Below are 110,887 nucleotides of genomic sequence, written 5' to 3'. Positions count from 1 at the left end.
GGTGGTCTCGTCGCTGGCCATGCGGTGCACCAGGCTGGGCGCCAGCCAGGCCGCCCCTTTGCTGAACGCGCGCCACGAGTCGCGCGCGCAGCGGTCCATGTGCGGATCCGGCGCGCGCCAGACCGGAATGGAACCCTTGAATTTATTGTATTCCGACTGCACCGCCGGCGAGGCGACAATCTGCGCCAGCGTTTCCTGCTTGGCCTGGTTCGAATAGTCGCCGGCAAACATGGCCAGCGTGTCGGTGCTGTACAGGTGGTATTCGCCCGTGCCCGGCACCGGCGCGCAACCGAACTGCTGGTCCACCGTCAGCCCCCAGGCGTTGAACTCGCCCTTGGCCCAGTCGCCCATGATGAACATCCCGGCCTCGCCGTTGGCCATGCTGCGCGCGGCGTCCGTCCAGGCGCGCTCGCGCACCGGCTGGTCCATGGTCTCGCCGAGCTTGCGCAACTGGCGCAGGATATGCAGCATGCGCGGATCGGCGTAGGCGCTCGGGCTCACATCCACGAACAGCCGGCGGTAATAGGCCGGACCGCTCTCGCCCAGCGCCAGGTTCTCGAACAGCGTGGCGACCTGCCAGGCCTCGGCGCTCTGCGCCAGGGGCGTGACACCGGCCTCGCGCAACACGTGGGCCACGCGGTAGAACTCGTCCCAGGTCTTGGGCGGCGTCAGCCCCAGGCGCCGGAACACGCCCACGTTGTAGAACAGCGTGTTGATGCGGTGGATGCCCAGCGGCGCCGCCACCACATGGCCGCGGTTGTTGAGCAGCTGCCACACGGTCGGGAACATCTGCTTTTCCCAATTGCCCTGCACGGCGACATTGTCCAGCTCCAGCAGCAGGCCGAGGTCGGCCCATTCGCCGAAGATCACGCCGTTCAACTGCGTCACCTCCGGCGCGCGATTGGCCAGCACCATGCTCTTGAGCACCTTGCCGGCGCCCATGCCGCCGCCGCCGGGGATGGGGATGTCGCGCCATTGGATATCCTGTTTCGCCAACTGGTTCACCACCACGTCGACGGCGCGCCGCTCGCCGGCCGACGTCCACCAGTGCAGCACCTGCAGCGAGCGGGCCGGGGTCGGGTTGACCGGAACGGCGCCGGCGGGAGCCGCCACGGCCTGCGCCGGCGCGCCCTGCGGCATGCCCAGCGCGCACGTCGCGAGCAGGCATGCGGCGGCGCCTCGAGCGAGGGCCGGACCGATGCGCGCGACGACGGGCCGTTTCATTTTTATCATTATGTTGAATGTCTCCAAACCGGGAGAGACTATAGCCGGGCGACTGCCATTGCGCAATTTGCGCAGGGCCTTTCCCGAGCCGCCGCAGCGCCTGAAAAATGATTAAGACGCCTTATGTCATGTAAAGAAATGTAATCTTGTCTTTGCTTACCTTTCCGGCGCTCTCCCACCACGTGCGCCGCCCCAGCCGCCATTCATGCCCGCAAGGCCATCGCCGGCGCCGCGCAGCGTGTAAGGATATGTAATCCACGACATTTCAAAATATCGATTTTCTCCTTTTTAATCAATGAGTTAATCGATACCCCCGGCTTCCTCTCAAATGTTCGCATCACACGCTCCCCGGTGCTAACTTCGCCCCGCTGCCTCTGCTGTTGCCCATCCCTCAAGCACGCACGGCACACAGCAATCATCAAGCAGGCATACCAACGATAAACAAGGAGACCTCTGATGCACACCGCGAAAAAACCGGGCGCACGCCCCTTCATGCAACGCCTGGTGGCCGGCGCCGCCTGTGCCGCCACGCTGGCCATGGCGCTGGCCGGCCATGCCCAGGCCGGCAACCTGACCATCGAGAGCTGGCGGGTCGACGACCTGCAGTTGTGGCAGGACGTGCTGATCCCCGCCTTCCAGAAGAAGAACCCCGGCATCACCGTGAAGTTCTCGCCGACCGCACCTACCGAATACGACTCCAGCCTGGCCGCGCGCCTGGCCGGCGGCACCGCCGGCGACCTGGTGGCCTGCCGCCCGTTCGACGTCTCGCTGTCGCTCTATAACAAGGGCCACCTGGAAAAGCTGGACGGCAAACCGGGCATGGAGTTCTTCGCGCCGGCCGCCAAGACCGCATGGCAGACCGACGATGGCAAAGACACCTTCTGCATGCCGATCGCCTCGGTGATCCACGGCTTCTTCTACAACACCAAGATCTTCAAGGAACTGAACCTGGAGCCGCCCAAGACCGAGGCGGAATTCTTCAAGCTGCTCGACACCGTCAAGGCCAGCGGCAAGTACACGCCGCTGGTGATGGGCACCTCCGAGCAGTGGGAGTCGCACCAGGTGCTGTTCACCGGCATCGGCCCCAACTACTGGAAGGGCGAGGAAGGCCGCAAGGCGCTGATCTCCGGCAAGGCCAAGTTCACCGATCCGCAATTCGTGGCGGCCTGGGAATATGAGGCCAAGCTGGCGCAGTACCTGCCCAAGGGCGCGTCGGCCCAGACCTACAGCGACAGCCAGAACATGTTCGCCTTGGGCAAGGGCGCGGTCTACCCGGCCGGCTCCTGGGATATCGCCTACTTCAACGGCAAGCTGGACATGGGCGCCTTCCCGCCGCCGGTGCCCAAGGCCGGCGACGCCTGCTACATCTCGGACCACAACGACATCGGCATGGGCGTGAACAAGAAATCCAAGAACAAGGAAGACGCCTACAAGTTCCTCGCCTGGCTGGGTTCGCAGGAGTTCGCCGACCTCTACACCAACAAGGTCACCGGCTTCTTCTCGCTGTCGAACCACCTGATCTCGGTGAAGGATCCGATCGCCAAGCAGATGATCGGCTGGCGCAAGGGCTGCGCCTCGACCATCCGCGTGAACTCGCAGATCCTGAACCGCGGCACGCCGAGCATGGAAAACGAGATGTGGAACGTCAACGCCCAGGTCCTGAACGGCAAGCTGACCCCGAAGGATGCCGCCGCCAAGATCCAGGCCGGGTTCGCCAAGTGGTACAAGCCGCAGCAGTAACCTGTCCGTGATCCTACTGCGAGGCCGTGATCCGGCATCGGGCGGTGCTCGGAATCCTCGTGTACCAAAGTACACTCCGGTTCCTGCGCTCCGGCCGATACCGGCTGACGGCCTCTCGCTACGGATCACGAACAGGTTACGGCGGCCGATTCTTTGCCGGCTTGGCACATAAAAATCATAGACGCCAAGCTACTCAAGTCCTCAGGAGACGTCGTGAAAAAAGTCCGCGCGTGGCAGCTGCTGGTATTCCTTGCGCCTGCCGTCATCATCTACTCCATGTTCAGCGCCCTGCCCCTGGCGGACACGCTGCGGCTGGGCTTCTACACCAGCAACGATGCCGGGGTGCGCAGCTTCGTCGGCCTCGACAACTATCGCACCATCCTGTTCGACGCCGACTGGTCGGCCGCCTTCTGGAACGCCATGTGGAACAACGTCAAGTTCTTCTGCATCCACATGCTGCTGCAAAATCCGATCGGCCTGTTGCTGGCCACGCTGTTCAGCCTCAAGGGCCTGCGCGGCGCGCGCACCTACCGCACGCTGATCTTCCTGCCCACGCTGCTGTCGGTGGTGATCATCGGCTTCATCTGGCAGCTGATCCTCTCGCCGCTGTGGGGCGTGGGCGAAAAGCTGATGGGCCTGGTCGGCCTGGCCGACTGGTTCGGTCCCTGGCTGGGCCAGGAATCCACCGCCCTCATCACGCTGTCGCTGATCTCGGTATGGCAATACATCGGCATCCCGATGATGCTGATCTACGCGGCGCTGCTGGCGGTGCCCGAAGAAGTGCTGGAGGCGGCGCACGCCGAGGGCGCGAGCAGCCTGCGCATCTTCTGGCAGATCAAGCTGCCGCTGATCTACCCGACGCTGGGACTGGTGACCATCCTCACCTTCGTGGCCAACTTCAATGCCTTCGACCTGATCTACTCCGTCAAGGGCGCACTGGCCGGCCCCAATTATTCGGCCGACCTGCTGGGCACCTATTTCTACCGCACCTTCTTCGGTTACCAGGCGCAGATCGGCAGCCCTACCATGGGCGCGGCCGTGGCCACGCTGATGTTCCTGGTGATCCTGGGCGGCGTGGGCGCCTACTTCGTCATGGTGCAGCGCCGCCTGACCCGCTATGCGCTCTGACGACCGCAGCCGGCAGGCAAGCCCTCACCGCAACAATCCCGAGGACCAATCGATGCCTTCTTCTTCCTACGCCGCTCCCGCGGCAGCGGCCCGGCCGACGCTGGTGCAGCGCAGCTTCGGCCCGGCCGGACATCTCTGGGTGCACTTCGTGTTGTGCATCTACGCGGTCATCGCGCTGTTTCCGATCGCGCTGATCCTGATCAACTCGGTGAAGACCCGCAACGCCATCTTCGAAGGACCGATGGCCCTGCCCACCGCCGAGACGCTGACCCTGGTCGGCTTCCAGAAGGTGCTCTCCGGCACCCACTTCCTGCTCTACTTCGGCAACAGCCTGGTGGTGACGGTGGGCGCGCTGGTGCTGATCGTGCTGTTTGGCGCGATGGCCGGCTGGGCGCTGTCGGAGTACAAGTTTCCCGGCAACCGCTTCCTCAACTTCTTCATCGCCATCGGCATCATGATCCCGATCCGCCTGGGCACGGTGTCGATCCTGCAGCTGATCGTGGCGCTGGACCTGATCAACACCCGCACCGCGCTGATCCTGGTCTACACCGCGCAAGGCCTGCCGCTGGCGGTGATGATCCTGTCCGAGTTCATCCGCCAGATCCCCACCGAACTCAAGGACGCCGCGCGCTGCGACGGCGTGGGCGAGATCGCCATCTTCTTCCAGGTGATCCTGCCGCTGATCCGCCCGGCCATTGCCACGGTGGCGGTGTTCACCATGATCCCGGCGTGGAACGACCTGTGGTTCCCGCTGATCCTCGCGCCCGGCGAAGACACCCGCACCGTCACTCTGGGCGTGCAGCAGTTCATCGGGCAATACGCCACCGACTGGAATTCGGTGCTGGCCGCGCTGTCGATGGCGGTGATCCCGATCCTGCTCCTGTACGTGGCGTTCTCGCGCCAGCTGATCCGCGGCCTGACCTCGGGCGCCGTCAAGTAACCCCACTGGAATCGACATGGCAAACGTCAACATTGAAAATCTGCGCAAGTCCTACGACGGCAAAGCCGATGTGCTGGCCGGTTTGAACCTCGACATCCGCGACGGCGAGTTCTGCGTGCTGGTCGGCCCCTCGGGCTGCGGCAAGTCGACCCTGCTGCGCATGCTGTGCGGACTGGAAGACATCAGCGGCGGCCAGCTCGCCATCGGCGGCAAGGTGGTCAACCACCTGCCGCCGGCCGAGCGCGGCATCGCCATGGTGTTCCAGAGCTATGCGCTGTATCCGCACATGACGGTGTACAAGAACATGGCCTTCGGCCTGAAGGTGGCCGGCAGCAGCAAGAGCGAGATCGACCAGCGCATCCGCCACGCCGCCGGCATCCTCAAGATCGACCACCTGCTGGAACGCCTGCCGCGCGAACTCTCCGGCGGCCAGCGCCAGCGCGTGGCGATCGGCCGCGCCATCGTGCGCAAGCCGCGCCTGTTCCTGTTCGACGAACCGCTGTCCAACCTCGACGCCGCGCTGCGCGTGCAGACCCGGCTGGAGATCGCCAAGCTGCACAAGCAGCTGGCCGCCACCATCGTCTACGTCACCCACGACCAGGTCGAGGCGATGACGCTGGGCGACAAGATCGTGGTGATGCACGAGGGCCGCATCCAGCAGGCCGGCACGCCGCTGGAGCTGTACCAGCAGCCGCAGAACCTGTTCGTGGCCGGCTTCATCGGCTCGCCCAAGATGAACTTCCTGCCGGCCACGGTGATCCATGCCGCCGTCGACGGCCTGCGCCTGGAGATCGCCGGCGGCGTGCAGCTGCAGGCGGACGTGGCGCCGGGCTCGGCGCAGCCGGGCGAGCGCGTCACGCTGGGCCTGCGCGCCGAGCAGATCCGCGAACACGGCGAAGGCTCGGAGCGCTTCGCCGGCACCGTCAACCTGGTCGAGCACCTGGGCGAGGCCAACTTCATCTACATGAGCCTGGACGGCGGCGGCGACATCGTGGTGCGCGGCGACGGCAACCGCAACGTCGAGATCGGCGAGCGCCTGCAGCTGTCGGCCGACAGCCACGCCTTCCACGTGTTCGGCGCCGATGGCCAGGCGCTGCGCCGCCTGAAACCGGGCAACCTGCAATCTTCGCGTCGCCACTGAGGCGGCAGACACCATGGCGAACTCCATCGATTACCTGGTCGGCGTGGACGGCGGCGGCACCAAGACCCTGGTGCGCCTGGCCCGCGCCGGCGCCGCGCCCGGTCACGGCGTGCTGGCCCAGGCGGCGGGCCCGGGCTCGGCGCTGCGCAACGGCGCCGCCGCCGCATGGCGCGCCATCGAGGCCACCATCGCGGACGCCTTCGCCAATGCCGGCCTGCCGCTTCCTTCGCTGCAACAGCTGGCGGTGGGCGTGGGCATTGCCGGTTACAACGTGGCGCAATGGGCGAGCGAGTTTCGCGCCGCCGCGCCCGCCTACGGCGCGCTGGAGATCGCCAACGACGGCGTGGCCACCTTGCTGGGCGCGCATGAAGGGCGGCCCGGCGCGGTGATCGCGGTGGGCACCGGCACCATCGGCATCGCCTCCGACCTGGACGGCAGCCAGCGCGTGGTGGACGGCTGGGGATTTCCCACCGGCGACGACGGCAGCGGCGCCTGGATGGGCATGCGCGCCGTGCACCATGCGCAGCAGGCGCTGGACGGCCGCGCCGCGCGCGGCCCGCTGACCGAAGCCGTGCTGGCGCTGTGCCGCGAGGAAAACGCCGACGACGACGCCCGCAGCGAGCGCGACGCGCTGCTCGACTGGCTCGCGCTGGCCGACCAGGCGGCCTTCGCCCGCGTGGCCCGCCAGGTGGTGGCGCACGCCGCCGGCGACGCCGCCGCGCGCGGCATCCTGCAGGCCGCCGCCGCCGAGATCGCGCTGATGGCTGAAGCCCTGGACCCGGCGCGGCGCCTGCCGTTGGCGCTGTGCGGCGGGCTGGCCGCCGCGCTGCAACCTTATCTCGATGCGCGGCTGCGGCAGCGCATCGTTGCGGCGCGTTCCGATGCCGCCGATGGCGCATTGCTGCTGGCACGGCGCGCCACGCAATAACAACAGCCGGTAACAGACCAACCACACAATAAAAAAATACCACTCGGGAAACGACACCATGAACGCGATAAAGAATATCCATGGCAATGTGCTGACCCCGCAAGGCTGGGTCAGCGGAGACATCGTCTTCGACGAGCGCATCCGCTCCATCGAAGGCAGGCCGCTGCGGCGCGAACCGCGCATCATCGACGAGGGCGATTACATCCTGCCCGGCTTCATCGACCTGCACGTGCACGGCGGCGGCGGGCGCGACGTGATGGAAGGCGGCGACGCGGTCAAGGCCATCACGCGCCTGCACGCACGCCACGGCACCACCAGCCTGCTGGCCACCACCATGACGGCGCCGCTGGAGGAACTGGAAAACGCCCTCAAGGCGGTCGGCGCGGCCTGCAAGGAGCCGGCCGGCGGCCGTGCGCGCATCCTCGGCGTGCACCTGGAGGGGCCTTACATCAACCGTGGCAAGCTGGGCGCGCAGCCCGACTTCGCCATCGAGGCGTCGCTGGAACAGGTCGACCATCTCAACAGCCTGGCGCCGCTGAAGCTGATCACCATCGCGCCGGAAGTGGACGGCCACCTGAAGCTGGTCTGCAAGCTCGCCAACCGTGGGCTGAAGGTGCAGATCGGCCACACGCTGGGCAGCTACGACGACGGCGTGGCCGCGCTGGCGCACGGCGCCTCGGGCTTTACCCATCTGTTCAACGCGATGAGCGGCTTCCACCACCGCGAGCCCGGCATGGCCGGCGCCGCGCTGGCCCACGCCAAATATGCCGAGCTGATCCCCGACCTGCTGCACGTGCATCCCGGCGCCATCCGCGCGGCGTTGCGCGCCATTCCGCGACTGTACTGCGTGACCGACTCGACCGCCGCGGCCGGCATGCCCGACGGCGACTATTCGCTGGGCCGCCAGGTGGTGCACAAGTGCGCCGGCGGCGTGCGCCTGGACGACGGCACCCTGGCCGGCAGCATCCTGACCATGGACCAGGCGCTGCGCAACCTGGTGTCGCTGGGGCTGGAAGTGTCGGAAGCCTCGCTGCGCACCTCGACCTACCCGGCCGACTACCTGGGCCTGGACGATCGCGGCCGCCTCAACGCCGGCTGCCATGCCGACATCATCGTGATGGACCGCCAGTTCGCCATCAAAGCCGTTTATGTGGAAGGAGAAGAGATTGACCTCGCAGATGCCTAACGAATCGCAGATGCTCCGGGAGGCGCGCTCGGCCGCCGATCACGTGGCCGTGCAGCTCACGCTGGAGCGCGAACGCTATGCCGAACTGGGCAGCAAGCTGCGCGCGGCGCCGCCGGCCGGCATCGTCACCGTGGCGCGCGGCAGCTCGGACCACGCGGCCAATTATTGCGCCTACCTGACCATGGCGCGCCTGGGCCATATCGTGGCCTCGCTGCCGATGTCGCTGGTGACGCTGAACCGTGCGCCGCTGATTGCGAAGAACGCGCTGGCCATCGCCATCTCGCAGTCGGGCCAGAGCCCGGACGTGGTGGAGCCGATCCGCTACTTCCGCGAAGGCGGCGCGACCACCGTGGCGCTGGTCAACAACGCCGACTCGCCGCTGGCGCGCGCGGCCGAATGGAGCATCCCGCTGCACGCGGGCGTGGAGTCCAGCGTGGCCGCGACCAAGAGCTTCATCGCCAGCCTGGTGGCGGGTGCGCTCTTTACCGGCCACTGGCAGGACGACGCCGGCTTCCTGCAATCGCTGGAGCGGCTGCCCGACGCGCTGCGCACCGCGGCCGCATGCGACTGGTCGGCGGCGGTGGAGGCGCTGGCCGGCAGCGATCGCCTGATGGTGGTGGGACGCGGCATCGGCTTCCCGCTGGCGCTGGAAGCGGCGCTCAAGTGCAAGGAAACCTGCGCCATCCAGGCCGAGGCCTTCAGCGGCGCCGAGATCAAGCACGGTCCGATGGCGCTGATCGACGACGGCTATCCGCTGCTCATGTTCGCCACGCGCGGCCCCAGCCAGGCCGGCATGGTGCAGCTGGCCGACGAGATGCGTCATCGCGGCGCCCGGGTGCTGCTGGCGGCGCCGTCCGATATCCCGCAGCGCGACCTGACGCTGCCGGTGGCGGCCACGCCCGACCTCGACCCCATCGTCGCGATCCAGGCCTTCTATGTGATGGCCGCGCAGTTGTCGGCCGCGCGCGGGCTGGACGCGGACAAGCCGCGCCACCTCAACAAGGTGACCAGGACCAACTAGGCGGCCACGTGGGCGATGGTGGCCTGCATCAGCGCCACCACCTTGCTGGCGCCGCCGGCAAAGGCCAGCACCTCGCCGCTGCAGACCGCCAGCGACCTGCCGGAATTCTGCACGCGCCCGATGGCGACGAAGCGCTCGCCGATGGCCGGGCGCATGAAGTTGACCTTGAACTCCACGGTCACCACCTCGCAGCCGGCGGGCGCTTTGGTCAGCGCGGCGTAGCCGCAGGCGTTGTCGAGGATGGTGGTGGTGGCGCCGGCATGCATGAAGCCCTGCTGCTGCGACAGGTGCTTTGAGAACGGCAGCTCGATGCGCACCTCGCCGTCTTCCACCGCCCCCAGCTGCGCGCCCAGGGTCGCCATCAGGCCCTGTGCGCTGAAGCTGGCGGCGATGCGTTGCCTGATGTCGCTCATGCGGTCTCTCCCTTGTTTTGAATTGGTATGCGCAGCAGCGTATCAGAACCTCTTGTTGCAGGTTGGCCGAGTCCGGCGCGGCATGCGGAGTGCGACCTGAGCCTTGGAGCTGGCCTGCTCCCCGGTCTCAGAAGTCTCACAGCTCTCAGATTTGCGGCAGGTTGGCCACCAGGTAGCGGCCCGGGGTGGTGCCGAAGGTGCGCTTGAACAAGGCGATGAAGGCGCTGGGGTTGTCGTAGCCCAGCTCCGGCGCGATGGCGGTGACCGGCATGCCGCCGGCCAGCAGTTCCAGCGCCCGCAGCAGGCGGGCGCGCTGGCGCCATGCGGTGAAGTTCAGGCCGGTCTCCTCGACGAAGCGGCGGCTCAGCGTACGCGGCGCAACATGCGCCCACTGTGCCCACTGCTCCAGCGTGCGGCTGTGCGCCGGCTCGCCGACCAGGGCGCGGGCGATGCCCTGCAGCCTGGCGTCGGCCGGCATGGGCAGCATGAAGGTATCGGCCGGCGCGGCGCCGATCTCGTCCAGTATCACCGCGGCAAGACGTTGCCGCTGCGGCGCCAGCGGGCCGATGTCCCACTGCGCGGCGCGCAGCACGGCCTCGCGCAGCAGCGCGGTCGTGGCGATCACCCGCGGCTGGTCCGGCAACGCGCCGCAGGCCGCCGGCGAGACATAGACCGCCCAGCCTTCGAACGGCCCGTGCGAACGTGCGGCATGCACATGGGAAGGCGGAATCCACACCGCCCGCGTGGTCGGCAGCACCCAGGCGCCCATGTGGGTGCGCACGCTCAAAAGGCCCGACAGCAACCCCATCAGCTGCCCCGTGGCGTGATGGTGCGGACCCGATTCGCGCGGATCGCTTTGCCGGCCGGCTAGCGCCACCAGCGGCGGATCATCGCCGCCGATGAGCGCGGCGCGGGCGATCTTCTGTTTGAGGCGTTCCGGCGTCATCGTGGCTGATTCGGGTTATTGAATGTCTCAGATAGTCTATCACCGCCATCAAGGCCTACCCTAAGCTGTCCAGTATCGTCCACTGACCCGCCGGAGTCCCTCATGAGCCACGCCGATAATGCGCTCGTCGCCGCCGACCTGGAGCGGCTGTATGCGCCGCCGTCCGAGATGATCGTCAAGGGCGTGTTGCCGCATCTGCTGCCCTTTCATCGCGCCTACCTCGACGTCGCCACCTTCTTCTGCCTGGCCAGCGGCAGCGCGACCGGACTCGACGCCTCGCCGCGCGGCGGCCCCGCGGGCTTCGTGCAGGCGCTCGACGACAGGCACGTGGCTTTCGCCGACTGGCCGGGCAACAACCGCATCGCCTCGCTGCACAACATCACGCAGGATGATCGGGTGGGCATGCTGTTCCTGTTTCCCGGACTGGAGGTGTTCATGCGCATCAACGGGCGCGCCGCCATCAGCACGCGGGCCGAACTGCTGGAGCGGCTGGCGGAGAAGGAGCGCAAACCCAAATGCGCCGTGGTGGTGGCCATCGACGAGGTGCTGTTTCACTGCGGCAAGGCGATCAACCGCGCCGGGCTGTGGGATGAGGAGGCGCGCCTAGACCGCGCCAGCGTGCCCTCCCCGGGGCAGATGAAGGCGGCCCTGACCGGCGGCGACGCGGCTGCCGCGCAGACCATGGACGCGGGCTATTACCAGTCCGTGCGCAACAACCTGTATTGAGCGCAGATCGGGACGTGCCTCACCCGCCTTCGAAGATACGCTGGCGGGCGTTGTCGATATGGATACGCATAGCTTCGCCGGCACGCTCGGCCGAGCCGTCGGCGATGGCCTGGATGATGGCCAGGTGTTCGGCATCGACGATGTCGATGCGCTCGGCGGCATGCGGGCGGCCCAGGTTTTGCGCCAGCTCCATGCACTGGCGGATGGGGCCGAGCGCGTTGCCGATGGTGGAGATGAAGAAGGGATTGTGCGAGGCGCGGGCGATGGCCATGTGCAGCGCCAGGTCCTCGTCGACGCAGGTGCCGCCGCTGAGTTGCGCGCGGTTCAGCGCCTGGTGCGCCGTGCGCATGGCGGCGATGTCGGCCTCGGTGCGGGCCTCGCTGGCGATCTGCGCGGCGCCGACTTCCACGCACAGGCGAAAGGCGTAGTAGCGCTCGACGTCATGGATGCTGCCCAGCTGCGGGCGCGCCTGCTGCTCGTCCATCGGCAGGCGCTGGACATAGTTGCCGGAGCCGCGGCGCGACACCACCACCCCCTCCGAACGCAGCCGCGACAGCGCCTCGCGGATGGTGGTGCGCGAGGCGCCGTAGCGGTTCGCCAGCTCGACCTCGGTCGGCAGCTTCCTGTTGTCGGCCAGTTCGCCGCGCAGGATCGCTGCAATGATCAGCTTGCAGATCTGCTCGGAACGACTCAACTGGTCGCCTTGCACCGGGGCTTCTGCCCTGCCTGAATTCTCTAACATGTACGATGACTGCCGCGTTGATGTCTACCTGCTGCACTATGAATGACCCGGCCGGCGGACGCAAGACTGCCTGCCGACGCCGCACCCAGTGTATCTGACAACGGCCTGACAAGCGCCATCCAGGCCAAAATTCCCGCCAAATCCGGTTGACTTCCCCTTCCGGCCTCATTAGAGTTGTCCACCTGCATTGTGAATTAGTCGGACTAATTATATTTATAGTTATACGACGTCACATAACAATTCAATCAATAAGAAATACAGGAGACCGGCGCGAGGCCCCCTTGCGCCGATCGATGCGAAGGCCGGTCGCGACACACGCCGGGCGCACCGCAAGCGCCGGGCCGTCCGCGCCGCCGGATTGCAGAACCAACAATATCAATGGAGACACGATGAAATACGTCAGAGGAATACGCTGGTGGATGGTGACGCTGGTCACGCTGGGTCTGATCATCAATTACCTGGCCCGCAATACCTTGTCGGTCGCGGCGCCGACCATGATGTCCGAGCTGCAGATGTCGACCAAGGAATACTCGTACATCGTGGTGGCCTGGCAGATCTGCTACGCGCTGATGCAGCCGGTGGCCGGGTTCGTGCTGGATGTGGTGGGCACCAAGATCGGCTTCGGCGCCTTTGCGCTGGCGTGGTCGCTGGTGTGCGCGGCGGCGGCGCTGGCCACAGGCTGGCAGAGCATGGCGATTTTCCGCGGCCTGCTGGGCATGACCGAGGCGGCCGGCATCCCGGGCGGCGTGAAGGCGGCCACCGAGTGGTTCCCGGCCAAGGAGCGCTCGGTGGCGATCGGCTGGTTCAACATCGGCGCCTCCATCGGTGCGCTGTGCGCACCGCCGCTGGTGGTGTGGACCATCCTGCACGGCGGCTGGAAGATGTCCTTCGTGGTGGTGGGCATCCTGGGCGTGGCGTGGTTCGCGCTGTGGTCGCTGTTCTACAAGGGGCCGCAGGAGCAGAAGCTGCTCTCGCCGGAGGAGCGCGCCTACATCCTCGACGGCAAGGAGCCGCATGAGCAGGAGCGCCCCAAAAGGGAAAGCTGGACCAAGATCGTGGGCAGCATGAACTTCTGGTCGATCGCGATCCCGCGCTTCCTGTCGGAGCCGGCATGGCAGACCTTCAACGCCTGGATCCCTCTGTACATGGCGACCGAGCGCCACATGAACATCAAGGAGATCGCGATGTTCGCCTGGCTGCCCTTCCTCGCCGCCGACATCGGCTGCGTGCTGGGCGGCTACATGAGCCCGTGGTTCCACAAGCACCTGAAGGTGTCGCTGTTCACCTCGCGCAAGCTGGTCATGCTGGTGGGCAGCCTGTCGATGATCGGCCCGGCCTGCGTGGGCTTCGTCGACAGCCCCTATGTGGCGATCGCGCTGCTCTCCGTGGGCGGCTTCGCGCACCAGACCTTGTCGGGCGCACTGTATTCGATCACTTCGGATGTGTTCAGCAAGAACCAGGTGGCCACCGCGACCGGCCTCACCGGCATGAGCGGCTACCTGGGCGCGACCTTGTTCACGCTGCTGTTCGGCGTGCTGGTCACGCAGATCGGCTACGGCCCGCTGTTCATGCTGCTGGCGGCGTTCGACCTGGTGGCCGTGGCGGTGGTGTTCGCCATTGCCCGCCAGCGCCGCGACGTGATGCCGGAGTTGCAACAGGCGCCGGCCTAGTCCCGCGACATTGATACTTCGTCATGCCGCGCAAGCCGCCCGATACGGGCGGCTTTTTCATTTGCACGAAAATTGCTTGATGAGCTTGGGCGGCAACGCGCGAAAGCGCCTGCGGTGTAACTGAAATGCAACCTCATCCGTATATAATCGAAGCAACCACCATCCCTGCGGAAATCCACATGGCATCGCTGACCTGCGGCTTCACTTACCGCGAGTTTGACGTCACCATCGTCGGCTACGAAATGCCCGGCGGGTGGAGGCTCGCGGTCGAGCTGCGCAAGGGCGGCACGGTCGAGTTGCTGCGCGATACCGACAGCCTGTATCCCGACTTCACCAGCCTGCGCAGCATGGGCATCTGGACCGCCCACCTGGCGATCATGCGCAAGACCACCGGCTAGTTCTCCACGCATAAAAAAACGCACCCTTTCGGGTGCGTTTTTTCATTTCCGGCGGCGCTGTCGTTCGCCGCTGCAGTCATTCGCCGCGGCAATTACTTGCTCAGCTTGGCCAGCTGCTGCGTGAGGTAGCTCTGGCGCGACTGCATCGTTGCCAGCGTGACATTGAGGCGGTTGAACTGGTTCGTGTACGCATCCTTCATCGTCAGCAGCCGCGCATTCACCGAGGCCTGCTGGTCGGTGTTGACCTTCAGGCTGTTCTGCAGGCCCTTGGTCTTGGTCGCCACCAGGCCGTTGTCGCCGAGGATGTCTTCCATCAGCTTCTGCAGCTTGGGCACGACGCCGTCGGTCGAGGTGAAGAGCTTGCTGACGCCTTCGAAGTTCTTGGTCGTGGCGGTGGACAGCTTGCTGGCATCCAGCGCCAGCGTGCCGTCCTTCTGGAAGGAGATGCCGACCTGCGACAGCGACAGGCCGCCTGCGCCTTCGCTGATGGAGGTCATCAGCGCGCCGCGCAGTTGCGTCATCACGGTCTTCACCGAGGATTCGGCCCCCAGCGGCGAAGCGTTGTTGGCTTCGCCCTTGGTGGTCGACGGGGTCTGCTTGGTCAGCGAGTTCACCGCCTTGACCAGCGTGTTGTAGGCCGAGACGAAGGTATTGGCCGCAGTGCTCACGCCACTGGTGTCGTTGCTGATGGAGAGCGAGAAGTTGTCGGCCGCCGTCGTCACCTTGGACAGGTTCAGGGTCACGCCGGAAATGGCATCGGCCACCTTGTTGCTGGCGCTGGTGACCAGCACGCCGTCGATCGTCAGCTTGGCATCCTGCGCCTTGGCGAGCTGGCCCATCGAGCTGCCGTTGAGCACGGCGTAGTCGTTGGTGCCGGTCAGCGCCACCGGGTCGGTGCCGGTGGGCGTGAGCACCAGGTGGTCCTGGGTGCCGTCATTGCTGATGCTGGCGGTGACGCCGGCGTTGGCGGCATTGATCGAGGCGACGACGTCGTTCAGGCCGATGGCGCCGCTGTTGTCGAGGTCGGTCGGATTGATCGCCACCGTCTTCGAGCCTACCTGGAGGGTCAGCCCGCCGGCGCTGAACGCCTGGTTGGTGGCCACGCCCGGCGAGCTCAGCTTGCCGCTCGGATCGAAGGAGAACACCGAGAAGTTGCCGGTGCCGGTGATGCGCAGATTGTTGGCCGCGCCACTGTCCTTGGTGGTGATGACCAGGTGGTCGTTCTTGCCGTCGCTGACGATGGAGGCGTTCACGCCGGCTTCGCTGGCGTTGATCGCATCGCGCACGCCGGCCAGGGTATTGGTCTTCGGCTTGATGATGGCGGTCGAACCGGTGCCGGTCTTGATCGCCAGCACGCCGTTCTCGAAGGTGGTGCCCGGCGTGATGCCGGCCGAGCTGACCTTGTGCGCCTGCGCCAGTTGCGACACGCCGATCGAATACTTGCCGGAGGCGGCCTTGGTGGCGTCGCGCGGCGCCTGGATCTGCGTGACGGTGCTGGGCTGGTTCGACGAGGCGTCGTAGTTCAGGCCGGCCAGGCTGTTGTTGGCGGTGACCTTGATGGTGTTGGCGGTGCCGCCGGTATTGGCCTCCAGCACCAGGTGGTCGCCCGCGGCGTCGGTGACGATGGAGGCGGTGACGCCGATGTTCTTGGTGGCATTGATGGCGTCGCGCACGCCGGCCAGCGTCGCGTTGGCCTTCAGCGTGACGAAGGTCGGCTGGTTGGTGCCGACCTTGATGGCGAGGGAGTCGCCGGCATTGAAGACCTGGCCCTGCGGATAGCCGCCCGACTTCAGCTTCTGCGCCAGGATCTTGGTCGACTCGTCGGTATTGACGTCGGCGGTGAACGGATCGGTGGTGAGGTTGCTGCCGGTGCCGGCGTTGCTGACCGCCGCCTTCTGCGAAGCGAAGCTGGCGGCGTTGAGTCCCTTGATCGCGCTCTGGTAGGTGGTCAGCGCGCCCTTGAAATTGCCGTACGCCGAAATGAGCGTGTTGAATGCGCTCGCCTTGCCGGTGAGGTTGGTCAGGCGCGATTTGGATTCGGCAGCCATCAGCTGCTTGACCAATGTCGCGACATCCAGCGGGCCGGCAGAGGTGGAAATGGTGCCAGTCGACGAAGCCATGTTTGCTCCTGGGTCTGTTTAAGTTGTTATTACATTGCCCGAGAAGGGGACTCGTTTTTATTCGGGAAGTAACTTCTGCGTTCTCGCCGAAATATTTCGAGACCACTGAGACTACAACCGGAGGCTGACCGAATTGTCAGCTTTTCTTTACACATCACAGGTTACGTAGTTATCGCCGATTTCTTTAGCTCGAAAATGAAGATTTTCTTAAGATTGGCCATGGAGGCCGATCTCCAGCCCACGATGAACGCGAGTCATCGGTATGAAATATTTATGATTGGTATGACGACATGCTGACCTGGGCGTCAGATGTAAAGAAGGCGGGAAGATGCGGCGCGGGGAAGACGAAGCGGATCGGCGCGTTCAGACCGCGCCGGTCCGACGGCGAGACGAAGTCACTCGCCGTCGCGCTCCTGTCCGAACTTGAGGAGGTTGCCGTCGGGGTCGATGACGTAGAGTTCGTCCATGCCCCAGGCGGTGATCACGACGTCACCCAGGCCCGGCAGCTTCGGGCTCAGCTCGGCATGCACCGCGCGGACGTCGGGCACGCGCAGGTAACACGACGAGTTCTCGGCGATGCGGCGGTCGTCGCAGGCCCAGAAGTGGATCTCGGTGCCGCCGCGCACGGCGATGCCGTAGCCGTTGCCCTCGAAACGATGCGTCTTGAAACCCAGCACGGAGGCGTAGAAGGACAACGCGCGCTCGATGTCCTGCGAAGGCAGTACGGGAATGGATTTGCCGAAGGCGTCCTGCGTCATGGGGTCTCCCTGTTTGTGATGGGGCCGCCGGTCAACCCGGCTGGCGATAGGCGAGGCTGGAAATGGCCACGGAGTTGCCGTCCGGGTCCTTGGCGTTGGCGAAGCGGTAGCCGTTGGCCTGGTGCGTGCTGCCGAACGCCAGCCCGCGCTGCGCGGAACGCTCCTTGAACCCGTCCACATCGCGCACGCTGAACATCAGCTTCACGCAGGCCTGGCCCTGCCTGAGGCTTTTGGCGGCCTGGTGGATCAGCAGCTGGGTGCCGCCATCGGGCGCATTCAGTTCGATCAGGCCTTCGATCATCTCGCCGCTGGTGTCGAAACCGAAATGCGTGCGATAGAAGGCGGCGCTGGCGGCCGGATCCCTGGCATAGAGCAGGATGGTGTTGAGCAGCGGCGCGGTGGACAAGTTGGACGACATGGGGCCTTTCGTACTGGAACTGCGGAATCTGCGGAATTTTCCGGGCGGCGCCGGCGTGCGCTGAGACTCTAGCAACAAAGTCCATTTTTTTCAGCGCTAAATTATCCACAGCGCTGCGCGGCGATGTGAAGCACATGTCATACCAAAGTGTTACGACATCTTATCTCCGGCGGTGGTAAAATCACGCCAGCGCCGGTTCATCGGCGCCCCCGGCCGGGAGCCAGCAGCAAGGCGCGCGGCGGGACAAAAAGAAATGCCGGCCGCAAAGGCTGGATGTGATTTCGGAGACGAGTTCATTCACTCTGAAATTCCGGCACATGGTTACCATCCATCACCCAGAACACGGCCGCTCCACACGCGCCGTCCCCGCCACCGCAGATCCGCGGCCGGCGTCTTTCCTTGTCGACAACGCACCCAACGTCCATTGCCCGCCGGCCAGCGCCGCGCAGCGCAACGGTTTCGTCCTGCGCGGCGGCGCCATGCGGCGCTGCATCTGCGACAGCGCTTAAGACACGCCTTCTGACGTGACCCCGTCGCCATCGGCCATGCGGCCGGCGGCATTGCTGCGCACGCCTTGCGGCCTGCGCACGGGACGGGCATTTGCCGGATTTCTCCGCCCCGGCGCAACCGTCCCCTGACCGGGCGCGCGCGCCGGCTGTTTTTCACTCACCACACTCGCACACCATGTCGACTACCAAGTTCAGTCCCTCGCGCCGCGCCGTTCTCGCGGCCACCGCGGCGGCCGTTCCGCTCGTCTCGATTCCCCTGCTCAAGAAAGCCCAGGCCGAAGGCCTGGAAGGCATCGAGCTGCAGCACTACAAACCCGTGTTCTTCACCGACGCCGAATGGATCTTCATCCTGGCCGCCTGCGACCGCCTGATCCCCGCCGAAGGCCGCGGCCCCGGCGCGCTGGAAACCAACGTGCCGGTCTTCATCGACCAGCAGCTGCATACCGGCCTGGGCGCCGACATCTACCAGCAAGGCCCGCACCCGGCCAACCCGGCGCCCACGCTGGGCTTCCAGATCCCGCACACGCCGCAGGACCTGTACCGCACCGGCATCAGGCTCACCCAGCAGGCCAGCCAGCAGCAACACGGCAAGCCCTTCGAGCAGCTCGACGCCAAGGACAAGGATGCGCTGCTGACCGCCCTGCAAAAGAACACCGTGGATTTCGCCGCGCTGGGCACGGACACCATGAAGGCTTCGCAATTCTTCGGCCAGCTGCTGGGCGACACCAAGAACGGTTACCTGGCCGACCCGATGTACGGCGGCAACAAGGACATGAAGGCCTGGGTCGCGATCGGCTTCCCCGGCGCGCGCGCGGCCTACACCGAGTGGGTCGACCAGCACAACGTGAAGTACCCGCTGGGCCCGGTCAGCCTGTCGGGCAAGCGCGCCTGAGCGACGCTGCCCGCCGCAGCCACATCGAACCCGAATGCGCGTCACGCGCCAACCAACGAATAACTTACGTATGCCAAACATCACCAACGACGAAGTCGACGTCGTCATCGTCGGCCTTGGATGGGCCGGTTCCATCATGGCCATCGAACTGGCCAGGGAAGGCCTGAAGGTCCGCGCCCTGGAACGCGGCCCGGACCGCCCGCCCGAAGACTTCGCCTATCCCAAGCCGGCCGACCAGTACGGTTACGCCACCCGCAACAAGGTCTTCGCCACGCCGCGCGACGCCGCGCTGACGGTGCGCTACAACACCGCACAGCAGGCGCTGCCGACCCGCAAGTGGGGCGCGTTCGCGCCCGGCACCGGCGTAGGCGGCTCGGGCCTGCACTGGACCGGCGTGCTGATCCGCCCGACGCCCACCGACATCAAGCTGAAGACCTACGCCGACCAGGCTTACAAGCACGGCAACCTGGATCCGGACATGCGCATCAAGGACTTCCCCTTCACCTGGAACGAGATCGAGCCGCACTACGACTTCTTCGACAAGGTGTGCGGCCTGTCGGGCAACACCGGCAACCTGAAGGGCAAGATCCAGCCGGGCGGCGACCCGTTCGAGGGTCCGCGCTCCAATCCGTATCCGCTGCCGGCGCTGCATGACACCTACAACAGCAGCCTGTTCGCCGACGTCGCCCGGAAGATGGGCTACCACCCCTTCCCCAATCCGTCGGCCAACGTCTCGACCGCGTGGACCAACCCGTACGGCGCACAGATCGCACCCTGCAACTACTGCGGCTTCTGCAGCAAGTATCCCTGCCTGAACTACTCCAAGGCCTCGCCGCAGACCACCATCCTGGACGTGGTCAAGCACCTGCCCAACTTCGACTACAAGGTCAACGCCAACGTCATCCGGGTCGACCTGCATGCCGACAAGAAGACCGCCCGCGGCGTCACCTACATCGACGAGAACCAGAAGGAAGTGTTCCAGCCGGCGAAGATCGTGATCCTCTCCAGCTTCCAGTTCGCCAACGTGCGCCTGATGCTGCTCTCGGGCATCGGCAAGCCGTACGACCCGGTCACCGAGACCGGCACCATCGGCCGCAACTACGCCTTCCTGTCCAACGGCGGCGCCACGCTGTTCTTCAAGGACAAGAACTTCAACTCCTTCGCCACCGCCGGCGCCTCGGGTGAAATGTTCAACGACATCTCGCCGGGCAACTTCAGCGACGGCATCAAGCTGGGCTTCATCGGCGGCGCCAAGATCCACAGCTCGCAAGCCTCGGGCGCGCCGATCGGCACCGCGCTGCCGCCGGGCACGCCGAGCTGGGGCCGCGGCTGGAAGGAAGGCATGATCGACTGGTACGACCATTCCATGAAGATCAGCATCACCACCACCTGCATGTCCTATCGCGGCCACTACCTGGACCTGGACCCGAACTACAAGGATCCCTGGGGCCAGCCGCTGCTGCGCATGACCTTCGACTGGCGCCAGAACGAGCTCAAGCTGCAGCGTTACCTGCGCGACATCGTGCTGAAGATTTCCAAGGAGATGAATCCGGACTTCATGTCGGAAAGCTTCCTCGCCCTGGACTCGCACTGGGACATCACCAAGTACGTCTCCACCCACAACGTGGGCGGCGCGATCATGGGCGATTCGCCGCGCGACTCGGCGCTGAACCGCTACCTGCAGTCGTGGGACGTGCACAACGTGTTCGTCCCCGGCGGCAACGCGTTCCCGCAGAACTTCCAGGCCAACCCGACCGCCACCATCGGCGCCATCACGCTTATGGCGGCCGAGGCGATCAAGACGCAGTACCTGAAGAACCCCGGTCCGCTGGTCAAGGTGTGAGGCATACAACATGAAAAAACTGAACCAACTGCTGGCCGTTCTGGCCCTGAGCCTGGCGTCGATCCAGGCGGCGCATGCCGCCGCCGATCAGGAATTGCTCAAGCGCGGCGAATACCTGGCGCGCGCCGGCGACTGCATGGCTTGCCACAGCGCGGCCGGCAAGCCGTCCTTCGCCGGCGGCCTGGCCATCGACAGCGGCCACGGCATCATCTATTCCACCAACATCACGCCCGACAAGGAACACGGCATCGGTAACTACAGCGAGGAGCAATTCTCGAAGGCCGTGCGTCACGGCGTGCGCGCCGACGGCACCCCGCTGTACCCGGCCATGCCCTATCCGAGCTACGCCAAGGTCAGCGACGACGACATCCATGCGCTGTACGCCTACTTCATGGACGGCGTGAAACCGGTGGCCGTGGCCTCGCCGCCGTCGGAGATGAGCTTCCCGTTCAACATCCGCTGGGGCATGAAGCTGTGGAACGTGTTCTTCGCCAATGACAAGCCGTTCAAGGAGCAGGCCGGCTGGAGCGCCGAGATCAAGCGCGGCGCCTACCTGGTCGAGGGCCTGGGCCACTGCGGCAGCTGCCACACGCCGCGCGGCTTCGCGATGAACGAGAAGGCCAGCGACAGCGCCCAGGAGCAGTTCCTCTCCGGCGGCGATCTCAACGGCTGGGCCGTGCCCTCGCTGCGCGGCATGCCGCACTGGAGCGCGCAGGACATCGTCGACTACCTGCAGACCGGTCGCAACAAGACCGCGTCGGTAGCCGGCGAGATGAGCCTGGTGGTGGAGCACAGCACCTCGCACCTGAAGCAGGAAGACCTGAACGCCATCGCCGCCTATCTCAAGACCCTGTCGACGCCGCCGGCGCGCAACGACGGCGCCCGGCCGCAAGGCGCGCAGGCCACCGCCAAAAAGCTGACGGCAGCCAAGGACCTGACGCTGGGCGAGCGCCTGTACCTGGACAACTGCGCGGCCTGCCACTTCGTGACGGGCAAGGGCGCGCCGGGCATCTTCCCGGTGCTGGACGGGGCTTCGATCGCCAACGCCGACAACCCGACCGGACTGCTGCATGTGATCCTGGCCGGCGCGCGCACGCCGTCGACCGAGAAGGCGCCGTCGATCCTGGTGATGCCGGGCTTCGCGCATCGCCTGTCGGACAAGGAAGCCGCCGAGCTGGCGAGCTTCGTGCGCCAGGGCTGGGGCAACCAGGGCGGCGCGGTGTCCGAGCGCGAAGCGGCCAAGGTGCGCGCATCGCTGGAGAAGCACTGACGTCGCTCCAGGCGCTGCGCAATGAAGAAGGCCCGCATGCAAGCATGCGGGCCTTTTTTCATGCCAGGCCTGACGTGCCTGTCACTGCGGCAGTTTCATCTCGTTGTTGATCCACTCCACCGCCGACGCATGGCGCGGCTGCCAGCCGAGCTCGCTGCGCGCGCGCAAGGCCTTCACCCGGCTGTTCGAGCCCAGCGAATAGCGCGCCTTGTTCAGGCCCCACAGCGCGATCGCTTCCTCTTCGCTCAGGTGTTCGATGCGGTCCACGCCCATGCGGCGGGCGATGGCCTCGCCCATCTCGGCATAGGAGGACTCGCCGTTCTCGGCAAAATAGAAGCCGCTGGTGTCCGGCGCTTCCAGCACCAGCCGATACAGCGCGCAGACGTCCTCGATATGCACCGTCGCCCAGCGGTTCACGCCGCGCCCCACCAGCCGCATCACGCCGCTTTCGCGCGCCTGCGCCACCAGCGCCGGCAGCTGTACGCTGTCGGGCTGCAGGCCGGTGCCGTGGCCATAGATCAGCGTGTTGCAGATGACGATGCCGCGCATGCCCGGCGCGGACAGGATGCGCTGGTCCAGCGCGTAGCGCGCCCATTTTTCCGAGCCGACCACCAGCGGCGTGTTCTCGTCGAAGACCTGGGCATTGAGCACGTTGCCGGCGACGGCGTCGCCCACCTGGCTGGAGCCGCTGGTGTGCAGCAGTATCTTGCCGCTGCCTTGCAAGGCGCCCAGGAGCGCCTCGATGGCGGGACGATGATCGCTGCTGGCGCAGTTGATCACGGCGTCCGCGCGCGCGGCTTCGGCGGCCAGCAAGGCGCTGTCGTCCAGGGTGCCGACGACGGGCTCGATGCCGATGGCGCGCAGCGCCGCCGATTTCGCCGCATCGCGCGCCAGCCCGCGGATGGCATGGCCGGCGGCGGCCAGGTGGCGGCCGACGGAGCCGCCGATGTAGCCGGTGGCGCCGGTGATGAAGATGTTCATGGCGTCTGTGTGATTGATCTTGTGTGAAGACGCCATCGTACACAAATTCGCCGCGCCGGTTGACCGCGGGCGGGTGAAGGCCCACCATAGGCTTCATTCCCTTTCCTAGCGGCAGCATGACCCAGGTCCACGGAGCAACTTATCGCGGCAGACGCATCAGCGTCGCCTGCACCCCGAAGCGCGACGGCGACGTCGTCTGCGCCGTCAGCATCGACGGCGCCGCCTGCCCGCAGCTGCGCGGCAATCCTTTTTCTTCGCTGATGGCAGCCCAGGTGGCCGGGATCTCGTTTGGCCGCGCCATGATCGACGCCGCGCTTGACGCCGACACGAGCGAGCATCGCGGCTTCTTCATCCGCGTCTCCAGCGCCGAGCAGCGCGACGGCAGTTGGGTAGGCAGCTACCACCTGCACCGCAACGACAACCCGGTGCCGTTTCGCCGCGTGTCCTGCGAGGAGCTGCGCGGCAACACGCCGGTGGAAGTCGAGCAATACGCGGCAAGCTGCGCGTGTGCGGCACTGGATGCGGATATTGCGGCGGGCCGATTGTGATTTGCTGTGACTTGTTGTGACGCGCGAGGATGACGGCGCCCGGCCTACGTCGGGATGACAGCGAGCGGATTGAAGCTGTAAGTCTGCGCGTCACCTCACCGCCGACAAGGCCTGCCCGTCCCTCCCCACTTCTCCGTCATCCTGACGAAAGTCAGGATCCAGCGTCGTTCAGCGGCGACCGATATACCCGGAAAATCCCGCAGCCCGCCGGGCGGGCAAACGCGGGACAGCCGTCCGGACGCCAACACGCCTGCGCCGCAACAGCGCAATAGACGCCAGGAAATACCAGAGGAAGAATGAACCGGAGGCGGCTCAGGCCGCCTTTTTCTTTGTGGCCGCCACCGCGGCATCGCCCTGCGACAGGATCGCGGCCAGCAAGCCGGGGAAGCGGCCTTCGACGTCGGCGCGGCGCAAGGTGTTCATGTGCGAGGTCCCGGTGTTCTCGGTCAGCACGAGGCCGGCTTCGCGCAGCACCTTGAAGTGGTGCGAGACGGTGGACTTGGGACGGCCGCCGTCGAGCTCGCCGCAGGTCGCGCATTCGACGCGAGCGAGATGGCGCACGATGTCCAGGCGGATCGAATCGCTCAGGGCGTAGAGCACGCGCTCAAGCACCAGTTCATCGGCGGCGGGATGTTTATAGGGACGCATCTGCAGGATGATACACCTTGGGTTATACTCCTTCCATAGTTCGAATATATTCGAACTAACGAAACCAAGAATACAACACGGGGACACCAAGCGCATTTCCCAAGAACAACCCTGTCGATAGCAAAAGGCCAACATGTCCGTCCCTGCCCTGTTCCAACCGTTCAAACTCAAAGACGTCACCCTGCGCAACCGCATCGCCGTGCCGCCGATGTGCCAGTACATGGCCGTCGACAGCCGCCCCAACGACTGGCACCTGTCGCACTACGCCAGCATCGCCCGCGGCGGCGCCGGCCTGGTGATCGTGGAAGCCACCGCGGTCGCCCCGGAAGGTCGCATCACCCCGGCCTGCACCGGCATCTGGTCCGATGAGCTGGCGCAAGCCTTCGTGCCGGTGGTGCAAGCCATCAAGGACGCCGGCTCCGTGCCCGGCATCCAGATCGCCCACGCCGGCCGCAAGGCCAGCGCCAACCGCCCGTGGGAAGGCGACGACCACATCGCCGCCGGCGACGCGCGCGGCTGGGACACCATCGGCCCCTCGGCCCTGGCCTACGGCCGGGGCCTGCCCAAGGTGCCAACCGCCATGAGCCTCGACGACATCGCCCGCGTGCGCCAGAACTTCGTGGACGCGGCCATCCGCGCCCGCGACGTCGGTTTCGAATGGCTGGAGCTGCACTTCGCCCACGGCTACCTGGCGCAGAGCTTCTTCTCGGCGCATTCCAACCAGCGCGACGACATCTACGGCGGCAGCGTGGAAAACCGCGCCCGTTTCCTGCTTGAAACCCTGCGCGCGGTGCGTGAAGTGTGGCCGGAACACCTGCCGCTGACGGTGCGCTTCGGCGTCATCGAATACGACGGCCGCGACGAACAGACGCTGCTGGAGTCGATCGACCTGGTGCGCCAGTTCAAGGCGGCGGGCATGGACATGATCAGCGTCACCATGGGCTTCACGATTCCTGAAACCAGCATCCCCTGGGGCCCGGCCTTCCTCGGCCCGATCGCCGAGCGCGTGCGCCGCGAGGCTGACGTGCCGGTGTCCTCGGCCTGGGGCTTCGGCACGCCCGAGATCGCCGAGCGCGTGGTCAAGGAAGGCCAGCTGGACCTGGTGATGGTGGGCCGCGCCCACCTGGCCAATCCGCACTGGACTTACCAGGCCGCCAAGGAGCTGGGCCTGGAGCGCCCCTCCTGGACCTTGCCGGCGCCCTACGCGCACTGGCTGGAACGTTATTGATGAGTTGATGGCGGCGCCTGCAACGGGCGCCGCCAGCGTAACTTCCCGGTACGCGACGTACTCGGGAATTACCTGACCGGGAATTCCCTGAAGCGCTTTTCTGCCTTCTAGGGGATTCCACTAAAGCCATCGCCGGGGCGTTTCCCTAAGATGAAACCATCTTAAGGAGATCACCATGTTCAGCACCTTCCTGATGGCCGTCGTCCTCTTTACCCTGATCGCAGTCGCCGGCGCAGCCTACGGCGTCTACCTGTTCGCCGAGGCGAAATGGAACAAGCACCCGCTGTCGCGCTGCACCTATCGCCGCGCCGCCAGCTTCGCTTCGGCCTGACCGATTCCGCCGCGCCGCACGCAAGCGGGCGCGCAACCGACCTGGGATCTGCCGCCGACGACGGCAAACCCGACCGATGTCTCCTCTGAATCCTGTGGGATTTGGTTTTCACCCCCGGCCGAAAGTCCGGGGGTCTTTTTTTGCCCGCGCGACATGTGCGGGCAAGTACCAATAGGTACCAACTGGTGAGTACGGGCCGATACGGGCGATTCCGGACGACGCGCCGCGCTCAGTAGAACAGCAGGGAAATCAGCGGCACGCTGGCCAGCAGCAGGCAGCCGAGGAAGGCGGCGAGGAACAGCAGTTTTTTCTTTCGGGTGGCCATGGACGATCCGGCAATGAAGTGCAACAGGTTGGGCGCCAAACGCGCAAGCCCGAAGTGTACCGCTCCCTGCCGCCTCAGGCCATGCCGTTGCGTCCGAACGCGCGGAAACCCTGGCGCCGGTCGAGCAGCTCGTAATAGCGCGCCACCGCCGGCAGCGCGGGATGCTCGAAGGGCGTGCCGAACCAGCGGTTGACCGACAGCCCGACCGGGATGTCGGCCAGGCTGAAGGCGTCGCCGGCCACATAGGCGCCGGTCTGCTGCAGGCGCTGCTCCAGCACCTGCATGAAGCCGCTCCAGTTGTCGATGGACGCGGCCAGCTGCTGCGCGTCGCCGTGCGCCGGCGACTTGCGCACCAGCGCCATGAAGGCGTAGCTCCAGCAACGGTTGAGGTCGCTGGCCTGCCAGTCCATCCACTGGTCGACGCGGGCGCGCTCGCGCGGCGCGGCGGGATAGAGCGCGCCGTCGCCGTACTGCGAGGCCAGGTAGCGCAGAATGGAATTGGACTCCCACAGCACGAAGCCGTCATCGTCGATCACCGGCACCATGGCATTGGGATTCATCGCCAGGAAAGCCGGCTCGCGCGTGGAGCGAAAGCCGTTGCCCCAGTCCTCGCGCCGGTAGTCGATGCCGAGTTCGGCGCAGGCCCACAGCACCTTGCGCACATTGATGGAACTGTCCCTGCCGTAGATCGTGAGCACGCGTTTCTCCTTTTTCAACAAACGGGCTCAACATTAGCAGCCCGGCAAGCCGGGCGACATGTACAGTTCGGCATGCGCCGCCCCCGGCGCTGTTACGTCGGCGCAAGTGGCCCGGTGGAAAAGCATGCAACTGTACCGGGCAGCCCGCGGCGGCGCGCATTAGACTCGCCCTTCCGATATATCCGGCCTCACCCATGTCACCGTCGAACATCGCCAGACTCCTCCTGCTCGCCGCCATCTGGGGCACCAGCTTCATGTTGATGCGCATCGCGGCGCCCGTGTTCGGCCCCATGCTCACCACCTTCGGCCGCGCGTCGCTGGCCACCGTCGCCCTGCTGGCCTACGCGCAGTCGCGCGGCGTGCCGCTGCAATGGCGCCGCAACTGGAAGCCCTATCTGGTGATCGGCCTGGCCAACACGGCGCTGCCGTTCTCGCTGTTCGCCTGGTCGGCGCTGTACATCCCGTCCTCTTACATGGCCACCATGAACTCGCTGGCGCCGGTGTTTACCGCCGTCTTCGGCTTCCTGCTGCTGGGCGAACGGCTGACGCCGGTGCGCCTGGGCGCCTTCGTGCTGGGCCTGTTCGGCGTGGCGGTGCTGGTCGGCGTGGGCCCGGTGCCGGCCGAGGCGGCGGTGATCTTCGGCGTGCTGGCGGCCATGGGCGCTGCGGTCAGCTACGGCTTCGCCGCCACCTATACGCGCATGCGCGGCGGCGGCGTGGCGCCCATCGCGATGGCGGCCGGCAGCCAGTTCGCCGCGGCGCTGTGCCTGATCCCCTTCGCCGCGCCGGGCGTGCCGCACGCGCTCGCGTCGGGCACCTGGCAGGCGCTGCTGGCGGTGCTGGTGCTGGGCGTGGTGTGCACCGGCATCGCTTACGCCCTGTTCTTCCAGCTGATCTCCTCCGAAGGCGCCACCAAGGCCATCACGGTCACCTTCCTGGTGCCGATGACGGCGTCGCTGTGGGCCTGGCTGCTGCTGGATGAACCGGTCACCGCCGGCACCGTGGCCGGCATCGCCATCGTGCTGACGGCCACGGCTATCGCCTTGCGCGCCAAACCGGCGGCGCCGCGCGCAACGGAGAAGGCCCCGGCCTGAGCATTGTCCCGCACCAATGAAAAACGCCGCACGGCTTCGCAGCCGGCGGCGTTTTTGTTTTCAGGCGAGCGTTGTCTTTACCAGCCGAACTTTGCGCAAGCCTTGCGGTAGGCCAACCCGGCCAGCGCCACGTCTTCCAGGCCGATGCCGATGGCCTTGTAGATGACGATGTCGTCGTCCTTGCGCTGGTAGGGCATGCTGCCGTCCACCGCCTGCGCCAGTTCCATCACCCGGGCCCAGTCGAAGGTGCCGGGCGCGCATTGCACCAGGTCGCCGGCTTCCTGCTGGGCCTGCGGCTTCCACTCGACGAACAGTGCGGCGGCGCGCGCGATTGCCGCGTCATCCAGTTCACGCACGTTGGCCTTGGAAGCGCCCACCGCCGCCACGAAGGCGCCCGCCTTCAGCAGCTTGCCGTCGAACAGCGGCGTGGTGGCGCGGGTCACGGTCACCAGCACGTCGGCCTGGGCCGCGGCTTCGTCGACGCTGACCACGCGCGCCGGCACGCCGTACTGGCGCGTGATGTCGTCGGCCAGTTCCTGCTGGCCGGACAGGCCGGCCACCAGCACTTCCCTGAACTTGCGCACCTGCAGCAGCGCCGGCGCATGCGAGCGCGCCTGCACGCCGGTGCCGATGATGGCCAGCACTTCGGCATCGCGGCGCGCCAGCGCATCGCAGGCCACGGCGGTGGCGGCGGCGGTGCGCAGGCCGGTCATGGTGTCGCCCTCGATGGTGCAAAGCGGCGCGCCGGTCTCGGTGGAGAACAGCTGGATGACGAACTTGAACTGGCCCTTGATGGTGGTGTAGACCTTGGCGCCGGCAATGCCCGCCGAGGGAATCACCGCGCCCATCATCGACAGCATCACGCCGTTGGATGCGCTGGTGCGCACGCGGCCCTGGTGCGCGCCTTCAGCGGCGCCGGCGAAGGCTTCGCGCATGGAGGCGATGGCGTCTTCGGTGGTGAGCAATTCGCTGATCTGCTGGTTGCTGAGGAATTTCATGTGCGGCTCCTTGGATGTCAGTATGGTCACGCCCCTATTGCGGGCCGTGTTCGGATTTGAGGTAATTCCAGATGCGGTCGATCTCCGGCGAGGCGCCGTCGAGCCGGCGGTAGACGCGGATATCCATCTCGTCGCACCACAGCCCTTGCTCCAGCGCCTCGCTGTCGTTGGGCGCGACGGCCAGCGTCAGCTTGCCCTCGGCGATCTCGCGCGCCACCGCGCTGGCCGGCAGCCAGGCGATGCCGTGGCCTTCGACGGCCATGCACTTCAGGCCTTCGGCCAGGTCGGTCTCGAAGCGGCGGAACAGGTGCACGCGACGCGGGCTGGAATGCAAGGCCTTCTCCACGATGCGCGACAGCGACGAATACGGCGAATAGCTGAGGAAAGGCTGGGGATCGTTGGGCGTGCCCGGCAGCACGTACTTGGGCAGGCCGCCCGGCAACGTCTTCACGTAAGGCCGCAGCGGCTCCTTGCCCAGCGAGAGCACGTCATAGCGCTCGGTATCGAGCGCGATGCCCTGCTGGCGATGGTCGTAGCAGATCAGCAGGTCGCAGTTGCGCTCCACCAGCGACATCACCGCATCGTGCACGTTGCCGGCCATGACGGTGGTGGCGATGGCGCCGACGCCCTTTTCGATCTCGGAGAGCAGCCTGGGAAAGAGCGTGAGCAGCAAGGTGTGCGGCATCGCGAAGCGCACCGCCGACTGCGCGCCGGCCAGCTGGCCGCGCAGCACCAGCCGCGCCTGCATGGACTGGTTCAACATCTCCTTGGCGATCGGCACGAAGGACTCGCCGGCCGGGGTCAGCGTACAGGGATAGGAGGAGCGGTCGAACAGCTCGGCGCCCAGCCAGGTTTCCAGCGACTTGATGCGGCGCCCGAAGGCCGGCTGCGTGACGTTGCGCAGCTTGGCCGAGCGGCTGAAGTTCAGCGTCTCGACCACCGAGAGGAAGTCCTCAACCCATTTGATTTCCATTGTTGCCTGCCTTTTGGCGTACGCGCGCCCTGCGACGCGCGGGATGTCGATCGTCCGGTGCGCCATGCTGCGCGACCGGCCCAAGCCTTCCCCTGGCCCGGCAGCAACTATACCGAAACGGCACCGCCCGCGTCCCATGCCATTTTGGCATGGTCCGCATCGGACAAGGCCTGGCGGCCAACATTAACAAGAAAGCAAGCATGCCCCGACAGCCGCTGCGGCAACTGCCCAAGCAGCACCGCCGGCGCCGGCGTCGCGCACCGCCGGCGCCGGCGTCGCGCTCAGCCGGCGTTGGCGCGCAACTCCTCCAGCACCTGCGCCGAAGCCGCCAGCCGCAGCCCGGTCGCTTGCATCGCCGCCAGGAAGTCGCGGTGCTGCTGCTCGAAGCCGGCGACCGGACTCATGCAGTCGGTCACCAGCACCAGCCGCGCGCGAGCGGCGGCGTCGAGGTTCTGGGCGATGTGTTCGGTGGTGGCGCGCACGCAGTGGCTGCCGGCCTCGCCGGTGATGTAGACGGCGTCGGCGCGCGCCAGTGCCTGGATGAAGGGCAGGTTGAGCTGGGTGTCGGGATCGCCGGCGTCGGGCACTTCGGCCTGCACCGCCGAATAATGCTCGGTCCACGGGTTGCTGCCCTTGCGCAGCTTGGCGACCACGCCCAGCGTGCGCTCTTCCCAGCGGTTGTAGGCGGCGCGCACGTCGGCGTGCACGTCGCCGCCCCAGCTGCCGATCTCGCAATGCACCGGCCACACCATCAGGCGATAGCGCTCGCCGGTTTCCAGCGCGTCGAGGTAGTCCAGCGCACGGGCCAGCGCCTGCGGATCGCGCGGCAAAAATTCACCGGCGCGCACCTGGCCAGCCTCGATCTGCGTAAACGGCGTCACCGCCGCGCCGTCGCCGCGACGCCAGAAGGTCGGGTGGGCGATGTCCAGGCGATGGTGCGAATCCAGCGTGATGCTGATGTCCGACAGGCCGGCGCCGCCTTGGTCGATCAGTTGCGCCACGCGCAGCATGTCAGCATGCGCGCCGGCCACGGGCAAGGCCGGCGCATGCGGGCGGCCCTGTGCGGGGTCGACGGGAAGATGGGATGCGGGCAGGTCGCAGAAATCGTTCTGCGGATCGATGACGAGCAGATGGAGCTGGCGTTTCATGGCGTGCGTTCCGGAAAGGGACAGGCGTTGCGGGAAAGCCCAAGTCTAGCGCCAAAAAGACGAAGCCCGGTGCGGACGACTCCGCACCGGGCGCTCTTGCAGACTGCAGGAAAGAAGAACCTACGCGCAGCAGTTGCCGCCGATATGGTCGTCGCGCGTCTTGCGCGAGGCGTCACGGCGGCGGCGTACGCGTTGCGAAACGCGGTACAGCGCACGCTGGGTCAGCATCATGCTGAGCGTACCCATGCTGAACTCAGCCGCGATCAGCAAGGCCACCAGGGCGGCGAATTGCATGTAGATCCGCGGATAGACGGACAGGCTACGCGAGAACAGGTGGTGCAGCATGATGGGTTCCTCTTTCTTTTTCTACTTGCTTGCTACGCATGACGAAGGGCGAATACGCCGGCACGGTTCAACCGCCCGCATCCGCCCTGCCGGCCAATCAGGCGCCGGCGTAAGTCGATGCCACGGTGCCGGCGGTTTGCAGGCCGCTGTTGGCCGGAGCCGAGGTGATCACCGGGTAGACCGAGTCGACCTGGTTGGCCACGCCTTGTTGCTGGGCCTTGGCCAGTTCAGCCTTGACGGCGGCGCGGGAGGTGTGCGAAACGAAAGGCTTCTCGACCGGATACGGTGCTTCGGCAAATGCCAGGGAAGAAGCGGACAGGGCCAGGGCGGCGGCGACGATATACTTTGCAGACATGATTTTCTCCTTTGGGTGTTCAGTCAGTGTTCACGGTTGAATTCGGGTACATGTTTCGGTTGTGTGAGATGACATGTGCCTCTCTCTCAGAACCGCATCGTTTCTTGCGTTGCGATGTCGTTCATCGATGACTGCAGTGTAGGGACCCGCCCTCTGGAGAAAAACACGTGAAACGAGAATTGAGTGTTCTGGAAACTGGAACAATCGCCCGGGGCTATCGCGACGATAGAAATAAAGCTATCGGGAAATAATATGGATATTTCCCGCAAACCCGCGCCCACCAAGCTCGTCGGCGGAGTTGGCCATTGTTGCACCGGGAGACTTCCGTTGGCAGACTGTTTTCCGGCTTATTTCTAGTTATCAGAAACCGAAATAACGCAGCCCGCGCGGCAGTCGCGCAAGATCCGGGCGACGCTGCGGACAACTCCCTCCCGCCATGGAAATGTCAGCCCGGCGGCCGAAAATGGCATGGAAAATGCTTCGGAAAAAGGCGCCGCGCCAGCTCAAATCCCGGCCGGGATATTGCCGCGCGGCCACCACCACTACAAGGGAGAGAGCCCATGTCCGCCGCCGACACCGCATCGCCGCTGCCCGCCTCCGCCGTCCTGGACGAACACGACGCCACCTTCCGCCGGGTAGTCTGGCGTATCGTGCCCTGCGTCACGCTGATCTGGTTCCTGGCTTGGATCGACCGGGTCAACGTCGGCTTCGCCAAGCTGACCATGATGAGCGACCTGCAATGGTCGGACGCCATCTACGGCGCCGGCGCGGGCATCTTCTTCATCGGCTACTTCCTGTTCGAAGTGCCCAGCAACATGCTGCTGCAAAAGATAGGCGCGCGTAAAACCATCACGCGCATCACCATCGGCTGGGGCATCATCTGCGTGGCCATGGCCTGGGTGCAGACGCCGGGGCAGTTCTACTTCCTGCGCTTCCTGATGGGCGCCTTCGAGGCCGGGCTGCAGCCGGGCGTGATCCTCTACCTCACCTACTGGCTGCCGGCGCACCGGCGCGGCAAGGCGCTGGGCGTGTTCGTCTCGGCCTCGGCGATCTCGCTGGTGGTGGGCAGCCCGCTGGCGGCCTACATCATGGAGCTCTCGCAGGGCGCCTTCGGCATGAAGGGCTGGCAATGGCTGTTCATCGTCGAGGGCATTCCCTCGGTGCTGATGGGCATCGCGGCCTTCTTCATCCTGACCGACCTGCCCGCCAAGGCCAAGTGGCTGAGCGAGCGCGAGAAGCAGCACATCGCCGCCGAGATGGCCGACGAAGACCGCAAGCTGGGCCCGCGCGAGCACAGCTTCTTCGCCTCGCTCAGGAGCGGCCGGATCTGGGTGCTGATCGCGGTGTTCTTCTGCATCATCGCCGGCAACGCCACGCTGGTCTATTACGGTCCCAGCCTGGTCAAGGAAGTAGGCTTCACCGACATCAAGACCCTGGGCTGGATCATGGGCGGCATCTATGCCTGCGGCTGGGGCGGGATGGTGTTGAACGGCTGGCTTTCCGACCGGCGCCAGGAGGCGCGCATGCACACCGCCGTGGCCGCGGCCATCGGCGCGGTCGGCCTGCTGCTGGCAGCGTATTTCGTCGGGGAGAAGAACGCGGCGGGCGTGATCGCCTCGCTGGCGCTGTCGTCGGCCGGAACCATGGGCGCCATACCGATCTTCTGGCAGCTGCCGGGACAATACCTGTCCGGCAGCGCCATCGCCATCGGCCTGGCGGTGATCAATTCGGTGGCCAACCTGTCGGGCTACTTCTCGCCGCAGCTGCTGGGTTACCTGAAGACCAATACCGGTCGCTACACCCAGGGCCTGACCGGCATCGCGCTGGTCGAGCTGCTGGGCACGCTGCTGATCCTGGGCTTCATCGGCAAGCAGGGCGCGAAGCCGAACTAAGCCCGCGTGGGGCGCAATCGCGTCAGTCGCGGGTGCGCTTCAGGTTTTCCTGCTCCAGCATCTGCTCGGCGTCGGTCAAGCCGCCCGGCCGCAGGCCGGTGCGGCCCTTGCCGCGGGAGTCGCCCAGCTTGTCGTCCCGGATGCCGGGTTCGGGCGCATGGCGGTCGTCGGGATGGTCGTCGAGCGCGGCGTCTGAATGGATTTGCGTCTGGTGTTTCATGATGGCCTCCTTGAGTGTCCGGCGACGGGATGCCGCCGGTCGTTCAGGTCCTCAGGTCCATTGCCGCTGGCTGGCGCGCAGCGGGCGTGAATATTCCTCGAACTGGATTTCCTTGCGGCGCGGCTGCGCGGCCGGCGTGCGTTGCTGCGGCTGGGCGTCGTCGACCTTGCCGCCCTGCTGCCCGCCCTTGCCGCCGTGGCGCTCATGGCCGCCGTCGCGGCGGCCGCGCCCCAGGGTCTTGCGCAGCCGCTGGCGCACCGGGTCGTCCGGATGCTCGCCCATGCGGGCGAATTCCTGTTTGAGGCGCGACAGTTCCTCGTCGGAGAGGTCCTCCACATCCAGCATGTCCTTGCGGGTTCCCTTCATGGCGCGGATCAGCTCGTCGAGCTTGAGCTGGGTCGCCTCGGCGTCGCGGTTCTGGGCGTTCTGGATCAGGAACACCATCAGGAAGGTGATGATGGTGGTGCCGGTATTGATGAGCAATTGCCAGGTGTCGGAGTAGCCGAACATCGGACCGGTGACGGCCCACACCACGATCACCGACAGCGCAGCCACGAAGGTCCACGAGGCGCCGACTGCCTGGGCGCAGGCGATGGAAAAACGATGGAAGAGGTCTGAAGTCTTCATGGCGGGCGATGCTGTCTCCGATGTCGTGGCGGCGCCGGGCCCGGAGGCAATGCGCCGATGATGGAGCGAGTATCGCTGCCGTGAGGCGACGGCAACAGCGGACAACACCTCGGCCGTGTGTAGGAATGCAGGCCGCACGGCCCGCGGTGAATCGTCAGGCGACGTTCTTGTAGGGACTGGGGCGGCCGCTCTCGTCGGCCATGATCTGCATCTCTTCCAGGCGGCTTCTCAGTTCTTCCCATTGCGGCTGGGAAACCGTATCGGCGCGCACCGGCTCCCTGTAGCGCGCACGCGCCAGCACTTCCTCGGCCTCGCGCTCCACCCGCTCCTGCCAGCGCCGTTCGAGCATGAAAAACACCGTCACCGCCACGACCAGGCATGCCAGACACAGGCCCAGCACCACGTAGATCGAATACTGCATGACTGTTTGCATCCACTCCATTTCGCGCCGGCTCCCGCACCTCAAAAATTCAATGGGCGCATGGTATCGCCCGGCCCCGGATGATGGCATCGGGAAATGACTGAGTGAGCATTTGCACAACATGCCGTCCGGCAACGCGGGAACCGCGCGCGCCTGCCGCGGGTCTGGACTGGGTAGCTCGACCAAGGAGACCCGATGCAAGCAGCCAGCGACATCCCATCCCGCCTCGACCGCCTGCCATGGTCGCGCTGGCACTGGCGCGTGGTCGTCGCGCTGGGCGTGGCCTGGGTGCTGGACGGCCTGGAGGTGACGCTGGTCGGCTCCATCGGCGGCGTGCTGGAACGCCCCGACACGCTGCACCTGGATGCCGCCCAGGTCGGCTGGACCGGTTCGCTCTATATCGCCGGCGCGGTGCTGGGCGCGCTGCTGTTCGGCCGCCTGACCGACAGGCTGGGCCGCAAGCGGCTGTTCATGATCACGCTGGCGGTGTACATGGCCGCCACGCTGGCCACCGCGTTTTCCACCGACTTCCTGTTCCTGGCGCTATGCCGCTTCGTCACCGGCCTGGGCATAGGCGGCGAGTACGCCGCCATCAATTCGGCCATCGACGAGCTGATCCCGGCGCGCGTGCGCGGCCGCGTGAACCTCATCATCAACGCCAGCTTCTGGATCGGCGCGGCGCTGGGCGCCGGCCTCTCGCTGGTGATCCTCGACGAGCGCGTGCTGGGGCCGGCGGTCGGCTGGCGCGTCTGCTTCCTGCTGGGCGCGGTGCTGGCGGTGGCCATCATCCTGGTGCGCCGGCATGTTCCGGAAAGCCCGCGCTGGCTGCTCATGCATGGCCATCACGAACGCGCGTATCGGGTGGTGGCGGCGATCGAAGCCGAGGTCGCCGCCGAACGCGGTCCGCTGCCGCCGCCCGCGGCCCGCGACGACGCCCGCCGCGCCGGCAGCGGCATGCTGGGCTACCGTGAAATGGCGACGGTGCTGCTGCATCACTACCGCGCGCGCAGCCTGATGGTGACGCTGATGATGGTGGCCCAGGCCTTCGTCTACAACGCCATCTTCTTCACCTACTCGCTGGTGCTCACGCGCTTCTTCCAGGTGCCGGACAACCGCGTGGCGCTCTACATCTTCCCCTTCGCGCTGGGCAACGTGCTGGGCCCGATCCTGCTGGGCCACCTGTTCGACAGCGTCGGCCGGCGCCGCATGATCGCCGCCACCTACCTTCTCTCCGGCGTCGGCCTGGCCGCCACCGCCTGGGCCTTCAACGCCGGCCTGCTCAGCGCGCTGACGCTGGCGCTGTGCTGGAGCGCCACCTTCTTCGTCGCATCGGCGGCGGCCAGCTCGGCCTATCTCACGGCCAGCGAGGTGTTCCCGCTGCAGATGCGCGCGATGGCCATCTCCATCTTCTACGCGGTGGGCACCGGCACCGGCGGCTTCATCGCACCGGTGCTGTTCGGCTGGCTCATCGCCAGCGGCGACCGCCACGCGGTGGCCGCCGGCTACGCGCTCGGGGCCGCGCTGGCGATGCTGGCGGGAGTGTGCGCCTTGCGGTTTGCGGTGGACGCCGAGGGCAAGGGGCTGGAAGAGGTCGCCGAGCTGGAATCGCGCTAGGCGCCTCACGCTCCCGGCAGCCCCAGGCGGCGCAGCAGGGCAAGCACGGACTGCGCCGCCAGCGACGACGTCGCGGGATTGCCGGAAGCCGTCGCCTCGATGGAAAAGCGCATCGCGCCGCTGTCCGACTCCACCTCGATGGCGTGGCAGTTGCCGCGCGCGTGCGGATCGGCCCACAGTTCGACCTCGGTGCGCTGTGCGCCGATGCCGGCCAGCGACAGCGCGGCGGCGACATTCAGGTTGGCCGGGAAATGCCTGGCCGCCTGCGCTGCATAACCGCGAAACACCAGGGTCGGCTCGCGCACCTCACGCAGATCGATGCCGCGTTGCTCCAGCCAGGGTATGGCCCGCAACGCGATGGGAGGCTTGCGCGAGATCAGCCTGGCGCTGCGGATCTCGCCTTCGGCCATCGCCGCCACCGCGTCCAGCCCGCCGATGGCGCCACTGGGAACGTGGATACGCCCGCGATGGCGGCTTGCCAGCAGGCCCAGTTCAGGTGAGCTCAGCAGCGCCCCGCAGCTCAGCACCACCAGATGCTTTCCCGCATCCAGCACCGGCGCGGCGATCTCGGCCAGCACGCCGGCGCCGCCGCATTCGACGACGATGTCGGCATGCGCGGCGATACGCGGCAACGGCACCAGTGGCGGCCGGTGAAGCAGCGTATCCAGCCTGGCGCGGGCGGCATCCTGGTCGCGCGCCGACACCGCGCCCAAGCGTATGCCGTCCATGCCCCGGTCGATGCCTCTGGCAACGGCGTGACCGATGGCGCCCAGGCCGGCGATGGCGACTATCTTCATGGGGAACTCCCAAATGTGGATGGCGCTATCTTAGACAGCGGCATGCATTGCCGGCAAATGATTAGAATATGCCGACGCATACCTTAAAGTCATGCGTCACCACACATCCCCCAGGACACTGCCGACCATGCACAAGCTCCCGCCCCTGACCGCCCTGCGCGCCTTCGAGGCGACCGCGCGCCTGCTCTCCTTCACCGCGGCCGCCGATGAACTGCACGTCACCCAGAGCGCCGTCAGCCGGCAGGTGCGCATCCTGGAGGAATTTCTTCAGCACAAACTGTTCAAGCGCCTGACCCGTCGCATCGAGCTCACCGCGCAAGGTGCGGCGTATTACGAGGAAATCCGGCAGGCTTTCGAGAAGATCGCCGGCGCGGGAAGCCGCCTGGGAAAACGCAGGAAATCCGCCGCCCTGACGATCGCCGTGCTGCCCGGGGTGGCCGCCCTGTGGCTCATGCCCAGGCTGGATGCGTTCTGGCGCGCGCATCGGCATGTCGATGTGCGCATCGTGGTCGCCACCGGGGCCGCCGACTTCCGCCGTTCACAGGTGGACATGGCGATCCAGGTCGGCGTCCTGCCCGGCGCACGCGCCAGGGGGCTGCCGATGACCCGCCGGATGGCGGTGGATTGGCATGGTCTGCGCGCGGACGCGCTCTTCCCCGATGCGCTGGTGGCGTTGTGCCATCCGCGCCTGCTGCGCCGGCAGCCGGTCGACAAGGTGGCCGATCTTGCCCGCCATTGCCTGATCCACACTTCGATACGTCCCGACGCGTGGCAAGACTGGCTGGGCGCGCACGGCGCCAAGCTGGCGCCCGCGCAGCAGACGCTGGAATGCAGCCAGTACGCGGTCTCGCTGCAGGCGGCCATGAACGGCGATGGCATCGCGCTGGCGCCCAAGGTACTGGCCGACAGCTTCGACCCGCAGCAACGGCTGCGCCGGCTGTTCGACGGCGCCACGCCCAGCGCCGGCCAGTACTATCTGCTCACGCCCGCCAGCCGTTATGAAGAGCCCCATGTGCGGGTGTTCAGGGAGTGGCTGCTGGCGCAGGCCGCGGGGCTGGACTAAAGTCCACGCCAGACTGAGCGACAGGTTATGCCCAGCCTCGCGCTTCCCTTACCTGGCGTCGGGAAGAATCTCCGTCAGCGACAGGATGGTTTGGGCCACTTCCGCGATGCGCCGGTTCTGGTTCATCGCATGCTGGCGCAGCAGCCGGTAGGCGCTTTCTTCGTTGAGGCCCTGGCGGATCATCAGGATGCCCTTGGCGCGCTCGATCAGCTTTCTCTCTTCCAGGCTCTCGCGCACCGTCGCCAGTTCCTGCGTCAGGTTCTGCAGTCGCTCGGACTGGTTGCGCAGGATGTCGACGATGGCTTGCGTGAGATGCGGGCCGACGCTGCCGTCCAGCGGCCCCGACGCCATCTCGCCGGGACCGAGACTGGACGAGAATGCGGCCAGCGGCGCCAGCGAATCGATGCCGGCGCCATGCGCGAACAACTGCTCGTGGTCGCCCAGCTCGCGCTGCAGTTCGCCGATCTTCTGGCGGCATTGCGCCTGCACGTAGTCGGCCAGGTGGATCTCCACCTGGTGCAGGCCGTCCATGCGGGTCGAGCAGCAGCCGTACCAGGCGTCGGCCAGGCTGTCGTCGAGCGCGCGTTCGTGCGCGGTCAGCAGCTTGCGGCGCATGCGCTCGAGCTCGGCCAGCGGCAGGCTGGCCTGCATGGCGGTCCACTCCGCGCGGAAGGATTCGGCGAAGGATTCGAAACGCCGGAACGCCTGCTCCTGCATGTCGATGTGGTATTCGATGGTCTGCGCCTGCTCCTGCGTGATCCGTCCGGCGGCAAAGGCGGCGGCGCCGGCGGCCCGCTCGCGCCCGGCGAACTCCTTGCCCTGCATCAGGTGGAACAGTGCGATCAGCAGGCGCGAGATTTCCGGATCGACCGCCACGTCGGCGGCCTCGAACACCAGGGCCAGCAGCGAGCCGACCAGGGTCTTGAAGCGGTCGGAGTTCGCCGCCGGCGAACACGCCAGGGCGGAGATGTCGACCCGCATCTGCGGCAGCCCGTCCAGCGCATGCAAGGCGAAGGCGATGCGGGTGTAGAGGCGGGCGCCGTTGCTCAGGGCATCGGCATGCTCGTTGGACTGCAGCCACTCCTCGAACTCGAGGCGGGCGGCGTCGCTGGCGGCCACGCGTTCCGGCCACAGCGCGGCGTAGCGCTCGCCGTGCGACGCCAGGTAGATATTGGAGATCCCGCGCTCCTGCTGCAGGCAGTGCACCAGCTTGCCCACCGTCAGCACCAGCTTGCAGGTGCGCGCCAGCCGTTCCAGCTCGTCGACCTCGCATCGGCGGGCGGCTACAAGGTAACTGAGGACGTTGCTCATCGTTTTCCGGCCGCTGCGCGGCCCCATGTTTGATCTGTCAATGTTGGCAAGCAAGACTCATGCAAGCCCGTTGCAGCACATTATCTCAGGCTGCTCTTCCAGGCCCGTTGCAGCCGCGCGACGGCGCGCACCAGTTCGTCCGGCGCCATCGACGCAAACCCGAGGCGCAGGCCGTTCACCGGCTCGCTGACCGGAGAGAACTGGCTGCCGCTGCGCACGAACAAACCCTCCTGCAAGGCATGCCGCGCCATGGCGTCGACATCGGTCTGCGGGTCGAACGTCACCCACAGCGCCAGCCCGCCTTGCGGGGCGCGCGTGGCGATGTGCTCGCCGAAACCGGCGTGCAGGCAGTCGAGCAGCACCTCCTGGCGCGCGCGGTAATGCTTGCTGCTGCGCCGCACGTGCCGGCGCAGCTCGCCGTTGCCGATCAGGTCGGCCATCATCTTCTGCATGACGACGTCGCCGTGGGTCGACAGCAGGAACTGGTGCTGCTCCAGCGCCTGGATCAGGTTCTCCGGCGCCACGATGAAGCCGCAGCGAAAGCTCGGCCCCAACAGCTTGGACAGCGAGCCGACGTAGATCACGTTGCGCTGGCGCGCGTCGCTGGCCAGCGGCGGATAGGGACGGCCGCTGAAATGGTATTCGTGGTCGTAGTCCTCCTCGATGATGGAGAACGCATGCTGCGCGGCCAGCGCCAGCAGTTTCTCGCGCCGGTCGGCGCGCAGGCTGACGGTGCTGGGAAACTGGTGGTGCGGCGTCAGGTAGATGCAGCGCACGGGCCGGCGCCGGCAGATCTCTTCGACCTGACTGACCCGGCAACCGTCGGCGTCGATATCGACCACCTCGATGCGCGCGCCCAGCGCGCGGAAGATGGCCCAGGCCGGCGGATAGCTGAGCCGCTCCACCAGCACCACGTCGCCCGGCCGTATCAGGGCGCTGGCCACCAGGTGCAGCGCCATCTGCGTGCCTTGCGTCAGGCAGATGCAGGACGGCGACACCGCCAGCGCGCGCGTGGCGCCGAGCATCTCGGCCAGCGCCGTGCGCAGCTGCCGCGCCGCCTCCGGATTGCCGTAGCGAACGCGCCCCGAGCGCAGGCTGTCGCGCATCGCGTTGCGATAGTGGCGGTGCAGGACCGCTTGCGGCAGCAGGCGATGATCGGGCGAGCCGTTGTCGAAGTACATCATGCCGTCGCCGCGGGGACGGCCGTCGGCGGGCTGCGCAAGATGGTCGAAATAGGACGGCAGCGAGGCCGGCAGGAACGCCGGCGCGAAAGCGCGCGACCCCGGCTGCGCGCCGGCGGACTGCGTGCGCGTGGCAGCGGCCGCGCCGGCGTCGAAGGCGGCGCTGACGAAGGTGCCGCGGCGCTGCTCGCTGACCAGCCAGCCTTTGATGACGGCCTCTTCATAGGCCACGATGACGGTCTTGCGGTTCACACCCAGCATGCCGGCCATCTCGCGCGTGCCGGGCAGGGGCGCTCCCGGCTGCAGCCGGCCGTCCTTGATGGCGCGCGCCAGCCCGGCCAGGATGTCGCGATAGGAGGCGTTGCCCGATGCGCCGTCGAGCTCGAGCAGGATGCGCCAGTTTCTCATCTGGACCATGTGAACTTATCAAAACTGGAGGTTTATACGGTCCTATTCTAACGCCACAATCCTGCATCGACCGGAAGGTTTTGCGTGCAACAGGAGAGCAGGATGCAACAGAAATACGTCATCGAACTGGAGGATGCCGGCCGGCGTTTCGACGCCGGCGGCGAGCTGCTGCTGGATGCGGCGCTGGCGCATGGCGTGGCCGTGCCGTTCTCCTGCCGCCGCGGCGAATGCGGCTGCTGCAAGGTGCGCGTGCTGGAGGGCCGGCACGAGGCCGAAACCTACGGCGGCCTGGGCAAGCCCTACGGCCTGGCCGACGACGAGATGCTGCTGTGCCGCAGCCGCGCCTGCAGCGACATGCGCATCGAGATCCCCGACTGGTCGTTCGACGCGCCGGCCTTGCGCTTCGAAGCCGCCGTGCTGGAAAAAACACCGCTGGCCGCCGACATCGTGCGCCTGGTCCTGCAGCCGCAGGCGCCGGCTACGCCCGAGGTGCGCGCGGGCCAGTACATGAAGTTCTACCTGGACGACGGCAGCAGCCGCTGCTTCTCGGTCGCCAACTTGCCGGCGGCCGACGATGGCCGGCTTGAATTCCACATCCGCCGCGTGGCGGGAGGAAAATTCTCGCAGCAGACGCTGGACGCCCTGCGGCCCGGCGACAGGCTCAGCCTCGAAGGCGGGTTCGGCGCCTGCACCTGGCAGGACGGCGACCACGCGGAGCTGGTGTTCTTCGCCACCGGCACCGGCTATGCCGGCATCAAGCCCATCCTCCTGGCCGCGCTGGCGCAGCGGGACACCCGCTTGTCGCTGTACTGGGGCGGCAAGGACGCCGGCGATTTCTACGACAGCACCTTCCTCGATGCGCTTGCCGCCGCCGACAAGCGCTTCCGCTGGCGCGGCGTGACGGCCGCCGTCGGCCTGGTGCAGCAGGCGGCGGACGAACAGGCGCACGACTGGCGCGGCGCCCGCGTCTATGCCTGCGGCAATCCGGCCATGCTCGATGCGGTGCGCGCATGCTGCGCGCAATGGGGCGTGGCGCGGCACGACTTCATCGCCGAGGCCTTCGTTCCCTCCGGTGCAAGTTCGGCGCCGCTGGCGCGGGCCAGTTTCGACCCGGTGTTCGAGCGGGTCGGACCGCGCTATTCGCTGGACGGCATGCTGGCCGCGCGCGAGAAGTCGATACGCGCGGTGGCGCAGATCGCCGGCAAGCTGCGCATCGGCATGTCCACCGCGCAGGCGCTGGAGATGGCTGAGCTCCACCTGCGCGAGATGGGCGCCTCGCACACCTGGCATCCGACCTACATCCGCTTCGGCGACGACACGGTGCGCACGCCGCGCCAGGGCGTGCAAAGCAGCCGCACGCTGCAGGCCAGCGACATCGTGGTGGTCGATATCGGCCCGGTGTGGGATGGCTACGAGGGAGACTTCGGCGACACCTTCGTCTTCGGCCTCGAGCGCATGCACCTGGCTTGTGCCCAGGCCGCGCGCGATGTCTTCAGCGCCGCCAAGGAGGCGTGGAAAACCGGCCTGACCGGCCGCGCGTTGTACGACCACGCGCAGGCCGAAGCGCTGCGCGGCGGCTGGATGCTGGAGCGCAACCTGGCCGGCCACCGCGTCTCGGATTTCCCGCATGCGCTGTTCGGCCCGGCCAAGCTGGCCGAGATGGACATCGTCCCCGCCGATGCGGTGTGGGTGCTGGAGATCCAGCTGCGCCACCCGGTCTATCCGGTGGGCGCGTTCTACGAAGACATCCTGATCGGCTTGCCGGGAGATGCGCTTGCCTCCGGTGCAGCAGTACCTTCACACAGTGTGCTCGCTGCCCAATGAGGTGTCCCCGGCGGCGGGGTATGTTTCAATTGATTCTGCACGTGGGAACACGCCTGACCGGAAAGATGTTCTCCTGCGAACAGTAGCCTTCACGCTCCGGCGAGTGAAAATCATGGCGCTGCCGTCATCGCGTCCAGCGCCGACTTGACCCGCGACCTCACCGTCGAGATGATCGCGTCGCGGATGAAGATGTCCGATTTGGGCCGCAGCTCCAGCTCGCCGCTCATCGCCTCGACCTCGCGGCTGCCGCCGCTTATCGTGGCGGCCCAGCGGATGGAAGGGCCGATCTGATAGGAAATCTCAAGATAGAAAATGTCGCTGGGCGCCTCCAGGCGCCGGTACGATCCTCTTAGCGTGGGCATGGCTCCTCCGATTTGAATGATGATAGGGAATGCGTATGGAGCCGCTTTCCCGGGCATTGCGGCCCGGGGAGAACCTCCGCATCTCGAAATCGAAGAAAGGAAATGACAGGAATCAGACAGGCATTGCCGGCGCGGCAATGAAGGCAGGACGAGCCAAAGGCTTCCAAGGACTGGGAAGATCGCGGTTCACTATACACCCCGGCGCGACATTCACCTATTCGGGGCCTTTTCAGGGGGGCGTCGCTCATCGGCGACATATTTGCGAATCTTTGCCGCGCAGGCTTGTCCAATCCGGCAGTGCTCCTTCGGAACACGCAATGATTGGATGTAATGGAAAAATATCTGCGGGAAGCCATTACCGTTCTGGTAGTGGAGGACAACGCCGACGCCAGGGAGATCTTCGCCTACGCTCTTTCTTCCAGCGGCTATCAGATCGTCGAGGCCAGCAACGGCAAGGATGCGCTCCACAAGCTCGGCCTGCATCCGGTGGACATCATCGTGACCGATTTGCGCATGCCGGTGATGGATGGACTGCACATGGCCGCGGCCATCAGGGACACCGACCATCTCGCCCACATCCCGCTCATCGCCCTGACCGCGACGCCCCTCGTCAACAAGGCCGACATGCTGCCGCAGTTCGCGGCGCTGCTGACCAAACCCTGTTCCATCGATGAACTGGTCGGCACGGTGGACAGGATCGTGATCCGTTACCTCTGAAGGCCGCGCGGCGCGCGCCAGTCGATCCTCCCCCCGCCGCCCAGCTATAATGGCGGCCGTACGAGCCTGATCCGGGACGTTCACGCCGCGGGGTGCGATGCAGCGATGCATGATTGACAAGCCCATCCGCGCGCGGCGACGCCACGCATCAGGACGCACGCAAGCTCTGCCCCGCAGGAATGAACATGGCCGCGCACGACGCGGCTTTTACAGTGCAAGAGCCGGCATGGTGCCGGTATTGGAGAAACATGAACAACCGCCTGAAGAAAAGACTGATCTACCGTCGCCACCGCATCGGCCTGCTGATCGCCGCCATCGAATCGCTGCTCGATCTGGAGCAGGCCGCCCTGGAAGCCAAGAACGCTGGCTGAAGGCGCGACACCGCAGATCAGGAAACCGGCCTCAAGGCCGGTTTTTTTATGTGGGGCCGGACGACGCCGCGTCGGCCCCCTCCCGTGCGCGCTCCAAATAATGCGCCACGGATGAGCTTACCCGCCCGAAACCCGCTGCGCAGGCGGAAAAAGCCCATTCCGTGATTGCCGCATGGAAATTCGAGTGCTATTCTTATGGCCTCGCTTCACCCGCCCTTTTCCTTTCCCGCAGTGCCCGGCCGCCAAACGACCTGATTCTTTGTTCAACAGAAATAAGGGGTCTAGCAAATGAACAATACCGAGCCCGATCTGGAAGACGCCAGATACCAGGTTTCCTCCAAGCGGGAAATCATCGCCCTGCTGAGCACGATGATGAAGGAGAACCTCGAACTCTCCATCCTCATCAAGGACATGCAGGACAGCATCGCCACCTCGATCCTGCGCATGGAAGAGGACGTGATGTTCGTCAAGGCCGCGCCCAATGCCGACCTGAACAAGGCCATCGTGGAAAGCAGCGACGTCGTCTTCGCCGCCAACCCGCGCAACGCGCTGATCAAGTTTTCCGCCAAGCAGGTTCACCACACCAAGGTCGACGAGCAGTTCCTGGCGCTGAAGGTGGACATCCCCGAGCAGCTGGTGCGCATCCAGCGGCGCGAGTTCTTCCGCATCCCGGTGCCGGCCAGCTCCTCGCTGCGCTGCAAGATCCGCTTCACCAACGCCGAAGGCCAGTTCAACCTGGTCTGGGCCGCCATCGCCAACATCAGCGCCGGCGGCGTGGGCATCAGCGACCGCAGCGCGTCGATCCCGCTGCAGCTCAACGCCGTCTATGACGACTGCCACCTGGAGCTGGGCGTGGCGGTGACCGTCCCGGTCAGGCTGAAGGTGCGCTCGATCAAGAAGGAAGAACAGCCCGGCCTGCAGACCATCCATCACTTCGGCTGCGAATTCGTCGAGACGCCGCGCGCCGTGCTGGCCTCCATCCAGAAATTCATCCTGCAGCTGGAGCGCGAACAGAACGCCCAGAAGATCAAGGTCAAGGACGGCGCTTCCGGATAGCCTCGTCCGGCGTCCTGCTTCAGCTTCGCCCGTCCCCTCCTCCGCCTGTCCTTGGCAACACGCCTTTCCGGACCGCCCGCGCGCGGCGCCTGAAACCCGGACCCCGCCCCGCCCGCACGACCAGCCACCGACCTGCCGCGCCCAAACCCGCGCTGTCGAACCTGCGGCCGCCGCCATTGCAATGCCGTTACCGGGCAACAAGACGCCACACCGTCAAGCAGGCTGTTGCAAACTTGCATTGCTGTGGACAACCACAATACGCCGCCGCCGCAGCTCTTCCTATAATCCGCCGCACGTCCCGCAACCACCACAACAACAAATCGCGGCGCATGACTGCCCCGTTGGCGAGACACAATCCCGGCAACGCGCAAGGCCCGCACATCGCATGCGCCGCAGGACGTACGAGACCATTCATTCAAACAACCAATGAGAACACCATGAAGAAATCAGCACTGGCCATCTCCACACTCGCACTGGCCTGCGCCAACGTCTACGCCCAGAGCAGCGTCACCGTCTACGGCCTGATCGACGCCGGAGTCACCTACAACAGCAAGGTCGGCGCCGCCAACGGCAGCCGCTTCAGCGTCGACTCCGGCGACCAGGCCGCCTCGCGCATCGGCTTCAAGGGCAGTGAAGACCTGGGCGGCGGCCTGTCCGCCATCTTCAACCTCGAAAACGGTTTCGCCGCGGACACCGGCGGCATGTCCACCGCCAACACCCTGTTCGATCGCAAATCCGTGGTCGGCCTGTCCGGCGGCTTCGGCACCGTGACCCTCGGTCGCCAGACCGACTACCTGGAAGACCTCGGCACCAAGTACGGCTCGGTCTCCACCGTCGGCAGCAACGCCATCAAGGGCGCGCACTTCGGCAACCTGGACCGCACCGCCGGCGGCGCGCGCACCGACAACTCGATCCGCTACGACAGCAACAACCTGTCCGGCTTCACCGGCAGCCTGTTCTACGGCTTCGGCGAAATCGCCGGCAACAACTCGGCCGGCCAGTCCTTCGGCGTCGCCGGCAACTACGCCAACGGCCCCTTCGGCATCGGCGCCGGCTACTACCAGAACAAGCTGTCGGCCGCGTCGACCACCGGCCAGGCCGGCGACACCAGCCTGAAGACCTTCAGCATCGGCGCCAGCTACCAGGCCGGCCCGGTCAAGCTGTACGGCATGTGGTCGCAGATCAAGCAGCCCCGCGCGGCCGCCGTCGCCGCCACCGGCCTGACCAACATCACCAACGCCACCAAGGCCAATGTCTTCGACCTCGGCGCCGACTACCTGGTCACGCCCAACCTGCACTTGGTGGGCGCGGTGATCTACGATCGCGCCGACATCAAGCGCGCCACCACCGGCGCCACCACCGGCTCGACCACGCAGCTCAACGTCGGCGTGGACTACTACCTCTCCAAGCGCACCGACGTGTACGCCATGTACAGCAACCTGCGCGCCAAGGATGTGGTCAACCCGGGCGTGGTCAACGCGGCCTACTCGGCCTCGCCCAGCGACGACTCGACCCAGAACGTGCTGCGCCTGGGCCTGCGTCATCGCTTCTGAGCGGGATGATGTGATCCGGTCTTCCGCTCTGGGAGCCTGAGATCGACGAGAAGACAGGCGGCGATTATCGCCGCCTGTTTTTTTCTGGAAGGGAAATCAGCGACGCGGTGGCAATGGCCGGCGAACCGCGCGGCCGTGCCCGCTCAGCCCACGATCTTTTCCGCGATCCCCGCGCCCAACGGCGCCAGCAGGGCCTGCAGTTCTTCCTCGCCGAACTTGACAGCCTGCGCGTCGTCGCGGCCCAGCATGCCTTCGGCCAGCGCCGACTTGCGCGCCTGCAGTTCCAGCAGGCGCTCCTCGATGCTGCCCTCCACCACCAGCTTGTAGACGAACACCTGGCGCGTCTGGCCCAGGCGGTGCGCGCGGGCGATGGCCTGTTCTTCGACGGCGGGATTCCACCAGGGGTCGACCAGCACCACGGTGTCGGCCGCGGTGAGGTTCAGCCCGACGCCGCCGGCCTTGAGGCTGACCAGGAACAGCGGCGCCTCATGCGCCTGGAAGCGCGCGATCACTTCGCCGCGCGCCGCAGGCTCGGTGTCGCCGGTCAACAGCAGGTAGGGCAGATCGAGCGTGCGCAGCTCGGCCTCGACCAACGCCAGCATCGCGGTGAACTGCGAGAACACCAGCACGCGCCGGCCCTCGGCCACCAGCGCCGGCAGCATGTCGCGCAGCAGCTCGATCTTGGCGCGCTCGATGCCTTTGGGCATGCGCCCGCCCTTGAGCAGGTAGGGGTCGCAGCAGACCTGGCGCAGCTTGAGCAGCGCGTCCATCACCGTCACCTGCGCGCCGCTCAGGCCGCGACGCAGCAGCGCGCGCCGCACCTGCTTGTCGGCGGCGATGCGCACGCTCTCGTAGAGTTCGCGCTGGCGACCCTGCAGTTGCAGGCGCTCGACGATCTCGATGCGCGGCGGTAGTTCCTGCAGCACGTCCTCCTTGCGCCGGCGCAGGATGAAGGGGCGCACGCGCTGGGCCAGCAGGCGCGCGCGCACGGTCTCGCCCTGCTCCTCGATGGGCTTGCGCCACAGCCGCGAAAAGCTGCGCGCGTCGCCGAGGAATCCCGGCATCAGGAAATGAAATTGCGTCCACAGCTCGCCCAGGTGATTCTCCAGCGGCGTGCCGGTCATGCAGATGCGGTGGCGCGCGCGCAGCTTGCGGGCGGCGGTGGCGGCGCGCGAGGTGGCGTTCTTGACGGTCTGCGCCTCGTCCAGCACCAGCAGGTGGAAGCGCTGCGGCGCCAGCTGGTCGAGGTCGCGCCACAGCAAGGGATAGGTGGTCAGCACCAGGTCGGCGCCGCCGAGCTCGGCGTAGCGCTGCGCGCGGCCCTCGCCATGCAGCGTCAGCACGCGCAGCTCGGGCGCGATGCGGCACGCTTCTTCGCGCCAGTTGAACAGCAGCGAGGTCGGCACCACCACCAGCGCCGGCAGATCCAGCCGGCCGGCCTGCTTCTCGGCCAGGATGTGCGCCAGCACCTGGGCGGTCTTGCCCAACCCCATGTCGTCGGCGAGGATGCCCGCCAGGCCCTGCTCGCGCAGGTATTGCAGCCAGGCCAGGCCCTGCAGCTGATAGGCGCGCAGGCGGATGCCCAGTCCCGGCGGCGGCGCCACGGCGCGCACCGCGCCGGCCGCGCGCAGGCGCTGCGCCAGCTTCAGCACGCCGGCCTCGCCGCTCATGTGCCAGGGCGCGCCGCCGTCCAGCTCCAGCAAGGCGCTGTGGATGGCGTCGAGGCGGTGCGCATCCCACGGCGTCAGGCGCAGCGGGCCGTCCTTGCGCTTGAGGTCGGCCAGCAGGTCCAGCAGCGCCAGCACCACCGCCTTCAGCGGGCCGGCCATGGCGTCGATGCGGCGGCCGCCCGGCGCGCGCAGCGAAATCACCGCATGCGGGTCGATGCGCTCCACCTGCTGCGCGTCGGCCCAGCGCGGGTCGCGCCGCAGCAGGTCGGCCACCATCGGCCCCACGTCCATCACCTCGCCGTCGACCTCGATGCCGATCGACAGCAGCCAGCGGCCGGAAGGATCCTGGCCGTCGAACACTTCGCTGGAAAACGCGCGCGGCTGCAGCGGCGCGGCGACTTCCTTGCCCAGCACCTCGCCGGTCTCGCTGCTGACGATGAAGCGCCAGGCGGTGACCGGCACGCTCTCGTGGGCGAAGCCCGGCTTGACCACCAGCGACCAGCCCAGCTGCTGCAGCCGCGGCGCCTGGTCGGCCCAGAAGTCGCCGAAGAACTCCTCCTGCACCAGCGTCCACAAGGGGCCGGCGCCGTGCAGCGGATTGTGCGCGCGCCATTGCAAGGCGTCCTCGCGCAGCGGCAGCAATCCCAGTTCGCGGATCAGCTCCAGCGCCGCCGATTCGGCGTCCTCGTCGCGCGCGACATGGGCCGGCGTGTATTGGCCGTCTTCATCGCCGAAACCCTGCGGCGCCGGCATGCTCCAGCGCGCGGCGCCTTCGCCGTAGGTCCAGTCGACCTGCGCCACCGTCACCATGCCGCCGCGCGGGCCGAACAGGCCATGCGCGCGCATGCCGAGCAGGCCATCGCCGCGCGCAAGCGTTTGCAGCGTCAGGCGCGGCCGGAAAACGGTGGCGGGGGAAGAACTCATGCGCGGCATACGGGCAAAAAAAGAAGCGGCCATTGTAGGCCGCTTCGCTTATGCCGTGCAGCGGATGCGATTCACCTGGGCGCGGTCGGGGTGATGCAGAAGTCCAGCATGCCGAACGGCACGCGGCCTTCGCCGGTGGCCCAGACCCAGACCGCCCAGCACAGCAGCCCGCACACCAGCAGCAGGGCCAGCACGATGTGCAGGCCGGAGGCGCGGCGCAGGAAGCTTTCGACGTTGTCGAACAGTGCGGTCATGACGGTGACGGAGAGGCTTGAAGAAGAACAGGCATTTTACCCAAGCGCGCGACGCGCCGGAATGGGACAAATTGCCGCAGTGTCGCCCAGGCAACACCACGCCGGGCAAGGCCTTGCGGCCGGCCTGCGATAAGCGCATTTGGATCTGTGGAATTATTCGTTCCCGTTGCGGCGGCGCTTGCCTACCCTGTTGCCTTTTCAGCCACGGATCGGTAAAGGGGAAGCGACATGGACGGGGAACAACACAGCCTGAAACGACGCCTGCTGCTGCAGGGCCTGGCGGCCGGCGCGCTGGCCGGCGGCGCGCCGCTGGTGGCCGCGGCGCAGGAGAAGGTGCTGCGCATCGGTTATCAGAAATTCAACACGCTCAATATCCTGAAAGGCACCGGCAAGCTGGAGCAGGCGCTGCAGCCCAAGGGCTGGTCGGTGAAGTGGTTCGAGTTCGCAGCCGGCCCACAGCTGACCGAGGCCCTGAACGCCGATGCCATCGACTTCGGCCACGCCGCCGACACGCCCTCGGTATTTGCCAACGCCTCCGGCGTGAACGCGGTCTACCTGGGCGCCGAGCAGCCGTATCCCAAGGGCATCGCCATCTTCGTGGCGCAGGATTCGCCGATCAGGACCGTGAAGGATCTCAAGGGCAAGAAGGTCGCCACCGGCCGCGGCTGGAACGTGCAGTTCCTGCTGCTGAAGGCGCTGGAAGAGGCGGGCCTCTCCTACAACGACATCGAGCCGGTCTACGTGACCAATGCGGCCGACGTGCGCGCCGCCTTCCAGTCCGGCAACGTCGACGCGGCCACGCTGTGGGATCCCTTCCTGGCCGGCCAGGAAATCTCCACGCGCCCGCGCATCCTGCGCGACGGCACCGGGCTGTCGAACAACCGCACCTTCCACCTGGCCGTGCCGAAGTTCGTCGACCAGAACAAGGACATCGTGCGCACGCTGTTCGCCGAGCTGAAGAAGGCCAACAACTGGACCCAGGCGCATCCGCAGGAAACCGCCGACCTGCTGGCGCCGCAGCTGGGCGTGGACGCCAAGGTCCTGAAGCTGGCCACCGAGCGCCGCAACTACACGACCGTGGCGGTCGACGCCGGCATCGTCGCCGAGCAGCAGCAGATCGCCGACGCCTTCCTCAAGCTGGGCCTGATCAAGGGCGCGGTGCGGGTGCAGGACAAGGTCTATCCGGACGTGCTGGTGTAAGCGCGCCATGCATCTCGCCGCCTTCCTGATCGCCGGCAACGCCGCCCACAGCCAGGCCCTGTGGCGCCATCCGGAGAGCCGCCGCGGCGGCTTCCTGGAGCTGGACTACTATCGCCACATCGCACAGACGCTGGAGCGCGGCAAGTTCGACCTGCTGTTCTTCGCCGACCGGCTGGCGGTCTCCACCCGCTACGGCGAGAGCCACCGCCACGGCATCGCCGTGGGCGACCAGGACGCCACGCGGCTGGATCCCCTGCCCATCCTCGGCGCCCTGGCGGCGGTAACGCGCCATATCGGACTGGGCGCGACGCGCTCGACCACCTACTCGCAGCCCTACAGCCTGGCGCGCGAATTCGCCACGCTGGACCATCTCTCCGGCGGGCGCGCGGCGTGGAACGTGGTGACCTCGGTCAACCAGGGCGAGGCCGACAACTTCGGCCTGAAAGAGACGCTGCCGCACGACGTGCGCTACGACCGCGCCGACGAGTTCCTCGAGGTCGCGCACAAGCTGTGGCGCAGCTGGTCGCCGCAAGCGCTGCATCTGGGTGCGGGCGGGCGTTATGCCGACGCCGCGCTGGTCGAGGCGATCGATCATCATGGCGCGCACTTCAGCGTGCGCGGGCCGCTCAACATTCCCTCCTCACCGCAGGGCAGCCCGGTGATCATCCAGGCCGGCTCGTCCGAGCGCGGCCAGGATTTCGCCGCGCGCTGGTCCGAGGTGGTATTCAACATCCAGCCCGACCTGCCGCGCCTGCAGCGCTTCTATGGCGACCTCAAGGGCCGCGCCGAAAAATTCGGCCGCCGCCCGCAAGACATCAAGATCCTCTCGGCGGTGATGCCCTTCGTCGGCGCGTCGCGCGCGCATGCGGAAGAGCTGCGCGAACAGGCCAATGCACTGGCCGATCCGCTGGTGGGCCTGTCGACCTTGTCGAGCCACATGAACGTCGATTTCTCCGCCTATGCGCTGGACGCGCCCATCGGCGACGTGCAGGTGAGCGGCATCCAGGGACTGTTCAAGCTGTTGAAGGAAATCTCGGCCGAGCGGCAGCTGACGCTGGCCGACGCCGGCCGCCTCTACGCGCAGGGCGTGCTCACGCCGCAGGTGGCAGGCACCGCGGCCGACGTCGCCGACTGGCTGGAACACATCGTGGCGCAGGGCGGCGCCGATGGTTTCGTGATCTCGCCCTCGCACCTGCCGCACGGCTTCGACGACTTCGTCGACGGCGTGGTGCCGGAGCTGCAGCGGCGCGGATCCTTCCGCCGCGACTACGACGGACGGCAGTTGCGCGCGCACCTCGCCGCATGAGGCCAGGCCGGGTGCGCGGCGCCCGGCGCCAAAGATCGCGGCAAGGCGGGCCGGTATCCGCTACCATCGGGGTCGGACCGACAACAAGACGAACAAGCTGCCATGCCCACCGCCCTGCTCATCATCGACGTACAGCACGCCCTGTGCACCGGCCAGGATGCCGTTGCCGACGCCGCCGCCACCATCGCCAACATCAACCTGCTGTCGCAACGCGCACGCGCCGCGCGGGCGCCGGTGATCGTGGTGCAGCATGAAGACGCCGGCGAACTGGCCCACGGCAGCGCCGGCTGGCAGCTCGCCGCCGGGCTGGACGTCACCGGGCAGGACGTGCCGCTGCGCAAGCGCGGCTCGGACGCCTTCCACCAGACGGACCTGCAGTCGATGCTGAAGATGCGCCACATCTCGCACCTGGTGATCTGCGGCATGCAGACCCAGTTCTGCGTGGAGTCCACGGTGCGCCGCGCGCTGGCCCTGGGCTATCCGGTGACGCTGGCCGGCGACGGCCACACCACCACCGACAACGACGTGCTGCCGGCGGACCGGATCGTGGCCCACCACAACGCCACGCTGTCCAACCTGGGCGCGTATGGCGTGCGCACCACCGTCAGGGCGGCGCGCGATATCGAATTTTGACCGCGTGTTGAGGAAGCTTAGAAGCGCTGCGGACTGAACGGCGCCAGGTCGATTTCGGGCGCCTGTCCGGTCAGCAGTTGCGCCGCGATGCGGCCGGTGCGCGCCGAGCAGCCCAGGCCGATGTGACCGTGGCCATAGGCGTGGACGATGTCGCGGCTGGCGTTCGCGTAGCCGATGCAGGGCATGCCGTCCGGCGTGCTGGGGCGGCGGCCCAGCCAGAACTTCACGTCCGCGGCCGGCAGGTCGCGCGGCAATCCCGGGAACAGTTTGAGCGCGATGTCGCGCATGATCTCGCCGCGTCGCCAGTCGGGCTCCGCCTCGAAAGAAGCGAACTCGACCTGGCCGGCGATGCGCAGGCCGCCTTCCATCTGCGTGGCGATGACCTTGAACTCGGACACCATCATCGGCGTGCGCGCCGTCGCCCGTTCCTGCTGGCCGGCGATGGATGCGTGATAGCCGCGCTCGCTCTCCAGCTGCACGCGGTCGCCGGCCATCAGCGCCAGTTGCTTGGCGCGCGCGCCGGCCGCGATCACGGCGGCGTCGCAGGCGATCTCGCCGGTCTCCAGCACCACCGCCTTCAGGCGTCCCTGCTCGATGCGAAAACCGCGGGCGCGGCCATGCACCCGCCGCGCACCGCGCGCACGCGCATAGGCGTCGAGCGCTTTCATGTAGGCGCCGGGATTGCGGCAATGTCCGGCCTCGCCCACATGCACGGCGAAACCGAAGGCCGGATCCAGGTCCGGCTCGCGCGCGCGCAAGGCCTCGCCCTCGAACTCGGTCCACTCGATGCCGAGCTCGCGCCGCACGCCCCAGCCGAAGGCATCGTTGTCGAAATGCTGGCGCGAGCGGTAGACGTGCAGCACGCCCGAAGTGTCGATCAGGTGGCCCACGCCGGCGCGCTGCGCCACCTCCTGGTGCAGCAGCCGCGCATCGGCCACCAAGGTACGCAGGGCGCCTGCGGTGCGGCGGATGCGCTCGCGCCGCGCGCCGGCCAGGTTGCGCAACAGCCAGGGCGCCAGCGCCGGCAGGTAGCGCCAGCGGATGGACAACGGCCCCAGCGGATCCATCAGGTAGCCCGGCACCTTCTTCCACATGCCCGGCTCCACCGGCGGAATCACCGAATGCGAAGACAGCCAGCCGGCGTTGCCGTAGCTCGACGCCTCTTCGCTGCCGGCCTCGTTGAAGTCGAGGATGGTCACCTGCAGCCCCTGGTCCAGCGCGTGAATGGCGCTCATCAGGCCGACTGCGCCGGCGCCGATGATGACGGCGTGACGGGGGAAGGAGAATTCGGAAGCTGAGGTCATGGCGGGAAAGTTGGCGCTGGGGAAACTGGCATGATAAGTGATCTCGGCCGACTCGTCGGTACGCATTGACCGCAGCGCGGCGCGCCCCCTATGATCGCACTTCCCAATATCCAAGGAGACCGAAGCATGATCGACCACACCGGCGTCATCGTCAGCGACTTCGCCAAAAGCAAAGCCTTCTACGCAGCGGCCCTGGCGCCGATCGGCTACACGCTGATCATGGAAGTGCCCGCCGCCGTCACCGGCCACACCGACGTCGCCGGCTTCGGCGAGAACGGCAAACCCGATTTCTGGATCAGCCGCGGCACGCCCAACCAGCCGCCCATCCACGTCGCCTTCCGGGTCGGACAGCGCGCACCGGTGGATGCCTTCCACGGCGCGGCGCTCGGCGCGGGCGGACGCGACAACGGCGGCCCCGGCATCCGCGCACATTTCCATCCGGACTACTACGGCGCCTTCGTGCTCGATCCGGACGGCCACAATATCGAAGTGGTGTGCCACGCCCCTGTCGGCGCCTGAGCCCGCCATCGTCCCGGAGCCGCGTGCGATGAAACCTGCATCTTCCCTGCCTGGCCGCACCTGGCTTGCGGCGGCGCTCTTCATGGCCGCCGTTGTCCATCCTGCGCGGGCCGATACGCTGACCACGCCCAGCTTCGTCATCCAGATCGAGGAGCATTGCGAGGAAGGCGTGGTCGGCTGCGACGACGTCTCCTATCGCGGCACCCACCGCAAGACCGGCCAGGGCATCGCGCTGCGCGGGCGCACGCTGCATACGCTGTGCGCCGACGGCGTCACGCCCTGCCGCTTCCTCGGCTACGAGTTCCGCAACGGCGCGGTGCGCTACGTGGTGCTGGAGGACGGCACCCTCACCGTCACCCAAGTCCGGAAGGTGTTGCTGGAAGAAAGCGGCGAATGGGACCATTGAGCCCCGCGCGCGCGATAGCCCACCCGCTGTTGCGCAATCTGGTTTAGCATCACGGTTCAGTCCGACATTTCCACGACCATGCACAACGCGCAGATCATCCCGTTCAGCATGCCTGCCCCCGCGGCGGGAGTCGTGGCCATGTCCGCGCTGAAAACCAAAAAACGGCTGCTCCGCTGACGGGGACGTCGTGTCCCGTCCGGCGGATCGCCTGGCGGGACTGAACGGTCGCATCACCTCTACCATCCCCTCTTCAGACCTCGCCCGGCGCCATGCCGGAGGGACGATTCCTTCAATCGTTCTTCACGAGGTAACTATGCAAACAGGTTTCAACGGCGTCTGGGTTCCCATCATCACGCCTTTGCTTGACGGCGCCATCGATCACGCGGCGCTGGCCAGGCTGGCCCGCCATCTGGCCGCGCAGGGCATCGCCGGACTGGTGGTCGGCGCCACTACCGGCGAGGGCGCGCTGCTGCAGGTGGGCGAGCAGGAGGCGCTGGTCGCCACGCTGCGCGCGGCCGTGCCCGCAATGCCGCTGGTGCTCGGCATCTCGGTGGCCTCCACCGCCGCCGCCACGACGCGCGCGCGCGAACTGGCGGCGCTGCGTCCGGCCGGGCTGCTAGTCACGCCGCCGCTGTACGTGCGCCCTTCGCAGGAAGGCGTGCGACGTCACTTCGAGGCGGTGGCGGAAGCGGCCGACCTGCCGCTGCTGGTCTACAACATCCCCTACCGCACCGGCGTCAACGTCGAACTGGAAACGCTGCAGCAGCTCGCGCGCGACCGCCGCGTGGCCGGCATCAAGGAGTGCGGCGGCAACAACGAACGCATGCTGCGGCTGGTGCAGGAGACCCCGCTGGCCGTACTGTCCGGCGACGACGCGCAGAACTTCTCCGCGCTGTGCCTGGGCGCGCGCGGCGTGATCGCGGCCTCGGCCCACGTGCAGCCGCAATGGCATGTGCGCATGGGCGAACTGATCGCGCTGGGCCGGCTGGAAGAGGCGCGGCGCATCGCCGCCGCATTGCAGCCCGTGGTGGCCGACCTGTTCGCCGAACCCAGCCCGGCGCCGCTGAAGGCCTTGCTGGCGCTGCAGGGCTGGTGCTCGCCGGAGCTGCGCCTGCCCTTCGTGCCGGCCGGCGCGACCTTGCGCGAGCGGCTGGCGCTGCACTGGGACCGCATCCGCGACCTGGCCTTGTGAACGCCGGCGCACTTCCTCCATTTACCCCACATCAGAAAGAACAACGATGACGCTATCTTCCCTGCATCTCCACGTGGATGCGCAATTCGCCAGCCCCTATGCCATGTCAGTCTTCGTCGCGCTGACCGAGAAGGCGCAAGATGTTGAGATGAGCACGCTCGACCTCGACGCCGGCGCCAACCGGACCGACGCCTACGCACGGCTGTCGCTGACGGCGCGCGTGCCGACACTGCAGCATGGCGCGCTGGCGCTGTCCGAATCCTCGGCGATCACCGAATATCTCGACGACATCCTGCCCGGCCCCCGCCTGTATCCGCAGGATCCCGCACAGCGGGCGCGCGCCCGCCAGGTGCAGGCATGGCTGCGCAGCGACCTGGTCCCCATCCGGGAAGAGCGCAATACGCAGGTGGTGTTCTACGGCGCCCGCAAGCTGCCGTTGTCGGTGGCGGCAGAGGTCTGCGCGCAGCGCCTGTTCGCGGCGGCCGAGCAATTGCTGCCGCACGGCGCCGACCATCTCTTCGGGCAATGGAGCATCGCCGACACCGATCTCGCGTTGATGATCAACCGGCTGGCGCTGCATGGCGACGCGGTCCCTGAGCGGCTGGCGATCTACGCGCGCAAGCAATGGCAACGCCCCTCGGTGCAGCGCTGGCTGCAACTGGAGCGCCCGCCCCTGGCCTGATCCGCGCCACGCGCGAAAAAAAACCGGCTCGAAACGAGCCGGCAATCGGGTGTGGAGATGGAGCTGACAAACCCGGCGCGACGCAGGTGCTTCGCGCCGGGGTATCGAGGAAAACTTACTGCACGTTCTGCACCGAGGCCGGCAGGTCGCGGCCGTGGTACTTCTTGTACATGGTATTGAGCTTGCCGTTCTTCATGTTGGTCTTGACCCAGTTGTCGATCCAGTCCTTCAGGCGCGGCTGGTTCTTGTTCAACGCGATGCCGAGGTCGAACACCTTCTGCTCGAACTTCAGTTCCAGGTTCTTGCCCGGCGCCTTCTTCTGCATTTCCTGCAGGTTGGACGGGGTGCTGGAGAACACTTCGACCTGGCCGGTCACCATCGAGGTGATCAGGGTGGCATCGTCTTCATAGCGCACGATCTCGGCGCCCTTGGCCTGCTGCGTGGTCAGGGTGTCGTTGACGGTGGCGCGGGTCAGGCCGACGCGCTTGCCGCTCAGGTCAGGATAGTCCTTGATCTGCATGCTCTTGGGGCCGCCGACGATGATGCTGATGACGGCGTAGGGGATCGAGAAGTCGATCACCTTCTGGCGCTCGGGCGTGATCGACAGGTCGGCCACCACGATGTCGGCGCGGTTGGCCTGCAGGGTCGGCACGCGCGCGGCGTTGGTGACCGAGACGATCTCCAGCTGCACGCCCAGGTCCTGGGCCAGCTGCTTGGCGGTGTCGACGTCGGAGCCGGTGGGCTGCAGCTTGTCGTCGGCGTAGCTGAACAGCGGCGTGCCCATGGCGATGGCCACGCGGATCTTGCCGGCCTTCTTGATGTCGTCCAACTGGTCGGCCATGGCCGCGTGCGAGAAGGCGCCGGACATCAGGGCGGCGATACAGGTGCGGGTAAAGATTTTCTTCAGTTGCATGGTAGGTCTCCGGTCTAGTGTCGGTGGATGCTTCTTCTTGTTTGTGTTGCGGGTGCTGCGTTGTCGAAAATTACAGGTCTGCGGCCAGGAAGGCTTGCAGCTCCGGGGTATGCGGGTTGTCCAGCATCTCGCCCGGGCCGACTTCCCACACGCGGCCTTGGTGCATGTAGATGATGCGGTCGGCCACGCGCTTGGCGAAGTTCATTTCGTGCGTCACCAGGATCATGGTCATGCCGCCGGCGGCGAGGTCTTCCATCACGCGCAGCACTTCGCCGGTCAGCTGCGGGTCCAGCGCCGAGGTCACCTCGTCGAACAGCATGACCTTGGGCGCCATCGCCAGCGAACGGGCGATCGCCACGCGCTGCTGCTGGCCGCCCGAGAGCTGCTCGGGATAGGCGCCGGCCTTCTCGTCCAGGCCGACCTGCGCCAGCGCCGCCAGCGCGACTTTCTGCGCCTCGCCCTTGCTCTGCATCTTCACGTGGCGCAGCGCCAGCATCACGTTTTCCAGCACGGTCAGGTGCGGGAACAGGTTGTAGCTCTGGAACACGATGCCCACTTCGCGGCGCAGCTTGTGCAGGTCGACGTCGGGATCGTCGACGCGGATGCCGGCCACCTCGATGTGGCCGGAGTCGATGGTCTCCAGCCGGTCGATGCAACGCAGCGCGGTGCTCTTGCCCGAGCCGGAGGCGCCGATGATGGCGATCATCTCGCCGCGCGCGACCTCAAAGGAGACGCCTTTCAACACCTGGTTGGCGCCGAAGCTCTTGTAGATCTGGTCGACCTTGACGATGGGCTGTCCAGGTTGCGCGGATGGGGAAGCGTGCACCACCGGTTCGGGATTAACGATTGCTGACATTGAGCTTTCTCTCCATGGATGCGCTCCAGCGCGACAGCGGGTAGCACAGTAAGAAATAGAAGATCCCGACCAGGGTGAACACCAGGAAGGGCTGGAAAATCGAGTTGTTGATGATCTGGCCGGCGCGGGTCAGTTCGACGAAGCCAATCACCGAGGCCAGCGAGGTCATCTTGATCAGCTGCACCAGGAAGCCGATGGTCGGCGGCAGCGACAGCCGCGTGGCCTGCGGGATGATGACCAGGCGCAGCGTCTGCCAGCGCGTCAGCGACAGGCATTCCGATGCCTCCCACTGCGGACGCGGCATGGCCTCGACGCAGCCGCGCCAGATGTCGCCCAGGTAGGCGCTGGTGTACACCATCATGGCGATGCCGGCGGCCACCAGCGCGGGCAGCGCGAAGCCGTACACCGACAGGCCGAAGTAGACGATGAACAGCAGGATCAGGAGCGGGATGCCCTGTATGCATTCGATGAACAGGATCGCCGGATTGCGCAGCCAGGCGCGCGGCGAGATTCGCGCCAGCATCACCAGGAAGCCGGCGATGCCTCCCAGCGCGAAGGCCAGCACGGAGAGCACCAGCGTCCAGCCGATCGATTGCACCAGGTAGAACAGGTGGGTCCAGGAGAATGAGCCGATCACGATGCGCTCCCTTCGACGGTATTGCGGGCCTGGCCGCTGTTGGGAATCGATATGCCGTGGATGAACGGCACGTGCGCCACCGGCGCCGGCTGGCCCGCGACGGGCGCCGGCACCTTCGACACCGGACTGCGGCGCGCCAGCGCGGCGGCGCGGCGGATGGTGCGGCGGCGCTTGAAGATGTATTCGCCGAAGGCGTAGGCCAGCAGCTTGACCAGAATCGACAGCGCCAGGTACAGGCCGGCGACGACGATGTAGGTTTCCAGCGAGCGGAAGGTGTCGGACTGCACGGTGTTGGCGATCGCGGTCAGCTCTTCGGCCGAGATCTGCGAGGCCATCGCCGAGGCCTGCATCATCAGCAGGAACTGGCTGGTCAGCGCCGGATAGACGCGCTCGATGGCCGGCTGCAGCATCACGTGCCAGCGGATGCGCCACTTGGACAGGCCCAGGCATTCGGCCGCCTCGATCTGGCCGCGCGGCACCGAGTCGATGCCGGCGCGGATGATCTCGGCCGCGTAGGCGGCGATGTTGATGATCATCGCCAGCACGGCCGCGGCGAAGGTGGGCATGTGCACCCCCAGGCTGGCCAGGCCGAAGTACAGGAGGAAGATCTGCACCAGGAAGGGCGTGTTGCGCACCGCCTCGATGTAGGCGCCGCAGGCGCGGGCGACGAGGAGGTTCTTGCTGCTCTTGGCGAAGGCGACGATGACGCCGATGGCCACGCCGACGATGATCGCCAGCGTGGTCATTTTCAGCGTCAGCCACGCGCCGCGCAGGAACACGGGCCAGTACGGCGCGAGACTGCTGAAGTCGAGTGTGAAGTTCATGGCTGCCGGTTGTTCAAATGGTCCTTGGATTCGGAACCCCGGAAAACTCGGGCATCGCGTGCGCGGTCCTGCTGCGTGCGGGCTGCCCGGTGTCCCGGGTACTGCCTTGCTGCGAAATCAGGTGATGCGGTCGTGCGTGAAGCGGGTGACGGGTGCTCGCGCGGCGGCGATGCCGGGACATGACGCTGGTCTTGCTATCCGAAGTGGTATGACAACATACGATCCGAACAGGAAAAACAGCCCTCCCGGCGCCGCAACGCGCGCGTATTCAGTTCGCCAGGGGATCGAAAGGACCGGCCGTGGTGAAGGCGCCGCCCTGCAGCAGCGCCACCGGATCGGTCGGAGCCGGCCTCGGCTGGGCCTCCACCTTGTCACGGAAGATCTCGGAGCTGTCCTTGGGCGCGTAGCCGAGATGCGCCGCGTGGCGGTTGTCCCACCAGGTGTAGGCGTTGTCGGACATGCCGTAGACCACGGTGTGGCCCACGTCGGGAGTAAACAGGCTGCGGCGCAGCAGCTGTTCGAAGTCGTCCAGGCTCATCCAGCTGGCCATCATGCGGCGGTCCTTGGCTTCCGGGAAGATGGAGCCGATGCGGATGCTCACCGTCTCCACGCCGTAGCGGTCGAAGTAGAACTGCGCCATGTCCTCGCCGTAGGATTTGGACAGGCCGTAGTAGCCGTCCGGACGGCGCAGCTCGCGCGCGTCGATCTTCTGGTCCTGGCGGTAGTAGCCGGTGACGTGGTTGGAGCTGGCGAAGATCACGCGCTTGACCTTGTGGCGGCGCGCGGCTTCATAGATGTGGAACACGCCCTTGATATTGGCTTCCAGGATTTCTTCGAAGGGACGCTCCACCGAGACGCCGCCCAGGTGGATGATGGCCTCGCAGCCTTGCACCATGGCGTCGACCGCGGCGCGGTCGGCCAGGTCGCAGGCCAGCGCTTGCTCGTGGGCCGCCGCGGGGCCAGCCGACTCCATCGCGCGCGCCAGGTCGGACACCCGCACGGACTCGGCAAAACCGGCCAGCCGGGGACGCAAGGCCTTGCCCACGCCGCCGGCCGCGCCGGTCAGCAAGAGCCGCGAAAAGCGCGCCGACTGCCACGCGCCCGTATCTTTTTCTCCGCTCATAAGAGCCGTCTCCTGATTGTTTGTAATTATTCTTGTTGTGTGATCTCTGCAAGCAACTTGCCGGATTTGCATTCCTGTGCAAGTTCAATCTTGTACGTTGTCATATCACTTGGACTGGATTATTATCGGCGCATCAGAGCTTGTCAATAGCATTCGGGAAGTCTCTTCTACGAAACACCGGGCCGTGAGAAAGCACAGGAAACGGCCCCAACTTTGATCACGACAATGATAAATATCCTCGCTGCCGAGGCTGGGCAGCGCACCGGGATGGCCGCCGCGGAGACCAACGGCGAACATCCGGCACCAGCCACAGTTGCGTCCCGTTCGGTGGGGCGCCGCAGTCTTTCGCGCGAGCTCGTGCAGGCGCTCGAGCAGCTGATCCTCACCCAGCACTGGCGCCCCGGCGACAAGCTGCCCACCGAGGCCGAGATCGTGCGCCAGTTCCAGGTCAGCCGCACCGTGGTGCGCGAGGCGCTGTCCCGCCTGCAGGCCGCCGGCCTGGTGGCGACCCGCCACGGCATCGGCACCTTCGTGCTGGAGCCGCGCCCGCCGGCGATGTTCCGGCTCGACCCGGACGAGCTGGAAACCTCCTTCGAAGTGCTCGCCGTGCTGGAGCTGCGCATCAGCCTGGAAACCGAGACCGCCGGCCTGGCCGCGGCGCGCCGCAGCGACGCCAACCTGGCCGTCATGCGCGCGGCGCTGGACGACTTCGCCGACAACGTGGCGCGCTCGGAAACCACGGTGGCGCCGGACTTCCGCTTCCACCAGGAGATCGCCGAGGCGACCGGCAACCGCTACTTCGCCGAGATCATCAACTACCTGGGCACCACCATCCTGCCGCGCACGCGGCTGCCTTCCAGCCGCATCCCTCCCGACCAGCTCACCCACTACCTGCAGCGCGTGAACCGCGAGCACGAACAGATCTTCGACGCCATCGCCCGCCGCGACACCGACTTCGCGCGCGCGGCCATGCGCATCCACCTGACCAACAGCCGCGAACGCCTGCGCCGCGCGCAGGAAGTCAGCTGACGCCCTTCCTCTCCCCTTCCCTTCAACGACCACAGGAGCCCGACCACGCCTTCGCGCCGAACAATTCATACGACGACATACCTCATCCACGCAACATCACACACGCGACACCACAACCACCAAGGAGACTGAGATGTTCAACAAATTCACGATGCTGTGCGGCGCCCTGGCCTGCACCATGATGATGGCCAACGCCCCGGCATCGGCCGCCGGCAAGGAAGAGCAGGCGGTGGAAGCCGCCGTCGAGAAGCTGCGCGTGGTCATGGTCGACCCCGACCTCAAGCAGCTCGAGGCGCTGACCTCCAAGGACCTGAGCTACGGCCACTCCGGCGGCAAGGTGCAGAACCAGGCCGAGTTCATTGACGACCTGAAGACCGGCGCCTCCGACTTCGTCAACATCAAGCTGCTGGACCAGACCGTGAAGGTAGTCGGCGACAACGCCATCGTGCGCCATACCCTGGACGCCGACACCAACGACTCCGGCAAGCCGGGCCACGTGACCATCAAGATCCTGCAGGTCTGGAAGAAGCAGCACGGCCACTGGGTGCTGCTGGCGCGCCAGGCGGTGCGCGCGGCCAGCTAAGCGCAGGCCTGCTCGCGCGAAGGCCGTGAACGGCGGACGGCAGCGATGCCGCCCGCCGTTTTTCATCCGGGACCGGCCCGACGCGCTGCCATCCCGCAGGAATTCTCGCTTTTCCTCACTGACAAATTCCCAATCAGCAATAAAAATCGCTCATCTCACTCTCTTCGTCGTGAAAATTACGTCATCTCAGGAAAATCCTCATAGCTGAACGTCCGTTCCCTTTTACAATTCATCTCATCAGGGGGGGAATGAAGGCGCTGCAAAAGCCGCCTGCCGCCTGGAGGAAAAGAGGAGCGCATCCGGCATGCATCGACGCATGCGCGGCAGGGCTTTTCTTCGTGAATTGATTTGGCGGAACTGAAATGAATTACTTAAGCAGATTCAACATCGGGACTCAGCTGCGTCTCGGCTTCGGCGTCGTGATCGTGTCGATGCTGATCCTCATCTCCTTTGCGCTCATGCGCATGAACTCCATCTCGGCGGCGGTCAAGCACCAGGACCAGGTCCGCGCCACCAAGCTGGAACCCCTCTACACCGCACGCGAGGCGCTGGACCAGACGGGACTGGCGGCGCGCAATGCCTTCATCTTCCAGGACCAGACCGACGCCATGAAGGAGTTGTCCATCCTCGATGAGCAGCGCTCGCTCTACCTGGCCGAACTGAAGAAACTGGAGCCGCAGTTTGCCGGCAACGCCCAGTTCGACAAGGTCAAGGCCGGCCTGCTGGCCATGGCGCAGGAACTGGACAAGCCGCGCAAGTTCCGCGAAGCCGGCCAGTTGGCCGAGTACGGCACCTTCCTGGTCAAGGAATGCAGTCCGCTGCGACGCCAGATCGTGCAGGACATCGACGTGCTGCTGAAGTCGGTGCAGAAGGAAAACGAAGAAGCCAGCGCGCTCGCCGAAGGCCTGTTCGACAGCTCGCTGCGGCTGATCATGATCTGCTCGGCGGTGATCCTCGCCTTGTCGGTGGCGACCGCCTGGATGATCCGCAAGAGCCAGCTCGGCGGCGAGCCGCGCTACGCGGTGGAGATCGCCGGACGCATCGCCCACGGCGAACTGTCGGCCGCGGTCGACACCCGCCGCGACGACGACTCCAGCCTGCTGTTCGAGATCCGCCTGATGCGCGACAAGCTGGCCTCGCTGGTGCAGCAGGTGCGCGTGGGCACGCACACCATCGCCGAAGCCTCCTCCGAGATCGCCATGGGCAACCAGAACCTGTCCGAACGCACGGAGCAGCAGGCCGACACGCTGGAAAAAACCGTGGCCGCGCTGGACGACCTGACCCAGGCCGTGCGCCGCAACGCCGAGAACGCGCAGCAGGCCAACCAGTTGGCCAACTCAGCCTCGAACATCGCCACCAAGGGCGGCGACGTGGTCAGCCAGGTGGTCAGCACCATGGGCGTGATCGACGATTCCTCGCGCAAGATCGTGGACATCATCGGCGTGATCGACGGCATCGCTTTCCAGACCAATATCCTCGCATTGAACGCCGCGGTGGAAGCCGCGCGCGCCGGCGAGCAGGGTCGCGGCTTCGCCGTGGTGGCCTCGGAAGTGCGCTCGCTGGCGCAGCGTTCGGCGTCGGCGGCCAAGGAAATCAAGGCCCTGATCGACAGCTCGGTGGCCAGCGTGGCCGACGGCAGCCGCCTGGTGCAGGAAGCCGGCGGCACCATGGAAGAAGTGGTGGCCAGCGTCAAGCGCGTGACCGCCATCGTGGCCGAGATCAGCGAGGCCAGCCACGCCCAGACCCAGGGCATCCACGCGGTGAACGACGCCATCTCGCTGCTGGACCAGAACACCCAGCAGAACGCCGCGCTGGTGGAAGAAGCCGCCGCCGCGTCGCAGTCGATGAGCCAGCAGGCCGAACACCTGACGCTGTTGGTCGGCGCCTTCAAGCTGAGCGCCGCGCAGATGGACGGGGATGTGGTGGAGGGCGAGGCGCATGAGGTGGATGTGACGCCACACCAGCGTATCGGCATGGGGTGAGCGCTTACCTGGTTTGAATGTGAAACGGCCCGCTATGCGGGCCGTTTTTTTTTTGACGCTTGCGTGTCACAACGGAAGACACTGGGTCCCGGCCTTCGCCGGGACGACAGGTCCAGGATGAGCTCGAACAACCGAGAACCGGATCTGCTCCTCCTTGTCGTCCCGGCGGAGGCCGGGACCCAGCGTCGTTAACGCCCTCCGATCATGACGCCGGCTTCTCCTCCATGACGCGCGTCTGCTCGTTCCAGCCGCCGCCCAGCACCTTGTAGAGCGTGATGCGGTTGCTCTGCTCGGTCAGCCGCAGCGAGATCAGCGTCTGCTGCGCCGAGTACAGCGTGCGCTGCGCCACCAGCGTGGAGAGGTAGCTGTCGATGCCGTTCTTGTAGCGCGCCTCCGAGAGGCGGAAGGACTTCTCGCTGGCGGCGGTGGACTTGCCCTGCGCATCCAGGCGCTGGTCCAGCGTGGCGCGCACGGCCAGCGCGTCGGCCACTTCGCGGAAGGCGGTCTGGATTGCCTTCTCGTAGTTGGCCACGTCGATGTCGGCGGTGATCCTGGCCGAGTCCAGGCTGGCGCGCAGGCTGCCGGCGTTGAAGATGGGCAGGTTGATCGACGGCGAGAAAGTCCACGAACCGCTGCCGGCATTGAACAGCCCGCCCAGCGTGCGGCTGGCGGTGCCGCCGTTGGCCGTGAGCGTGATGCTGGGGAAGAACGCGGCGCGCGCGGCGCCGATGTCGGCATTGGCGGACTTCAGCGTATGCTCGGCGGCCAGCACGTCCGGACGACGCAGCAGCACTTCCGAAGGCAGGCCCGCGGGTGTGGCCAGCAGCACGGCGGAGGTCTGCGGCAAGCCCTGCGGCAGCAGCTTCTCGTCGAGGTCGGCGCCTACCAGCAGGCGCAGCGCGTTGACATCCTGCGCGACCTGGCTGGTGTAGCGCGCGACATCGGCGCGGGCCGACTCCACCGTGGCTTCCTGGCTGGCCAGGTCGACACCGGAGACGGTGCCGATGTCGTGGCTGCGGCGGCTCAGCTCGAAGGTGCGCGACTGGCTGGCGTAAGTGTCCTCGGCCAGCTTCAGCAGCTCGCGGTCGGAGGCCAGCGTCAGCCATGCGGTGGCGACTTCGGCCACCAGGCTGATGTGGGTGCTGCGGCGCGTCTCGACGTTGTACTGGTAGGTTTCCAGCGCGGCGTCGGAGAGGTTCTTCAGGCGGCCGAAGAAGTCCAGCTCATAGGCGCTGATGCCCACCGTCACGCTTTGCTGGCGCGACACCGTGGCGCGTCCGGAAGACGACAGCTCGGCCGGCGTGCGGCTGGCGGTGCTGCTGCCGGTGGCCGAGATGGCCGGGTAGCGGTCGGCGTCGGTGATGCGGTATTGCGCCCGCGCCTTCTCGATGTTCAGGGCCGCCACGCGCAGGTCGCGGTTGTTGGCCAGCGATGCGGCGATCACCTGCTGCAGCCGCTCGTCGAGGAAGAACTGGCGCCAGCCGATGCTGTCGGCCTCCGCCTGCGCGGACTTGCCGCCGGCGGCGGCGACGATCTGCTTGCCGTCGACCTGTTGCGACCAGTCGCCCGGCACCGGGGCGGCGACCTGCTTGTAGTCCGGCGCCAGGTTGGCGCAGCCGGCCAGCGCGGCGGCCAGCGTCAGCGCCAGCACCGAACGCTGCAGGAAGAGTGTCTTGTTGTCAGTGAGCGCTTTCATCACACGCCCTCCTTTTGCACGGAATGATCGTCATGGCCATCGCCCTTGGCCGCCTTCTTTGCGGCGCGGCGGTCCAGCCAGGAACCGATCAGGAAATAGAACAAGGGCACGAAGAAGATGCCCAGCAGCGTGGCCGTCAGCATGCCGCCCAGCACGCCGGTGCCGATCGCGCGGCGGCTGGCCGAACCGGCGCCGGAAGCCACCGCCAGCGGCAGCACGCCCATCATGAAGGCCAGCGAGGTCATCAGGATCGGACGCAGGCGCAGCTGCACCGCCTCCAGCGTCGCGTCCCGCAGGCTCTTGCCGGACTCGTGCAACTGCTTGGCGAACTCCACGATCAGGATCGCGTTCTTGGCCGACAGGCCCACCGTGGTCAGCAGGCCGACCTGGAAGTAGACGTCGTTGTTCATGCCGAACAGGCCGGTCAGCAGCACCGTGCCGATGATGCCCAGCGGCACCGCCAGGATCACCGCGAACGGCACCGACCAGCTCTCATAGAGCGCAGCCAGGCAGAGGAACACGAACAGGATGGAAATCGCATACAGCATCGGCGCCTGGTTGCCGGACAGGCGCTCCTGGTAGGACGCGCCGGTCCACTCGTAGCCCACGCCGGCCGGCAGCTGGGCCACCAGTTTCTGCACCTCGTTCATGGCGTCGCCCGAGCTCACGCCGGCCGCCGGTTCGCCCACGATCTCGAAGGACGACACGCCGTTGTAACGCTCCAGCAGCGACGGGCCGAAGGTCCACTTGCTGCTCATGAAGGCCGAGAACGGCACCATCTGGCTGGCCGAATTGCGCACGTACCAGCGGTTGATGTCCTCGGTCTGCATGCGGAAGTCGCGGTCGCCCTGCACGTAGACCTTCTTCACCCGGCCGTTGCTGAGGAAGTCGTTCACGTAGGTGCCGCCCATGGCGGTGGCCAGGGTGTCGTTGATGTTGGCGGTGGAAATCGACAGCGCGTCGGCCTTGCGGTCGTCGATCGCCACGCGCAGCTGCGGCGTATCGTCCAGGCCGGTGATGCGCACGTTGGCCAGGCGCGGGTTCTGGCGCGCCAGTTGCAGGAACTGGTCGCGCGCCTTGAGCAGCGTGTCGTGGCCGACGCCGCCCACGTCCTTCAACTCAAGGTCGAAGCCCGAGCTCTGGCCCAGGCCGCGCACCGCCGGCGGGTTCATCAGGAACACCCGGGCGCCGCGGATCTTGCCGAAGTCGGCGTTGGCGCGACGCACCAGTTCGGTGGCCGACTGGCCTTCGCCGCGACGCTCGTCCCAGTCCTTCAGGCGGATGAAGGCGCGCGCGCCGTTCTGGCTGTTGCCGCCGACGCCGGCGCCGACGATGGCCAGCACCGAATCCACCACTTCAGGCTTGTTCATGAAGTATTCCTGCACCGTCTTCACCACCGCGGTGGTCTGCTCGGCGGTGGCGCCGGTGGGCAGCTGGATCTGCGCCATCAGCACGCCCTGGTCTTCTTCCGGCAGGAAGGAAGTCGGCAGGCGCGCGAACAGCACGGCCATGGCCGCCACGATCAGCCCGTACATCAGCAGGCCGCGCTTGCCGCGCTTCAACAACCCGCCGACGCCGCCCTGGTAACGCGTGGCGCTGCGGTCGAAGGTCTTGTTGAACCAGGTGAAGAAACGACCCTGCTGCACATGGCCGGCGGCATGCGGCTTCAACAGCGTGGCGCACAGCGCCGGGGTCAGCGTCAGCGCCACCATCACCGACAGCGCCATGGCCGAGACGATGGTGATGGAGAACTGGCGATAGATCACGCCGGTGGAGCCGCCGAAGAAGGCCATCGGGATGAACACCGCCGACAGCACCATGGCGATGCCCACCAGCGCGCCGGTGATCTCCTGCATGGACTTGCGGGTGGCTTCCTTGGGACTGAGCTTTTCCTCGCTCATCAGGCGCTCGACGTTTTCCACCACCACGATGGCGTCGTCCACCAGCAGGCCGATGGCCAGCACCAGCCCGAACATGGTCAGCGTGTTGATCGAGTAGCCGAACATGGCGAGGATGCCGAAGGTGCCCAGCAGCACCACCGGCACCGTGATGGCCGGAATGAAGGTGGCGCGGATGTTCTGCAGGAACAGGTACATGATCAGCACCACCAGCACGATGGCTTCGATCAGGGTCTTGACCACTTCTTCCAGCGACACGCGCACGAAGGGCGTGGTGTCGTAGGCGATGTTGGTCTTGAGCTTCATTGACGCCGGGAAGTAAGGCTCGAGCTCGGCCATCTTCTGCTTGACGGCATCGGCCGTGGCCAGCGCGTTGGCGCCGGTGGCCAGCTGGATCGCCAGCGCCGAGGACGGCTTGCCGTTCTGCTGCGAGGCGACCTGGTAGCTTTCGCCGCCCAGTTCCACCCGCGCCACGTCGGAGAGCTTGACCACCGAGCCGTCCGAAGACGACTTGACGATGATGTTGCGGAACTCGTCAGGCGTGGTCAGCTTGCTGCGCGCGGTGATGGTGGCGTTGACCTGCTGGCCGGGGATGGCCGGCAACGCGCCGATCTCGCCGGCGGAGACTTCGGTGTTCTGCGCCTCCAGCGCGCTGGTGACGTCGGAGGGCATCAGCGCGTACTTCTGCAGCTTGGCCGGATCGAGCCAGATGCGCATGGCGTAGTTGGTGCCGAAGGCTGTGACGTCGCCCACGCCTTCGACGCGGCTGATCTGGTCGGTCAGCGTGCTGCTGATGAAGTCGCCGATGTCGATGTTGGTGATGCGCGGGTCGTCCGAAGTCAGCGACAGCACCATCAGGATGTCGGTGGACGCCTTGGTCACCGTCACGCCGTTGTTCTGCACCGCCTGCGGCAGGCGCGCGGTGACCTGCTGCAGCTTGTTCTGCACCTGCATCTGCGCGACGTCTGGATTGGTGCCGGCGGTGAAGGTCAGCGCCACGGTGGCGGTGCCGGCCGAGCTGGAGCTGGCCGACATGTATTGCAGGTTGTCCAGGCCCTTCATCTGCTGCTCAATCACCTGGGTGACCGAGTCTTCCAGGGTCTTGGCCGAGGCGCCGGTATAGGTCGCCTTGATGTTGACCTTGGGCGGCGCGATGTCGGGATACTGTTCCAGCGACAACTGGCGGATGGACATCATCCCGCCCAGCATGATGATGATGGCGATGACCCACGCGAAGATGGGCCGGTCGATAAAGAAACGTGCCATGTGGTGCGCTCCTTACTTCGCGCCGGCGGCGGTGTTGGCCGCGCCGCTGCTGCCGGTGCTGCCGCTGTCGGCATCGTCGCCGTTCTTGGCGCCGCCGCCCAGCGAGGGATCGGCGGCCGCCGCGGCGGCTTCGCGCGCGAGGTCCTTCTTCAGGCTCTCGGTGACGTCGATGGCGCGCGGGGTGTCGCCGGTGCGCACCTTCTGCAGGCCGTCGACGATCAGCTTGTCGCCTTCGGCCAGGCCCTTGGTGACCCACCAGTTGTTGCCCACGGCGCGCGCCACGCTCAGCAGGCGCTGCTGCACCTTGCCGTCGGCGCCCACCACCAGCGCGGTGGCCGCGCCGGTCTGGTCGCGGCTGACGGCCTTTTGCGGCACCAACAGGGCGTGGTCGTCCACGCCTTCTTCCAGCACCGCGCGCACGTAGGATCCGGGCAGCAGCACGCCGTCGGGGTTGGGCACCACGGCGCGCAGGGTGATCATGCCGGTGCCGGTGTCGACCGACAGGCCGGCGAATTCAAGCTTGCCGGTGCGGTCGTAGGTCGAGCCGTCTTCCAGCAGGATCTTGACCTGGGCCGCGTTCTCGCCGCTCTTCTTAATCTGGCCGCTGGCCAGTTCGCGCTTCAGGCGCAGCAGGTCCACGGTGGACTGGGTGACGTCGACGTAGATCGGGTCGATCTTCTGCACCGTGGTCAGCGCCGTGGTCTGGCTGGCGGTGACCAGCGCGCCCGGCGTGACGGTGGATTTTTCGATGCGGCCCGAGATCGGCGACAGGATCTTCGTGTATTCGAGGTTGATGGCGGCGGTCTTCACCGCGGCCTTCTGCACGGCCACATCGGCCTCGTTCTGGCGCAGCGTGCTCTGGGCGTCGTCGTTGTCCTGCTTGGAGACGGCGTCGATCTTGTCCAGTTCGGCGTAGCGCTGGGCTTTCAGCTTCGACGAGGCCAGCGTGGCCTCGGCCTTCAGCAGCGAGGCCTTGGCGCTGTCATAGGCGGCCTGGTAGCTGGCGGGATCGATCTGGTACAGCGGCTGACCGGCCTTCACATTGGCGCCTTCCTTGAACAAGCGCTTCTGGATGATACCGCCGACCTGCGGGCGGATGTCGGCGGCCAGGTAGGCGGTGGTGCGGCCGGGCAACTCGGTGGTGACGGCCTGGCGCTGGGCCTTGACCACCACGTAGCCGATCTCGGCCTGGCCCTGCGCGGGCGGCTGGTTGCCGGACTTGGAGCAGGCCGCCAGGGCCACCGCCAGGGTCAGCGCCATCAGCAGGCGCGCGGGCATGGCAAAGGAATGCGTGGAACCGGATGAAGTGTTCTTGTTGGGCATCGTCGTCGACTTTCTGCCCGTTCCTTTGCTTGCTACTCTGACAAAGCCCGGGCGTAATGAGCTATTGGATCGGCCATCTTAAAAACCAAATGTGGAGGAAAATTGAGCAAAGCCTCATTTACAACAAGCGGCCACCGGCGCGGCTTATCTTGATAAGCTGGCGGCTTTCCCGCGCATGCGGGCGCTTTCCCCGACCATCGCCGTGCCCAAGTTTCCCGTCCATCCGATCGCGGACCTCACCGACCGCTTCTTCTACCGGGCCAACATCCGCCTGAAGCTCTTCTACGCCATGCTGGCGCTGATCGTGGTGCTGATCGTGGCCATCAACGGCGCCGGCCACTACATCTTCAACCGCGACTTCCTCGGCTACCTGAACGAACAGGCGCAGCAGCGCATGGAAGACATGGTGCCGCGCGTGGAGCAGGCCTACCGCGAGCACGGCAGCTGGGAATTCATCCGCGGCAATCCGCGCACCTGGTTCGAGCTGATGAAGCCGGCCATCGTGGAACACAGCGGCGCCGCCGTCGGCCCCACCTTCACCCCCTCCGACCTGACCGGCGCCACGCTGCGCTTCTCGCTGCTGGACGCCAACCGCAAGTTCGTCATCGGCTATCCCAACGTCGGCCCGGACGCGCGGCTGCGCCCCATCCTGCTGGACGACGCCATCGTCGGCTGGGTCGCGCAAACCCCGTTCGAGAGCGTGATCGGCGCGGTCGACCTGCGCTTCCAGCAGAGCCAGTTCCTGGCGCAGATCATCATCGCGGTGGTGGCCATCATGCTGGCCGCGTTCATGGTGGTGCGCATCTCCGGTGTGCTGCTGCAGCCGCTGACGCGGGTGGCGCGCGCCACTCATCGGCTGGCCGGCGGCGACTACAGCACGCGGGTGGAGATCGAATCCGGCGACGAGGTCGGCCGCCTGGCGCAGGACTTCAACCAGCTGGCCATGGCGCTGGAGCGCAACGAAAAGCTGCGGCGCGAGTTCATGGCCGATGTCTCGCACGAGCTGCGCACGCCGCTGGGCATCCTCAACGGCCAGCTCGAGGCGCTGGAAGATGGCCTGCTGCAACCGGACGAGCACACCATCCGTTCGTTGAAGAGCGAGGTCGAACACCTGAACAAGCTGGTCGGCGACCTCTACGACCTGTCGCTGGCCGATGCCGGCGCGCTGGCCTATCGCAAGGCCGACCTCGACCTCGCGCCGCTGCTGCGCGACGCCGTGCAGAGCTGTGAGGAGCGTTTCCGCAAGCGCGGCCTGGCGCTGTCGGCGCAGCTGCCCGAGGCCATGCCGCTGCATGCCGACGGCGCGCGCCTGCAGCAGCTGTTCAGCAACCTGTTCGAGAACAGCCTGCGCTACACCGACGCCGGTGGCCGGCTGGAATTGCGCTGCCGGCTCGAGCAGCAGCAATGGAAGCTGGTCTTCGACGACAGCGCGCCGGGCGTGGACGGACCGGCGCTGGCGCGCCTGTTCGAGCGCTTCTTCCGGGTCGAGGCCTCGCGCAACCGCGCCAGCGGCGGCGCCGGGCTGGGACTGGCGATCTGCCGCCGCATCGTCGAGGCGCATCAAGGCAGCATCGTGGCCGAAGCCTCGCCGCTGGGCGGCCTGCGCATCACGGTGACGCTGCCGGCCGGGTTCGCGGCGCCGCTGGAGACGCCGGCATGAGCGAGCAGTTCCAGTTCGAGGCGCCGGCCAGCGCCGACATCCTGATCGTCGAAGACGAACCCAAGCTGGCCGAGCTGCTGCAAAAATATCTGGCCGCCGCCGGCTATGCCTCGCGCCATGTGGCGCGCGGCGATGAGGCGGTGCCGGCGGTGCGCGAGAAGCGACCTGACCTGGTGCTGCTCGACATCATGCTGCCGGGCATGGACGGCTGGGAGGTGTGCCGCCAGCTGCGCGGTTTTTCGGACGTGCCGGTGCTGATGCTGACCGCGCGCGCCGAAGAGGAAGACCGCCTGCGCGGGCTGGAGCTGGGCGCCGACGACTACATCTGCAAGGCGCCGTTCTCCCCGCGCGAAATCGTCGCCCGCGTCAAATCGATGCTGCGCCGGAACAGCCACCTGCAGCGCGCCGCAGGCGAAGCCGTCGCGCCGTCGCTGGCCTCGCCGCTGCAGATCGACGACGTGCGCCACCAGGCCAGCGTGCGCGGCGAGATGCTGAACCTGACGCCGCTGGAGTTCCGCCTGCTGAAGACCTTCGCCTCGGCGCCCGGCCAGGTGTTCTCGCGCGAACAGCTGCTCAACCACCTGCACGACGAATACCGCTCGGTCACCGACCGCGCCATCGACACCCACATCAAGAACCTGCGGCGCAAGCTGGAGCCATGCTTCCCGGGGCATAACGCGATCCAGGCGGTGTATGGAGTGGGTTACAGCTTCGAGCTGCCCAAGCCCGACTAGCGAGGCCGGCCTGCACACGGCGGCCCGGCACAAATGAAAAGGCCCGCACCGTTTCCGGTGCGGGCCTTTTTCGTTGGCAATGCGAGGGGATCAGCGCACGATCTTGAACACGCTGACCACATCCTGCAATTTGCCGGCCTGGTCCTGCAGCGACTGCGCGGCGGCGGCGGCTTCTTCCACCAGCGCGGCGTTCTGCTGCGTGACTTCGTCCATCTGGGTGATGGCGCGGTTGATCTCTTCGATGCCGGTGCTCTGCTCGTGGCTGGCGGCGGTGATCTCGCCGACGATGTCGGTCACGCGCTTCACGCTGGCCACCACTTCGGTCATGGTGGTGCCGGCGCGTTCCACCAGCTGGCTGCCGGCGCCGACCTTCTCCACGGAGTCGTCGATGAGCTCCTTGATTTCCTTGGCGGCGGCCGCCGAGCGCTGGGCCAGCGAACGCACTTCGGAAGCGACCACCGCGAAGCCGCGGCCCTGCTCGCCGGCGCGGGCGGCTTCCACCGCCGCGTTCAGCGCCAGGATGTTGGTCTGGAACGCGATGCCGTCGATCACGCTGATGATGTCGGCGATGCGGCGCGAGCTCTCGGTGATGCCTTCCATGGTCTGCACCACCTGGCCCACCACTTCGCCGCCCTGGCTGGCGATCTCGGAGGCGGACACCGCCAATTGATTGGCCTGGCGCGCGTTGTCGGCGTTCTGCTTGACGGTGGAGGTCAGTTCTTCCATGGCCGAGGCGGTCTCTTCCAGCGAGCCGGCCTGCTGCTCGGTGCGTGAGGACAGGTCGAGGTTGCCGGTGGCGATTTCCTGCGAGGCGTTGGTGATGGTGTCGGTGCCGGTGCGCACTTCGCCGACGATCTTCTGCAGGCTGTCGTTCATGGCCTTGAGCGAATGCATCAGCATGCCGGTCTCGTCATTGCTGGTGGCGCGGATCTGCACGGTCAGGTCGCCCTGGGCCACGCGCTGCGCCACTTCCACCGCGTCGTTCAACGGCCGGGAGACGATGCGCGCCACCGCCACGGCCAGGCCGAAGGCGATCACCACGATGGCCGCCAGCAGCACCGCGATCCACAGCTTGGCGGACTGGTACATGTCTTCGGCGGTCTGGTCGGAGCGCGCGCTGCCCGCTTCGTTGACCTTGACGATGCCGTCGAGCTGCTCGTTCATCGTGCGGAACAGCTTGTTGGATTCGCCCTTGAACAGCGTGCGCGCTTCCTCTTCCTTGCCGTCCATCGCCAGCGCCTTGAGCTGCTTGTCGACCTCGACGTAGGCGGCGAAGGTCTTGGAGAACTGCTCGTAGATGGCTTTTTCTTCCGGCTCGGAAATCTGCGACTCGTAGCTGGCGCGCTGCTTGGCCAGGATCTCCAGCCTGGACTTGATGGCCTTGTCGGCATCCGCGCGGTCGGCGTCCTGGTTGGCGGTGACCATCTGCAGTTCGGAAATGCGCATGCGCGGCAGCGACGCCTGGATCGTCTGCGCGGCCTTGATGGTCGGCAGCCAGTTGGTGGCGATGTCAGTCGACGCCTGGTTGACCTCCTTCAACTGCTTGATGGCGAACACGCCCAGGATCACCGTGAGGACGATCACGGCGGCGAAGGAAAGAATCAACTTTCGGGCTATCTTCAAGTTATAGAACCACTTCATGGCTACCTCGGTTTCTCTGTTGCGTGGTTGGGGCTAGCAACATTCTAGGCAGACATCGATGGCTCCATATTGCCGAGCACGCGGGGGTTTACGCGGCATTTGGCCTCTTGGGCGGGGCGATTTCCCGCACGTTGACAGCTTGATGACAGCTTGCTGTCGACGCCGTCAGAATCGGTGGTGAGGAGGTCTTGCCATTGCACCAACAAGCGCTCTCGCAAGGCCTCCCGCAGCGCAGGAAAATTATCCCGCCGACAAGTATTGCACCCGCTTCAGCTGGCGTCCGGCTTGCCCGGTTCTGCCACCGGGCCGGCCTGCGACGGCGCATCGCGCCGCTCATGCCAATCGCCGCCCAGCGCCTTGATCAGGAACACCGAAGTCAGCAGTCGCTGGCCCATCAGCTGCGCCGCCTGGCGCTCGCTGTTCAACAGCGACTGCTGCGCCGTGATCACGTCGAGATACGGCGTGACGCCGCCGTCGTAGCGGCTGTTGGCGAGATCCAGCACGCGCCGCGCGCTGGCGATGGCCGATTGCGACTGGGCGTAGGCGCGGTCCAGCGAGGCGATGCCGGTGATGCCGTCTTCGACCTCCTGCATGGCCGTCAGCACGGTGCGCTTGTAGGTGGCGACGGCGGCTTCGTAGCCGCCCTTGGTGAAGTCCACGCCGGCGCGCAGGCGACCGGCGTCGAACAGGCTTTGCGTGGCCGACACGCCCAGCGACCACAGCACGCTGGGCGCGTTGAACAGCGAGCCCCAGTTGCGGCTGTCGACGCCGTAGGACGGCTGCAGCATCAGGCTGGGATAGAAGGCCGCACTGGCCACGCCGATCTGCGCGTTGGCCGCGGCCATGGCGCGCTCGGCCGAGGCGATGTCGGGACGACGTTCCAGCACGTCCGAGGGCACGCCCAGCGGGATCGCGGGGAACGCGATCGCCGCCGTCGACGGCGCGATGGAGAATTGCGGCGCCGGCGTGCCGGTCAGCGTGGCGATGGCGTGCTCGTACTGCGCGCGCTGCTTGCCGAGGATGTCGACCTGGGTCAGCGTGTTGTCCAGCAGCGCCTGCTGCTGGGCCACGTCCAGTCCCGAGGTGGCGCCCAGGTCATGGCGCGAGGTGGCCAGCTCGAGGGCGCGACGCTGCAGCGCGATGGCGCGCGTGACCACGTCCAGCTCGATGTCCAGTTCGCGCAGGTTGAAGTAGTTGCTGGCCAGCTCCGCGCTCAGCAGCAGGCGGGTGTTCTCGAAGTCGGCGGCCGACTGCTCGGCCGACGCCGCCGCGCCTTCCACCGAACGCTTCACGCGGCCGAACAGGTCGAGCTCATAGCTCACGTTCAGGCCCAGCGCGAAATCGTTCTGCACCGTGGCGTAGTTGGGCGAGTTGTAATTGGTCAGCGGACGGTTGCCCGAGATGCGCAGGCGCGATGCGCGCGCGCCGATGCTGGCCTGCGGATACTGCCCGGCGGAAACCACGTCGAGCTGCGCGCGCGCCTGCGACAGGCGCGCCGAGGCGATCGCCAGCGTCTGGTTGCCGGCCAGCGCCTGCTGCTGCAGCGCGTTGAGCTGGGCGTCGCCGAAGCGCTCCCACCAGGGGCCACGCGCGATGGCGTCCTGCGGCTGCATGGGGCGCCACGGCGCCTCCGGCGTCCAGGCCGCGGGCATGTCGACCTGCGGCTTGCGATAGTCGGGACCGGTGGCGCAGCCGGCCAGCACCAGCGCGCAGGCCAGCGCGCTCAGCGTGCGGCGGGGGGTCACGATGCGGCCTTCTTCTTGTCGGCGTCACCTTCTTTCTTGCCGCCGTCCTTCTTCTCCATGGTCGGCTCAACCTGGTCGCCCTCGGCCAGCGAGTCGGACGGATTGAGGATCAGCTTCTCGTTGCCCGACAGGCCGTCCAGCACCTCTACCGTCAGGCCGAAGTTGCGACCGACCTGCACCTTCTTCAGGCGCACCTTGTTCTGCTCATCCACCGCCGCCACCAGCGAGCCGTCGCGGCGGAACATCAGCGTATCGGCCGAGACCAGCAGCGTGCCGCTGGGCTTGAGCGGCAGCGCCACCTGCACGAAGGCGCCCGGCAGCAGCACGTTGTCGGCGTTGGGCAGGCTGACCTCGATCTGCATCGAGCGCGTGGCCGGATCGATGGAGCCGGCGGTGCGCGCGACCTTGCCTTCGAACTTGCGGCCGCGCAGCTCGGCCTGGGTGACGACCACCTTCTGGCCCGGCTTGACCAGGTTGGCATAGGACTGCGGCACGTTCACGTAGACCCGCAGCGGATCGGTCTGCGACAGCACGAACAGCGCGCGGCCGGCGCCCGGGTCGATCAGGTCGCCCACGTCCACGTTGCGGCGGGTGATGATGCCGGAGAAGGGCGCGACGATGCGTTTGAAGCCTTCCACCTGGCGCAGGCGCTCGACGTTGGCTTCGGCCGCGGCGAGGTTGGAGTTGGCCTGCGCGTAGGCGCTGCGGCGTTCGTCGAGTTCCTGCTGCGAGACGGCGTCCTTCTTGCGCAGCGCTTCCCAGCGGGCCATCGAGCTCTTGGCCAGTTCCATGCTGGAGGCGGCCTGGGCGCGCGCGGCCACGGCCTGCGACAGCTGCTGGTCGATTTCCGGCGTGTCCAGCTCGGCCAGCAGCTCACCCTTCTTCACTTCGCTGCCGATGTCCTTGTACCAGCGCTTCAGGTAGCCGCCGGAGCGCGCGGCGATCGGCGACTGCACGAAGCCCTGCAGCGTGCCCGGCAACGCCAGGGTCTGGCCGTCGGCGCTGCTCCTGGCCTCGGTCACGCGCACGAAGGTCTTGGCGCGCTCGGCGGTGCCGGCTTCCAGCTCGCGCGCATTGGCCACGCGGCTGACCACGGTGCGGGCCGCGCCCGCGGCCAATACCACCAGCACCACCAGCAGCACCAGCTTGGCGCGGCGCGTCATCTGACGGCGTTTGGCCAGGTCGGCTTCATCGGGCAACGGATGGATGCCCAGTTCGGAATGACGTTCTTGCGACATGATTCAACTCTCCTGTTGCGCGTGTGCTGCCGGCGGAAGATGCGACCCGCGTCGCTCCGCCCGGCGGGCCAGTCTCTGATGCACGCCGGCGAACACCACCGGCACGAAAAACAGCGTCGATACGGTGGCGAACAAGAGGCCCCCGATCACCGCGCGCCCCAGCGGCGCATTCTGTTCGGCGCCCTCGCCCAGGCCCAGGGCCATGGGGATCATGCCGATGATCATCGCCAGCGCCGTCATCAGCACCGGGCGGATGCGGGTGGCGCCGGACTCCAGGGCGGCGGCCAGCGGCGTGGCGCCCTCTTCCCGGCGCTGGCGCGCGAAGGCCACGATCAGAATACTGTTGGCCGTGGCCACGCCCATGGTCATGATGGCGCCGGTCAGCGCCGGCACCGACAGCGTGGTGCCGGTGATGAACAGCATCCAGGCGATGCCGGCCAGCGCAGCCGGCAGCGCGGCGATGATGATGGCCGCGTCGATCCACGACTGGAAGTTGACCACCACCAGCAGGTAGACCAGCACGATGGCCATGGCCAGGCCCACGCCCAGGCCGATGAAGGACGACTTCATGGTCTCGACCTGGCCGCGGATGGCGATCTGGCTGCCGCGCGGCAGCCTGGGCTTCATCTCTTCGACCAGCTTCTCCACCTTGCCGGCCACGGTGGCCAGGTCGGTGCCCTGCACGCTGACGAACACGTCCACCGCCGGCGAGATGTTGTAGCGCGAGGCGATCGCCATCTGGCGTCCGGCGCGCACATCCACCAGGTTGCCCAGCAGCTGCGTGTTGGCGTTGGACAAGCCGGCATTGGCCGCGGCGTTGGCGCCGGCGCCGACCGGGATGTTGAGCAGCGCATCCAGCGAATCGACGGTGTATTGCGGCGACTGCACCGCGATGTTGTAGACCACGCCGTTGTTCGGGTTGAGCCAGAAGGCCGGCTGCGTCTGCGAGGATCCCGACAGCGCGATCAGCAGGTTCTGGCCGACGTTGGACGCCGACAGGCCGAACTGCTGCAAGCGCGTGCGGTCCATGCGCAGGTCCAGCGCCGGGCCGTCCAGGCGCTGGTGCACGTGGGCGTCGACGGCGCCCGGGATCTGCCTGATCTGCTTGGTCAGTTCGGCGGCCAGCTGGGCGTTGGCCTCCATGTTGTTGCCGGTGAACTGCACGTCGATCGCCGCCGGCAGGCCGAAGTTGAGGATCTGCGTGACGATGTCGGCCGGCTGGAAGAAGAACTCCACGCCCGGGAAGCGCTTGGGCAGCTCGGCGCGCAGCAGCGCCACCAGCTCTTCGGTGGGCCGGTGGCCTTCCTTCAAGGCCATCAGCAGCTCGCCGTCCAGCGTGCCGATGGTGCCGGCGTTGCTGTAGGAGAGGTTGATGCCGGAGTTGGGCACGCCGAGGTTGTCGAGGATGGTCTCCAGCTCGCTGGACGGGATCAGGGTGCGGATGACGCGCTCGACCTCGTCGGCGGTGCGCGCGGTTTCCTCGATGCGGGTGCCGGTGGGCGTGCGCATGTGCAGGCGGATCTGGCCGCCGTCGACATTGGGGAAGAAGTCGCGGCCGAGGAAGGGGAACAGCAGGCAGGACAAGAGGCAGAAGCCGAGGAAGCCCAGCGCGAAACGCCGGCGGTGCGACAGCAGCGAGGACAGCACCAGCGTGTAGCCGCGGCGCACGTGCTCGAAGCGGTTGTCGAAGGCCAGGTAGACGCGCTGCAGCAGGCTCTTTTTGGCGCCGTCGACCTGTCCGTGGCTGCCCATCAGCAGCATCACCAGCGTCGGCACCAGGGTGCGCGAGAGGATGTAGGAGGCGATCATCGCGAACACCACCGCCTCGGCCAGCGGCACGAACAGGAAGCGCGCCACGCCGGAGAGGAAGAACATCGGCACGAACACGATGCAGATGCACAGCGTGGAGACGAAGGCCGGCACGCCGATCTCGCCGGCGCCGACGATGATGGAGTCATGCAAGGGCTTGCCCAGGTGCATGTGGCGTTCGATGTTCTCGATCGTCACGATGGCCTGGTCGACCAGGATACCCACCGAGAGCGCCAGGCCGCCCAGCGTCATCAGGTTGAGCGTCTCGCCCAGCGCCGCCAGCACCACGATGGCGGCCATGATGGACAGCGGGATCGTCAGCGCGATGATCAGCGTGCTGCGCCAGTTGCCCAGGAACAGCAGCACCATCGCCGCGGTCAGGCCGGCGGCGATCAGCGCCTCGCTGATGACGCCGGCGACCGCCGCCTTGACGAACAGCGACTGGTCGAACAGCGGCGTGATCTTGACGTCTTCCGGCAGGGTCTGCTGCGCCTGCGGCAGCATCTTGCGCAGGTTGGAGACGATGTCCAGCGTGGAGGCGCCGCCGTTCTTCAGGATCGACAGCAGCACGCCGCGCGCGCCGTCCTGGCGCACCACGTTGGTCTGCGGCGAGAAGCCGTCGCGCACGTTGGCCACATCCTTCAGGTAGATGGTGGCGCCGTTGGCGGTGCGCACCGGCAGCTCGTTCAGGCCGGCCACCGCTTCGGGCGAGCCGTTCATCTTCACGGTGTATTCGGTGGCGCCGAACTTGGCGGTGCCCGACGGCAGGATCAGGTTCTGGGTGTTGACCGCGTTGACCACGTCGATCGGCGCCAGGCCGCGCGCCTGCATGGCCTGGGTGTCGAGGTCGACCGAGATCAGGCGGGTCTTGCCGCCGTAGGGATAAGGCACGGCCACGCCGGGAATGGTGATCAGCTGTGGACGCAACGTCTGCACGGCGGCGTCGAACACGGCCTGCTCGGGCAGCGTGGGCGAAGACAGCGCCAGCTGCATCACCGGAATGCTGGAGGCGGAATACTTGATCACCAGCGGCGGCGTGATGCCCGGCGGCAGCTGGCGGATCTGCGACTGCACCGAGGCCACCACCTGGGCGATGGCCTGCTGGATGTTGGCCTTGGGCTGGAAGAACACCTTGATCACCGACACCCCGGCCAGCGACTGCGACTCGATGTGCTCGATGTCGCTGACCACCGTGGTCAGCCCGCGCTCGTTCTGGGCGGCGATGCGCGCACCCATTTCCTGCGCCGACAGGCCGTTGTAGTTCCAGATGATGCTGACCACCGGGATGTTGATCTCGGGGAAGATGTCCGTTGCCATGTTGAGCAGCGTCAACGGCGTGGCGAGCACGATTAGCATCGCCATGACGATGAAGGTGTACGGGCGGCGCAAGGCCAGCGCGACCATGTTCATGAACTGCTACCTCTGTGAGGCAGGATGACAAAGGCGCGGCCCCCGTGGCGGCGCCGCGCATGCGGCCCCCAAGGCCGCTTCTCCCGCTTTGCTTTCTGTCATGCGCGGCCCGTCGCGACTTCCCCGGGCGACTGGCCGCGCTCCCTGATTACGGTGATGCTCGATGCTTTTTTATTGCAGCGGCCTTGCCTGTTTTTCTTGGTGGAGAGCCGCCCGGCGTCGGCTATTGTAGCGGCGCACACCCCCGCCCGACGGCTTGTTGCAGGGAATTTTTTCTGACAGAAATGTCAGTTAGATCATTCTCACCCCGTGCGAAGATTGGCGCCGGAACCTGCGGCAGAGCTGCCGGTCGTATCCGTCATCCTCACCGTCACCGCCCGATGAAACCATCCCGCCTGCCTGTCGTACTTGCCCGCGCCGTACTGCGGTTGCCCTACCTGGCCATCCTCGGGCTGCTGGACACGCTCATCGCCCTGCTGGAGTGGGTGAACCGCAGGCTGGACGGCAAGGGGTCGACCATGCCGTCCACCGCCTTGCCGCCCGGGCGGCGCCATCTGCTGACCAACGAACCGATCGTCGCCGCCATGCGCGAGCCGCGGCTGCAAACCCGTCGCACCGGCGACGCGCCGGACGCCGAACTGGAAGCCGTGCTGCACTACGGCGACGACGGCAGCGGCCAGGTATTGCTGCAGGCGCGCGGCACGCCGGCGCAGGTGGAGCGGGCGCTGCTGGCGGCGCTGGCTCCGGACGCGGCCGATGCGCCGCATCTCGACGACGGACAATTGGCCGGCGCCCGCTACGTGCGCCACGGCGCCTGCCTGCACGTACTACCCGACGGCGAACGCGCCGGCCGGGGACTGCTGGTCAACGTCGCCACGCTGGAACAACTGCGGGGTGCCGTGCAAAAGGGCCTGGCCGATAACGGCGCCCTGGCGACGGCTACGGCAGACGTGCCGACGGTGCCGCGCTTCGCGGTGCGGGTCGACGTCGCCGTCGATGTTCCCCTCGGGGAGCAGGCGCTGGTCGATAGCCTGCTGGCGGCCGGCGCGCTGCGTCGCGGATGGTCGGACAGCCATGTGGACATCGAGCTCGGCCCGCTGGCGCCCGGCCTGCTGCTGCAGGCCTACCGGTCGCCGCTGCAAGAGGCGATCTTCCGGCTTTCGCTCAGGCTCGGGGAACACCTGGTGGGCAGCGCCACGGGCGATTTCGAGCGTGCCGCAGCCGGATTGCTGGCCCGTGCGAAAAGGCCGGACGGCCACGCCCAACCGGCGCAGGAGCGCGGCGTCTTCGCCGGCGGCAGCTACGCCTGCAACGGCGTCATCCTCGACATCGATGCCGACGACGATGGCAGTCCCGAATTGCTCATCCATGCGATCGCGCGCGACAGCCTGCGCGCCGCCCTGGAAATGGAACTGGAGCGCCTGCGCGCCGAACTGACGCCGCCCTGAGCAGCCTCCGGCATGATGACGGAGGCTGTGGCACACTGCCAGCCGTCTCCTCTCAACGCCCATTGCCCACCGCTTTCGACATGGAATTCCTGCGTACCCGCATCGAAGCCAGCGTGCTCGCCATCAGCCGCCCGCCCGGCAGCGCCGACTTCCTCAATCCGCCCGGCGACCCCGGCCTGTTCGGTCCCGACTCGGCAGCCTGGCAGGTGCACAGCGACTTCACCGCCATGCTCACCGGCGGCGTGGCCGCTCTGCTGCTGCAGATGTTGCACCCGCTGCCGCTGGCCGGCGTGTGGGACCACTCCAACTTCCAGGCCGACATGCTGGGCCGCCTGCGTCGCACCGCCCAGTTCATCGCCGGCACCACCTTCGGCAGCCGCGCCGACGCCGAACGCTTCATCGCGCATGTCAGACGCATCCACGCCGGCATCAGCGGCGTCGGCCCCGACGGCCAGCCCTATGCGGCCAGCGACCCGCAACTGCTGACCTGGGTGCATGCGGCCGAGGTCAGCTGCTTCCTGCGCGGCTACCTGCGCTATCGCAATCCGGACTTTTCGGCGGCCGACCAGGACCGCTACTTCGCGGAGATCGCGCGCGTGGCCGAAGCGCTGGGCGCGCAGGACGTGCCGCGTTCGCGCACGGGAATCGAAGACTACATCGAGACCATGCGCCCGCAGCTGGTCTGCGACCAGCGCACCCTGAAGACCCTGGAACTGGTATTGAACGCGCCCTCCCCGAACGCGCTGGCGGTGCCGTGGACGCGCCTGATGATGCGCGCCGGCGTCGACCTCCTGCCCGACTGGGCGCAGGAGATGCTGGGCGTGACGCAACGCTCGCCGGCGCGCAGCGAACTGCTGCGCCGCTCGGTGGCGGTGGCCGCCGCGCCGATGCGCTGGGCGGTGCGCAACGGCTCCATCCACCTGGCGCGGCGGCGTATGGGATTGCCGCCGTTCGGCTGAGTTTTCGTTGCTATTTGACGTTGCGTAGATAGGCCAGGATGTCGTCGATCTGGCGATCGCTGCCGATCCCCCAGAAACGCATCCTGTTGCCCGGCACCACCTCGCTGGGCGCTTTCATGAACGCGCGCAGTTTGTCCTCGCTCCAGACGAAGCCGGCATTGGCCATCGCCGGCGAATACTTGTAGTCGCCGGTGGACCCGGCCTTGCGGCCTATCACCTGGTACAGCTGCGGCCCGAAGCCGGCGCGCGCCGAGGGGCCGACCTGGTGGCAGCTGGCGCATTTGGCAAACGCCGCGCGACCGGCGACAGGATCGCCCGCAGCACTTGCCGGCGATGACAGGAAGACAAGCACCGGCAAGGCTAAGAAACAGGAAATACGGGCTAAAGGCATGGCATCAGGGGCGGATCACGAAATGGCTGTCTTCCAGGCCCGCCTTCTGCAGGAAGGCGAACACCGAATCGGCCGTGGTGGTCTCGATTCTATCGGCAAAGCGCTTGTCGTTCGGATGATCGTCGAAGGCGATGTTGGCTTTGAACATGCGGCCGCCCAGCCGCGTCATCGGTCCGAGCTTGAGCACGTCCGGCTCATAGCCCTTGAACTTGAGCCAGGCCTGGGCCTGCTCGCGGGAGATGATCTGCGGTTCCAGCGCATGGGCCAGGGTTTCGTTCACCCACTGGTTGGATTGCTGGTAACGCGTCGCCCAGGGGTAAGCCAGCATGTTGTAGTGCGGCTCATGCATGGCCGTGGCCTGTTCACGGCGAATCGCCTCGCGCAGCTTCTTCTGTATCCCGGGCCGGGGAATGGCGACGTAGGCTTCCAGCTGGAATGGGTCGTCCATGAAGAACTGACCAAGCCCCTGTTCATAGATATTGCTGACCGCGGTGCCGCACTCGTTGAGCTTGTGCACCACGAACCAGTTGTCGCCGTCGCGGTAGGCGTAGGCCAGATGCGAATAGCGCTGGCCGTATTTGCTCAGGTCCTGGCCGACGCGGCCGATCATCACCAGTTCGGCGCCGCTGGCGTTGAGCTTGTCGACGGTCTTGACGGCCATGTCGAGCTCATTGCGGATCGCGGACTCGCTCGGCTCCCTGGCCTCACAGGCCTGCCCGGCATGGGCCGCCGCCGGCAGGGCCAGCACGAGGGCAAAGGCAGCGGCCGTGCGCAGTCGGCGGCATACGGAGAAAAAGGTAGTCATGCCCGGGCTCCGATCAGGACAGCTTGTCGCTCTTCAGGAGCGCACGGCCAAATTCGTTGGGGATGATCGCCAGCACCTTGCCGGCCGACACCATCAGCGTGCCGGACGCGGTGGCAACAAACGTGACCGATGCGCCCACACCCACCGATGCCGCACCGCTGACGTTACCGGCGATGGTGAGGGAGCCGCGCACGCCGTCGCTGATCTTCTCCAGCACATAGACGGTGCCTTCGCCCGATGCCTGCACACCCTTGACCACGTATTTTCCGCCCTCGGAGATGAATGCGGCCGGCACCAGGACCGAGACCGCCACCGACACCGCCGATGCATTGCTGGGAGTGGACTGGGCATGGACCGGGCCGGCCAGCAAAGCGACGCTGACGGCCAGAACGAGAAATGCGCGACGCAGGAAGTTGGCTTTCATTTTTTTGTGCTCCTTGATCTGTGTATCGCTGGCCGCGCCACCATGGCGAGCCAGCGAGGCGCAATGTAACAAGGGGCCGCGGCATTGTTGAGCGTTTCATCCCGAGGCGCGCTTTCCGACGTATCCGGTATCGAAATACAATACCGGCCGGGAAAAACCAGAAAATGGAAGGGGAAGACGTGGCCCAAGCGGAATCATTGGTCAATGCATTGAAGAACGTGCTCAAGGCGCGCGGCATCACCTATGCCCAGCTGTCCAAGGGACTGTCGCTGAGCGAGGCCAGCATCAAGCGGGTCTTTGCCGAGCGCAGCTTCACGCTGGAGCGGCTGGACCAGATCTGTACCTTTCTCGGCATGCAGATCAGCGATCTGGCGCGCATGATCTCCAGCGAAGAGCCGGTGCCCACGCGCCTCACCGTCGAACAGGAAAAGAAACTGGTGGCCGATCCGCTGCTGTTGCTGGTGGCGGTGCATGCGCTGCATCAGTGGTCGCTGGAAGAGATGGTGCAAACCTTCGCGATTTCAGAACATGAGTGCATCGTCCAGCTGGCGCGGCTGGACAAGCTTGGCATCCTCGACCTGATGCCCAACAACCGCATCCGCGTGCGAGTCTCGCCCGATTTCACCTGGCTGCCCGGCGGTCCGATCCAGCAGTATTTCCGCGACCAGCTGCGCAACGATTTCTTCAACTCGCACTTCGACCGCCCCGGCGAGAAGATGATCATGGTCAGCGGCACGCTGTCCGACGACAGCAATGCCGCCATCCAGCGGGCGATGAACCGCCTGTCCGCCGAATTCCTCGCTGCGCACCACCAGGACCTGGCCTTGCCGCTCGTGCAGCGCAACGGCAGCGCGATGATCCTGGCGCTGCGGCCGTGGATGCCGGAACAGTTCAAGAAGCTGCGCAAGAATCCCAACGCCGGGCCGAACGCCGACCCGGCTCCCGCCGCAACGGCAGGCATTCAGCCGCCGAAATAATCCTTGTAGATCTCCGCCAACCAGTCGATGAACAGCCGCACGCGCGGCGGCTGCTGGCTGTGCTGCGGGTAGAGCGCCAGCACCGGCACGCGCGGCGCGGAAAAGCCGGCCAGCACCTCGACCAGCGCGCCGCTGTCGAGGTGTTCGGCGATGCCGAAGCGCGGCACCTGGATCAGGCCGAAGCCCTGCAACGCGGCCTGCTTGTAGCAGTCGGCGGTGTCGACGGCGATCCAGCCGGGCACCTTGATCTCGCGCGTCTGGTTGCCGTCGGCGAAGACGAAGGGATAGCGGATGTCGTGGTTGCGCGAGAAGAACCCGACGGCGAGATGGTGCTCCAGGTCTTCCAGCTTCCGGGGCGTGCCGAACCGCGCCAGGTAGGCCGGGCTGGCGGCGACGATTTCGCTGACCACCGCCAGCGGCCGCGCCACCAGCGAAGAGTCGCGCGGCACGCCGATGCGCACCACGCAGTCGATGCCCTCGCCCACCAGGTCCACCAGCCGGTCGCCGGCGCTGATGTTGATGTCGATGTTGGGATGGCGCGCGTGGAACTCGGCCAGCCGCGGCAGGATCACCAGCCGCGCATGCGTGCCGTGCAGGCCGATGCGCAAGGATCCCGCCAGCGCGGCGGCGCTGCTGTCCATGGCGGCCTCGGCATCTTCCACCTCGGCCAGGATGCGGCAGCAGCGCTCGTAGAACTTGCGGCCGTCGGGCGTGGGCTGGACGTTGCGCGTGGTGCGCTCCAGCAGGCGCGTGCCCAGCCGCTCTTCCAGCGCCTTCATCACATGGGTGGCGGAGGCGCGCGGGATATTGAGGATGCCGGCGGCCCTGGTGAAGCTGCCGAGGTTCACGATGAGCGTGAAGAGGCGGTACGACTCCAGTCTGTCCATGTCGATTGTTGTGGCTGGTTGAATACTGTTTTGGCCGCTCGCGGCCTTCCGCAAGTCCCGTCCCGCTCCGATAATTTCCTTGTCGTCCCCGCCGCATTCGCGGGCAAACCCAACAGCAAGGAAAGGAAACCCTCATGAACGATATACGAAAAAGCGCCATCGTGACAGGCGCGTCGCGCGGCATCGGCCACGCCATCGCACTGCGGCTGGCTGAAGACGGCTTCGCCATTGTTGTCAATTACGCCAGCAATCACCAGCAGGCCGACGAGCTGGTGGCCGAGATCCGCCAACGCGGCGGCGTGGCCGAGGCGATCCGCGGCGACGTCGCCGATCCGGACGATATGGCGCGCCTGTTCGAGGCCGCCAGGAAGGCCTTCGGCCGCGTCGACGTGGTGGTCAACAGCGCCGGCGTGATGGTCAACGCGCCGATCAAGCCGGACACGCTGGCCGTCTTCGACAAGACCATCGCCGTCAACCTGCGCGGCGCGTTCAACGTGCTGGCGCAGGCGGCGCAGCATGTGGAAAAGGGCGGGCGCATCATCGCCGTCTCGACCTCGGTGCTGGGCATGGCGTTCCCGACCTACGGCCCCTACGTGGCGTCCAAGGCCGGCGTCGAGGCGCTGGTGAAGATCACCGCGGCCGAGCTGCGCGGACGCGAGATCACCGTCAACGCGGTGGCGCCGGGGCCGGTGGCGACCGAGCTGTTCTTCAACGGCAAGAGCGAAGCCCAGGTCGAGCACCTGCGCAAGCTGGCGCCGCTGGAGCGGCTGGGCGAGCCGGAGGACATCGCGCGCGTGGTGTCCTTCCTGTGCGGCCCGGACGGCGCGTGGATCAACTCGCAGGTGTTGCGCGCCAACGGCGGCTATGTCTGAGCGCGCCCTCCCCGCGGCCCTGCTGGCGGGCCGCCACGCCGGACTGGAACGGGCGGCCGCCGCGCTGCTGCGCGCGGCCTTCGGTCTGATCATGTTCACCCACGGCCTGCCCAAGCTGCTGGGCACCTCGCACGGTTCGATGGCCGACCCCATGGCGGCCTCGGTCAAGCTCATCGACAGCGTGCTGCACCTGCCGGCCGCGCCGCTGCTGGGCCTGCTGGTCGCGCTGCTGGAAGGCGTGGGCGGACTGATGCTGGCCGCCGGCCTGCTCACGCGCCCGGTGGCCCTGCTGATGGCGCTGCAGATGACCGCGATCAGCTACATCCTGGGGCCGACCTGGCCGTGGATAGACCGCGGCATCGAGTATCCGGTGCTGATGCTGTTTTTGGCGCTGTTCTTCGCCGCGCATGGCGGCGGCGACTGGTCGGCCGATCGCAAGCTGGCGCGAGGCTGACCTGAGGGTTCTTTCGCGGAAAGAGCAGTAAAACTACCAACTTGCATATTGCAAGTTAACTGCCTAAGCTGACACGTCTGGCTTCGCGCCGGCCGGGCCGGCGCTTTCTCTCGAAAGGAAAGACATGGAACAGGACATCGTCATCAGCTCGCCGGTGCGCACCGCCATCGGCGCCTTCGGCGGCAGCCTGAAGGACACCCCGGCGGTCGCGCTGGGTGCGCATGCCGTGCAGGCATTGCTGGAACGCGGCGGACCCGGCATCGCCGGCAAGGTCGACAACGTGGTGCTGGGCAACGTGATCCAGGCCGGCAACGCCATGAACCCGGCGCGCCAGGCGGCCATCCACGGCGGCCTGGCGGTCGAGGTGCCGGCGCTGACGGTCAACCGCGTCTGCGGCTCGGGCGCGCAGGCGGTGGTCAACGCCTACGCCGACATCCGCGCCGGGCTGGCCACGCTGGTGGTGGCCGGCGGTATGGAAAACATGGAACGCGCGCCCTACCTGCTGCCGACGATGCGCGCCGGCGCGCGCATGGGCGATGCGCCGGTGGTCGACGCGATACTGCTGGACGGCTTGAACGACGCCTTCTCCGGCAAGCACTCCGGCTGGCACACCGAAGACCTGGTGGCGAAGTTCGGCTTAAGCCGCGGCGACCAGGACGCCTACGCCGCGCGCAGCCAGCAGCGCTTCGCGGCGGCGCAGGCGGCCGGGCATTTCGATACGGAAGTGGCGCCGCTGCTGATCAAGGGCAGGAAGGGCGAGATCTCTTTTGCGCGCGACGAGGCCGTGCGGCCCGACACCACGGTGGAAACGCTGGCGCGCCTGAAACCGGCCTTCCGCCCCGAGGGCAGCATCACCGCCGGCAATGCGCCGGGCGTGAACGCCGGCGCGGCGGCAATGTTCGTCAGCGCGCGCGGCACCGCGGAGCAGCTGGGACTGGATGCCATGGCCGTGATCCGCGGCGTGGCCGTGGCCGGCGTCGAGCCGGGCTATTTCGGCCTCGGCCCGATCCCCGCCATCCGCACGGCGTTGGCGCGCGCCGGCTGGGACATCGGCTCGGTCGACCGTTTCGAGGTGAACGAAGCCTTCGCCGCCATCGCGCTGGCGGTGCAGTCGGAGCTGAAGATCGCCGATGACCGCTACAACGTCGACGGCGGCGCGATCGCGCACGGCCACCCGATCGGCGCCACCGGCGCGGTGCTGATCACCAAGGCGGTACATGCGCTGCGCCGCACCGGCGGCAGGCGCGCGGTGGTGTCGCTGTGCATCGGCGGCGGCCAGGGCATTGCCTTGTGCCTGGAGGCGCTGAATTGAGCTGACCTGCGCACTGCGTCGACCACAACGAAAACGGGATGGCATTGGCCATCCCGTTTTGCTTTCCGGCGCTGCTCACGAGGTGGAGCGCGCCGGGTGCCTAGTGCGCGTCCGGCGACGGCGCCTTGGGGGCTTCCACCTTGCGCATCAGCGGCACCATGACGGTGGCCACCAGCAGGCACAGCATGATGACGAAGAAGGCATCCGCCACCGCTTGCGTCTGCGCCTCGCGCAGCGTCAGGCGCGCCAGGTTGCGCAGCGCGCCGGCGCTGTTGGCGCCCATGTCCAGGCCGGATGCCTGCAGGTTGGCGGCGCCGTTGCGCAGCATGTCCTGCATGGCTTCGTTGCCGGCGTTGAGATGTTCGGCCAGGCGCAGGAAGTGCAGGTTGGTGCGGTCGTTCAGGATGGTGCCGCACACCGCGATGCCGATGGCGCCGCCCAGGTTGCGCATCAGGTTGAACAAACCCGAGGCCAGCTTCAGGCGTTCCGGCGGAATCGATCCCAGCGTCAGCGTCACCACCGGCGCCACCGCGAACTGCTGCGAGAAACCGCGGAAGGCCTGCGGCACCAACAGCTCATACCAACCCCAGTCGTGCGTGATGGGCGTGAATTGCCACATCGAGAACGTGAAGCAGCCCAGCCCGAACATCATCAGCCAGCGCAGGTCGACCCGGCGCGCCAGCATCATGTAGAACGGAATCGCCATGATCTGGAAGATGCCGGTGGAGAAGATCGCCAGGCCGATGTCCAGCGCCGAATAACCACGCACGCGCGCCAGGAACACCGGCGTCAGGTAGATGGTGGCGAACAGGCCGATGCCGGTGACGAAGGAGAAGAAGCAGCCGAGCGCGAAGTTGAGTTTCTTCAGCGCGCGCAGGTCGACCACCGGATGCGCGAAGGTGAGGCTGCGCCAGACGAAGGCGATGCCGCAGAGGATGGAGATCCATGCGGTGACGCGGATCACGTCGTCGCCCATCCAGCCGTAGCGCGGACCTTCTTCCAGCGCGTATTCCAGGCAACCCAGCGAGACCGCCAGCAGCACCATGCCGAGGTAGTCGGCGCCGCGCAGCAGCGACAGGTCGGGCTTGTCGATCTTCACCATGATGGGCACCACGATGGCGACGAAGGCGCCCGGCACCAGGTTGATGAAGAACAGCCAGTGCCACGAATAGTTGCTGGTGATCCAGCCGCCGATGGTCGGTCCCATGGTCGGCGCCAGCGAGGCCAGCGCACCCACGGTGGCCGCGGCCAGCACGCGCTGGTTGCCCTGGAAGTAGAAGAAAGCCGAGGTGAACACCATCGGGATCATGGAGCCGCCGAGGAAGCCCTGCAGCGCGCGAAAGGCGATCATGCTGTTGATGTCCCAGGCCAGGCCGCACAGCAGGCTGGCCAGCGTGAAGCCGACCGCCGAGGCCGAGAACAGCCAGCGCGTGGACATCACCCGCGCCAGCCAGCCCGACAGCGGAATGACGATGATCTCGGCGATCAGGTAGCTGGTCTGCACCCAGGCGGTCTCGTCGGCGCCGGCCGACAGGCCGCCGCCGATATCGGCCAGCGAGGCCGAGACGATCTGGATATCCAGCAGCGCGATGAACATGCCCACGCACATGGTGGCAAACGCCAGCACGCGCTGCTGCGTGGTGAGCTCCAGCGGACCGGCCGCCGGAGCGGGTGCTGGCCTGGGCGCGGCCGGCGCGCCTGCGGTGACGGCGCTCATGCTCAGCTCCGGCCGGCGCGCAGGTCGATGTCGGCGGTCACCGACAGCCCCGGGCGCAGCTTGCCCAGGCGCCCGCTCTCGCCGTCAAGCGCCACCCGCACCGGCACGCGCTGGACGATCTTGGTGAAGTTGCCGGTGGCGTTCTCCGCCGGCAGCACGCTGAACTGGGCGCCGGTGGCCGGGGCCAGGCTCTGCACGTGGCCATGGAATTGCTCGCCCGGCAGCACGTCGGCCTTGATGACCACGGCCTGCCCTTCCTTCATGTGGGCGATCTGGCTTTCCTTGAAATTGGCATCCACCCACAGGCCCTGCGCCGGCACCACCGACAGCAGCTGGGCGCCGACGTTGGCGTAGGCGCCGGCGCGCGCGCGGCGGTTGCCGATGACGCCGTCGACCGGCGCGCGCAGTTCGGTGTAGGAGAGATTCAGTTCGGCCAGGTTCTTCTCGGCCTGGGCCTGCTGCAGCGCCGCCTGCGCGCGCAGCTTCTGGGTAGCGATCACGTCCAGCTGGCGCTGCGCGGCGTTGAGCGCGGCCTGCGCCTTCTGGCCGTTGGCCTGGGCCTGCTTGTAGTCGGCGTCGGCCTTCTGCGCGCTTTGCACCGAGACCGCCGCCTTGGCCGACAGGCTCTGGTAGCGCGCCTGGTCGTCGCGGGCGCGGGTGGTTTCGGCGGCGGTGGCGGCAACGCCCGCGCGGCCCTGTTCGATCACCGAATCCTGCAACCTGCGCTCGGCCTCGAGGTTGGCCAGCGCCGCTTCCTGCGCCGCCACCGCGGCCCTGGCCTTGGCCAGCGCGGCCTGGTAGTCGCGGTCGTCCAGCTTCACCAGCAGCTCGCCGGCGCGCACGACCTGGTTGTCTTTCACCAGCACGGTCTCGATGTTGCCGGCCACCTTGGGCGCGATCACCGTGATGTCACCGCCGACGTAGGCGTCGTCGGTGCTCTCGATGAAGCGGCCGACGGCGAACCAGTGGATGGCCCACGCGGCGGCGGCCACCACGACGATGGCCAGGACCGCGTACTTCAGCAGGCCGGTTTTCTTCTTGGCCGCCGGCAGGGTGCCGGCGGGCTGCGCGGATGCGCCGATGGTGCTTTGGGTAGTCATGGTGACCTCGATGGGTGTTGGGTGTGGATGCGGTCCGCCACCGGCCGCCGCCGCGCTTTCTCTTCGATGCGACAGCACGCAAATAGCAGTTGCTTTCAAAACGATAGTGAGTTTAAACTTGCCACTATCATTTTGCAAGTCACTATCGAAAATCAGATCCGCCCAACCATCGCTTGCCGCGTTTTGGCAACGATATTGATGAAAAGGCCAGAAGCATGAACACCCCCTTCCTCTTACCCAAGCGCGCCGGCCGCCGGCCCGTGCTGACTTCGCTCGGCGCCGCCATGGCTGCCGCCCTGGTATTGAGCGCCTGCGCGGTCGGCCCCGATTACCAGCGGCCGCAATATCAGGACACCCCGCTGCACAACGTCGCGCTGCTGCAACAGCGGCAGGCGCAGGCGCCGATGCCGGCGCTGGATCATTGGTGGGACGGCTTCGGCGACCCCGTGCTCAGTGAAATCATCGGCCGCGTGCTGGCGCAGAACCTCGATCTGTCGGCGGCGCTCGCGCGGGTGGAACAGGCGCGCGCCGCGGCGCAGATCGCCGGGGCGCGTCGCCTTCCCGAAGGCGAACTGAGTGGACAGGCGGCGCGCGCCAAACAGTCGCTGCAAAGCCCGCTGGGTGAAATCGGCCGCACCTTCCCCGGCTACCAGCGCACGCAGAACCTGCTGGAGCTGGACGCCGGCGCGAGCTGGGAACTGGACCTGGCGGGCGCGCTCAAGCGCGGCGCCCAGGCCGCCGACGCCGAGCTGCAGGCGGCCGAGGCGCAGCAGGCCGGCGTGCGCGTGTCGGTGGCGGCGGAAGCGGCCGACGCCTATTTCCGCATCCGCGGCGCGCAGGCGCGCATCGCGCTGGCCGAGCATCAGGTGAAGGCCAGTTCGTCGCTGGGCGACATCGTGCGCCTGCGCCTGAAGGACGGCCTGGCCAGCGTGGCCGAGATCGCCCAGGCCGATGCGCGCCTGGCGCAATCGCGCGCGACGCTGCCGCCGCTGCGCATCGAGCTGGAGCGCCAGACCAACCGCCTCGATGTGTTGATGGGCGCCGCGCCCGGCACCTATGCGCGACAACTGGCGCAAGGCGCTGACGCCAGCCGCGTGCCGGCCATCAGCGTCTCGCAGAGCAGCGTGGATCTGATGCGCCGCCGACCCGACGTGATCGCGGCCGAGCGTCGGCTGGCGGCGTCCAATGAACGCATCGGGCAGGCCATGGCGGCGTGGTATCCCGACCTGTCGTTGTCGGCGCTGGTGGGCTTCCAGAGCCTGGGCGCGGCCGGCTTCCTGACGGCCAACAGCCTGCAGGCGCAAGGCGGGCTTGGCCTGCGCTGGCGCCTGTTCGACTTCGGTCGCATCGATGCCGAAATCGCGCGCGCCAAGGGCGCCAATGCCGAGGCGCTGGCGCAGTACCGCAAGAGCATGCTGGGCGCGGCCGAGGATGTGGAGAACGCGATCATGGCCCTGGTGCAGCTGGAGCAGCAGTCGCGCGACCTGGCCGAACAGGTCGATGCGCAGCAGCGTGCGCGCAGCAATGCCGAGGAAGCCTACAAGGGTGGCGTGCTGAGCCTGTCGGAGGTGCTGACCGAAGATCGCCTGCTGCTGTCGGCGCAGGACGAGATGGCGCAGGTGCATGCCGACAATGCGCGGGCGGCGGTGTCGGTGTTCAGGGCGCTGGGCGGCGGCTGGTGACCGGCGGCGCAACGCCGGCGGGGCCCGTCGTGTCTTGCTCAGCGCTCAACGTCACTGGGTTCCGGCCTGCGCCGCAACGACAAGCGGGAGGTGGCGCGAACCCTCGGCTGCCAGATTCAGTCCACTCACCGCCATCCCGGCGCAGGCCGGGATCCAGCGTCTTTCCTTGCATCCGGTGGCGCTTCAGCGCGACCGGCCCCGGCCTCCCCCGCAAGAGCGGGAGGTCGCCGGAACGGTCACGAGATGGGTAACAATATCGCCAGCCGTGCAACGGCGCATCAGGCCGTGGTGCGCGCCCGATAGGCCTCGTACGACTTCAGGTGCAGGTAGGCCAGCTGCAGCAAGGTGGTCTTGGCGCCCTTGGCGTCGCCGCGCCGGATCAGGTCGCCGATGATATGGTCGGCTTCGATCCTGGCATTGGCGCTGATGTCGCGAAACATCGACGCCGTCAGCGTCGAGCCATGTTCGGCCAGCATCCCGCGCGTGCGGTTGTAGAAGGCCTCGCCCGGCTTGTAGCCCTGTAGCTCGGCAATGCCGGCGCATTCGGCCAGCACGCCTTCCAGGAACTGCAGTCCGCCCGGCCCTTGCAGGATGTCGCCGATGGAGGCGCGCATCAGCGAGGTGCTGCTGGCCAGGGTCGCCAGCATGGTCCACTTCTCCCACATCGATTGCAGGATGTTCTCGCTCAGCGTGACGTCGAAACCGGCGCCCGACAACGCCTCGTTGATCTGGCGCGCACGCGCCGACACGCCGCCGGCGCGCTCGCCGAAGGTCATGCCGTGGAAGGCGTTGAGGTGACGGATCACGCCTTGCGCGTCCAGCGTGCTGGCCACCACGCACTGGCCGCCCAGGACACGCTCGGCGCCGAAGCGCTGGTCCAGGATATCCAGGTGCTGCATGCCGTTCAACAACGGCAGGATCACGGCGTTGCCGCCGATGGCGGGCGCGACCGAGGCGATCGCGTCCTCCAGGTCATAGGCCTTGCAGCTCAGGATCACCAGGTCGTATTGCGGCAGCAGCTGGCTGCCCGACACCAGTTTGAGCTCGCGCAGCGTGAGGTCGCCCGCCGGGCTCTGCACGCGCAGGCCGTGTTCGCGCAGCAGCGCGGCACGCTTGTCGCGTACCAGGAAGGTGACGTCGCGGCCGGCGTCCTGCAGGCGTGCGCCGAAGTATCCACCGACGGCGCCGGCGCCTACGATCAGTATCTTCATCTTGTTCTCCTTGCGTTTTCTTGTGCACGATGCGTCGCCCTTTGGCCTGGGCGCTCCCTCGCGGGAGACCTATTGTGCACGCTTTCCGCGGTTCTTACCGGAAGCGCCTAGCGGCGCGCGACGCAAGCCTGGGCGTGCTCCTGCTCCTCGGCTTCCAGCTGCTCGCGGCCGAAGTGCTGCTCGCCCCAGTCGCGCAACGCGGCGATCACCGGACGCAGCGCGCGGCCGGATTCGGTCAGCAGGTATTCGTCGCGCGGCGGGTGCTCGTTGTAGCGGCGACGCACCATGATGCCGGCGTCGACCAGGGCCTGCAGGCGCTTGGTGAGGATGGCGGGAGAGATGTCCAGACTACGCCGGAACTGGTCGAAGCGCGTGAGCCCGGAGAAGGCGTCGCGCACGATCAGCACGGTCCACCATTCGCCGATCAATTGCAGCGTACGGGCGACCGGGCACTCCTGCAGCGAGGCCTGGTGGGGAGTGCGCGCGCCCGTTGGGGCGCGGCGCCTGGCGGGTGCGTCAGCCGGCATTGCGCAGGTAACGGGCAGCCGGCTTGCTCAGCGACAGATTGGGGCCCAGCGCATGCCGTGCGGCCTGCAATGTGTTCCAGTCGGCGATCTCGGGCAGCGAGGGAATGGTGACGGCTTCGCCCAGGTCGAGACCGGCCAGCGCGGCGTCCACCATGTCTTCCACCTCCATCAGCATCTCAGGCGGCAGCTGCGAGATGCTGCCGCCGGAGCGTTCCCAGATCTCGGTGCGGGTGGCGCCCGGCAGCACCGCTTGCACGCGCACGCCCAGCGGACCCAGCTCGGTCTGCATCGATTGCGACAGGTTCAGCACATAGGCCTTGGTGCCGCTATAGGTGCCGTTGAACATTTCCGGCGCCAGCGCCAGCACCGAGGCGACGTTGATGATATCGCCGCTGCCGCGCTTGCCGAAGGTGGCGGCGGCCGCAGCGGCCAGGCGGGTGACCGAGACCACGTTGAGCTGGATCATGGTGTCGTAGCGGTCGATGTCGGCGTCGATCAGCTTGCCCTGCACCGCCATGCCGGCGTTGTTGACCAGCACGGTGATGCCGTCGTCGCTGCGCAGGCGTTGCTCGACGCGCAGCAGTTCGACCTTGCTGGTCAGGTCGGCCGGCAGCACTTCGACCTGCACGCCGTGCCTGGCCTTGACGTCGGCGGCGACCTTCTCCAGGCGGGCGACGTCGCGCGCCACCAGGACCAGGTCATGTCCGCGTGCGGCCAGGCGGTCCGCGTAGGTGGCGCCGATGCCGGTCGATGCACCGGTGATGAGGGCGCGGCCTTTGTTTGCTTTGGTGTTCATTGCTGTTCCTTCTTTCCGTTCGGTAATGGTGGGAGGTGCATATCCGTGCGGCACAGCTGGCGGGTTCGCTTTTGCCTGGGCCGACTAACTTTCACGAAGATAGTAACTAGCATTATAAAAGTAACTAAGCGCGTGTCAAGCCGATGACGATTCGCGGCGTGCAGGTTTGCAACGCCGGACGCATGGCATGTGCAAAGGGATGGACCAAACGACAAGGGCCGCGACCTTGCGGTGCGGCCCTTGTCGGGGAAGAAGAGGAGTTGCGCAGCGTTGAGTGAAAGGTGCGGTGCGCGGCGCAACCGCGATACCGGCTATTCGGCCAGCAGCACGTCAGGAATGGCGCGCACCACGCGCGTGAAGACCGCGGTGCTGCCCTGGGCGCGCGACACCACCAGCGCGCCGTGCATCATCACCAACCCGTCCTCGGCGCGGCGGGCGGCTTCGGCCGGCGCGAAGCCGGCGTCCTCCAGCACCGCGGAGATCAGCTTGATGGTGTTGCCGATGTTCTGCTTGAACTGTTGCTGGAAATAGGTGGCTGCCTCGCCGATGGTGAACAGGTCGGTCAGGCATGGCAGCGTGCCCTTGGCGTAGAACTCGCTCATCGCGGCGAAGTAGCGTTTGAGGCGCTTCTCCGGTTCGGCCTCGGAGGTGAGCAGCGGCACCACCTTCTCGCGCATCCAGTGGCCCACGACTTCCATTGCCGCGCGCCCCATGTCGACCTTGCCGTTGGGGAAGTAGTGGTAGAGGCTGGACTTGCCCAGGCCGGTCGCGGCCGACAGCGTGGACAGGCTGGCGCCCTCGTAACCGGAGCGGCGGAACTCGGCGAGCAGGATTTGCGCGACTTCTTCGCGCGAGAGGCTGGGTGCGGGCATGGCGATTCTCTGTCTTTTCTGAAAGTCCGGGAACGGGATGTCTGCGAGGACCGGCATTGCGGTCCAGATGAAGCCCGGGCTCAGGATTTCAAGCAATTATAAGACCGCACGGCGGCGCGGATGCGCCCGCTTCCCGCGCAACGGGATAAAAATATTTTGCATCGCCCCGGTTGACAAGCGCCCTTGCGACGGTCTATTGTACCGATCGTTCGGTTCAGATTGCATCATGCAAGTCAACGGCGCCGCATCCGCAGGATTGCCGCAACATCAACATCGATTGGAGAGAAACATGACAACGCAACAACCCATCCGCCTCTACAGCTTCCCCCTGTCCGGCCACGTGCATCGCGTCAAGCTGCTGCTGTCCATGCTGGAGCTGCCGCACGAAGTGATCGAGGTCAACGTGCCGGCCGGCGAGCACAAGCAGGCCGACTTCATCCGCCTGAACCCGCGCGGCCAGATCCCCGTCATCGTCGACGGCGACGTCACGCTGTACGACTCGACCGCCATCCTGGTCTACCTGGCCAAGCGCTACGGCGGCGAGCAGTGGCTGCCCTCCGACCCGGTCGGCGCGGCGCATGTGCAACAGTTCCTGTCGCTGGCCGCCGGCGAGATCTTCGAAGGCCCGAACCGCGTGCGGCTGGTGAAGCTGTTCAAGAGCGAGATCGATTACGCGCTGGCGCATCGCAAGACGCTGGCGGTGCTGGGACTGCTGGAGCAACATCTGGACAAGCGCGAGTTCCTCGCCGCCGCACACGCCACCATCGCCGACCTGGCCTGTTACGCGTATGTGGCCCACGTGCCCGAAGGCGGCGTCGACCTCGCGCCCTACGCCAACGTGCGCCGCTGGATCGCGCGGGTGGAACAGCTGCCGCGCTTCGTCCCGATGAAGGCGTCGCCGCACGCCATCGCCGCCTGACCGGAACCACGCAAGGAGATCGCCATGCCATCCGCTCCAGCCATTGCCGCGCCCGCCGCCGACGCGCCGCACCAGGCCTTTCATCGCGGCGAACTGCATGCGCAGCAGCGCGCCGGCATGCTGGAGAAGATGGCCGCCATCGGCCCGCGCGTGATCCGCGACTTCATGCCGGACCAGCACCGCGAGTTCTTCGCGCAGCTGCCGTTCATGGTGGTCGGTTCGATGGACGAACAGGGCCGGCCTTGGGCCTCGATCATGGCCGGCGCCCCGGGTTTCGTGCATTCCCCCGACGCGCACACGCTGCGCGTGCAGGGCGTGCGCATCGCCGCCGGCGATCCCCTGCGCGCCAACCTGCGCGAGGGCGCCAAGCTGGGCCTGCTGGGCATCGAGCCGCATACGCGCCGGCGCAACCGCGCCAACGGCGTGGTGCATGCGCTGCGGGAAGACGGCATGGAGATCGCCATTGAACAGAGTTTCGGCAACTGCCCCAAGTACATCCAGGCGAGAAAGCCCGAACTGCTGGACGAGGATGCGTCGGCCGCGACGGTCGCCACCGACGCGGCGACGCTGACGCCGCAGATGCAGGCGATGATCGGCCGCGCCGACACCTTCTTCATCGCCACCGCGCTGACCGATGACGATGCGGAGGTGCACGGCGCCGGACATCGCCACGGCACCGACGTCTCGCACCGCGGCGGCAAACCCGGCTTCGTGCGCATCGACGGCGACGACACGCTGACGGTGCCGGATTTCATCGGCAACTCCTTTTTCAACACCATCGGCAACCTGCTGGTGCAGCCGCGCGCGGGCCTGCTGTTCGCCGATTTCGAACGCGGCGCGCTGCTCTATCTGGGCGTGACGGCGGAGGTGATCTGGGATGGGCCGGAGGTGGAGTCCTTCACCGGCGCGCAACGGCTGATGCGCTTTACGGTGCAGTCGGCGCGGCTGCTGGAACATGCGCTGCCGCTGCGCTGGAGCGAGGCCGCCCTGTCGCCGTTCCTGGAGCCGATGGGGTCCTGGAACTGAGCAACGCCGTGTCCGGCGACGCTGTCATCGCTTCAGCAATCGCGAAAAGAAAAAGGGCGCCGATCTCGCGGCGCCCTTTTTCATTGCCGCCCCGCGAACGGGGCCGCATGTTCATGCTGCAAGTTCAGAGCGCGCTGACATCCAGCGGCGCCTCGGTCTTCTCGATCACTTCTTCCTTGGTGACGCCGGTGGCCAGCTCGATCAGCTTCAGGCCGTTCGGGGTGACGTCGATCACGCCGAGGTCGGTGATGATGCGGTTGACCACGCCCACGCCGGTCAGCGGCAGGTTGCACTCGTTCAGGATCTTCTTCGAGGTGGAGCCGTCCTTGGCCTTGGCCACGTGCTCCATCAGCACCACCACGCGGCCCACGCCTGCCACCAGGTCCATCGCGCCGCCCATGCCCTTGACCATCTTGCCGGGGATCATCCAGTTGGCGAGGTCGCCCTTGCCCGAAACCTGCATCGCGCCGAGGATGGCGATGTTGATCTTGCCGCCGCGGATCATGCCGAAGGAATCGGCCGAGCTGAAGAAGGACGAGCCCGGGATGGTGGTCACGGTCTGCTTGCCGGCGTTGATCAGGTCGGGATCGACCTTGTCTTCGGTCGGGAAGGGGCCGATGCCCAGCAGGCCGTTTTCCGACTGCAGCCACACTTCGATGTCGGCCGGAACGTGGTTCGCCACCAGCGTCGGCAAGCCGATGCCGAGGTTGACGTAGAAGCCGTCCTGCAATTCCTTCGCTGCGCGCGCAGCCATTTCATCTCTGGTCCATGCCATTGCTGTCTCCTTATTTCGCCGCGCTGACGGTGCGTTGTTCGATGCGCTTTTCCGGCGTGGCATTGACCACGATGCGGTGCACGAAGATGCCGGCGGTGTGGATCTGGTCCGGATCGAGCTGGCCGACCTCGACCAGTTCCTCGACCTCGACCACCGTGACCTTGCCGGCCATGGCGACGTTGGGATTGAAGTTGCGCGCGGTCTTGTTGAACACCAGGTTGCCGGCCTTGTCGGCCTTCTGCGCCTTGACCAGCGAGACGTCGGCCACCAACGAGCGCTCCATCACGTACTGGGCGCCGTCGAATTCGCGGATTTCCTTGCCTTCGGCCACCAGGGTGCCCACGCCGGTCTTGGTGAAGAACGCCGGGATGCCGGCGCCGCCGGCGCGCAGCTTCTCGGCCAGCGTGCCTTGCGGGGTGAATTCCAGCTCCAGTTCACCGGCCAGGTACTGGCGTTCGAACTCCTTGTTCTCGCCCACGTAGGAGGCGATCATCTTCTTGATCTGACGGGTGGTCAGCAGCTGGCCGAGGCCGAAGCCGTCGACGCCGGCGTTGTTGGAGATGGCGGTCAGGTTCTGCACGCCCGAATCACGCAGGGCGGCGATCAACGCCTCGGGGATGCCACACAGGCCAAAGCCGCCGACCGCGATGGTCTGGCCGTCCTTGACGATGTCCTTCAACGCGGTGGCCGCGTCCGGATACACTTTGTTCACGAGTCTCCTTTCGGCTCTTATGCTTAGAGCACCTTGGTTCCGGCACTGTGAAATGCCATTAAAAAGCGCCAATCATCATAGGTCAGCGAAATAGGCCATACAATACGGTAAAAATACCTGGCGCAATGCAGCATACACCCAGCCGCAGGCGCCAGGTTCGAGGGACCTCCACGAGATTCGCAGCACACCATGAGCACGCCACCGGCCATCGATTTCGAACAGGTATTCATGCATGCCCCGATCGGCATGTGCGTCTCCCATAACCGCATCATCCAGCAGGGCAACCTGGCGATGGCGGAGATGTTCGGCTATGACGTCGGCCAGCTCAGGCAAAAGTCCTTCCAGGAAATCTACCCTACCGCCGACGAGTTCGAACGCACCGGCCTGCGCCTGGTGCCCATCCTCAACGAGAAGGGCTTCTACTCCGACGAGCGCATCATGAAGCGCTCCAATGAGGAGATGTTCTGGTGCCACGTCACCGGCCATTCGCTGGTGCAGGGCGACCCGCACGCGGCCGGCATCTGGACCTTCGAGGATGTCAGCGCCAAGCGCCCGATCGCGCCGGGCCTGACGCCGCGCGAGCGCGAGATCGCCGCGCTGCTGGTGGAGGGCAAGACCAGCAAGCTGATCGCGCGCCAGGTGGAGCTGAGCCCGCGCACGGTGGAAATGCACCGCGCGCGGCTGATGCGCAAGTTCGCCGCGTCGACCTCCTCCGAGCTCGTCCACAAGCTGCTCAGCATCACGCCCTGAGCGCAGCCCGCGTCAAAAGGGCTGCCCCGCAAAACGTTCCGCCAGGAAATCCAGCATGGTGCGCAAGGTCGCCGGCATATGCTTGCGCGAGGCGTACACCGCATACATCCCCAGCTGCGTCGGCTCGTGCTCCGGCAGCAACTGCACCAGCTGGCCCGAGGCCACCAGCGGCGCCACCGAATAGGCCGGCATGTGGCCGATGCCCACGCCCGCCAGCACCGCCTGCAGCAGCACCGTCACCTCGTTGGCGCTGATGCTGCCGCCCACCGCCACTGACAGCGACTTGCCGCCCTTCGCCCTGGGCTCGAACTCCCACAGGCTGCGCCCGACGTAGGAATGCGTCAGGCAATTGTGCAGGGCCAGGTCTTCCACCTTCTTCGGCGTACCGTGGCGCGCCAGGTAAGCGGGCGACGCGCAGATCACCGAACGGCACACGGCCAGCTTGCGGGCGATCAGGTTGGGTTCGAGCCGGGTGGTCATGCGGATGGCCAGGTCGATGCGCTCCTCCACCAGGTTGACGGTGCGGTCCAGCGCCACCAGGTCAACCGCGACCTCGGGATAACGGCGGCCGTAGTCGACCACCGCCTGCACCAGCTGCGTCTGCGTGAAGGAAGTGCTGGAAGTGATGCGCAGCAGGCCGCGCGGCGTCTCGTCGGGCGCATCCACGGCGTGGCGCATGTCGTCGGAAAACTCCAGCAGTTGCCGGCAGCGCGGCAGGATCTCGTTGCCGGCAGGAGTCAGCGACAGGCGGCGCGTGGTCCGGTGCAGCAGGCGCGCGCCGACCCACTCTTCCAGCTCGGCCACATAGCGCGACACCACCGGGCGCGACAGGTCCAGCTGCTGGGCCGCGGCCGACAGGCTGCCGCCGTCGACCACCGTCACGAATACTTGCATTGCCGTCAACCTGTCCATCGCCGTGCCTCGCTCACCTGAACGTTTTCAGAAACAAACTGTGAGCGATTATGCTGTTTTTCAAAAACAAAAGCGAACCTATGATGAGCGCTCCTGAACACTCACCGGAGCCCTTCATGCACTTCCCCACCCGCCTGCTGCGCCGCGCGCTGATGCTGGCCGCCACCGGCCTGATCGCCGCCGGGGCGCACGCCGCCGACGCGCTCAAGCTGGACGTCTACAACCCGGGACGCGACGCCATCTTCCCGGTCAGCTCGGTGCTGGTCACCGGCCGCCATGAGGCCATCCTGGTCGATGCCCAGTTCGGCCGCCGCGAGGCCGAGCAAGTGGTGGAGAAGATCCGCGCCAGCGGCAAGACGCTCACCACCATCTACATCAGCCACGGCGACCCGGATTTCTACTTCGGCCTGGACACCATTCACGCCGCCTATCCCGACGCCAGGATCGTCGCCACGCCGCAGACCGTGGCGCATATCCGCCAGACCGTGCAGGGCAAGCTGGCTTACTGGGGCCCCAAGCTGGGCGACAACGCGCCGCGCGCCACCATCGTCCCCGAGGCGCTGCAGGGCCGCACGCTGACGCTGGAAGGCCGCAAGCTGGAAATCGCTGGCCTCGACGGTCCGCAGCCTGAGCGCAGCTTCGTCTGGATCCCGTCGCTGAAGGCGGTGGTGGGCGGCGTGGTGGTGGACGGCAAGCTGCACGTCTGGACCGCCGACACGCAGAGTCTCAAGTCGCGCCAGGACTGGCTGGCCACACTGGCGCGCATCGAGAAGCTCAAGCCCGCGGTGGTGGTGCCCGGCCACTTCGCGCAGGGCGCGCCGCTGAACATCGAGTCGGTGCGCTTCACCCGCGACTACCTGAAGGCCTTCGACCAGGAAGCCGCCGCGGCTGCCGACTCCGCCGCGCTGGTGGCGGCCATGAAGCAGCGCTATCCGGAACTGGACGACACCTCCTCACTGGAACTGTCGGCCAAGGTCATCAAGGGCGAGATGAAGTGGCCATAAGCCGCCGCCCCCGATCCCACGTCATTCACGCAATCCAACCGCAAACACGAAAGGACACACCATGAACATCGCCCTCATCGGCGCCACCGGCAACGTCGGCAGCCGCATCCTCGAAGAAGCCCTGCGCCGCGGCCACCAGGTCATCGCCATCGCCCGCGACGCCGGCAAGATCGCCGCGCGCGACAAGCTCACCGCGCGCAGCGCCGACGTCAAGGACACCGCCGCGCTGGCCGCCGCCATCGCCGGCGCCGACGTCGTGGTTTCCAGCGGCCGCTTCGCCAACTTCACCGCAGTCGATGTGCTGCCGGCCCTGAAGCAGGCCGGCGTCAAACGCCTGGCCGTGGTGGGCGGCGCCGGCAGCCTGGAGATCGCACCCGGCAAGGCGCTGGTCGACACGCCCGACTTCCCGGCGGAGTACAAGCCCGAAGCCACGGCCGGCCGCGCGTTCCTGAACGACCTGCGCGGCGAGAAGGACATTGCCTGGACCTTCCTCTCGCCTTCCGCGCTGTTCATCGCCGGCGAGCGCACCGGCAAGTTCCGCCTCGGCGCGGACCAGCTGCTGGCCGACGCCGCCGGCAAGAGCTGGATCTCCTACGAGGACTACGCCATCGCGCTGCTGGACGAGCTGGAGCAGCCGAAACACCTGCGCGCCCGCTTCACGGTAGGCTATTGATCACGGCGTCCCGCCATGCGCTCGCATGGCGGGACCGGCGCAGCACCCCATTGAATTTGCAGGAATGAACGACATGAGCCAGACCGCCACCGTTTTGCATTACATCCACGACCCGCTATGCGGCTGGTGCTACGGCGCCGCGCCCCTGGTGGCCGCCGCGCGCGGCGTGCTGCCGGTGCAGGCGCACGGCGGCGGCATGATGGCCGGCCGCAATCGCCGCAAGGTCGACGCCGAACTGCGCAACTACGTGATGCCGCACGACCGCCGCATCGCGCAGATGACCGGACAGGTGTTCGGCGAGCCTTACTTCAACGGCCTGCTGACCGACACCACCGCCGTGTTCGACTCGGCGCCGCCGATCGCCGCCGTGCTGGCGGTGCAAGCCGTCAAAGGCGACGCGGCAGGACTGGACATGCTGGCTGCGATCCAGCGCGCGCACTACCAGGACGGCCGGCGCATCTCGGACGAGTCGACGCTGTCGGCGCTGGCCGGCGTACTGGGCGTGGATGCCGCTGCGTTCGCGCAGGCCATGCGCAAGATCGAGGCGGAAGAACTGGCGCGCCATATCGAGGCCAGCCGTGCGCTGTTGAACTACGTGGGCGGGCGCGGCTTCCCGACTTTCGTGCTGCAGCGGGGCGATGCGCTGGAGGTGCTGGATGCGGGGATGTGGCTGGGACGGCCAGAAGAGTGGGCGCAGTTCCTGCGGCAAGAGAGCGGCGGCGCCTCATCCGGCAGCGCGTCGTCGCTGCCGCAATGCGACCTCGACGGCGGTCATTGCCACTGATCTTTCCTTGCGCAATCTTCGCTGCGAAACCGGGATCGCGTGAGTTTCTCTGCGCAAGGTTGAACGACGCTGGATCCTGGCTTGCGTCAGGATCCAGCGTCGTTCATTGCAGCCCGGCGGCGCCGACCATCAAACCGGCAGTCCCAGGGCCTGCAACTGCTCCCGCGTCTGCTCCGCATCCACATGATGGATGCCGTACCACCCCAGCGCCTGCGCCGCCTCGATGTTCTTCTTCACATCATCGATGAACACCAGTTCGTTCGGCTTCAGGCCGGCCAGGTGACGTCCGTAGCGCGCCAATGCGATCTGATAGATCTCGGCATCGGGCTTGATGCACTTCTCTTCGCCGGAGACGACGATGTCCAGGAACAGGTTCAGGAAATCGTAGTTGTCGCGCGCATACGGGAAGGTCTCGGCCGACCAGTTGGTGAGGCCGAACACCGGCACCTGCTTCGCATGCAATTCCTTGAGCAGCGCCACGCCCTCGTCGAGCGGCCCGCGCAGCATTTCCTTCCAGCGGTCGTAGAAGGCGCGGATCAGGCTCTCGTGCTGCGGATGCTCCTTCACCAGCAGCGCGGTGCCGTCGGCCAGGGTGCGGCCGCCGTCCTGACGGATGTTCCAGTCGGGCGAGCAGATGTGCGTCAGGAAGTGGTGGCGCTCGGCGTCGTCGGCGATCAGGTGGCGATAGACGTGCAGCGGGCTCCAGTCGAACAGCACGCCGCCGAAGTCGAACACGACGGCGCGGATGCCTGAGGTCGGGGTGGGGATGGTCATGCTTGGCTATCCTCGCGAAGATGGGCATTCCATTCTACTGTCCCGCCGTGACGCCCGCGTGAAGAAGTGTAAGCGCCGGCCCCGCCGCGGCAGCCATGGCGCTCACAGCGACCGGAAGAACTCGAACAGCTCCGGCACATCCGCATAGCCGACGTTGAAGCGGAAACTGGTCTTCTCGGGCGCGGCCAGGTGGAAGAAATCGCCCGGCGCCAGCCAGATGCCTTTTTGCCGCGCGCGGTCGGCGATCTCGCGCGCCGACAGGTCGCTGCCCTCCAGCGTGGCCCAGGTGAACATGCCGCCGCGCGCCGCGGTGAAGGGCGTCAGCCCGGCCTCGGCCAGCTTGGCGTTGAGCGTGGATTGCGCGTTGAGCAGCGTGGCGTTGAGCGTCTGCACGTGGCGCCGGTGATGGCCTTCGGTCAGCACGTTGTGCACCAGGCGCTCGTTGATCTCGGAGTTGGTCAGCGTGAGCACCATCTTGGTATGCACGATCTGGCGCGCCAGTTCGCGCTGGCAGGCGACGTAGCCCACGCGCAGCGAAGGCGCGATGGTCTTGGAATAACTGCCCACGTAGATCACCCGCTGCAAGCCGTCCAGCGCCGCCAGCATGGGATCGGTGGCCTGCCCCAGCTCGCGGAAGATGTCGTCCTCCACCACCCAGAAGCCGTGCCGTTCGGCCGCCTGCAGCACGCGCATGGCGCAGGCCGGGGTATAGGACGTGCCGGTCGGGTTCTGCAGCACGCTGGTGGTGAAGAACATCTTGGGCTGGTGCGCGCGCGCCAGCGATTCCAGCATGTCGGTGTCGACCCCGCCGGGCGTGCGCGGCACGCCGATCACGTTCAGCCCGGCCAGGCGCAGCATGGCGATCAGGTTGCAATAGCCGGGGTCGTCGATCATCACGGTGTCGCCGGGCTGGGTCATGGTGCGGATCACCAGGTCCAGCGCCTGGGTGGCGCCGTGCGTGGTCAGCACCTGGTCGATGGCCACATCCAGCGACCAGTGGCCGAGGAACTGCGCGATCAGCTGGCGCAGCGGCGCATAGCCGAACGGATGGCCGTAGCCGACCTGCTGCGCGCCGGGCGAGCGGATGATGCGGCGCTCGGCCTGGTGCAGGCCCTCGTCGTTGAGCCATTTGCCCGGCAGCCAGCCGCAGCCGGCCTTGATGGGCACACGCTCGTCGGCGAACATTTCCGACAGCAGCCAGGCCGAGTCGATCACCGGCTCATGCGGCGTGAACACGGCGCGCGCGCCCGACTGCCCGGCGCGCGCGGCGACGAAGAAACCGGCCCCGCGCCGCGCCAGCAGCATGCCGCGCGCCACCAGCTGCTCGTAGGCCTCGACTACGGTGGAGGCGCCGATGCTGTGACTCTCGGCCAATTGCCGCACCGAGGGCAGGCGCTCGCCGGAACGCAGCTCGCCGCGCTCGATCAGCAGCGCCAGCCCGTCGGCCACCTGCTCGACCAGGCGGGCGGCGGTATTCCTTTGCAGGTCCAGTTGCAGCGGCTCGCGCTGGAGCTTGGCCATGATGTCCTCTTTGCTGTTGGCCGGACGACTTTATTGGTCACCCGGCCCAAGTGTTTGGCATTTTATGAAAGTGTATTGCCTGCAGTGCGGCCGCGGCGACAGATCGTCCGGCCGGCATCCATTCCTCTTTTGATCGCCACGGCTGCCGGCCAGACCGGGCAAACAGGAGCACGCTTCATGCGCTCCGTACGCTGCCGTTCCCGCAGAATAAATCAACACAGTTCACTCAAATCAACAATACAGTTCCACATCAAATTGAAAAGTGTAGCTAACAATACTGCGAGTGTCTGGCAATAATCAAGTCGTTCTCAACTCCGACTACAGATGGTGCGCCCCATGTCCAACACCGAACAGAAAGCCGGCCTCTCCGCCTACTGGATGCCCTACACCGCCAATCGCAATTTCAAGGCCAGCCCGCGCATGCTGGTCTCGGCCGAGGGCATGCATTACCGCGACGACGCCGGCAATGCCATCCTCGACGGCACCGCCGGCCTGTGGTGCGTGCCGCTGGGCCACGCCCATCCCAAGATCGTGTCGGCCGTGCAGAAGTCGGTGGCCACGCTGGACTACGCACCGTCCTTCCAGCTCGGTCACCCGAGCGCCTTCGAACTGGCCGAGCGCCTCAAGGCCTACACCGGCAATCGTTTCGCCAACGTGTTCTACACCGGCTCGGGTTCGGAATCGGTGGACACCGCGCTGAAGATCGCACTGGCCTATCACCGCGCCCGTGGCAACGCCACCCGCACCCGCATGATCGGTCGCGAGCGCGGCTATCACGGCGTCGGCTTCGGCGGCATGTCGGTGGGCGGCATCGGCGGCAACCGCAAGACCTTCAGCCCCTTGCTGCTGCAAGGCGTGGACCATCTGCCGCACACCCACAACCTGGAAAAGAATGCCTTCACCAAGGGCGAGCCCGAATACGGCACGCACCTGGCCGATGAGCTCGAGCGCATCGTCGCCCTGCACGACGCCTCCAACATCGCCGCCGTGATCGTCGAGCCGGTGGCCGGCTCCACCGGCGTGCTGGTGCCGCCCAAGGGCTACCTGAAGCGCCTGCGCGAACTGTGCACCAAGCACGGCATCCTGCTGATCTTCGATGAAGTGATCACCGGCTTCGGCCGCCTGGGCACGCCGTTCGCCTCCGACTACTTCGACGTCGAGCCGGACATCTTCACCACCGCCAAGGGCCTGACCAACGGCGTGGTGCCGATGGGTGCGGTGTTCGTGAAAAAGGAAATCCACGACGCCTTCATGAACGGCCCGGACGGCATCGAGCTGTTCCACGGCTACACCTACTCCGGCCACCCGCTGGCCTGCGCCGCCGGTCTCGCTTCGCTGGACGTGTTTGAGCAGGAAGGCGTGCTGGAACATGCGCAATCGGTGTCGGGTTACTTCCAGGACGCCGCCCACGCGCTGCGCGGCCTGCCGCACGTGATCGACGTGCGCACCATCGGCCTGATCGCCGGCATCGAGCTGGCTTCGATCCCCGGCAAGGTCGGCGCCCGCGCCTACGACGCCTTCGTGCGCGCCTTCAACGACGGCATCCTGATCCGCGTCACCGGCGACATCATCGCCCTGTCGCCGCCGCTGATCATCAACAAGCAACAGATCGACGAGCTGTTCGGCAAGCTGGCCGCGATCCTGAAGACGCTGGCCTAATTCGAACCCGGAGCCTCAAGCAACAATGGAAAAGATCACCCACTACATCGGCGGCAAGCGCGTCGACACCACCAGCGGCCGCTACGCCGACGTCTTCAACCCCGCGCTGGGCGCGCCAGCGGCTAAGGTCGCGCTGGGCACGGCCGATGAAGTCGACGCCGCCGTCAAGTCCGGCGCCGCCGCCTTCCCGGCCTGGTCCAACACGCCGCCGCTGACCCGCGCGCGCGTGCTGTTCCGCTTCCTGCACCTGATCCAGCAGCGCGCCGACGACTTCGCGCGCATCATCGTGCGCGAGCACGGCAAGACCTTCTCGGACGCGCAGGGCGAAGTCGCGCGCGGCATCGAGATCGTCGAGTTCGCCGCCGGCATCCCGCAGATGCTGAAGGGCGAATACACCGACCAGATCGCGCGCGGCATCGACGCCTGGTCGATGCGCCAGCCGCTGGGCGTGGTGGCCGGCATCACGCCGTTCAACTTCCCGGCGATGGTGCCGATGTGGATGTTCCCGATCGCGATCGCCTGCGGCAACAGCTTCATCCTCAAGCCGTCCGAACGCGACCCGTCGGCCGCGCTGCTGATCGCCGAGCTGCTGCAGGAAGCCGGCCTGCCGGACGGCGTCTTCAATGTCGTCCAGGGCGACAAGGTCACCGTCGATGCGCTGCTCGATCACCCGCAGGTGAAGGCCATCAGCTTCGTCGGCTCGACCCCGATCGCCGAATACATCTACGCCCGCGGCTCGGCCAAGGGCAAGCGCGTGCAGGCATTGGGCGGCGCCAAGAACCACATGGTGGTGATGCCCGACGCCGACATGCAGCTGGCCGTCGACGCCCTGATGGGTGCGGCCTTCGGCTCGGCCGGCGAGCGCTGCATGGCGATCTCGGTGGCGGTGGCCGTCGGCGCCGCCGGCGACCAGCTGGTCGCCGCGCTGGCCGAACGCGCGCGCAGCCTGAAGATCAACGAAGGCAATGTGGCCGGCGCCGAGATGGGCCCGGTGGTGACCGCCGCCGCCAAGGAACGCATCGAAGGCCTGATCGGCCGCGGCGTGGAAGAAGGCGCCAAGCTGGTGGTCGACGGCCGCGGCTACAAGGTGCCGGGCTACGAGAACGGCTTCTTCGTCGGCGGCACGCTGTTCGACCACGTCACGCCCGAGATGACGATCTACAAGGAAGAAATCTTCGGCCCGGTGCTGTGCGTGCTGCGCGCGCCGGACGTGGCCAGCGCGGTGGAACTGATCAACGCGCATGAGTACGGCAACGGCGTGGCGGTGTACACGCGCGACGGCGGCGTGGCGCGCGAGTTCGTGCGCCAGATCGAAGTCGGCATGGTCGGCGTGAACGTGCCGCTGCCGGTGCCGATGGCCTTCTCCAGCTTCGGCGGATGGAAGC

Annotated in this window: 104 protein-coding genes (2 of these 104 only partly in view); 52 read left to right on the top strand and 52 right to left on the bottom strand. The window is 66.8% G+C overall.

The annotated features are described in order from the left end of the window. A protein-coding gene (locus CEJ42_RS14705; RefSeq protein WP_088751577.1) for an ABC transporter substrate-binding protein crosses the window boundary here: on the bottom strand, positions 1–1,233 show its 5' portion. The gene continues 120 nt to the left of window position 1, outside the view; the window shows 1,233 of its 1,353 coding nt (coding positions 1–1,233); it begins with the start codon at positions 1,231–1,233; the stop codon falls past the left edge of the window. 483 nt (positions 1,234–1,716) lie between these two features. On the opposite strand from CEJ42_RS14705, the gene CEJ42_RS14700 reads away from it, so the two are divergent. From CEJ42_RS14700 to CEJ42_RS14670, 7 genes are all read left to right on the top strand, one after another. Beyond that, positions 1,717–2,964, top strand: coding sequence for an ABC transporter substrate-binding protein (locus tag CEJ42_RS14700; protein ID WP_088751669.1), 1,248 nt, complete (start codon positions 1,717–1,719; stop codon positions 2,962–2,964). Positions 2,965–3,177: 213 nt separating this feature from the next. Next, on the top strand, positions 3,178–4,092 hold the full coding sequence (locus tag CEJ42_RS14695; RefSeq protein WP_088751576.1) for a carbohydrate ABC transporter permease: 915 nt from the start codon (positions 3,178–3,180) through the stop codon (positions 4,090–4,092). Positions 4,093–4,144: 52 nt separating this feature from the next. Next, positions 4,145–5,032: a carbohydrate ABC transporter permease gene (locus CEJ42_RS14690; RefSeq protein WP_079217688.1), complete on the top strand. Its 888-nt coding sequence runs from the start codon at positions 4,145–4,147 to the stop codon at positions 5,030–5,032. A gap of 16 nt (positions 5,033–5,048) precedes the next feature. Next, positions 5,049–6,173, top strand: a complete 1,125-nt coding sequence (locus CEJ42_RS14685) for an ABC transporter ATP-binding protein (RefSeq protein ID WP_088751575.1) — start codon at positions 5,049–5,051, stop codon at positions 6,171–6,173. A 13-nt stretch (positions 6,174–6,186) separates the two neighbouring features. Beyond that, the gene (locus CEJ42_RS14680; RefSeq protein WP_088751574.1) at positions 6,187–7,101 is read left to right on the top strand and encodes a glucosamine kinase nucleotide-binding domain-containing protein; all 915 of its coding nucleotides are present in this window, start codon (positions 6,187–6,189) and stop codon (positions 7,099–7,101) included. A gap of 58 nt (positions 7,102–7,159) precedes the next feature. Next, a complete protein-coding gene (gene nagA, locus CEJ42_RS14675) occupies positions 7,160–8,287 on the top strand; it encodes an N-acetylglucosamine-6-phosphate deacetylase (protein WP_079217685.1) in 1,128 nt (375 codons plus the stop codon). 10 nt (positions 8,288–8,297) lie between these two features. Beyond that, positions 8,298–9,308 carry an SIS domain-containing protein gene (locus CEJ42_RS14670; protein WP_088751668.1) on the top strand — a complete coding sequence of 337 codons (1,011 nt, stop codon included), beginning with the start codon at positions 8,298–8,300 and terminating at the stop codon, positions 9,306–9,308. Here CEJ42_RS14670 and CEJ42_RS14665 read toward each other — a convergent pair. Next, complete coding sequence (locus CEJ42_RS14665) at positions 9,305–9,721, bottom strand: PaaI family thioesterase (protein ID WP_079217684.1); 417 nt, start codon at positions 9,719–9,721, stop codon at positions 9,305–9,307. The genes CEJ42_RS14670 and CEJ42_RS14665 overlap by 4 nt on opposite strands. A 145-nt stretch (positions 9,722–9,866) precedes the next feature. Further along, entirely contained in the window at positions 9,867–10,667 is an 801-nt protein-coding gene (locus CEJ42_RS14660) for an AraC family transcriptional regulator (protein WP_088751573.1), read from the bottom strand. 102 nt (positions 10,668–10,769) lie between these two features. Here CEJ42_RS14660 and CEJ42_RS14655 point away from each other — a divergent pair, with 102 nt between their 5' ends. Then, on the top strand, positions 10,770–11,393 hold the full coding sequence (locus CEJ42_RS14655; protein ID WP_088751572.1) for an MSMEG_1061 family FMN-dependent PPOX-type flavoprotein: 624 nt from the start codon (positions 10,770–10,772) through the stop codon (positions 11,391–11,393). Positions 11,394–11,412: 19 nt separating this feature from the next. Here the strand turns inward: CEJ42_RS14655 and CEJ42_RS14650 are convergent, their stop codons facing one another. Continuing rightward, positions 11,413–12,135 carry a FadR/GntR family transcriptional regulator gene (locus tag CEJ42_RS14650; RefSeq protein WP_088751571.1) on the bottom strand — a complete coding sequence of 241 codons (723 nt, stop codon included), beginning with the start codon at positions 12,133–12,135 and terminating at the stop codon, positions 11,413–11,415. Positions 12,136–12,524: 389 nt separating this feature from the next. Here CEJ42_RS14650 and CEJ42_RS14645 point away from each other — a divergent pair, with 389 nt between their 5' ends. Both CEJ42_RS14645 and CEJ42_RS14640 read left to right on the top strand, forming a co-directional pair. Further along, on the top strand, positions 12,525–13,805 hold the full coding sequence (locus CEJ42_RS14645) for an MFS transporter (protein ID WP_088751570.1): 1,281 nt from the start codon (positions 12,525–12,527) through the stop codon (positions 13,803–13,805). Positions 13,806–13,984: 179 nt separating this feature from the next. Next, on the top strand, positions 13,985–14,203 hold the full coding sequence (locus CEJ42_RS14640; protein WP_088751569.1) for a hypothetical protein: 219 nt from the start codon (positions 13,985–13,987) through the stop codon (positions 14,201–14,203). Between the two features lie 92 nt (positions 14,204–14,295). On the opposite strand, the gene fliD is transcribed toward CEJ42_RS14640, so the two are convergent. The 3 genes from fliD to CEJ42_RS14625 form a co-directional block, all read right to left on the bottom strand. After that, positions 14,296–16,323, bottom strand: a complete 2,028-nt coding sequence (gene fliD, locus CEJ42_RS14635; protein ID WP_088751568.1) for a flagellar filament capping protein FliD — start codon at positions 16,321–16,323, stop codon at positions 14,296–14,298. Positions 16,324–16,718: 395 nt separating this feature from the next. Beyond that, a complete protein-coding gene (locus tag CEJ42_RS14630; RefSeq protein ID WP_088751567.1) occupies positions 16,719–17,081 on the bottom strand; it encodes a bleomycin resistance protein in 363 nt (120 codons plus the stop codon). A 31-nt stretch (positions 17,082–17,112) separates the two neighbouring features. Further along, the gene (locus CEJ42_RS14625) at positions 17,113–17,499 is read right to left on the bottom strand and encodes a VOC family protein (RefSeq protein WP_088751566.1); all 387 of its coding nucleotides are present in this window, start codon (positions 17,497–17,499) and stop codon (positions 17,113–17,115) included. A 684-nt stretch (positions 17,500–18,183) separates the two neighbouring features. Between CEJ42_RS14625 and CEJ42_RS14620 the strand changes: the two genes are divergently transcribed. The 3 genes from CEJ42_RS14620 (at position 18,184) to CEJ42_RS14610 (ending at position 22,013) form a co-directional block, all read left to right on the top strand. Continuing rightward, positions 18,184–18,900 (top strand): gluconate 2-dehydrogenase subunit 3 family protein, encoded by a 717-nt coding sequence (locus tag CEJ42_RS14620; RefSeq protein ID WP_088751565.1) that lies wholly within the window; start codon positions 18,184–18,186, stop codon positions 18,898–18,900. A 70-nt stretch (positions 18,901–18,970) separates the two neighbouring features. Next, complete coding sequence (locus CEJ42_RS14615) at positions 18,971–20,743, top strand: GMC family oxidoreductase (RefSeq protein WP_088751564.1); 1,773 nt, start codon at positions 18,971–18,973, stop codon at positions 20,741–20,743. A gap of 10 nt (positions 20,744–20,753) precedes the next feature. Then, positions 20,754–22,013: a cytochrome c gene (locus CEJ42_RS14610; protein ID WP_088751563.1), complete on the top strand. Its 1,260-nt coding sequence runs from the start codon at positions 20,754–20,756 to the stop codon at positions 22,011–22,013. A gap of 81 nt (positions 22,014–22,094) precedes the next feature. On the opposite strand, the gene CEJ42_RS14605 is transcribed toward CEJ42_RS14610, so the two are convergent. Then, positions 22,095–22,994 (bottom strand): NAD-dependent epimerase/dehydratase family protein, encoded by a 900-nt coding sequence (locus tag CEJ42_RS14605; protein ID WP_088751562.1) that lies wholly within the window; start codon positions 22,992–22,994, stop codon positions 22,095–22,097. Positions 22,995–23,110: 116 nt separating this feature from the next. Here CEJ42_RS14605 and CEJ42_RS14600 point away from each other — a divergent pair, with 116 nt between their 5' ends. After that, positions 23,111–23,542 (top strand): hypothetical protein, encoded by a 432-nt coding sequence (locus tag CEJ42_RS14600; RefSeq protein ID WP_079217671.1) that lies wholly within the window; start codon positions 23,111–23,113, stop codon positions 23,540–23,542. A gap of 312 nt (positions 23,543–23,854) precedes the next feature. Here CEJ42_RS14600 and CEJ42_RS14595 read toward each other — a convergent pair whose 3' ends face one another. Then, positions 23,855–24,190 (bottom strand): ArsR/SmtB family transcription factor, encoded by a 336-nt coding sequence (locus CEJ42_RS14595; protein ID WP_079217670.1) that lies wholly within the window; start codon positions 24,188–24,190, stop codon positions 23,855–23,857. A 133-nt stretch (positions 24,191–24,323) separates the two neighbouring features. On the opposite strand from CEJ42_RS14595, the gene CEJ42_RS14590 reads away from it, so the two are divergent. Together CEJ42_RS14590 and CEJ42_RS25055 are read left to right on the top strand one after the other, a co-directional pair. Then, positions 24,324–25,418, top strand: coding sequence for an NADH:flavin oxidoreductase/NADH oxidase (locus tag CEJ42_RS14590; protein WP_088751561.1), 1,095 nt, complete (start codon positions 24,324–24,326; stop codon positions 25,416–25,418). A gap of 175 nt (positions 25,419–25,593) precedes the next feature. Then, positions 25,594–25,749 carry a hypothetical protein gene (locus CEJ42_RS25055; protein WP_165774440.1) on the top strand — a complete coding sequence of 52 codons (156 nt, stop codon included), beginning with the start codon at positions 25,594–25,596 and terminating at the stop codon, positions 25,747–25,749. 399 nt (positions 25,750–26,148) lie between these two features. On the opposite strand, the gene CEJ42_RS14585 is transcribed toward CEJ42_RS25055, so the two are convergent. Then, positions 26,149–26,772 carry a glutathione S-transferase family protein gene (locus CEJ42_RS14585; RefSeq protein ID WP_079217668.1) on the bottom strand — a complete coding sequence of 208 codons (624 nt, stop codon included), beginning with the start codon at positions 26,770–26,772 and terminating at the stop codon, positions 26,149–26,151. Between the two features lie 194 nt (positions 26,773–26,966). On the opposite strand from CEJ42_RS14585, the gene CEJ42_RS14580 reads away from it, so the two are divergent. Next, positions 26,967–27,866: a DMT family transporter gene (locus CEJ42_RS14580; protein ID WP_088751560.1), complete on the top strand. Its 900-nt coding sequence runs from the start codon at positions 26,967–26,969 to the stop codon at positions 27,864–27,866. 77 nt (positions 27,867–27,943) lie between these two features. Here the strand turns inward: CEJ42_RS14580 and CEJ42_RS14575 are convergent, their stop codons facing one another. The 5 genes from CEJ42_RS14575 to CEJ42_RS14555 form a co-directional block, all read right to left on the bottom strand. Further along, positions 27,944–28,864: an ornithine cyclodeaminase family protein gene (locus CEJ42_RS14575; RefSeq protein WP_079217666.1), complete on the bottom strand. Its 921-nt coding sequence runs from the start codon at positions 28,862–28,864 to the stop codon at positions 27,944–27,946. Between the two features lie 34 nt (positions 28,865–28,898). Continuing rightward, the gene (locus CEJ42_RS14570) at positions 28,899–29,837 is read right to left on the bottom strand and encodes a LysR family transcriptional regulator (protein WP_079217665.1); all 939 of its coding nucleotides are present in this window, start codon (positions 29,835–29,837) and stop codon (positions 28,899–28,901) included. A 281-nt stretch (positions 29,838–30,118) separates the two neighbouring features. Next, the gene (locus CEJ42_RS14565) at positions 30,119–30,985 is read right to left on the bottom strand and encodes a cysteine hydrolase family protein (RefSeq protein ID WP_088751559.1); all 867 of its coding nucleotides are present in this window, start codon (positions 30,983–30,985) and stop codon (positions 30,119–30,121) included. Positions 30,986–31,105: 120 nt separating this feature from the next. After that, positions 31,106–31,330, bottom strand: coding sequence for a hypothetical protein (locus CEJ42_RS14560; protein ID WP_079217663.1), 225 nt, complete (start codon positions 31,328–31,330; stop codon positions 31,106–31,108). A gap of 97 nt (positions 31,331–31,427) precedes the next feature. After that, positions 31,428–31,685 (bottom strand): DUF4148 domain-containing protein, encoded by a 258-nt coding sequence (locus CEJ42_RS14555; protein ID WP_079217662.1) that lies wholly within the window; start codon positions 31,683–31,685, stop codon positions 31,428–31,430. Between the two features lie 560 nt (positions 31,686–32,245). On the opposite strand from CEJ42_RS14555, the gene CEJ42_RS14550 reads away from it, so the two are divergent. Next, a complete protein-coding gene (locus tag CEJ42_RS14550; protein WP_088751558.1) occupies positions 32,246–33,577 on the top strand; it encodes an MFS transporter in 1,332 nt (443 codons plus the stop codon). A gap of 22 nt (positions 33,578–33,599) precedes the next feature. On the opposite strand, the gene CEJ42_RS14545 is transcribed toward CEJ42_RS14550, so the two are convergent. From CEJ42_RS14545 to CEJ42_RS14535, 3 genes are all read right to left on the bottom strand, one after another. Beyond that, the gene (locus CEJ42_RS14545; protein ID WP_079217660.1) at positions 33,600–33,797 is read right to left on the bottom strand and encodes a hypothetical protein; all 198 of its coding nucleotides are present in this window, start codon (positions 33,795–33,797) and stop codon (positions 33,600–33,602) included. A gap of 51 nt (positions 33,798–33,848) precedes the next feature. Next, entirely contained in the window at positions 33,849–34,424 is a 576-nt protein-coding gene (locus CEJ42_RS14540) for a low affinity iron permease family protein (RefSeq protein ID WP_079217659.1), read from the bottom strand. Between the two features lie 154 nt (positions 34,425–34,578). Continuing rightward, the gene (locus tag CEJ42_RS14535; protein ID WP_243397867.1) at positions 34,579–34,857 is read right to left on the bottom strand and encodes a hypothetical protein; all 279 of its coding nucleotides are present in this window, start codon (positions 34,855–34,857) and stop codon (positions 34,579–34,581) included. A 183-nt stretch (positions 34,858–35,040) separates the two neighbouring features. Between CEJ42_RS14535 and CEJ42_RS14530 the strand changes: the two genes are divergently transcribed. Beyond that, positions 35,041–36,459, top strand: coding sequence for an MFS transporter (locus CEJ42_RS14530; RefSeq protein WP_088751556.1), 1,419 nt, complete (start codon positions 35,041–35,043; stop codon positions 36,457–36,459). 5 nt (positions 36,460–36,464) lie between these two features. Here CEJ42_RS14530 and CEJ42_RS14525 read toward each other — a convergent pair whose 3' ends face one another. Further along, the gene (locus CEJ42_RS14525; RefSeq protein WP_088751555.1) at positions 36,465–37,256 is read right to left on the bottom strand and encodes an aspartate dehydrogenase; all 792 of its coding nucleotides are present in this window, start codon (positions 37,254–37,256) and stop codon (positions 36,465–36,467) included. A gap of 127 nt (positions 37,257–37,383) precedes the next feature. Here CEJ42_RS14525 and CEJ42_RS14520 point away from each other — a divergent pair, with 127 nt between their 5' ends. Further along, positions 37,384–38,319, top strand: a complete 936-nt coding sequence (locus CEJ42_RS14520) for a LysR substrate-binding domain-containing protein (protein ID WP_165774439.1) — start codon at positions 37,384–37,386, stop codon at positions 38,317–38,319. Positions 38,320–38,367: 48 nt separating this feature from the next. Here the strand turns inward: CEJ42_RS14520 and CEJ42_RS14515 are convergent, their stop codons facing one another. Beyond that, the gene (locus CEJ42_RS14515) at positions 38,368–39,630 is read right to left on the bottom strand and encodes a nitrate regulatory protein (protein ID WP_079217651.1); all 1,263 of its coding nucleotides are present in this window, start codon (positions 39,628–39,630) and stop codon (positions 38,368–38,370) included. Positions 39,631–39,710: 80 nt separating this feature from the next. Beyond that, complete coding sequence (gene pdxR, locus CEJ42_RS14510) at positions 39,711–41,228, bottom strand: MocR-like pyridoxine biosynthesis transcription factor PdxR (RefSeq protein WP_088751553.1); 1,518 nt, start codon at positions 41,226–41,228, stop codon at positions 39,711–39,713. A 93-nt stretch (positions 41,229–41,321) separates the two neighbouring features. Here pdxR and CEJ42_RS14505 point away from each other — a divergent pair, with 93 nt between their 5' ends. Then, positions 41,322–43,043 carry an NAD(P)H dependent flavin oxidoreductase family protein gene (locus tag CEJ42_RS14505; protein WP_088751552.1) on the top strand — a complete coding sequence of 574 codons (1,722 nt, stop codon included), beginning with the start codon at positions 41,322–41,324 and terminating at the stop codon, positions 43,041–43,043. A 110-nt stretch (positions 43,044–43,153) separates the two neighbouring features. On the opposite strand, the gene CEJ42_RS14500 is transcribed toward CEJ42_RS14505, so the two are convergent. Beyond that, a complete protein-coding gene (locus CEJ42_RS14500; protein WP_088751551.1) occupies positions 43,154–43,405 on the bottom strand; it encodes a hypothetical protein in 252 nt (83 codons plus the stop codon). Positions 43,406–43,735: 330 nt separating this feature from the next. On the opposite strand from CEJ42_RS14500, the gene CEJ42_RS14495 reads away from it, so the two are divergent. The 4 genes from CEJ42_RS14495 (at position 43,736) to CEJ42_RS14485 (ending at position 47,102) form a co-directional block, all read left to right on the top strand. Continuing rightward, the gene (locus CEJ42_RS14495; RefSeq protein ID WP_088751550.1) at positions 43,736–44,122 is read left to right on the top strand and encodes a response regulator; all 387 of its coding nucleotides are present in this window, start codon (positions 43,736–43,738) and stop codon (positions 44,120–44,122) included. Between the two features lie 248 nt (positions 44,123–44,370). After that, a complete protein-coding gene (locus CEJ42_RS25390) occupies positions 44,371–44,493 on the top strand; it encodes a hypothetical protein (protein ID WP_269087219.1) in 123 nt (40 codons plus the stop codon). Positions 44,494–44,781: 288 nt separating this feature from the next. Further along, entirely contained in the window at positions 44,782–45,549 is a 768-nt protein-coding gene (locus tag CEJ42_RS14490; RefSeq protein WP_088751549.1) for a flagellar brake protein, read from the top strand. Positions 45,550–45,986: 437 nt separating this feature from the next. Further along, on the top strand, positions 45,987–47,102 hold the full coding sequence (locus CEJ42_RS14485) for a porin (RefSeq protein WP_079217642.1): 1,116 nt from the start codon (positions 45,987–45,989) through the stop codon (positions 47,100–47,102). Positions 47,103–47,245: 143 nt separating this feature from the next. On the opposite strand, the gene CEJ42_RS14480 is transcribed toward CEJ42_RS14485, so the two are convergent. Next, positions 47,246–49,696 (bottom strand): DEAD/DEAH box helicase, encoded by a 2,451-nt coding sequence (locus CEJ42_RS14480; protein ID WP_420840770.1) that lies wholly within the window; start codon positions 49,694–49,696, stop codon positions 47,246–47,248. A gap of 71 nt (positions 49,697–49,767) precedes the next feature. Then, a complete protein-coding gene (locus tag CEJ42_RS14475) occupies positions 49,768–49,950 on the bottom strand; it encodes a metallothio multi-domain protein (RefSeq protein ID WP_079217640.1) in 183 nt (60 codons plus the stop codon). Positions 49,951–50,178: 228 nt separating this feature from the next. Between CEJ42_RS14475 and CEJ42_RS14470 the strand changes: the two genes are divergently transcribed. The 3 genes from CEJ42_RS14470 to CEJ42_RS14460 all read left to right on the top strand — a co-directional run bounded on the left by CEJ42_RS14470 (position 50,179) and on the right by CEJ42_RS14460 (position 53,089). Then, on the top strand, positions 50,179–51,150 hold the full coding sequence (locus tag CEJ42_RS14470) for an aliphatic sulfonate ABC transporter substrate-binding protein (protein ID WP_088751547.1): 972 nt from the start codon (positions 50,179–50,181) through the stop codon (positions 51,148–51,150). Between the two features lie 7 nt (positions 51,151–51,157). After that, positions 51,158–52,456 carry an LLM class flavin-dependent oxidoreductase gene (locus tag CEJ42_RS14465; RefSeq protein WP_088751546.1) on the top strand — a complete coding sequence of 433 codons (1,299 nt, stop codon included), beginning with the start codon at positions 51,158–51,160 and terminating at the stop codon, positions 52,454–52,456. A gap of 102 nt (positions 52,457–52,558) precedes the next feature. Further along, a complete protein-coding gene (locus tag CEJ42_RS14460; protein ID WP_088751545.1) occupies positions 52,559–53,089 on the top strand; it encodes a cysteine hydrolase family protein in 531 nt (176 codons plus the stop codon). A gap of 17 nt (positions 53,090–53,106) precedes the next feature. Here CEJ42_RS14460 and CEJ42_RS14455 read toward each other — a convergent pair whose 3' ends face one another. Further along, the gene (locus CEJ42_RS14455) at positions 53,107–54,393 is read right to left on the bottom strand and encodes an NAD(P)/FAD-dependent oxidoreductase (RefSeq protein ID WP_079219268.1); all 1,287 of its coding nucleotides are present in this window, start codon (positions 54,391–54,393) and stop codon (positions 53,107–53,109) included. A gap of 126 nt (positions 54,394–54,519) precedes the next feature. On the opposite strand from CEJ42_RS14455, the gene CEJ42_RS14450 reads away from it, so the two are divergent. The 4 genes from CEJ42_RS14450 to yfcF all read left to right on the top strand — a co-directional run bounded on the left by CEJ42_RS14450 (position 54,520) and on the right by yfcF (position 57,192). Next, positions 54,520–54,912, top strand: coding sequence for a VOC family protein (locus CEJ42_RS14450; protein WP_088751544.1), 393 nt, complete (start codon positions 54,520–54,522; stop codon positions 54,910–54,912). An 82-nt stretch (positions 54,913–54,994) separates the two neighbouring features. Continuing rightward, the gene (locus CEJ42_RS14445; RefSeq protein WP_088751543.1) at positions 54,995–55,318 is read left to right on the top strand and encodes a hypothetical protein; all 324 of its coding nucleotides are present in this window, start codon (positions 54,995–54,997) and stop codon (positions 55,316–55,318) included. Between the two features lie 313 nt (positions 55,319–55,631). Then, complete coding sequence (gene dapA, locus CEJ42_RS14440) at positions 55,632–56,510, top strand: 4-hydroxy-tetrahydrodipicolinate synthase (protein ID WP_088751542.1); 879 nt, start codon at positions 55,632–55,634, stop codon at positions 56,508–56,510. Between the two features lie 46 nt (positions 56,511–56,556). Beyond that, the gene (gene yfcF, locus CEJ42_RS14435) at positions 56,557–57,192 is read left to right on the top strand and encodes a glutathione transferase (RefSeq protein ID WP_088751541.1); all 636 of its coding nucleotides are present in this window, start codon (positions 56,557–56,559) and stop codon (positions 57,190–57,192) included. 115 nt (positions 57,193–57,307) lie between these two features. Here yfcF and CEJ42_RS14430 read toward each other — a convergent pair whose 3' ends face one another. The 5 genes from CEJ42_RS14430 to CEJ42_RS14410 form a co-directional block, all read right to left on the bottom strand. Next, on the bottom strand, positions 57,308–58,105 hold the full coding sequence (locus CEJ42_RS14430) for a transporter substrate-binding domain-containing protein (RefSeq protein WP_088751540.1): 798 nt from the start codon (positions 58,103–58,105) through the stop codon (positions 57,308–57,310). 70 nt (positions 58,106–58,175) lie between these two features. Next, complete coding sequence (locus tag CEJ42_RS14425; protein WP_079217631.1) at positions 58,176–58,961, bottom strand: amino acid ABC transporter ATP-binding protein; 786 nt, start codon at positions 58,959–58,961, stop codon at positions 58,176–58,178. Continuing rightward, positions 58,945–59,598, bottom strand: coding sequence for an amino acid ABC transporter permease (locus CEJ42_RS14420; RefSeq protein WP_079217630.1), 654 nt, complete (start codon positions 59,596–59,598; stop codon positions 58,945–58,947). Before CEJ42_RS14420 ends, CEJ42_RS14425 begins: the two co-directional genes overlap by 17 nt. Further along, on the bottom strand, positions 59,595–60,422 hold the full coding sequence (locus tag CEJ42_RS14415) for an amino acid ABC transporter permease (protein ID WP_088751539.1): 828 nt from the start codon (positions 60,420–60,422) through the stop codon (positions 59,595–59,597). The genes CEJ42_RS14420 and CEJ42_RS14415 overlap by 4 nt, the downstream gene beginning before the upstream one ends. A 268-nt stretch (positions 60,423–60,690) precedes the next feature. Then, on the bottom strand, positions 60,691–61,545 hold the full coding sequence (locus tag CEJ42_RS14410; RefSeq protein ID WP_079217628.1) for an NAD-dependent epimerase/dehydratase family protein: 855 nt from the start codon (positions 61,543–61,545) through the stop codon (positions 60,691–60,693). A 225-nt stretch (positions 61,546–61,770) separates the two neighbouring features. Here CEJ42_RS14410 and CEJ42_RS14405 point away from each other — a divergent pair, with 225 nt between their 5' ends. The 3 genes from CEJ42_RS14405 to CEJ42_RS14395 all read left to right on the top strand — a co-directional run bounded on the left by CEJ42_RS14405 (position 61,771) and on the right by CEJ42_RS14395 (position 65,139). Beyond that, positions 61,771–62,574, top strand: coding sequence for a FadR/GntR family transcriptional regulator (locus tag CEJ42_RS14405; protein WP_237772401.1), 804 nt, complete (start codon positions 61,771–61,773; stop codon positions 62,572–62,574). A 133-nt stretch (positions 62,575–62,707) separates the two neighbouring features. After that, the gene (locus CEJ42_RS14400) at positions 62,708–63,157 is read left to right on the top strand and encodes a nuclear transport factor 2 family protein (protein WP_079217626.1); all 450 of its coding nucleotides are present in this window, start codon (positions 62,708–62,710) and stop codon (positions 63,155–63,157) included. 362 nt (positions 63,158–63,519) lie between these two features. Continuing rightward, positions 63,520–65,139, top strand: coding sequence for a methyl-accepting chemotaxis protein (locus tag CEJ42_RS14395; RefSeq protein WP_088751538.1), 1,620 nt, complete (start codon positions 63,520–63,522; stop codon positions 65,137–65,139). A 202-nt stretch (positions 65,140–65,341) separates the two neighbouring features. Here the strand turns inward: CEJ42_RS14395 and CEJ42_RS14390 are convergent, their stop codons facing one another. The 3 genes from CEJ42_RS14390 to CEJ42_RS14380 are packed head-to-tail and all read right to left on the bottom strand — an operon-like array spanning position 65,342 to position 71,322. Beyond that, positions 65,342–66,835, bottom strand: coding sequence for an efflux transporter outer membrane subunit (locus CEJ42_RS14390; RefSeq protein ID WP_088751537.1), 1,494 nt, complete (start codon positions 66,833–66,835; stop codon positions 65,342–65,344). Beyond that, complete coding sequence (locus tag CEJ42_RS14385; RefSeq protein WP_088751536.1) at positions 66,835–69,999, bottom strand: efflux RND transporter permease subunit; 3,165 nt, start codon at positions 69,997–69,999, stop codon at positions 66,835–66,837. Before CEJ42_RS14385 ends, CEJ42_RS14390 begins: the two co-directional genes overlap by 1 nt. 12 nt (positions 70,000–70,011) lie before the next feature. Beyond that, entirely contained in the window at positions 70,012–71,322 is a 1,311-nt protein-coding gene (locus CEJ42_RS14380; protein WP_088751535.1) for an efflux RND transporter periplasmic adaptor subunit, read from the bottom strand. Between the two features lie 175 nt (positions 71,323–71,497). On the opposite strand from CEJ42_RS14380, the gene CEJ42_RS14375 reads away from it, so the two are divergent. Further along, entirely contained in the window at positions 71,498–72,982 is a 1,485-nt protein-coding gene (locus tag CEJ42_RS14375) for an ATP-binding protein (protein WP_088751534.1), read from the top strand. Next, positions 72,979–73,716: a response regulator gene (locus CEJ42_RS14370; protein ID WP_088751533.1), complete on the top strand. Its 738-nt coding sequence runs from the start codon at positions 72,979–72,981 to the stop codon at positions 73,714–73,716. The genes CEJ42_RS14375 and CEJ42_RS14370 overlap by 4 nt, the downstream gene beginning before the upstream one ends. A gap of 90 nt (positions 73,717–73,806) precedes the next feature. Here the strand turns inward: CEJ42_RS14370 and CEJ42_RS14365 are convergent, their stop codons facing one another. The 4 genes from CEJ42_RS14365 to CEJ42_RS14350 all read right to left on the bottom strand — a co-directional run bounded on the left by CEJ42_RS14365 (position 73,807) and on the right by CEJ42_RS14350 (position 81,559). Next, positions 73,807–75,357, bottom strand: a complete 1,551-nt coding sequence (locus tag CEJ42_RS14365) for a methyl-accepting chemotaxis protein (protein ID WP_088751532.1) — start codon at positions 75,355–75,357, stop codon at positions 73,807–73,809. Between the two features lie 269 nt (positions 75,358–75,626). Further along, positions 75,627–77,105 (bottom strand): efflux transporter outer membrane subunit, encoded by a 1,479-nt coding sequence (locus tag CEJ42_RS14360; protein ID WP_088751531.1) that lies wholly within the window; start codon positions 77,103–77,105, stop codon positions 75,627–75,629. After that, complete coding sequence (locus CEJ42_RS14355) at positions 77,099–78,340, bottom strand: efflux RND transporter periplasmic adaptor subunit (protein WP_079217617.1); 1,242 nt, start codon at positions 78,338–78,340, stop codon at positions 77,099–77,101. Before CEJ42_RS14355 ends, CEJ42_RS14360 begins: the two co-directional genes overlap by 7 nt. A gap of 3 nt (positions 78,341–78,343) precedes the next feature. Then, positions 78,344–81,559 (bottom strand): efflux RND transporter permease subunit, encoded by a 3,216-nt coding sequence (locus CEJ42_RS14350; RefSeq protein ID WP_079217616.1) that lies wholly within the window; start codon positions 81,557–81,559, stop codon positions 78,344–78,346. Positions 81,560–81,939: 380 nt separating this feature from the next. Between CEJ42_RS14350 and CEJ42_RS14345 the strand changes: the two genes are divergently transcribed. Further along, a complete protein-coding gene (locus CEJ42_RS14345; RefSeq protein WP_129587731.1) occupies positions 81,940–83,007 on the top strand; it encodes a hypothetical protein in 1,068 nt (355 codons plus the stop codon). 80 nt (positions 83,008–83,087) lie between these two features. Then, a complete protein-coding gene (locus tag CEJ42_RS14340; protein ID WP_088751667.1) occupies positions 83,088–83,966 on the top strand; it encodes an oxygenase MpaB family protein in 879 nt (292 codons plus the stop codon). 10 nt (positions 83,967–83,976) lie between these two features. On the opposite strand, the gene CEJ42_RS14335 is transcribed toward CEJ42_RS14340, so the two are convergent. From CEJ42_RS14335 to CEJ42_RS14325, 3 genes are read right to left on the bottom strand one after another with little or no spacing between them, the layout of a single operon-like run. Further along, positions 83,977–84,357, bottom strand: coding sequence for a c-type cytochrome (locus CEJ42_RS14335; protein WP_088751529.1), 381 nt, complete (start codon positions 84,355–84,357; stop codon positions 83,977–83,979). A 4-nt stretch (positions 84,358–84,361) separates the two neighbouring features. Continuing rightward, a complete protein-coding gene (locus CEJ42_RS14330; RefSeq protein WP_088751528.1) occupies positions 84,362–85,162 on the bottom strand; it encodes a DUF2145 domain-containing protein in 801 nt (266 codons plus the stop codon). 13 nt (positions 85,163–85,175) lie between these two features. After that, on the bottom strand, positions 85,176–85,586 hold the full coding sequence (locus CEJ42_RS14325) for a hypothetical protein (protein WP_088751527.1): 411 nt from the start codon (positions 85,584–85,586) through the stop codon (positions 85,176–85,178). Positions 85,587–85,765: 179 nt separating this feature from the next. Between CEJ42_RS14325 and CEJ42_RS14320 the strand changes: the two genes are divergently transcribed. Then, positions 85,766–86,563, top strand: coding sequence for a helix-turn-helix domain-containing protein (locus tag CEJ42_RS14320; RefSeq protein WP_088751666.1), 798 nt, complete (start codon positions 85,766–85,768; stop codon positions 86,561–86,563). Here the strand turns inward: CEJ42_RS14320 and CEJ42_RS14315 are convergent. Beyond that, entirely contained in the window at positions 86,548–87,450 is a 903-nt protein-coding gene (locus CEJ42_RS14315) for a LysR family transcriptional regulator (protein ID WP_088751526.1), read from the bottom strand. The genes CEJ42_RS14320 and CEJ42_RS14315 overlap by 16 nt on opposite strands. Before the next feature lie 134 nt (positions 87,451–87,584). Between CEJ42_RS14315 and CEJ42_RS14310 the strand changes: the two genes are divergently transcribed. From CEJ42_RS14310 to CEJ42_RS14300, 3 genes are all read left to right on the top strand, one after another. Further along, positions 87,585–88,322 (top strand): SDR family oxidoreductase, encoded by a 738-nt coding sequence (locus CEJ42_RS14310; RefSeq protein WP_088751525.1) that lies wholly within the window; start codon positions 87,585–87,587, stop codon positions 88,320–88,322. Further along, positions 88,315–88,776, top strand: coding sequence for a DoxX family protein (locus CEJ42_RS14305; protein ID WP_088751524.1), 462 nt, complete (start codon positions 88,315–88,317; stop codon positions 88,774–88,776). The genes CEJ42_RS14310 and CEJ42_RS14305 overlap by 8 nt, the downstream gene beginning before the upstream one ends. 124 nt (positions 88,777–88,900) lie before the next feature. Further along, complete coding sequence (locus tag CEJ42_RS14300; RefSeq protein WP_079217610.1) at positions 88,901–90,088, top strand: thiolase family protein; 1,188 nt, start codon at positions 88,901–88,903, stop codon at positions 90,086–90,088. A gap of 100 nt (positions 90,089–90,188) precedes the next feature. Here the strand turns inward: CEJ42_RS14300 and CEJ42_RS14295 are convergent, their stop codons facing one another. Then, positions 90,189–91,805, bottom strand: coding sequence for a DHA2 family efflux MFS transporter permease subunit (locus tag CEJ42_RS14295; RefSeq protein WP_088751523.1), 1,617 nt, complete (start codon positions 91,803–91,805; stop codon positions 90,189–90,191). A 2-nt stretch (positions 91,806–91,807) separates the two neighbouring features. Next, the gene (locus CEJ42_RS14290; protein WP_088751522.1) at positions 91,808–92,905 is read right to left on the bottom strand and encodes an HlyD family secretion protein; all 1,098 of its coding nucleotides are present in this window, start codon (positions 92,903–92,905) and stop codon (positions 91,808–91,810) included. Between the two features lie 215 nt (positions 92,906–93,120). Here CEJ42_RS14290 and CEJ42_RS14285 point away from each other — a divergent pair, with 215 nt between their 5' ends. Beyond that, positions 93,121–94,587, top strand: a complete 1,467-nt coding sequence (locus tag CEJ42_RS14285) for an efflux transporter outer membrane subunit (protein WP_088751521.1) — start codon at positions 93,121–93,123, stop codon at positions 94,585–94,587. A 278-nt stretch (positions 94,588–94,865) separates the two neighbouring features. Here the strand turns inward: CEJ42_RS14285 and panE are convergent, their stop codons facing one another. From panE to CEJ42_RS14265, 4 genes are all read right to left on the bottom strand, one after another. Next, positions 94,866–95,798, bottom strand: a complete 933-nt coding sequence (gene panE / locus CEJ42_RS14280) for a 2-dehydropantoate 2-reductase (protein ID WP_088751520.1) — start codon at positions 95,796–95,798, stop codon at positions 94,866–94,868. 107 nt (positions 95,799–95,905) lie between these two features. After that, complete coding sequence (locus CEJ42_RS14275; protein WP_088751519.1) at positions 95,906–96,325, bottom strand: winged helix-turn-helix transcriptional regulator; 420 nt, start codon at positions 96,323–96,325, stop codon at positions 95,906–95,908. Then, the gene (locus tag CEJ42_RS14270) at positions 96,315–97,121 is read right to left on the bottom strand and encodes an SDR family NAD(P)-dependent oxidoreductase (protein WP_088751518.1); all 807 of its coding nucleotides are present in this window, start codon (positions 97,119–97,121) and stop codon (positions 96,315–96,317) included. Before CEJ42_RS14270 ends, CEJ42_RS14275 begins: the two co-directional genes overlap by 11 nt. Positions 97,122–97,432: 311 nt before the next feature. Next, positions 97,433–97,993, bottom strand: coding sequence for a TetR/AcrR family transcriptional regulator (locus tag CEJ42_RS14265; RefSeq protein ID WP_079217603.1), 561 nt, complete (start codon positions 97,991–97,993; stop codon positions 97,433–97,435). 289 nt (positions 97,994–98,282) lie between these two features. Here CEJ42_RS14265 and CEJ42_RS14260 point away from each other — a divergent pair, with 289 nt between their 5' ends. Next, on the top strand, positions 98,283–98,912 hold the full coding sequence (locus tag CEJ42_RS14260; RefSeq protein WP_088751517.1) for a glutathione S-transferase family protein: 630 nt from the start codon (positions 98,283–98,285) through the stop codon (positions 98,910–98,912). Between the two features lie 24 nt (positions 98,913–98,936). Then, positions 98,937–99,938, top strand: a complete 1,002-nt coding sequence (locus CEJ42_RS14255) for a pyridoxamine 5'-phosphate oxidase family protein (RefSeq protein ID WP_207760427.1) — start codon at positions 98,937–98,939, stop codon at positions 99,936–99,938. Between the two features lie 124 nt (positions 99,939–100,062). Here CEJ42_RS14255 and CEJ42_RS14250 read toward each other — a convergent pair whose 3' ends face one another. Both CEJ42_RS14250 and CEJ42_RS14245 read right to left on the bottom strand, forming a co-directional pair. Beyond that, positions 100,063–100,713: a 3-oxoacid CoA-transferase subunit B gene (locus CEJ42_RS14250; protein WP_079217600.1), complete on the bottom strand. Its 651-nt coding sequence runs from the start codon at positions 100,711–100,713 to the stop codon at positions 100,063–100,065. Between the two features lie 10 nt (positions 100,714–100,723). After that, positions 100,724–101,425, bottom strand: a complete 702-nt coding sequence (locus CEJ42_RS14245; protein WP_079217599.1) for a CoA transferase subunit A — start codon at positions 101,423–101,425, stop codon at positions 100,724–100,726. Between the two features lie 189 nt (positions 101,426–101,614). On the opposite strand from CEJ42_RS14245, the gene CEJ42_RS14240 reads away from it, so the two are divergent. Then, positions 101,615–102,175, top strand: a complete 561-nt coding sequence (locus CEJ42_RS14240) for a PAS and helix-turn-helix domain-containing protein (RefSeq protein ID WP_088751516.1) — start codon at positions 101,615–101,617, stop codon at positions 102,173–102,175. 12 nt (positions 102,176–102,187) lie between these two features. Here the strand turns inward: CEJ42_RS14240 and CEJ42_RS14235 are convergent, their stop codons facing one another. Then, on the bottom strand, positions 102,188–103,087 hold the full coding sequence (locus tag CEJ42_RS14235) for a LysR family transcriptional regulator (RefSeq protein ID WP_079217597.1): 900 nt from the start codon (positions 103,085–103,087) through the stop codon (positions 102,188–102,190). A gap of 116 nt (positions 103,088–103,203) precedes the next feature. Between CEJ42_RS14235 and CEJ42_RS14230 the strand changes: the two genes are divergently transcribed. The 3 genes from CEJ42_RS14230 (at position 103,204) to CEJ42_RS14220 (ending at position 105,548) form a co-directional block, all read left to right on the top strand. Beyond that, positions 103,204–104,091 carry an MBL fold metallo-hydrolase gene (locus tag CEJ42_RS14230; protein WP_088751515.1) on the top strand — a complete coding sequence of 296 codons (888 nt, stop codon included), beginning with the start codon at positions 103,204–103,206 and terminating at the stop codon, positions 104,089–104,091. Between the two features lie 61 nt (positions 104,092–104,152). Beyond that, positions 104,153–104,764, top strand: coding sequence for an NAD(P)-dependent oxidoreductase (locus CEJ42_RS14225; protein ID WP_088751514.1), 612 nt, complete (start codon positions 104,153–104,155; stop codon positions 104,762–104,764). A gap of 73 nt (positions 104,765–104,837) precedes the next feature. Continuing rightward, on the top strand, positions 104,838–105,548 hold the full coding sequence (locus tag CEJ42_RS14220) for a DsbA family protein (protein ID WP_088751664.1): 711 nt from the start codon (positions 104,838–104,840) through the stop codon (positions 105,546–105,548). Between the two features lie 129 nt (positions 105,549–105,677). Here the strand turns inward: CEJ42_RS14220 and CEJ42_RS14215 are convergent, their stop codons facing one another. Both CEJ42_RS14215 and CEJ42_RS14210 read right to left on the bottom strand, forming a co-directional pair. Next, positions 105,678–106,322: an HAD family hydrolase gene (locus tag CEJ42_RS14215; protein WP_088751513.1), complete on the bottom strand. Its 645-nt coding sequence runs from the start codon at positions 106,320–106,322 to the stop codon at positions 105,678–105,680. 102 nt (positions 106,323–106,424) lie between these two features. Then, complete coding sequence (locus CEJ42_RS14210) at positions 106,425–107,843, bottom strand: aminotransferase-like domain-containing protein (protein WP_079217593.1); 1,419 nt, start codon at positions 107,841–107,843, stop codon at positions 106,425–106,427. A 336-nt stretch (positions 107,844–108,179) separates the two neighbouring features. Between CEJ42_RS14210 and aptA the strand changes: the two genes are divergently transcribed. Together aptA and CEJ42_RS14200 are read left to right on the top strand one after the other, a co-directional pair. Continuing rightward, positions 108,180–109,502: an omega-aminotransferase AptA gene (gene aptA, locus CEJ42_RS14205; protein WP_088751663.1), complete on the top strand. Its 1,323-nt coding sequence runs from the start codon at positions 108,180–108,182 to the stop codon at positions 109,500–109,502. 25 nt (positions 109,503–109,527) lie between these two features. Then, on the top strand, positions 109,528–110,887 hold the 5' portion of the coding sequence (locus CEJ42_RS14200) for a CoA-acylating methylmalonate-semialdehyde dehydrogenase (RefSeq protein WP_079217592.1). It continues 134 nt past the right edge of the window; 1,360 of the gene's 1,494 nt are visible here — the first part of the coding sequence; its start codon is at positions 109,528–109,530; the stop codon falls past the right edge of the window.

The organism is Herbaspirillum robiniae, from assembly GCF_002213415.1.
Taxonomy (GTDB): Bacteria; Pseudomonadota; Gammaproteobacteria; order Burkholderiales; family Burkholderiaceae_D; genus Herbaspirillum; species Herbaspirillum robiniae.
Note: the sequence above shows the minus strand (reverse complement) of the source record. Positions and strands in the feature narration are given on the sequence as shown.

What these genes read in the sequence shown, in the direction of transcription:
- CEJ42_RS14615 (WP_088751564.1), top strand. Translation starts at nt 18,971, where the DNA reads ATGCCAAACATCACCAACGACGAAGTCGACGTCGTCATCGTCGGCCTT.
- CEJ42_RS14540 (WP_079217659.1), bottom strand. Translation starts at nt 34,424, where the DNA reads ATGAAGACTTCAGACCTCTTCCATCGTTTTTCCATCGCCTGCGCCCAG.
- CEJ42_RS14305 (WP_088751524.1), top strand. Translation starts at nt 88,315, where the DNA reads ATGTCTGAGCGCGCCCTCCCCGCGGCCCTGCTGGCGGGCCGCCACGCC.
- CEJ42_RS14370 (WP_088751533.1), top strand. Translation starts at nt 72,979, where the DNA reads ATGAGCGAGCAGTTCCAGTTCGAGGCGCCGGCCAGCGCCGACATCCTG.
- CEJ42_RS14285 (WP_088751521.1), top strand. Translation starts at nt 93,121, where the DNA reads ATGAACACCCCCTTCCTCTTACCCAAGCGCGCCGGCCGCCGGCCCGTG.
- CEJ42_RS14600 (WP_079217671.1), top strand. Translation starts at nt 23,111, where the DNA reads ATGACCCAGGTCCACGGAGCAACTTATCGCGGCAGACGCATCAGCGTC.
- CEJ42_RS14660 (WP_088751573.1), bottom strand. Translation starts at nt 10,667, where the DNA reads ATGACGCCGGAACGCCTCAAACAGAAGATCGCCCGCGCCGCGCTCATC.
- CEJ42_RS14260 (WP_088751517.1), top strand. Translation starts at nt 98,283, where the DNA reads ATGACAACGCAACAACCCATCCGCCTCTACAGCTTCCCCCTGTCCGGC.
- CEJ42_RS14380 (WP_088751535.1), bottom strand. Translation starts at nt 71,322, where the DNA reads ATGCCCAACAAGAACACTTCATCCGGTTCCACGCATTCCTTTGCCATG.
- CEJ42_RS14350 (WP_079217616.1), bottom strand. Translation starts at nt 81,559, where the DNA reads ATGAACATGGTCGCGCTGGCCTTGCGCCGCCCGTACACCTTCATCGTC.
- CEJ42_RS14230 (WP_088751515.1), top strand. Translation starts at nt 103,204, where the DNA reads ATGCACTTCCCCACCCGCCTGCTGCGCCGCGCGCTGATGCTGGCCGCC.
- CEJ42_RS14580 (WP_088751560.1), top strand. Translation starts at nt 26,967, where the DNA reads ATGTCACCGTCGAACATCGCCAGACTCCTCCTGCTCGCCGCCATCTGG.
- CEJ42_RS14265 (WP_079217603.1), bottom strand. Translation starts at nt 97,993, where the DNA reads ATGCCCGCACCCAGCCTCTCGCGCGAAGAAGTCGCGCAAATCCTGCTC.
- CEJ42_RS14590 (WP_088751561.1), top strand. Translation starts at nt 24,324, where the DNA reads ATGTCCGTCCCTGCCCTGTTCCAACCGTTCAAACTCAAAGACGTCACC.
- CEJ42_RS14530 (WP_088751556.1), top strand. Translation starts at nt 35,041, where the DNA reads ATGCAAGCAGCCAGCGACATCCCATCCCGCCTCGACCGCCTGCCATGG.
- CEJ42_RS14680 (WP_088751574.1), top strand. Translation starts at nt 6,187, where the DNA reads ATGGCGAACTCCATCGATTACCTGGTCGGCGTGGACGGCGGCGGCACC.
- CEJ42_RS14620 (WP_088751565.1), top strand. Translation starts at nt 18,184, where the DNA reads ATGTCGACTACCAAGTTCAGTCCCTCGCGCCGCGCCGTTCTCGCGGCC.
- pdxR (WP_088751553.1), bottom strand. Translation starts at nt 41,228, where the DNA reads ATGGTCCAGATGAGAAACTGGCGCATCCTGCTCGAGCTCGACGGCGCA.
- CEJ42_RS14445 (WP_088751543.1), top strand. Translation starts at nt 54,995, where the DNA reads ATGGCCGCCGTTGTCCATCCTGCGCGGGCCGATACGCTGACCACGCCC.
- CEJ42_RS14685 (WP_088751575.1), top strand. Translation starts at nt 5,049, where the DNA reads ATGGCAAACGTCAACATTGAAAATCTGCGCAAGTCCTACGACGGCAAA.
- CEJ42_RS14455 (WP_079219268.1), bottom strand. Translation starts at nt 54,393, where the DNA reads ATGACCTCAGCTTCCGAATTCTCCTTCCCCCGTCACGCCGTCATCATC.
- CEJ42_RS14605 (WP_088751562.1), bottom strand. Translation starts at nt 22,994, where the DNA reads ATGAACATCTTCATCACCGGCGCCACCGGCTACATCGGCGGCTCCGTC.
- CEJ42_RS14515 (WP_079217651.1), bottom strand. Translation starts at nt 39,630, where the DNA reads ATGAGCAACGTCCTCAGTTACCTTGTAGCCGCCCGCCGATGCGAGGTC.
- CEJ42_RS14390 (WP_088751537.1), bottom strand. Translation starts at nt 66,835, where the DNA reads ATGAAAGCGCTCACTGACAACAAGACACTCTTCCTGCAGCGTTCGGTG.
- CEJ42_RS14470 (WP_088751547.1), top strand. Translation starts at nt 50,179, where the DNA reads ATGGACGGGGAACAACACAGCCTGAAACGACGCCTGCTGCTGCAGGGC.
- CEJ42_RS14375 (WP_088751534.1), top strand. Translation starts at nt 71,498, where the DNA reads ATGCGGGCGCTTTCCCCGACCATCGCCGTGCCCAAGTTTCCCGTCCAT.
- nagA (WP_079217685.1), top strand. Translation starts at nt 7,160, where the DNA reads ATGAACGCGATAAAGAATATCCATGGCAATGTGCTGACCCCGCAAGGC.
- CEJ42_RS14505 (WP_088751552.1), top strand. Translation starts at nt 41,322, where the DNA reads ATGCAACAGAAATACGTCATCGAACTGGAGGATGCCGGCCGGCGTTTC.
- CEJ42_RS14670 (WP_088751668.1), top strand. Translation starts at nt 8,298, where the DNA reads ATGCTCCGGGAGGCGCGCTCGGCCGCCGATCACGTGGCCGTGCAGCTC.
- CEJ42_RS14405 (WP_237772401.1), top strand. Translation starts at nt 61,771, where the DNA reads ATGATAAATATCCTCGCTGCCGAGGCTGGGCAGCGCACCGGGATGGCC.
- CEJ42_RS14465 (WP_088751546.1), top strand. Translation starts at nt 51,158, where the DNA reads ATGCATCTCGCCGCCTTCCTGATCGCCGGCAACGCCGCCCACAGCCAG.
- CEJ42_RS14325 (WP_088751527.1), bottom strand. Translation starts at nt 85,586, where the DNA reads ATGAAAGCCAACTTCCTGCGTCGCGCATTTCTCGTTCTGGCCGTCAGC.
- CEJ42_RS14315 (WP_088751526.1), bottom strand. Translation starts at nt 87,450, where the DNA reads ATGGACAGACTGGAGTCGTACCGCCTCTTCACGCTCATCGTGAACCTC.
- CEJ42_RS14410 (WP_079217628.1), bottom strand. Translation starts at nt 61,545, where the DNA reads ATGAGCGGAGAAAAAGATACGGGCGCGTGGCAGTCGGCGCGCTTTTCG.
- yfcF (WP_088751541.1), top strand. Translation starts at nt 56,557, where the DNA reads ATGACGCTATCTTCCCTGCATCTCCACGTGGATGCGCAATTCGCCAGC.
- CEJ42_RS14385 (WP_088751536.1), bottom strand. Translation starts at nt 69,999, where the DNA reads ATGGCACGTTTCTTTATCGACCGGCCCATCTTCGCGTGGGTCATCGCC.
- panE (WP_088751520.1), bottom strand. Translation starts at nt 95,798, where the DNA reads ATGAAGATACTGATCGTAGGCGCCGGCGCCGTCGGTGGATACTTCGGC.
- CEJ42_RS14295 (WP_088751523.1), bottom strand. Translation starts at nt 91,805, where the DNA reads ATGAGCGCCGTCACCGCAGGCGCGCCGGCCGCGCCCAGGCCAGCACCC.
- CEJ42_RS14690 (WP_079217688.1), top strand. Translation starts at nt 4,145, where the DNA reads ATGCCTTCTTCTTCCTACGCCGCTCCCGCGGCAGCGGCCCGGCCGACG.
- CEJ42_RS14550 (WP_088751558.1), top strand. Translation starts at nt 32,246, where the DNA reads ATGTCCGCCGCCGACACCGCATCGCCGCTGCCCGCCTCCGCCGTCCTG.
- CEJ42_RS14630 (WP_088751567.1), bottom strand. Translation starts at nt 17,081, where the DNA reads ATGACGCAGGACGCCTTCGGCAAATCCATTCCCGTACTGCCTTCGCAG.
- CEJ42_RS14425 (WP_079217631.1), bottom strand. Translation starts at nt 58,961, where the DNA reads ATGTCAGCAATCGTTAATCCCGAACCGGTGGTGCACGCTTCCCCATCC.
- CEJ42_RS14215 (WP_088751513.1), bottom strand. Translation starts at nt 106,322, where the DNA reads ATGACCATCCCCACCCCGACCTCAGGCATCCGCGCCGTCGTGTTCGAC.
- CEJ42_RS14475 (WP_079217640.1), bottom strand. Translation starts at nt 49,950, where the DNA reads ATGACCGCACTGTTCGACAACGTCGAAAGCTTCCTGCGCCGCGCCTCC.
- CEJ42_RS14300 (WP_079217610.1), top strand. Translation starts at nt 88,901, where the DNA reads ATGGAACAGGACATCGTCATCAGCTCGCCGGTGCGCACCGCCATCGGC.
- CEJ42_RS14275 (WP_088751519.1), bottom strand. Translation starts at nt 96,325, where the DNA reads ATGCCGGCTGACGCACCCGCCAGGCGCCGCGCCCCAACGGGCGCGCGC.
- fliD (WP_088751568.1), bottom strand. Translation starts at nt 16,323, where the DNA reads ATGGCTTCGTCGACTGGCACCATTTCCACCTCTGCCGGCCCGCTGGAT.
- CEJ42_RS14345 (WP_129587731.1), top strand. Translation starts at nt 81,940, where the DNA reads ATGAAACCATCCCGCCTGCCTGTCGTACTTGCCCGCGCCGTACTGCGG.
- CEJ42_RS14555 (WP_079217662.1), bottom strand. Translation starts at nt 31,685, where the DNA reads ATGTCTGCAAAGTATATCGTCGCCGCCGCCCTGGCCCTGTCCGCTTCT.
- CEJ42_RS25390 (WP_269087219.1), top strand. Translation starts at nt 44,371, where the DNA reads ATGAACAACCGCCTGAAGAAAAGACTGATCTACCGTCGCCACCGCATC.
- CEJ42_RS14415 (WP_088751539.1), bottom strand. Translation starts at nt 60,422, where the DNA reads ATGAACTTCACACTCGACTTCAGCAGTCTCGCGCCGTACTGGCCCGTG.
- CEJ42_RS14240 (WP_088751516.1), top strand. Translation starts at nt 101,615, where the DNA reads ATGAGCACGCCACCGGCCATCGATTTCGAACAGGTATTCATGCATGCC.
- CEJ42_RS14210 (WP_079217593.1), bottom strand. Translation starts at nt 107,843, where the DNA reads ATGGCCAAGCTCCAGCGCGAGCCGCTGCAACTGGACCTGCAAAGGAAT.
- dapA (WP_088751542.1), top strand. Translation starts at nt 55,632, where the DNA reads ATGCAAACAGGTTTCAACGGCGTCTGGGTTCCCATCATCACGCCTTTG.
- CEJ42_RS14225 (WP_088751514.1), top strand. Translation starts at nt 104,153, where the DNA reads ATGAACATCGCCCTCATCGGCGCCACCGGCAACGTCGGCAGCCGCATC.
- CEJ42_RS14450 (WP_088751544.1), top strand. Translation starts at nt 54,520, where the DNA reads ATGATCGACCACACCGGCGTCATCGTCAGCGACTTCGCCAAAAGCAAA.
- CEJ42_RS14340 (WP_088751667.1), top strand. Translation starts at nt 83,088, where the DNA reads ATGGAATTCCTGCGTACCCGCATCGAAGCCAGCGTGCTCGCCATCAGC.
- CEJ42_RS14575 (WP_079217666.1), bottom strand. Translation starts at nt 28,864, where the DNA reads ATGAAATTCCTCAGCAACCAGCAGATCAGCGAATTGCTCACCACCGAA.
- CEJ42_RS14700 (WP_088751669.1), top strand. Translation starts at nt 1,717, where the DNA reads ATGCAACGCCTGGTGGCCGGCGCCGCCTGTGCCGCCACGCTGGCCATG.
- aptA (WP_088751663.1), top strand. Translation starts at nt 108,180, where the DNA reads ATGTCCAACACCGAACAGAAAGCCGGCCTCTCCGCCTACTGGATGCCC.
- CEJ42_RS14270 (WP_088751518.1), bottom strand. Translation starts at nt 97,121, where the DNA reads ATGAACACCAAAGCAAACAAAGGCCGCGCCCTCATCACCGGTGCATCG.
- CEJ42_RS14500 (WP_088751551.1), bottom strand. Translation starts at nt 43,405, where the DNA reads ATGCCCACGCTAAGAGGATCGTACCGGCGCCTGGAGGCGCCCAGCGAC.
- CEJ42_RS14645 (WP_088751570.1), top strand. Translation starts at nt 12,525, where the DNA reads ATGAAATACGTCAGAGGAATACGCTGGTGGATGGTGACGCTGGTCACG.
- CEJ42_RS14520 (WP_165774439.1), top strand. Translation starts at nt 37,384, where the DNA reads ATGCACAAGCTCCCGCCCCTGACCGCCCTGCGCGCCTTCGAGGCGACC.
- CEJ42_RS14560 (WP_079217663.1), bottom strand. Translation starts at nt 31,330, where the DNA reads ATGCTGCACCACCTGTTCTCGCGTAGCCTGTCCGTCTATCCGCGGATC.
- CEJ42_RS14535 (WP_243397867.1), bottom strand. Translation starts at nt 34,857, where the DNA reads ATGCAAACAGTCATGCAGTATTCGATCTACGTGGTGCTGGGCCTGTGT.
- CEJ42_RS14395 (WP_088751538.1), top strand. Translation starts at nt 63,520, where the DNA reads ATGAATTACTTAAGCAGATTCAACATCGGGACTCAGCTGCGTCTCGGC.
- CEJ42_RS14235 (WP_079217597.1), bottom strand. Translation starts at nt 103,087, where the DNA reads ATGGACAGGTTGACGGCAATGCAAGTATTCGTGACGGTGGTCGACGGC.
- CEJ42_RS14365 (WP_088751532.1), bottom strand. Translation starts at nt 75,357, where the DNA reads ATGAAGTGGTTCTATAACTTGAAGATAGCCCGAAAGTTGATTCTTTCC.
- CEJ42_RS14250 (WP_079217600.1), bottom strand. Translation starts at nt 100,713, where the DNA reads ATGGCATGGACCAGAGATGAAATGGCTGCGCGCGCAGCGAAGGAATTG.
- CEJ42_RS25055 (WP_165774440.1), top strand. Translation starts at nt 25,594, where the DNA reads ATGTTCAGCACCTTCCTGATGGCCGTCGTCCTCTTTACCCTGATCGCA.
- CEJ42_RS14485 (WP_079217642.1), top strand. Translation starts at nt 45,987, where the DNA reads ATGAAGAAATCAGCACTGGCCATCTCCACACTCGCACTGGCCTGCGCC.
- CEJ42_RS14595 (WP_079217670.1), bottom strand. Translation starts at nt 24,190, where the DNA reads ATGCGTCCCTATAAACATCCCGCCGCCGATGAACTGGTGCTTGAGCGC.
- CEJ42_RS14495 (WP_088751550.1), top strand. Translation starts at nt 43,736, where the DNA reads ATGGAAAAATATCTGCGGGAAGCCATTACCGTTCTGGTAGTGGAGGAC.
- CEJ42_RS14525 (WP_088751555.1), bottom strand. Translation starts at nt 37,256, where the DNA reads ATGAAGATAGTCGCCATCGCCGGCCTGGGCGCCATCGGTCACGCCGTT.
- CEJ42_RS14400 (WP_079217626.1), top strand. Translation starts at nt 62,708, where the DNA reads ATGTTCAACAAATTCACGATGCTGTGCGGCGCCCTGGCCTGCACCATG.
- CEJ42_RS14655 (WP_088751572.1), top strand. Translation starts at nt 10,770, where the DNA reads ATGAGCCACGCCGATAATGCGCTCGTCGCCGCCGACCTGGAGCGGCTG.
- CEJ42_RS14610 (WP_088751563.1), top strand. Translation starts at nt 20,754, where the DNA reads ATGAAAAAACTGAACCAACTGCTGGCCGTTCTGGCCCTGAGCCTGGCG.
- CEJ42_RS14565 (WP_088751559.1), bottom strand. Translation starts at nt 30,985, where the DNA reads ATGAAACGCCAGCTCCATCTGCTCGTCATCGATCCGCAGAACGATTTC.
- CEJ42_RS14480 (WP_420840770.1), bottom strand. Translation starts at nt 49,696, where the DNA reads ATGAGTTCTTCCCCCGCCACCGTTTTCCGGCCGCGCCTGACGCTGCAA.
- CEJ42_RS14330 (WP_088751528.1), bottom strand. Translation starts at nt 85,162, where the DNA reads ATGACTACCTTTTTCTCCGTATGCCGCCGACTGCGCACGGCCGCTGCC.
- CEJ42_RS14355 (WP_079217617.1), bottom strand. Translation starts at nt 78,340, where the DNA reads ATGTCGCAAGAACGTCATTCCGAACTGGGCATCCATCCGTTGCCCGAT.
- CEJ42_RS14335 (WP_088751529.1), bottom strand. Translation starts at nt 84,357, where the DNA reads ATGCCTTTAGCCCGTATTTCCTGTTTCTTAGCCTTGCCGGTGCTTGTC.
- CEJ42_RS14545 (WP_079217660.1), bottom strand. Translation starts at nt 33,797, where the DNA reads ATGAAACACCAGACGCAAATCCATTCAGACGCCGCGCTCGACGACCAT.
- CEJ42_RS14220 (WP_088751664.1), top strand. Translation starts at nt 104,838, where the DNA reads ATGAGCCAGACCGCCACCGTTTTGCATTACATCCACGACCCGCTATGC.
- CEJ42_RS14255 (WP_207760427.1), top strand. Translation starts at nt 98,937, where the DNA reads ATGCCATCCGCTCCAGCCATTGCCGCGCCCGCCGCCGACGCGCCGCAC.
- CEJ42_RS14625 (WP_088751566.1), bottom strand. Translation starts at nt 17,499, where the DNA reads ATGTCGTCCAACTTGTCCACCGCGCCGCTGCTCAACACCATCCTGCTC.
- CEJ42_RS14430 (WP_088751540.1), bottom strand. Translation starts at nt 58,105, where the DNA reads ATGCAACTGAAGAAAATCTTTACCCGCACCTGTATCGCCGCCCTGATG.
- CEJ42_RS14570 (WP_079217665.1), bottom strand. Translation starts at nt 29,837, where the DNA reads ATGGAAATCAAATGGGTTGAGGACTTCCTCTCGGTGGTCGAGACGCTG.
- CEJ42_RS14310 (WP_088751525.1), top strand. Translation starts at nt 87,585, where the DNA reads ATGAACGATATACGAAAAAGCGCCATCGTGACAGGCGCGTCGCGCGGC.
- CEJ42_RS14490 (WP_088751549.1), top strand. Translation starts at nt 44,782, where the DNA reads ATGAACAATACCGAGCCCGATCTGGAAGACGCCAGATACCAGGTTTCC.
- CEJ42_RS14665 (WP_079217684.1), bottom strand. Translation starts at nt 9,721, where the DNA reads ATGAGCGACATCAGGCAACGCATCGCCGCCAGCTTCAGCGCACAGGGC.
- CEJ42_RS14460 (WP_088751545.1), top strand. Translation starts at nt 52,559, where the DNA reads ATGCCCACCGCCCTGCTCATCATCGACGTACAGCACGCCCTGTGCACC.
- CEJ42_RS14650 (WP_088751571.1), bottom strand. Translation starts at nt 12,135, where the DNA reads ATGTTAGAGAATTCAGGCAGGGCAGAAGCCCCGGTGCAAGGCGACCAG.
- CEJ42_RS14640 (WP_088751569.1), top strand. Translation starts at nt 13,985, where the DNA reads ATGGCATCGCTGACCTGCGGCTTCACTTACCGCGAGTTTGACGTCACC.
- CEJ42_RS14290 (WP_088751522.1), bottom strand. Translation starts at nt 92,905, where the DNA reads ATGACTACCCAAAGCACCATCGGCGCATCCGCGCAGCCCGCCGGCACC.